Source organism: Streptomyces achromogenes subsp. achromogenes, from assembly GCF_000720835.1.
Taxonomy (GTDB): Bacteria; Actinomycetota; Actinomycetes; order Streptomycetales; family Streptomycetaceae; genus Streptomyces; species Streptomyces achromogenes.
The window spans coordinates 1-106,313 of record NZ_JODT01000027.1 but is presented as its reverse complement, the minus strand read 5'-3'; the positions used below and the strand labels follow the sequence as shown (position 1 = coordinate 106,313).

Genomic DNA, 106,313 nt, shown 5'->3' with positions numbered 1-106,313 from the left:
GCAACGGCGTGGTCGAGCAGACCCGCCGGCACGCGGCCATCGCCGCCCTGCTGCGCGTCCCGCACGTCGTGCTGGCCGTGAACAAGATGGACCTCGTCGCCTACGAGGAGCCGGTCTTCGACCGCATCGTGCGGGACTTCGCCACGCATGCCGCCGAGCTGGGACTCCCCACCTTCACCTCCATCCCGGTCTCCGCGGCGGCCGGCACCTTCCGGGTCGGCGAGGAGGTCACGGTGCTGCCGTCCGGGCGGACCACCCGCATCGCCGGCATCGACCTGCTGGGCGAGCCGGTCGACATGGCCTTCGCGCCGCAGTCGGTGACGATCCGGATCCAGGACGACATCGACATCTCGCGCGGCGACCTGATCGTGCCGGCCGGTGACGCGCCCGCGATCACCCAGGACATCGAGGCGACCGTGTGTCACGTCGCCGACCAGCCGCTGACCGCCGGCCACCGGGTCCTGCTCAAGCACGGCACCCGCACGGTCAAGGCGATCGTCAAGGACATTCCCTCGCACCCCGGGCGGCTGGTGGCCAACGACATCGGCCGGGTCGTCGTGCGCACCGCCGAACCCTTGGCCGTCGACGCATACGCGGACTCCCGCCGAACAGGGGCGTTTTTGCTGATCGACCCGGCCGACGGAACCACCCTCGCTGCGGGCATGGCGGACGGCTCCGGGAATGTCGGACAGGGGTGATTTCACGGAAGTCCGGCGATCAAACCTTTGACACTGTCTCGCTGTCGTGATCGAATCGATCCGGAAATGGTGTCACAATCGATATGAGCCGGGGGGGTAAAGATGTCCAGTAGACGTGGGTTATCGCCGCAGTACCTTCCACCCTGGATGAGTGCTTGATGGCTCCGATCACAGTGCTCATTTGCGATGAATTCTCCATTATCAGAAACGGCCTCCAGACGTTCCTGGAAGCATCTCAGGGCATCGAGGTCGTGGGTGTGTCCGACAGTGCGATGAGTGCCCTCATGCTCATCCGTCAGCACCGGCCTGACGTCGTCATCAGCGGGTTGAAGTACCGGGGTATGTCGGGCGTGGAGCTGATCCGCCGGGTCGTCGCCGAGAAGGACGCCTCCGGTGCGGGCGCGCGCTGCATCGCGTTCTCCATGGACTGGGACGACGACGCCATCAGCGAAGTGCTGCGCGCGGGCGTGGACGGTGTGCTGATCGGCGACTCCAAGCGTGAGGAGGTGGAGTACGCCGTGCGTACGGTCGCCGCCGGCGGCACAGCGCTCTGCTCGGAGGTGGCCGGACGTCTCATCGACTGGTTCCGCAGCCGTGACCTGCACCCGGGGACCGACGAAAGCCCGGCCATCAGCACCCTGACGGCCCGCGAGCGCGAGGTGCTCTCCCTGGTCGGCCAGGGCATGGCCATCGAGGAGGTGGCCGAGGAACTGTCCATCAGGGTCAGCACCATCCGCACCCATCTCCACCGGCTGCGCAACAAGCTCTGCCTGCGCGACCGGGCCCAACTGGTGTCGTACGCCTACCGCTCGGGGCTGGTGAAGCAGTCCGCCTGAGCCGGCGGTAGGCCGGGCGTGGCCGTCGGGTGTGGACACGGGTAAGCGTGGCGTCCACACCCGGCACCGCTGTCCACACACCGTTCGGCAAAGAATCCACGAGAGGGTGGATGTGCTGCCCACGGAACTCCCATAGTGTTTGCCGGGTAATCTGAATTCCGATGTGCTGGAACAGGGGCGGCCGAGTGTCCGAAACAACGACAGAAACCCTGCGGGATTCCTGGGTCATTGTCGTCAATGACGAGGAACAGTATTCGGTTTGGTCGTCGGGGAGTGAACCGCCGCTCGGCTGGCGGGAAATCGGATTCACCGGGAATCGGGCGGACTGCCTGGACGAGATAGCCCGGATCTGGACCGATCTGAGGCCGCTGAGCCTGCGGGACTGAAGAGAACGGCCGAGTGGTGTCACGCGAAGACAGAGGGATCGGGGAATGAGACCAACCGTCGAGTCGGTGCACGCGGCTTTCGAACGCCAGGCGTCCCGCACACCGGACACGGTGGCGATCAGCCTCGGTGACGAACGGCTCACCTACCGACAGCTCAACGAGCGGGCCAACCGGCTCGCCCGGCACCTGCGCGACCGCGGGGCCGGCATCGAGACGCCGGTGGGCGTCTGCCTGGAACGCTCCACCGAGACCGCCGTGGCCCTGCTGGCCGTGCTCAAGGCCGGCGGCCACTACGTCGCCCTCGATCCGCGCCAGCCCCGGGCCCGCCATGAACTCCTCGTGGCAGAGGCGGGGCTGGAGCTGCTGATCGCCCACGGTCTCACTCTCGAAGGCGTCACCGGACTCGCCGACGTACAGGACCTCGGCGCCCTCGACGAGGTGCTCGCCGGGCAGCCGGCCGAGGATCTCGGGCTGCCCGTGGGCCCGGAGCACGCCGCCTACATCGCGTACACCTCCGGATCCACCGGGGCCCCGAAGGGCGCCGTCGTGCCGCACCGGGCCGTGCTGCGGCTGGTGCTGGACAGCGACTACCTCACTGTCGCGCCCGACGACGTCTTCCTGATGGCGGCCCCGCTGGCGTTCGACGCCTCGACGCTGGAGATCTGGGCCCCGCTGCTGAACGGTGCCCGGCTCGCGGTACTGCCGCCCGGCGACCTCTCCCTGGAAACGCTGGCCGACACCGTGGACGCGGAGGGCGTCAGCGTGTTGTGGCTGACCGCCGGGCTCTTCCACCAGATGGCAGAGGGACCCGTCGACCGGCTGACCGGCCTGCGGGTGCTGCTCGCGGGCGGCGACGTGCTCTCGCCCCGGCACGTCGACCGCGTCCTGGCCACGCTGCCCGGCATCACCGTGGTCAACGGCTATGGCCCCACCGAGAACACCACGTTCACCTGCTGCCACCCGATGACCGCCCCCGTCGGCGACGGGCCCGTCCCGATCGGCCGCGCCGTCAACGGCACCGAGGTCCACGTCCTCGACGAGGCGCTGCGCCCGGTGCCCGACGGGGAGATTGGCGAGCTGTACGCGGGCGGCGCCGGCGTCGCCCGCGGTTACGCCGGACGCCCCGCGCTCACCGCCGACCGGTTCGTGCCCGACCCGTTCTCCGGCCGCCCCGGGGCCCGGCTGTACCGCACCGGGGACCTGGTGCGCCGCCGCCCCGACGGGGCCCTCGACTTCCTCGGCCGCGCCGACCGTCAGGTCAAGGTCCGCGGCTTCCGCATCGAACCCGGCGAGGTGGAGAACGCGCTGCTCGACCAGCCGGGCGTCCGGGACGCCGGCGTGGTGGTGCACAGCCACCCCGAGACCGGCAAGCGCTTGGTCGCCTTCGTCGCCGGCGACGAGGACGTCCGTCCCGGCGCGCTGCGCGAGGCACTCGCCCGCACCCTGCCGTCCCACCTGGTGCCCTCCGCCATCGCCCGGCTCCAGGCGCTGCCGCTGACCGCCAACGGCAAGGTCGACCGGGCGGCCCTGGAGTCCCGCGAGATCCGCGAACGCCCCGACGTGGACGCCGACTACCGGCCCCCGGCCACCGGTCTGGAACGCGAACTGGCCGCCCTGTGGGCCGAGCTGATGGGCCTGGACGAGATCGGTGCCGACGACGACTTCTTCGAGCTCGGCGGCCACTCACTCCAGGCGACCGTGCTGGTCCGGCGGATCGAGGAGCGCTACGGCACCCCGGTCCGGCCGCGTGATCTCTACCTGAACCCGACCGTGGCCGAGCTGGCGGAGTTCGTCGCGGAGTCGGGCGGCACCGCCGCCGCGACCGCCCCCGTCCCGGAGGTACAACGATGATGTCCGCTCTCCCCGCTGAGAGCCTTGGGGGCGCCCCCGCACCCGGGGCCCGCCCCGCCCGCCCCGCGAAATGGCTGCTGCGCCGCCCCAAGTCCCAGGACGGAGCGCCGCGGATCTTCCTCTTCCCGTACGCCGGTGTCGGCGCGTCGATGTACGCGCTCTGGCCCGAGCGGATCGGCGGCGCCGAGGTGTGTCTCGTCCAGTTGCCGGGGCGGGAGACCCGGCTGCGCGAGCCGCACTTCACCACCTACGAGGAGCTGGCGGGCCCGCTCGTCGAAGGGCTCGCCCCGTACCTGGACCGCCCGTTCGCCTTCTTCGGCCACTGCAGCGGCGTACTGCCCGCCGTGGAGGCCGTGCGCGAGCTGGCCCGCCGCGGTCTGCCGGTGCCCGACCGGCTGTTCGTGTCGTCACAGGTGGCCCCGCACGACGGCCCGTACGGCAGGCTGCTCGACCTGGGCGAGGACGAACTGGCCGGTGAACTGGCCGCGTTGACCCGGGCGGCGGGTGGCGAACCGCACCCGGACCTGATCGAGCTGGGCGTCTCGGTACTGGCCGCGGACATCGAGGCCAACCGCCGCTACCGGGTCGCCGAGCCGTTCACGCTGCCCACCGCGCTCACCACCATCGGCTGGCGCGGCGACGAGGTGATACCGCCCGCCCTGATGGCCGGCTGGTCGGCGTACGCCCCGCAGGACCGCGTCCGCGAGGTGCTGCTCGAAGGGGCGCACTACGACTTCCTGAAGGCGCCCGCTGCTCTCCTCAAGGAGCTGGCCCACGACCTGGCGGAGCCGGCATCCGGGACGGAGGAGACCGCATGAGCACCACCGAGGCCGTCGCGGCGGCCATGCCCGGTGTCGTCGAACTGACCCGGCGGCTGATCCGCTACGACACCACCAACCCGCCCGGTGACGAGGCCGCCTGTGTGCGCTACGTGGCCGAACTGCTCGCCGCGGCGGGCGTGGAGACCCGGCTGCTCGGCCGGGAACCGAACCGGCCCAACCTCGTCGCACGGGTGCCCGGCCGCGGCGAGGCGCCCCCGCTGCTGCTGCACGCGCACGTCGACGTCGTCCCCACCGAGGGACAGCCCTGGACCCGCGACCCGTTCGCCGGGGAACTGGTCGACGGCGAGGTGTGGGGCCGTGGCGCGGTCGACATGAAGGGCCAGTTGGCCATGATGCTCGACGCCCTGCTCACCCTGCGGGCCGGCGGACGCGCCCCGGCGGGCGACGTGCTGCTGGCCGTGGTGTGCGACGAGGAGGCGGGCAGCGCCGCCGGGGCGAAGTTCCTCGTGAACGAGCACCCCGGACTGTTCGACGGGGTGCGCTACGCGATCGGTGAGGACGGCGGCGCCACCCTCTCGCTGGGCGGCCAGACCCGCTTCCACCCCGTCGTGGTCGCCGAGAAGCGGGCCTGCTGGGTCCGCGCGGTCCTGCACGGCACCGCCGGGCACGCCTCCCGGGTGACCGACCACACGGGCGCGGCCTACAAGCTGACCCGGCTGCTCGACGCCATCGCGGACGGCGGTCTCGACGTGCTGCTGACGCCGGCCGTGGAGCTGATGCTCAAGGAACTGGAGAAGACGCTCCCGGCGGTGGAGGCCGCGCGCGTCGCCGCGTTCCGTGCCGACCCCTCCGATGCCTCCCGCCTGGCCGGCTTCGACGACCGCGACATCCGCTACCTGCGCTCCGTCGTCCGGCACACCGTCAACGCCACCGTGATCCACGGCGGCACCAAGACCAACGTGCTGCCCAGCGAGATCTCGGTGGAGCTGGACGGACGGCTGCTGCCCGGCCCGTTCGACACGCCCGGCTTCCTCGCCGAACTGCGCGCCAGGGCCGGAGTGGAGATGGACCTCGAGGTCCTCGTCGAGGGCGAGCAGATGCCCCAGCCCCGGCTGGGCGGCTTCTACCACCGCCTCACCGAGGTGCTGCGGCAGCACGACCCGGACGGTGTCCCGGTCCCGATGGTCACCACGGCCTCCACCGACGCCCGTCTCTTCCCGCGACTGGGCATCGAGACGTACGGCTGGCTGCCGCTGCGCCACCGCAGCGGGACCTCCTACCGGGACATGCTGCACGTGGCCGACGAGCGCATCGCGGTCGACGCCCTGGAGTTCGGCGCCCGCTGCTACCACGACCTGCTGCTCGGCTATGAGTGAGCCGCGCATCCGCCGCCTGTCCCCGGCCGAGGCGGCTTCCCGCGCGGGCCGGATCGCCGAACTGACCCGCCTCGCCTACACCGGATCCGACCCGCTCCCCGGGCTCCCCGTCCCGGACGGGGCCCGGGAGAGCGAGGACGCCGTGCGGCGCCAGCTCGCCCGGGGCACCCGGATCTGGGTGGCCGAGACGACCGGTGGGCGGCCGGCCGCGGCGCTGCGCGTGTCCGCCGACGGCGCCGGCGGCTGGGAGGTGCACCGGGTGTGTGTGGATCCCGGACACCACGGCCGGGGCCTGGCCCGGCGGCTGGTCGAGGCCGTCGAGGCGGCGGCACTGGCCGAGGGCGTGCCGAGGCTGTGGCTGAACGCCGTGGTCGAGCGGTGCCTGCCCGGCGTGTACGCCCGTATGGGCTTCCGTGCCGTACGCCACTGGTCCGCCGACGACAAGCCGCTGTCCGAGACCACCCTCGAACGCGTCCCCGGCACCCCCTACGACCCGTCCGCGCTGCCGCTGGCGGACCGCGCCCCGGCCCCCTCCGATCTGCTCGTCGGCTGGCTCGCCGGGCCGGCCGGTGTGCTGGCCGTACTGGGCACGGGCATCCGGCCCGAGGAGGCCCTGCACAGGGCCCGGCACGGCGCGCCCGCGTCCTTCGGGCCGGGCGTCGCGGTCGGCGTCGACCTGTGGCAGGACGCCCCGGCCGACGGCCACCGGCTGCTCGCCGACCGGCTGGCCGGCCTCGCCCGGCCCGTCGCCCCGGCCGCCTACCACTTCGCCGCCCCCCGCGAGCGGGTCGGCGTCCACGTGCAGCCGCGCACCCTGCACCCGCACCTGCGCGCCGTGCTGCGCCTGGCCCCAGGCCGGGAACCGGCCGGCGCACCGACCATCCCCGCCCGCAACACGGCTGGAGTACGACCGAGGTGACCACGTCGACCACCACCACCCCCGTCCCGCTGGACCTGACGGCACTCGCCGACAACGTCGGCGTCACCCGCCCGGACCGGCTGTCCGAAGGCGCGTTCAACATCTGGGGCAACACCTTCCCCGCCGAAGAACTCCCCCCGGCCGGAACGGTCGAGGTGCACGGCATCCCGTTCCGCTGGCCCGCCACGGGCGACGGATCGCCGGACAACGTCCGCTGCCGCGGTCAGCTCGTCACGGTCCCCGAGGGGCGTTACGACTGGATCCACGTCCTGGCCGCGGCCGAACGCCGCACCGAGGACCCGCTGCTGCTGCACTTCGCGGACGGCAGCGTGGACCCGGAGTGGCTGCGGGTGTCCGACTTCTGGCCCGAGACGGCCTCCCGGTTCGGGGAGCGCCCCGCCTTCTCGTGCACGCGCCTGCACTACCCGCGCCACATCCAGCACGCCATGGGCCCCACCGTCTGGCGTCAGCGGGTGCCCGTCACCCGGGAGGAACGGCTGCGCGCCTTCCGCCTTCCCGACAACCCCGCGATGCACCTCTTCGCGATCACCCTCGCGCCCGCGGTGCGACCGGAGGCCACCCAGTGAAAGCAGCACTCGTATCCGATGCCCTCGGCTGGCGGCACGACCTGGCGGGCTGCCTGCACGGCTGTATGGCCACCCTCCTGCACCACCGGGGCGTGGCACCGCTGGAGACCCTCGGCGCCGCCTGGGGGTTCTGGCACCTGCCCGGCGACATACGGCGCGAGGAGTACTACTACCCGTGCGACAGCGGTGTGTCGCTGCTCGGCGCGCTCGCCCCGTACCATCCGGTGCGCTCCACCTGGCACCACCCGGCGGACGCGGCCGAGGGCTGGGCGCAGGTCCGCGCCGAGGTGGCCGCCGGGCGACTGGTCGCCGTGGCCGTCGACAACTTCGAGCTGCCCTTCCGGCCCGCCTACCAGGACGTGCACTCCAACCACATGGTGATCGTCCAGGGCTTCGACGAGGAGCGCGGCACGGTGCGGGTGCTGGACGCGGTGCCGCCGCGCTTCCACGGTGACATCACCCTGGAGCAGCTCACCGCGGCCCGGGACTCGGGCAACCCGGCCGTCCACGACCGGGACATGTTCTTCACCGACGTCCGCATCGGCAACCGCTGGCTCTCCGTCGAACTCGACGCCGCCCCCGAGGACTTCCCCGCCTTCGACCGCGCGCACATCCGCTCGGTCATCGAGCGCAACGTGGAGGGTTTCCGCAAGGGCACGCCCGGTCCGCGCCTCACCGGCGCCGAGGGCCTCACCGCGTTCCTCGCCTGGGCGGGCGAGCGGCTGGCGGCCGGCGAAGCGGTGCGCGACGAGCTCTTCGTCGTCACCGGCGCCGCCCTGGCCTGCACCGCCGTCCACGCCGACTGGCTGGCGCTGGCCGCCCGCACCCTGGCCGAACCCGGCCTCGCGGACGCGGCCCGGGGAGTCGAGCGCATCGCCCACCACTTCTCCGCCATCCGCATCATGTCCGCGCTCACCAGCTCCGGCGAACTCGGCCCGGACCGGCTGGCGCGCCGCAGCCACGCGCTGCGCTCCGACCTGGAGCAGGTACTCGACGTCCTCGCGTACGAAGGAGCCGCACTCTGATGCCCGATTCCGCGCCCCGGTCGACGCGGCAGGCGTCCCCGGACCGACTGGCCATGCTCGGCGGCGCCCGCGCGGTGCCCCGCACCCGGCGCATCCCCGCCTGGCCGCGGGTGACCGACTCCGACCGCGAGGCCGTGCTGCGGTCGCTGTCCAGCGGCCGGTTCACGACGGCCGCCGTCGGCGAGCAGGAGATCGAGTCCCTGGAGCGGGAGTGGGCCGAGCGGGTCGGCACCCGCCACTGCGTGATGGTGAGCAACGGCACGGCCGCGCTGTCCGTGGCCCTGGGCGCGCTTGGCATCGAGCCCGGCGACGAGGTGATCGTGCCCGCGCTGAGCTTCATCGCCTCCGCGGTGGCGCCCCTGCACATCCTGGCCGTCCCGGTGTTCGTGGACATCGACCCGCGCACCTACAACCTGGTGCCGCACCTGGTGGAGGCCGCCATCACGCCGCGCACCCGCGCGATCGTCGTGGTCCACCTGCACGGCCTGCCGGTCGATATGGACGAGATCCGCGCCATCGCCGACAAGCACGGCCTGGCCGTCGTCGAGGACGCCGCCCAGGCGCACGGCGCCGTCTACCGGGGCCGGACCGTCGGTTCCCTCGGCGCGGTGAACACCTTCAGCCTCAACGTCAGCAAGAACCTCGCCACCTGCGGCGAGGGCGGCCTGATCACCACCGACGACGACGGCATCGCCCGCCGGGCCGCCATGCTGCGCCAGTTCGGCGAGGTCGCCACGAAGAAGGCCGAGCGCTCCTACGTCGGCCATCTGCTCGGCTTCAACCACAAGCCGAACGCCATCCAGGCCGCCTTCACGCGCAGCCAGCTCGAACGCTTCGACGAGGAGGCCAAGCTGCGCGACGAGAACGTGCGCCGCTTCCTGGACCGCCTCGCCGCCCTGCCCGGACTGGTCACCCCCGTGGTGCCCGACGACCGCAGCCACGCCTGGCACATCCTGCGCTTCCGCACCGACCCCGAGGCGTGGGGCCTGGAGCCCGGGCACGCCGGACCGCTGCGGGCGGCGCTGATGCGGGCCCTGCGCTCCGAGGGCGTGCCGGCCAGCCACTACCAGATGATGTCCCTGCCGCAGCAGCGGGTCTTCCGGGACCGGCTCGGCTACGGCGGCCTGCCCTGGCGGCTTCCCGGGGTGGCGCCGCGCGAGTACCGGGCGGAGGACCAGCCGACCACCCTCGCGGTCATCAACGACTCGTTCACCCTGCAGAAGGCCCATCTGTCGCCCGAGGCCGGTCCGCTGCTGTCCGTCTACGCCGACGCCTTCGAGAAGGTCTGGCGCCACCGCGACGTGCTGGCACGGCACGCCGTGTCCATGGAGTACAAGGCGCCGTGGGAGACGGCCGACGAGATCGCGGCCGCCGAGTGGGAGGAGATCACCGAGTGAGCACCGACGTGGGCGCTGAACTGACCGCGATCTGGCGGCAGGTCTTCGACATCGCCGAAGCGGAGGTGGACCCCGCCGAGAGCTTCTTCGAGATCGGCGGCACCTCCTTCCAGGCCGTACAACTGATGACCCGTATCGAGCAGGCGTTCGGGGTGAAGGTGCCGCTTCCGGTGATCTTCACCGAGGGCAGCGTCGAGGGCCTCACCGCGGCCGTCGAGGAGGCCCTCGGCGGCGGCGCCGACGACGACCTGCTCGCCTCGGTCGAGGGCCTTTCCGAGGAGGAGGCCCTGCGCCTGCTCCAGGAGCACGAGGCGCGGGCGACGGCGGACCGGACGGACACCTGAGAAGTTGACGAGGGACATGGCGGACACAGCACGGGCGGCCACGGACGACGGCGGCCTCTCCGACGTCAAGCGCAGGCTGCTGGAGATCAAGCGCCGGCAGCAGCGCGCACTCCAAGAGCAGCGGGACCGGATCACACCGGTGCCCAGGGACGGCGCGCTGGCCGTCTCCGAACAGCAGCGTTACCTGTGGTTCCTGCACCAGCTCCAGCCCGGACAGCCGGTGTACAACGTGCCGTTCGCGCTGCGGCTGCGCGGCGCCCTGGACCCGGCGGCGCTGGGCCGGGCCCTGACCGCGCTGGCCGCCCGGCACGAGAGCCTGCGCACCCGGTTCGGCAGCGAGCGCGGGGTGCCCTTCCAGACGGTGGACCCCGCCCCGGACACCTGGCCCCTGCCTCTGGTGGAGGTGCCGGGCCCGGACCCCCAGCGGGAACTGACCCGTCTCGTGGACGACGCGGCCCGGGCCCCCTTCGACCTACAGGCCGGCCCGGTCTTCCGCGCCACCCTCTTCCGGGTCGCCGCCGACGACCACGTCCTGCTGCTCGTGATGCACCACATCGTCACCGACGGCTGGTCGACCGGCCGGATCACCCAGGAGCTCGCCGCGCTGTACCGGGCGCACCTGACCGGCACCACCGCCGAGCTGCCCGAGCTGCCGTTGCAGCCCGCCGACGTCGCCGCCTGGCAGCAGCGGTGGCTGACCAGCCCGGCGCTGGAGCGGGAGATCGCCCACTGGCGCGAGGCGCTGGCCGGACTCCCCACCACGGACTTCCCCGCCGACCGGCCCCGCCCGGCCCAGCCCTCCGGCACCGGAGCCACACTGGAGTGCGAGCTGCCCGCCGAACTCGGCGCCGCGCTGCGGGAGACGGCCGCCCGGGAGCGGGCCTCGCTGCTGTCGGTGCTGCTCGCCGCGTTCTCCGTGGTGGTCGCCCGCTACACCGGGCAGTCCGAACTCGCCTTCGGCTCCGTCTTCAGCGGCCGCACCCGTGACGAACTGCAGCCGCTCGTCGGCTTCTTCGCCAACACCCTGGTGCTGCGCACGGACGTCTCCGGCGACCCCTCCTTCACCGACCTGGTCGCCCGGGTCAACACCACGGTCCTGAGCGCCCTGGAACACCAGGAAGTGCCCTTCGGCACCCTCGTGCAGGAGCTGCGCCCGGAGCGCGACCCCAGCCGCAACCCGCTGTTCCAGATCAGCTTCACCCTGCTCACCGAGGGCATCGTCGGCGCCTTCGAGTTCACCGGCCTCACCGTCGAGGAACTGCCCGTGCGCATGGGCAGCTCCCGCTTCGACCTCGCCTTCCAGGTCACCGACCGGGGCGAGGCCGGACTCGCCGTCTGGATCGAGTACGCCACCGATCTGTTCGACCGGGACCGGATGGAGCGCCTCGTGGCGCACTTCCGCTCCGTGCTGACCGAGGCCGTGGCCGAACCCGCCACCCCCGTCAGCGCGTTCGAGGTGCTCACGGCCGAGGAGCGGGACCTCGTCCTGCACGGCTGGAACCCGCGGCCGGCCCCGGCGGACCCGGCCGGCCCCGCCCTGCTGCACGAGCTGGTCGCCGCGCACGCCGCAGAGCGGCCCGCCGCACCCGCCATGCGGTTCGCCGGCCGGGAACTCGGCTACGGCCGCCTCGACAGCACCGCGAACCGACTCGCCCACGTGCTGCGCGACCGCTGGCAGGCCGGACCCGACCAGATCGTCGGCGTCCTGCTGGACCGCGGCCTCGACCTGCCGGTGGCCCAGCTCGCCGTGCTCAAGGCGGGCGCCGCCTGGCTGCCGATCGATCCCCAGTACCCCGCCGACCGCATCGCCCACCAGTTGTCGGACGCCGGCGTGCGCACCGTACTGACCACCCGCGACCTCGGCCACCTGCTCCCCGCGGACCAGGAACGCTGGTACGTCGACGACGAGACGGCGCACGCCGAACTGGCGCGGCAGCCCGACTCGCCGCCCGAGACGGGAGTGCGCCCCGACCACCTCGCGTACGTCATCTACACCTCGGGCTCCACCGGCAAGCCGAAGGGCGTGCTGATCTCCCACCGGGCGGCGGTGGACTTCGTCGTCAGCGTCCGCGACCTGTTCAAGATCACCCCGGACGACCGGCTGCTGCAGTTCGCCAACCCGGCCTTCGACGTCAGCGTCTTCGACTTCTACGCCGCCCTCGGCTCCGGCGCCTGCGTGATCGGGGCACCCCGCGCCGAACTGCTCGACCCGGACGCCCTGCAGCGGCTGATGGCCGAGCAGCGGGTCACCGTCGCCGACGTACCGCCCGCTGTGCTGCGCCTGCTGGACGCCGGGCCGCTGACGGACCTCAGGGTGCTCTTCGTCGGCCTGGAGGCGTTCCCCGCCGAGCTGGTCAACCGCTGGAGCGCCCCCGGCCGGGAGTTCCACAACGGCTACGGCCCCACCGAGGCCACCGTCGCCTGCGTGGACTACCTCTGCCCGCCCGAAGGGCTCACCAGCGCCCCGCCCATCGGCCGGGCCATGGCCAACCACCGCGCCTACGTCCTCGACGGGACGCTGCGCCCGGTGCCCGTCGGCGTCCCCGGCGAGCTGTACATCGCCGGCACCGGACTCGCCCGCGGCTACCTCGGCCGTCCCGACCTGACCGCCGACCGGTTCCTGCCCGACCCGTTCGCCGCCCTGCCGGGGGAGCGCATGTACCGCACCGGCGACGTGGTGCGCTGGCGGCCCGACGGCAATCTGGAGTTCCTCGGCCGCGCGGACCGCCAGGTCAAGATCCGTGGTCTGCGCATCGAACTCGGCGAGGTCGAGCATGCCCTCACCAGCCATCCGGCCGTCCGCCAAGGCGTGGTGACGGTCCAGCACGCCGGCAGCCCGCGGGCCCGGCTGGTCGGCTACGCGGTCGCCGAGCCCGAGGCCCTGGCCGACGGTCCGCTGGACGGCGAGCGCGTCCGGCAGGACCTCGCCGACGGACTGCCACTGCACATGGTGCCGTCCGTGGTGACCGTGCTGGAGGCCCTGCCGCTGACGCCCAACGGCAAGGTCGACCTCAAGCGGCTGCCGCAGCCGGGTGACGCCGAGGAGCGGGCGGAGCGCACCCCGCCCGCCACCCCGACCGAGGAGGGCCTCGCCCGGATCTGGACCGAGCTGCTGGACGTCCCTGGCGGCGTCGGCGTCCACGACAGCTTCTTCGCGCTCGGCGGCAACTCGCTGAACCTCGTCCGGCTCACCACCGCCATCCGCCAGGAGTACGGTGTCACGCTGGAGGTCCGCCGGCTCTACCTCGCGCCCACGGTCCGCGGCATCGCGTCGCTCATCGACGAACAGCGCGCCCGGCGGGACCCCTCGCCGGCCGGCGGACCACACGCCGGACAGGCCGCTGCCGTCACCGGGGCACGTTCCGCGACCCTCGTCGAGATCACCCCGCCCGGTGCCGGGGAGGGCACGCGTCCCGCCTTCTTCTGCGTCCACCCGGCGGGCGGCGCGGTCGTCCCGTACATCCCGCTCGCCCGGCTGCTCGGACCCCACCAGCCGTTCTACGGCCTGGAGTCGCCGGGCCTGGACGGCAGCGCCCCGCCCGAGCGGCTGGCCGACTACGCCCGCCTGTACGTGGCGGCGGTCCGCGAGGTGCAGCCCACCGGCCCGTACCACCTGGGCGGCTGGTCGGTGGGCGGTGCCATCGCCGCGGAGATGGCGGCCCAGCTCCGCGACGCCGGACAGGAGGTCGGCGCGCTCCTGCTGTTCGACACCTCGCTGCCCGGCGAAGGCGTGACCGATCCCGCCGCACTGCCCGACGAGGCCGAACTGCTGCGGTCCTTCGTGCACGACCTCGCGGGCCTGCGCGAACAGCCCGTCCCGGCACTGGACGTGGCAGAATTGCGCACCCTGCCGCCGGACGCCCGGCTCGACCGGGTGACGGACCTGCTGGAACGCGCGGGCCTGGTCCCCGAGGGCGTCCGCAGTGAACTACGCGCCCGCATGCGGGTGTTCCTCGCCACCACCCGAGCGGTCCTGCTGCACCCCGCCCGCCCGCTGGACTCGCCGCTCACCCTGCTGACGGCCGCCGACGAGGACAACGTTCCCGTGGCGCGCTGGCGTGACCTGGCCACCCGGGACGTCGAACACCTGCCCGTACCCGGAAACCACTACACGATGCTCCAGCACCCCCGCGTCGAGGTCCTCGCGGACGCCGTGCGCCGGGTGCTGGACGCGAGGAGCTGAGCGTGGAACTCCGAGACACTCCCGAGGACCGCGCATTCCGCGACGAGATCTGCGCGCTGCTGTGCCAGGAGGAGGTGCGGGCCGAGGTCGCGGCGGTCCGCGCCCGGCGGGGCGGGGAACCGGGGCTGCTGGACGTCTACCGCCGGCTCGGTGAGCGCGGCTACCTCGCCGTCAACTGGCCGAAGGAGTACGGCGGTCTGGGCGGCACCCTGCAGCAGAAGACCATCGTGACGGAGGAACTGATCGGGCACGGTGTCCCCGACATCGTGCACACCCTGAGCATCGACATCGTCGGCCTCGCCCTGCTGATGTACGGGACCGACGACCAGAAGGAGCGCCTGCTGCCCAGGATCGCCCGGGGCGAGGGCGCGGCGTCCATCCTGTTCAGCGAGCCGGGCGTCGGCTCGGACCTGGCGGCGCTGGAGACCAGGGCCGAGCGGGACGGCGACGGGTGGCGGCTGCGCGGCCGCAAGGTCTACAGCATGAAGTCCCACCTCGCCGACTTCGCGCTGTGCGCCGCCCGGACCGGCGAGTCCGACGTGAAGTACCACGGCATCACCCTGTTCGTGGTGCCGCTGAAGACGCCCGGCGTTCTGGTGGACCCGCTGTGGAACCTGGGTGACGAGCGGTTCGGCGACATCACCCTGGCCGGTGTCCGGGTCACCGCTGACGACATCGTCGGCGAGGTGGACGGCGGCTGGGAGGTGATCAACCACGTCCTGGGCCTGGAGCGCACCGGCGTGGAGTTCGAGGCGAAGGCGACCCGCTGGTTCGACGTGCTGCTGCGGCACGCCGCGGACACCGGCCTGCTGGAGCACCCCGTGCACGGCCCCCGGCTGGTGGAGCTGGAGGGCTGGGTGCGGGCCGCGCGGCTGCTGTCGTGGCGGTCCGTCGGCGAACTCGCCGAGGGCCGCAGCGACGAGGTGCACAACGCCATGGCCAAGCTGCTCACCTCCGAGGTGAGCAAGGAGGTCGCCCACACGGCACTGGACCTCACCGGCCTGCCCGGGGTGCTCGACCGGCACGACGGCCGGGCAGCCCTGCACGGCATCGGCGAGGCGGCCTACCGGGAGGCGGCGGGTCTCACCCTGGCCTCCGGCACCTCCGAGGTCATGCTCGCGCTGATCGCCTCCACCGGCCTGGGCCTGCTGGCCTGACGCGCCGGGCCCGCCCCTCTCGCAGAAAGCACTCAGCCGCCATGAAGATCGCGCCGAGCACCGAACAACTCGCCCTCGACCAAGCCCTCTCGGAGTTCCTGGAGGAGGAGGTCGCCTCACTGGTGCGCCGCATGGCCTACCGCTCCCCGTACTCCGGCACCGAGGACAACCGAGAGGTCCGGGCCATGGTCCACCAGGCACTGGTCGACCTCGGCGTGCCCCGGCTGCCGCTGCCCGCGGCGGCCGGCGGCACCGGACGCGGCCAGGAGGACCTGGTCGTCGTGGCCGAACAACTCGGCGCGGTCCTCTACCAGGGCCTGCTCCCGGACACCCTGACCGCCGCCGAGCTGCTCGCCCGGTGCGGCGAAGCCCCCCTCGACCTGCTCCGGCGGATCGGCGAGGGCACCACCGTCGCCTTGGCCGTCCGCTCCGACGCCCCCGGCGGCACCACCACCGCGGTCCCCGCCCCGCTGACCGTGGACCGCGCCCGTGGCACCCTCACCGGGACGCGTGCCTTCGTGCCGTTCGCCGAGGAGGCCGACCACCTGCTCGTGCTGGGCACCGACACCGACGGCAAGCTGCACGCGGCCCTGGCCGACCCGCGGGCGCGGGGCCTCTCCCGCCGCCTCCACGAGGAGCTGGGCCGGGGCGAGCTGTACGCGCTGGACTTCACGGACACGCCCGTGACCGCCTGGCTCGACCTCGGCGAGGACCCCGCGGCCCTGTGGCGTGCCACGCTCGACGGCGCCCGCGTCCGGCACGCCGCCCAGCTCACCGGAGTGAGCCGGGGCGCCCTGCGGCTCTCGGTCGAACGCGCCCGGGAACGGCGGCAGTTCGGCCGCCCCATCGGCCACCAGCAGGCACTCGCCCTCCGGCTGGCCGAGCTGGCCGCCCGCGTGGACGCCGTGGGGCTGGTGGTGCGGGCGGCCGCCTGGGAGGCCGACCGCCCGGACACCGTCGGCGCCGAGACCGTACGGCTTTCGGCCGCGCAGGCGCTGGCGATGGCCGCGCAGACGGCCCGGCGCACGGCCACCGAGGCGATGCAGATCCACGGGGCGTACGGCATGACCGAGAACAGTGACGCGCAGCTCTTCTACCGGCGGGCCGCCGTCGAGTCGCTGTGGCTGGGTTCCCCGGCCGAACTGCGCGGTGAGGTAGCGTCGTTGCTGCGTGCCCGGATCGCCGCGCGACCGCGTCCGGTCGTCCTGTAGAACTGCACAGTGACGATCACACGCGAAGGAGACGGGACTGTGAACGAGGTACGACGTTGAGCGACGCCGTGAACAAGGAGACACCCGCCCTCACCGACACCGGTGCGGGTGCCGCGGCCGACGCGCGCACCGAGTTCTGGGCCGGAGCCCGCGCCATGACCCCCTTCATGATCGCCGCGTTCCCGATGGGCATCGTCGCCGGGGCCGCCGGTGTCGCGGGCGGTGTGGGCTGGCTCGGCACGCTGGGCATGGGCGCGGCCGTCAACTCCGGCACCGCCATGCTCGCCGGTCTCCAGCTCCTGCGCGACGGCTCGCCGGCGCCGGTCATCCTGCTCACCACACTGGTGCTCAGCCTGCGCATGACGATCTACGCCATCATGCTCCGGCCGCACCTGCGGGACTTACCGCAGCGCTGGCGCGCCCTGCTGGCGTTCGGCCTGGTCGACGCCACGTTCTTCATCGTCATCGAACGCTTCGGGAAGCCGGTCGGCATCCGGGAGCGCCAGTGGTACTTCCTCGGCAGTGCCACCGCGATGTTCGCCAACTGGATCAGCTCCCTCGTCGTCGGCATGGCCCTGGGCAGCGCGGTGCCCGACATCGCCGGCGAGGGCCTCGAATTCCCGATGACGGCACTGTTCATCGCGATGATGGCCGGGGCCCTGACCAACTGGAAGATCTGGGTCTCGGTCCTGGGCGCCGGCGCCCTGGCCCTGGTCTCCCATCCGCTGCCGTACAACCTGTACGTCGTCGTGGCGACCCTCGGCGGAGCGGTCATCGGCGTGCTCTGCGAGGTGGCGGAGAAGCGTCACAAGAAGAAGACGGAGACCTCCGACACCCCCGAGGCGGTGTGAGATGACGCTGACCCTCCTGATCATCGGCATGGCGCTGTGCGCGTTCGCCACCCGCTGGGTCCCCCTGGTCCTGTTCGGGGACCGGGAACTGCCCGAGGTGGTCAAGAGCGCCCTGAACTACGTGCCCGGCGCGGTGCTCGCCGCCCTGGTCTTTCCCGCCGTGCTGAGCCCGATGTGGGCCGGCGGCGACAGCGAGTGGGCCGTGCCCACCCTCGCCGGCGGCGTGGCCACCCTGGTGGCGGGCCGGTTCGTCAAGCACTTCCTGGTCGTCACCGTGATCGGCGTCGTCGTCTTCTTCCTGGTCAAGCACTTCTTCGGCTAGGCGGAGCGGGCCCCACGGCCTGCAGGACCACACCTCGGCCGAGCCCACGCCCCGGCTGAGCCCACGGCTCGGCGGGCCACCGCCCCACGGCCGGGGAGTACATCTGCCCGGCCGCCCCTTCGAAAGGATCCCCCGCATGGAGCGCCGTTTGGCGGTCGTCTACGAGAACGGATCGGTCAACCCGCTGGAACTCGCGGCGGCCTCCTACGGCCACTGCTCGCTGGTCCTGGTCTGCGACCCCGCGTCCGCGAGCGTGCGGTCGGCGCTGCCGCTGCTGCGTGAGACGGGCACCGTGGTGACCTACGACGCCGGGACCCCGCCGCAGCAGACCGCGGCCCGGCTCCGGGAACTGGGCGTCGACGGCATCACCACCTTCAGCGATCTGACGATCGAGCCGACAGCCGAGCTGGCCCGACTGCTCGGCCTGGACTTCCACAGCCCGCGCACCGCCGCCCTGCTCGTGGACAAGCACCGGCAGCGTGCCCGGCTGGCCGAGGCGGGCCTGCCGACACCGCGCCACGAGGCGCTGCGGGCCGGTGCGGGGGAGGAGACGGTCCGCGCGACGGTGTCCGCCGTCGGGGTTCCGGCCGTCGTCAAGCCCCGCCGGGGCGCGGGCAGCCGCAACACCGTCCTGGTCGACACGGTGGAGGAGGGCGTACGGATCGTCACCGGCCTGCTGAGCGCGGGGGAACCGGAACTCGTGCTGGAGGAGTACCTGGTCGGCGACCCCACCGTGGCGGGCCGGCACTGGGGTGACTACGTCTCCGTCGAGTCGGCGGTCCACGCCGGGCAGATCACCCACGTCGGCGTCACCGGCAAGCCCCCGCTGCTGGAACCCTTCCGGGAGACCGGCGCGTTCTTCCCCGCCGACCTGCCCGAGCCGGTCCGCGCCGAGCTGCTGGAGGCGACGGCCGACGCCCTGCGGGCCCTCGGGGTGACCGGCGGCATCACCCACACCGAGTTCAAGCTCACGGCCGACGGCCCCCGCCTCATCGAGGTCAACGGCAGGCTCGGCGGTTTCGTCAACGACGTGGTGGGCCGCGCCACGGGCTTCAGCCTCCTGCGCACCGCGCTCGACTGCGCGCTCGGCACCCTGCCCGCCCCGCTCACCGTCCCGGCCCCCGAACGCGTCGCCTACCAGCGCTTCCTGGCCCCGCCCATGGACGCCCGAGCCGTCTCCTCGGTGACCGGCGTCAAGGAGGCCCGTGCCCTGCCCGGCGTCCGGCGGGTCGAACTCGCCAAGTCCCCCGGCCAGCCGGTCGACTGGCGGCAGGGCACCCAGGCCTTCGTGGGCATCGTCTACGGCGACACCCCCGATCACCTGGCCCTCGCCGAACGCCTGACCCACCTCGACACGGTGCTCCGGGTCGCCTACGAGACGGAGACGACCACGAAGGACGCCACACCAGCCTCCTGACGAGTCTTCCCGACGACGCCTGGTCAGGTGGACGCGGCGGGACCGGCTGGTGCTTCGAGGCGCACCGTGTCGCGGTACCAGCGGCCCCACGCGTCCAGCTGCTCGGTGATGGAGTCCAGGGTGTGGCCGACATCGGTGAGGGCGTACTCGACCCGTGGCGGCACCTCCCGGTACACGGTCCGCTCCACCAGCCCGTCCGCCTCCAGCTCCCTCAGCTGGCGGGTCAGCATGCGTTGGGTGACACCCGGCAGCGCACGCCGCAACTCGCCGAACCGATGCGTGCCGGAGACCAGTTGTTTGAGAATGGCCAGTTTCCAACGGCCGCCGAGCAACTCCATGGCGAACTCGACCGCACAGTGATCCGAGGCTTCCTCCATCGTGGACCGCATCCCTGACCTCCTTTGGTATACGGCGTGGTACTAGGTGACATCAATGACCGTACTTGCAGGCGGTGTTGATACTCACTGAAGCTGAGACTGTGACGGAGAGCAAGGCACCGGCCGCGGCCGGATCAGCCGACGGGAAGAAGAGTGCGGACGGTTCCACGAGCGCCGAGGGGCGGGCGCGGCCGGGCCTTTCCGCGCGGCAGCGGTGGTCGGTCCTGGCCGTGGTGTCGGGCAGCCTCTTCCTGTGCGGCATCGACCTGACCGTCCTGCATGTAGCGGTGCCGAGTCTGAGCCGAGACCTGGACCCGAGCCCCGCCCAACTGCTGTGGATCGTCGACGTCTACTCCCTGACGCTCGCCGCGCTCCTGGTGACCTGCGGCACCCTCGGCGATCGCATCGGCCGGCGCCGCATGATGCTCAGCGGCCTCCTCACCTTCGGCGTCGCCTCCGCCGCGGCCGCCTTCTCGACCTCGACCGCACAGCTCATCGCGGCCCGTGCCGCGCTCGGTGCCGGCGCGGCGATGATCATGGCGTCCACGGTGGCCGTCATCCGGGTGGTCTTCCCTGACGACCGCGAGCGCGCCATGGCTCTCGGTATCTGGACCTCCGCGCACAGCGTCGGGGCCACCATCGGCCCGCTGGCAGGCGGCCTGGTCATCAAGGCATGGGGCTGGGGAGCGGTGTTCCTCATCAACGTCCCCGTCATCGTCGTCATCCTGGCCGTCGGCGCCCGCGTCATCCCCGAGTCGCGCAACCCCGAACCGGGCCGCTGGGACGTGGCCGGCGTCGCGCTGTCGGTCACCGGTCTGGCGGGCGTCGTCTACGCGCTCAAGCAGGCCGGTGAACACGCCGGGCTGAACACCGTGATCGTCGTCACCGGACTCGTCGCAAGCGCCTTGATCTACGCCTTCGTCCGCCGGCAGCGACGCATCGCCGAGCCGCTGCTGGACTTCACCCTCTTTCGCGAACGCCGTTTCACCACCGCCACGCTGTGTGTCATCGGTTGCTTCGGCAGCTACGTCGCCCTGTTGTTCTTCCTCACCCAGTGGCTCCAGCAGGTGGGCGAGTACGCGCCGCTGCGTGCCGGGCTTGCGCTGATGCCGCTGGCGGGCGCCAACGCCCTCGGCGCGGTCACGGCCCCCTGGGCGGCGAACCGGTGGGGCAACCGCTGGGCGCTGACCGGCGCGCTCTGCCTGTTCGCCGTCGCGTACGCGGCCATCGCGGTCGTCGGCGACCCTGCGCACTATGGCGTTCTGCTCGCCCCGCTGCTCGCCGCGGGGTACGGCGCCGGCATCGTGATGACCCTGGGCGCCGATTCCATCATGGGCGCCGCGCAGCCCGAGCGGGCCGGGGAAGCGGCGGCCATCCAGGAGACGTCCTTCGAACTCGGCGCGGGACTCGGCGTCGCCGTCCTCGGCACCGTCCTGACCACCGTGTACCGCACGGGCCTGCCCCAGGTGCCCGGCCTCTCCGAAGACCAACAGGCCCGGACCCGCGTGTCGTTCACCGCGGCGCAGGACGTCATGACACACATGCCGCCCCGGACCGCCCGCGAGGTGCTGCACTCGGCACAGCATGCCTACGACCGGGGCATCACCGCGGTGTCGCTGATCGCGGCGGTGGGCCTGGCCGGCACCGCGCTCATGGCGGCAACCTTGCTGCGCCCCCGCCGGGTCACCGAGCAGACCGAGGAACACTGAGTGACAGAGCGGACACCCCGGGCGCCGGGATGACGGCCACGGCCCGGACACCGACCGCGTGACCCCGATGGCCCCTGATGGTCGACTGGGGTGTCGGTGAGAGGGAGGGGAGCGGGGAGGTGGTGGGGGAGGCCTGCCAGGCCCCGTTCATCCGCTGTCTCCACCGCCATGCTGAACACGCTGACGGCCGCGCTTCCGCAAGAGCGGGCCGGCTGCCTCTTCCCCGTGAGCCCGGCGGGCATGGACTGCGTGCTGCACCGCTTCGTGCCGTACCTTCCGCTACCTGCGGGCCCGCTGCGAGGGGGCCTGGCCGCGGCCGGCAACCGGTGGGAGCATCTGCGCGTGATCGAACGTCGACGAGATCGGTGCCCGCGCCGGTCCTGGGGCTGTGCGGGCGGCAGGTGCCGGCCGGTTGGCAGGTACTGCGGGAGTCGGTGGCGGAGCGCACGGGTGCGGGACGCGATGACGAAGGGTGCGGCAGGGTGGGAAGGGAGCGCTCGATGACCGGTGGCTTCGGCAGGTTCCTTACTGCCACGGCGGTCTCCGATACGGCCAACGGGGTTTTCGCGGTGGCCGCCACGATGATGGTGGCCCAGCATACGCATTCGTCCGTGGCGGTGGCCGCGGTCACGGTCGCGGCGACGTTGCCGTGGCTGGTGGCGGCCGTGCCCGCGGGCGTGGTCGTGGACCGGATGGACCCGGTGCGTGCCCTGACTCTGGCGAATGCCGGCCGGTGCGTGGGGATGCTCGCTCTGGCGGTGCTGATCTGGACCGGCACCGCGGTCCTCGTCATGGCGCCCGTCCTGGTCTTCGTCGTCGCGGCCCTGCAGACCGTGGTGGACACGGCCGCGGAGGTGGTGACGGCCGACGCGGTCGAGGAGGAGCGCCGTACCAGGGCGAACGGTTTCCTCGCCGTCTCCACGCGGCTCTTCTACCAGTTCCTCGGCCCCGCGCTCGCCGGTGTGCTCGTCGATGTCCACCAGGCTCTTCCCGGGCTGGTCGCGGGTCTGGCATGCCTGGCCGCCGCCTTGGTCGCGGCGCAGGTGCGCACAGGCGCGCGGCCTCTCGCGGCACGGGACGGTTCGGCGGCGCCCACCGGATGGTGGACGGGCACGCGGCTGGTGTTCGCACGGCCCGTCCTGGCCACCCTCGTGGGCGTCGGCGGCCTGACCACCATCGCGAACAGCATCTTCTACACCATCTTCATCGTGTACGCCGTCAAGCCGGGCGAACTCGGCCTGTCCTCCTCGCAGTACGGCTTCCTCGTCGGCGCCACCGGTGTCGGCGCCGCCCTGGGCGCTCTGGCGACCCACCGCGTGGAGCGGCTGCTCGGCCGCAGCTGGACGCTGACACTCACCCGCGTGGGGTGGGCGCTGGTGTTCGCCGGACCGCTCATCGCCGACGGCGCCCTCCTCGTACTCCTCATGGCCGCCGGCAGCGCGCTGGGCGGCATGTGGTCGGTGGAGGCCATGTCCGTACGCCAGCTCACCGTCGACCGCACCGACCTGGGCCGGGTCAGCGGGGCTTCACGGATGCTGACGTACGGCATGACGCCCGTCGGCTCGGCACTGGGCGGCGTGCTCTCTCTCACGGTCGACGCCGAAGCTCTCTTCACGGTGTGTGCCGCACTCGCTCTGCTCGCCATCGTCCCCCTCCGCCTTTTCCTGTCGGACCGGGCCATCGACGAAGCGGCGCGCGTGGTGGCCCGCACGGGCGCCGGGGCTCCGGACCGTGCCCGCCGCGCAAAGCGAGGGACAGCCGTGACGACCGCGACCGGGGGCACGGGCGGTGACCCGCTGGCCGCGCTCGGATCGCCCCGTGCCCGACGGGCTACTCGACCACCCGGTGGCCGCCCCCGCTTCCTGGTGACGCCCCACCGGGAAAAGCCCGGGCAGCCACGGAACCGGTGACCGCCCTACCCGCACCCGACCCGTACCACGCCCGTCGGGGTCGGCCCGTGGCTGCCCGGCCGGCACCGGATGCTGCCGCGCACCTGCCCCGGCAGGGACACGGTGTACTGGGCGTGTACGGGGGCGCTGTCCGGCATCGAGGCACCCGTCCTCGCCCCTGGAGCAGGCGGCGGCGCTGTATGGCCCGGCGGCCGGCCCAGGGGTCGCTGCGGACCGTCTGTTTCGCGCCGTCCGTGCGCCGGACGCACAGCAGGACACGCCTCACCCGGCCGCGCCGGACGAGCAGTTCGTGCGCCGTGCCCCGTTACGGCGAGGACGAGCTGCCCGTGAGCGATGAGGACCTCGCCGCGGCCCTGACTGCTCGGGACGAGGCGGCAGGGCGGGCGCTGGGGCTGCGGGCGATGGATACCGGATCCTGAGCGGCGCCGCCGCTCTGACGCGGGCGGGGGAGGTGGCGGAGACGTGCGTGCGGAACGCGGCGGACGCGCTCCCCGGCCTCCGCGCACCAGGCTGACAACGGCGCAGGCGAGGGCCGGAAGAAGAAACACAAGGGACAGAAGGCCGCGGCACGCCGCCCGGCAGCATGTCCTTCATGCGCCTTCCCGGTTCTCCTCAGCTGCCTGCACCCCAGCTACCGACACCCCACCGACGCACAGGAACCGGCCGAATCATCACCCGCCACGGCACTTTTCCGGTCTTCCTCCCCCGCGCGCGGCCGGCACGCGCTTGGATGTCCTCATGACCTCCGCCGAGCACGCGCGGCTGATGCGCGCCAACCAGGCGAACTGGGACGCCCGCACTCCGGTCCACGTCACCAGCCGCTTCTACGGCCTGGACGAGGACCTGGATCCGGAGCGCTGGTTCGCCGCGTTCGAGTGGGAGGACCTCGGCGAGTTGTCCGGCCGGGACGTGCTGCACCTCCAGTGCCACCTCGGCACGGAGACGCTCGCCTTCGCCCGGCGCGGCGCCCGGGCGGTCGGCCTGGACTTCTCGGCGGCGTCCGTGACGGCCGCGCGGGACCTCGCCGCTAAGTCGGGCCTCGACGTCACCTACGTCCAGGCCAACGTGTACGACGCCGTGAAGGCGCTCGAGGGCCGGCGGTTCGACGTCGTCTACACCGGCAAGGGCGCCCTGTGCTATCTGCCCGACCTCGACCGGTGGGCGGATGTCGTGGCCGGGCTTCTGCGGCCGGGCGGGCGGCTGTACGTCGTGGAGTTCCACCCGCTGCTCCACGCGCTCGGCCCGAAACCGGGGCTGGGTGAGGGGCCGGAGCTGCTGCTGCGCCACGACTACCTGGGGGGCGCCGGTCCGGTGCACCGGGATGCCACCCACACCTACACCGACGGCCCGGCCGTCGAGGGCGCCACGGACAGTTACGAGTGGATGCACGGAATGGGCGAGGTCGTGACCGCGGTGACGGAAGCGGGAATGAGCGTCCGGCGACTGCGGGAGAGCGACGAGCTCCCCTGGCCGCGCTGGCCGCGGATGGTCCGTACGGACTCCGGCTGGTGGCGGCTGCCCGAGCCCCGTATCCCCCTCCTGTACGGCCTGCTGGCCCTTCGTTGAGCCTCCCCCCGGCAGCGGTTGCAGCGCGAGCGGCACGCGTGCCTGCCCCCGTTCGGGGCGCACGCGCCGGCTCCGTCGGCTGACCGGCCCGTCACTTTCCGACCCGCTCAGCGCCACCCACCTCTTCGGCCTCATCGCCGGCAACTGGACCGGGGCCATGACCGGGAAGCGCCCTCGGCCTCGGCCTGGGCCGGGGAAGAACACACCCGGACCATCGCCCGCCCCTGCGGCCGTACCGCCTCTCCGGCTGAAGACACCGCGCTCTTTCATGACGATCTCCGTCTGCGTGCCGGCCACCTCGCCACTGCCACCGGTACCGAACCCGCTCGAGTCACCGACCTCCCGGCCGCCGCACACCGTATCCGCCAAGCCCGTCCACCACAGCGGCCCCCAGAACCACCCGGTGCGCCCCCGGCAGCCGTTGAGGCCCTGCGGGCCGAGGGATCGGACCAGCAGGACGACACCGTCCCTCCCCATTGCCCGAACACCGCGTCATCGACTGGCCGCCCGGAGCCGGCCCGCCCAGGTCCGAGCGGCACCCCCGGCCGGCGGGCCCGGCGGCCGACCGGACGGGTGCCGCGTGTGAGACTCGGGGCATGATCCGTACCGCGACCCCCGCCGACATTCCCGTCATCCATACCCTGATCCGCGAACTCGCCGAGTACGAAAAGGCACTCGACGAGGTCAGAGCGACGAAGGAACAGCTCACCGAGGCGTTGTTCGGCGAGCGCCCGGCCGCCTACGCACATGTGGCCGAGGACACCGACGGCGAGGTCGTGGGCTTCGCGCTGTGGTTCCTCAACTTCTCCACCTGGCGGGGCGTGCACGGCATCTACCTGGAGGACCTGTACGTCCGCCCCGAGGCCCGCGGCGGCGGCCACGGCAAGGCCCTGCTGACGGAGCTCGCCCGTATCTGCGTCGCACGCGGCTACGAGCGCCTGGAATGGTCGGTGCTGAACTGGAACCGTCCCGCGATCGACTTCTACGAGGCACTGGGCGCCCGCCCCCAGCAGGAATGGGCGGTGTACCGGCTCACGGACGAAGCCCTGACCTCCCTGGCAGGCCGACCGTAACCAGAGCCCGGCGCCGGGTGATCCGTGCGGCCTGCCCCGGCCGCCTGCCACCCGGCAGGCCGGCCCTGGCAGACGAAGGCAGCGACGAGGCCCGGGCCGCCGCAACAGCACCCCACCATCGGCGCCGGGCAGGCGTCGCTGACACGGACGACGGCCTGGGACGCGCCACGATCGGATGGCGTCCCGGCATGTCCGAAGACGCCGCACGCACGCCCCCTCGGTGATTCCCGCCGGGGCATCCTCGCGCACGGCCGGCCGGGATGTCCGGCGGTCAGGGCGCGTTGCCCCGCTTCCGGCGGCAGTCCCGCACCGGTGCGGAACTGCCGCCGTCTCTTGTTCCGTAGACGGTGACGCTCAGTCGCCGGTCTCCGGCGGATAGCCGTCGTCGAGGACGATCCGGATGGTCTGGCCCTGCCCGGCGGGGTCGGTGAGTTCGGCCGCGATGCGGTTGTACGTCATCGTGGCCAGGGCCCATTCGCTCTGCAGCGGAGCCGCGGTGGAGCGGGTGTTCCACAGCTCGATCAGCAGGGCGATGAGGGAGCGTCCGGAAAGGACGGTCTGGACGCGGCCCTCGCGGCCGTCCTTGATGTCCTCGACGGAGGGCGGGGTGCGGAAATGGCTGTGGCCGGCGGCCAGGGCGGCGAGCCACTCCCAGGTGTCGCGGTGCGCGATCAGTTCGACGGAGGCCACGCCGGCGGCCTTCAGCAGCAGGACTCCGTGGGCGATGCGCGGATCGTCCGCTCCGGCGGAGGCCTGCGGCGCGGCTGCGGGGGAGTGGCCGGCGGGTGTGGCGGTGCCCTGGTAGGCGGCCTCGATGGCCTTCTTCAGCGCGGGGTCCTGTTCCTGGGCGCCGTCCTCGGGCTGCGGCTGGTGCTCGGTGTTCTCCATGGTTTCCCCCTGGTGTGCGGTGTCGGCGGCGGGCGGCCGGGCTTCGACGGAGTCGGTCAGGCCATAGCCGGTTTCGGGGCCGGTCGGCTGCTCCGTCTCCCCGGAAGGCGTCGGCGTGCTCTCGCCGGGCGTCCGGGGCGGAGCGGCGGACTGTAGGACCTCGGCGAGGTCGAGCAGCTGTCGCAGTTCACCCCGTGTGTCGTTCAGGTCGCTGATCATCCGGTCCTGGCGCCGGCGAATCTCCCGGTTCTCCTCGCGCAGCCCGGTGACGCCCCCCTCGATCTTCTCGACGATCTTCAGGCGGCTCTGAACCAGCTCGCCGTGCAGGGCGGTCAGCCCGACCGTCGGATCGTCGAGACGCTCGACCTTCTGCTGCGTGGCCTTCAACTGGCCCTCTATAGCGGCGAGCTTCCGCATCGCCTGATCGAACGAACTTTTCCACCCCACGTGACCCCCTGATTACTCCAAGCGATGAGACCGCTCCTACCTCCCCACGAAGGTCTCGCGTCACACGATCGTTTCCGGCCTTTCCCTGGCCGGATCACCCCATCCGGCCCCGAGCGGCCGTATCGGCGGCCCCACCGGCCTGACGGGTTCCCCCGGACAAGGGAGGGCGGACTCGGACTCGGCCCGGCCCGGGTTGCACCACTGGGCAGGCCAGGGAGCGCACGGCTATCCCCAGTTCCACAGGCCCCGTTTCAGCTCCTTGAACCGTGCGGCCCGCCGAGGGCATCGGCTCGCGTCGGGTGCGCTGCCGAGCGCGAGGACGGGATCGGTGACCTGGTAGGCCACCCGGTAGGTCAGGACGTCCAGGGCGGTCTCCAGCCATTCCTCCGCTCGGCGTGGCGGAGCCACGGACCCGAGTGCCGTCAAGAACTGCTACGCCAGGATCGACGTATGCGACAGGAACGACTGCACGGAAAAGATCGATCAAGCGGTCGCCGATTCCGGAATCGTGATCGACCAGATCGCCGGTGCGGCATCGAACGTGCAGATCGTTCTTACGGGCTATCTTCACATCGTCGGTGAAAGCCAGTGCCGGGCGGGCGACTTCGATACTCTCAACCACCTGGCCGACTACATGCGTGACCAGCAGAAGGCCAAGGTCGATGAGCTGAAGAGGAGCGGCATCAAGGTGGCGGGCAGTTAGTGTGCAGTCTCTTCGCGGACCTGGTCAGGTGGTCATGGCACGGCTGGATCGTGCCATGACCACCGGCTGTCTGATCCTCCTGGTCGTGCTGATCGTCGTGTTCGGCACCGTACTCGGCGTGTTGTGGTACTGGTCATGGCACACCGACAAGATCAATACTGAGCACCGGCAGCAGGCTCTGTTGGCATTCGACGACCAACTCCGCCGAACGAAGAACGAGACCATACGTGCCCTCGGCGACGCAGGCCCGGCCGATCCGGATGCTCTCACAGCCGTTACCCACCAGCACACCGGTGCTCCCGTGATCTCCTACGACGCGTCCCGTCATGTGTTCAGGGCCCGCGTGGCCAAACGGGCCGAGTACAAAACCAGGACCCTCTTCGGCATCGGCCAGGACATGATCGTCAGATGCCTCGAATACACCTATACCCTGGCAAAAGGCCACGATTGGGCATCAGCGATGTCCGTTTTGAAAAACGACACCTGCGGCCCGTCCGTCTCGATCGGCAACGGCGCCCACATAGCCGGCCAACGTGTCGCTGCCTTGGAAGCGGCGGAGCTGAACCGTGCCGGAGTGCGGCGGGCTCTCGCCCCCTACCGACGGTTCCTCACGGTGGGCACCATCTCGAGGACTGGTAGCACGGTGAAGATTTCGGTCGCGGTATCGGAAGGGACCAGCCGGCAGTGTTACCGGATCACGCGTGACGGTTCGCGGGTTCTCTCCGTGCCCGCACAGACCTGCCCAGGGCTTACAGCGGCTAACACAGCGAGGTGATGCCGGCGTCCGGGTCGCGGTCCGTGGCAGGCGTCAGGTCGATGATGACGACGGAGTCCAGCAGCCCTTCGGCCACTGACTCCAGCCCGCGGTCCACGGCCTCGCGGTAGCCGTCCTCGATGAGCCGTTCGAGGAAGCCGACGACTCCGCCGGTGCGCTTGTAGAGGTACTCGGGCACCGTGCCCGAGCTCAGCTGCGTGGGCCGGCGTCGAGAAGACGCGGCGCGTCTCCTCGACGCCGGTCAGGTGGCGCACCCATGCGGCGATGTTGGCCGGGCTGTCGTAGCGGAACGGCTCCGGGGTGAGTTATCGGAGTTCACAGATCATCAGGCACAAGATCATCCGGCACCTGCAGAACTCTGCCGCCCGCCAGCCCAACTGCCAAGCCCCTGAGTCAAACTCATTCTGAAATGATCAGTTAGGAAAGGTTGCTCTCGGTGTGCTTCTAATCCTGGCTCAGAACGAACGAGTCGTGGGCCTGGGGTACGCCTGGGGTGATCACCGTCACCAGGTAGGTGCCGGCTCCGGCCGGCTCATTCGGTGTCGGTGTGCCGCACTGGGGGGCGCTCGGGGTGCGATTCCACTCGACTGTGTGAGACACGCTGTCCCGGGCCGGTACGAGTTGCTTCAGAAGGCTGTTGCCCGCCGGGCAGTCGGCCGAAGACCAGAACGTCCCGCTCAGCGCGGCTTTGGAGATCGTGAGGGTGGTCGACGCGAAACCGAAGTCGAATGTGCACGCGGCCGATGAGACATTGCGGGCAGTGATCTCGAATGTGGGCGTCTCGGTCGGCCGGTAGGAGTTGCGGACGCTTCGCACAGTGAGGCGCGTGGCACTGGACGGGCAGTTGGGTGGGCTGGTCGACACCTTCCCTGCCCCTTGGGGAGTGCCGGTCACTTGTGTGCCCGGCCGACTTCCGTCGGCGTCCGTGGGACTTCCGCTCGACTTCTCCGGCTCCGGGGACGATGAGTGACTCCGAGCCGGCGGATCCTGCGAACCCGCCCCGGCCGACTGGCTGCTGCGGGAATCGTTGTCCTTGAGCGCGCTCGCCGTCAGTACCCAGGCGGTCGTGACCGAGGTGGCGATGACAGCCAAGCTGGTCAGCAGCACCGTGAACCGCATGGAGCGGTGCCTTTGAACCGGCCCGGGGGAGGGTGGCGTCCGGGCAGGCCGCGTCGGCCGGTGACCCTGCGCATCGGGCAGGAAGAAGAACGTCTCGGCCGGCAGGTCGGTGATGATCCGCAACGTCTGGGGTTCCCCCCGCTTGCGGTAGGCGCGGTGCAGCTCCTCGATGCGCGGCTGCACCGCATCCTTGAAGTCCACCAGACTCATCCGACTGTCACTGGGCCACAGGCGCAGGACGTCGGACACCGCCCGGGAGAAGAGACTGAAGGACTCTCCGGGAGGGACATCGAGGCCCGCTCCTTCGGCAGCGGAGTCGTCAGCGCGGACGAAAAGGGCGAGCTGTGCCGGTGAACATCCGTAGACGTAAGCCACTTTGCGTCGCAACGCGGCACTGACCTTTTGCCGACCCCACTGCCTGACGCCGTCCACGCCCATGTGGTCCTGCTCTATCCCCTCTCGGCAGGCGTCGATGAGGAACAGCACGTGTCCGGCCCGGGTCTCGTCGAGATGGTGATGCCAGTCGATGGGAACACAGCCGGACGCGAAGGGGTGTGTGTCCTCGTCGATGTCCTCCGGGACCAGGTAGTCGCGGCCGGAGGCGTGGATGCCATGCCCGCTCAGCACGATCAGCAGCGTTTCACCGGCACGAGCGCGCCTCAGGAACCCGGTCACCCTGGCGTTCACATAGTTGGCGGTGACCTGTTTGCCGCCTTCCCGGCCCGAGAGAATCTGGACGTCCTGGAAGCCGCGTTCCCGCAACACGGCACCCAGGCGGGCCAGATCGCCCGGAATGAAGGGGAGGGGAGCCACTCCGCGTGCCTCGTAGTTGCTGGCTCCGATCAGCAGAGCTCTGTAGACGCCCATGGCGATGACGTCACTGCCTGAAGACGAGGGTGATGCCCCGACTGCCCTGCAGTTGGGTCGTACCGATGAACTGCACACCACCGCCGGCGGTGACCTGGAACGACAGGTGAGCTTCCCGCAGCGGCAACGGTCCGTCATGGGCAGCGGCGTCAGCGAACAGCTGTTGCAGAGCCTGTACCGCTTCGGAGAGGTTTCTGCGCAGCGGGCCGAGCGGTATGTGCCGGAGTCTGGCATCACCCTCAGCACTGCCGAACAGGCCCATCGAGTCATCCTGCGTATCGTCCTGTTCGTCGTACGTCACCCAGAACGGCAGCGACGCTTCGTCGGACGGCCCACCCACAGAGGTCACATCTCCCCCTCGCAGTGATCTGAGCCCAACTCTACGGAAAAGAGCGCCTGTTCGTCGCGGCTTGGAGGCAAGACCATCCGCAGGTCCCGCACCGCGGCATCAACCACCCGTTACGGGAGGCGAAGACCTTCCCGTGGTCGCCGACGATCGTCTTCGGTCCGATCACCGGCCGGGCCGCGGCGTGCTCCAGGCGCTCGTCGAGCTGAAGGAGCCGGCGGTCCCGGCAGCACCGAGCGGGACATCGCCGGCGCGTCTGCCCAGCCCGGCCGCCGCTCTTTCCTCCAACTGGATGCCCGAGTCTTTACTTCCACCGCCATCGGGAACTGCCCGCACTGCGATCAGCCCGTCACCATCGTCGCCCTGCTGGCCACCCCGGAGGCGGCCCGTCCCACCCACCCCTTGCCCAATCTGAGGCGGGATGAGGTCGTGCCTGGGGCCGCCCGTTCGCGTTCCCGGGAGTTGATCGCCGGATGGGGCGCCGTCGGTCTCCGAGTCGCTGTGTGGGGCCCGCCACTGGCAATGGCGAGCCCCCTGCACGGCATCGGGCCGTACGGCGGTTTAACGCGGGTTCTGCAGCAGCTTGAGTTCCCATGCGCTGTCGGGCTTGCCGCTGCCTTCCCGGTCATCGTTGGTGATGATTTCTTCGCCAACGGTAATCTCCAGGCGCCAAGGGGTAAGTCCCGCTATACCACGCCGAAGCATGGCATCACCGGTAAGGGCCTTCACCAGCAGCTCTTCCACCTGATCGAGACGTACGGGGCTGAAGATCCAGTCGTTGATGCGCACTTCAGCTGTAGGTGCTGCGTGGTGACCGTACAGGGTGAACCACACAGGGATTCGCCGGCACTGCCCCTCCCAGTCGACGGACCAGCCATCGGTCTCTGTCTTTTCAGCGGTCACGGTGTCCGGAGCGGCGTCAGCCGCGGTGAGGGCCGATCCCACTGCTGCTGTCCATTGGGCGGGACCGTCCGTTTGCATGACGGGAAACCTCCGTGGAACCAGTCGTAGTGCTTGCGGTAGATCTTGACGCGGAAGACGGTGCGGGTCATTTTCACGCCCCATTGGCGCTTGAACCCGTGAGCGCTCCAGCCCATGACGAAGCGGCTGCCGCGGTGCCCCAGCCTGCCCGGCCCCTTCGGGAGCCGTCTGGGCGAGCTGCAGGGAAGTCCTCGCGACCCGACCGCGCGGCGAGGTCTACAAGGGGGCCGAACGAGTGCGAACGAGTGCGCAGCGAGAGGAGCGTCACGGGATGGGGACGTGGCAGGGATAGCCCGGCGCCTGGGAATGGCGTGCGGCCGCCGACGCTGCAGACCGACTGCGTGGCCCGGGAGCCCCCCGTCCGCGAGCTCCGGTTACACCCATGGCTGTGCCGTGCTGGAGGAGGCGCTGCAGCTGCTGGCCGACCCGGAAGTACCCGGGAACCTCACTGCGGGCTGCTCGGCGCTGCGCCGCGCGGTCTGTTCTCGCAGTCGGTCCCCGACCAGCTGTGCCGCGAACACCGCTGGCGGTCGCGGTGCTGGGGCGGACCGGCGTCGGAGGTGTGCGACCGGCGGACCTGTGGCCGGTGCCGGCCGCTGAACCTGGTTCGGCAGGAAAGCCGCGTCGGCGGCGAGGGCGTCCACGACTGTGTCACCGGCCGCATCGATCCCCCACTTCGTTGGGCGCTCATCAGGGCAGGCGGGCGTGTTCGGCTCGGCTGGCAGCGATCCGCTCACGCGCGAGGGTGCGGGCCCGCTTGGTGTCGCCGCCGGTGAGTCGGGCGAGGATCGCCGCGAGCGGCCTGATCCGGCCCCAGCCGCCCCAGTGGCCCTCGGGGATCTCGGTGGGGAATACCCAGATCCGGCTGGCGTCACGCGGCCAGGCTCCGTTCTCCGCGTCGAGGATCGCCTCGGTGACCTCGGCGATGACGCGCGCACGCTTCTGCTCGTCGAGCTGGCCCTCGGGGACGGACGGGACGACCTTGTAGCGAGGTGCGTCCGCGGGTTCACCGCCGACGTAGATGCCGGCCGGCCGGTGCAGCCAGAGCCAGGAGACGGAGCGGGTCACCGGGTCGGAGGGGTCGAATCCCTCGTTGCGGACGAGGATCTGGGTGATGCGGTTCAGCAGGGCCGCCTCGGCGTCCGGCTGGAGCGCGCCGTCGGGAATGTACACGTCGAGCATGGGCATGGTCGATCTCCTTTGTGAGTTTAGTTCTTCAACTCAGGTCGGAGACTACGAGGGCTAAGTACAACTTGTAAACCCAGACGGGTACACTCGCCCCATGGAAACGCGGCGAATCGACCCGGTGAACTGCTCGGTGGCGCGCGCCCTCTCGGTGGTGGGGGAGCGCTGGTCGCTGCTGATCGTCCGTGAGGCGCTGGACGGCGCACGCCGGTTCGGAGAGTTCCACTCCCGCCTCGGGATCGCCAGAAATCTCCTGGCGACTCGGCTCGAAACCTTGGTGACCGCAGGAGCGATGCGCCGCGTGCCCTATCAGGAGCCCGGGGATCGGCAGCGCTTCGCCTACGAGCTCACCGAGCAGGGCAAGGCGTTGCGGCCCACGCTCGTGGCGCTCCTGGAATGGGGCGACACCTATCTCGCCGACCCGCAGGGCCCGTCGGTCATCGTCCGGCACCGGCCCGTCGAGGATGCAAGCCCCTGCGACGAGCCGGTCAAGGTCGTCCTCGAGTGCGCTGCGGGGCACAGCCACCTCGCCCCGGAAGACATCTGCCGCACGCCCGGGCCGGGCGCGCGCTTCCTGGAAAGCGACTGAGAACCCAGGACCGTACTCAGCAGCTCATATCGCGTAAAACACGATCCAAGCAGCGGGGCCGATGCCTGGGCCATCGACAGCGATACACCCACACCGGCAAGCCGGTTCACCCGCCGGTGGGACGCGGTCGGCAGTTTCATCCAACCTCGTCGGCTTCCTGACGGTTCAGGAGGGGGGAGATTCATAGGCGGCGATCAGCAGCCACGTCCACCGGTCGGCCGCCTCGGAGCTGCGGAGCCGGGACTTGGTTTACCCGAGGGTCTGCTTGAACAGGCGAAACGTGTGCTCGATGTCGAACCGGCGGAGAAAGGACTGCCAGCAGCGGTCAATGCCCGCTCCGGTGGCGCCGGTGCGAGACCACCACGTCCATTCCACACTGGGCAGCCTCTCCACGACCAGGCGAACGACGGTGCCCTCGATGATGGGCAGCGGCCTGTCGTGGTCGAGCCATGTGGCCCGGCGGGTCAGCCGCGGGTGCAGCCGGTCCCGCGCCTGCGCGGTCGCCTTCCCATGGAGCCGGGTGCTCGTGACCGTCACGGCCTGCTCGATGCCCCAGGTTGCGGGGTCGCCGAAGAGGAACTCGCCGCCGTGCTTGGGCGGTCGGCCGCCCTTGGGGTCGGCCAGGTGGAACTCCTCGCGGGATGGGCCGGACGCCGCATCACACGGTTCGAGAGGGTGGGCCCGGCCATCGCGGGAGCGGTGGGGCGGCTGACGGCGGCGATGCGGGAGCTGAGCCGCCGCGCGTTCCCCGAGCCGGACATCGTCCCGCACGATGCGCCGGCCTCGATCGAGGCGACTCGGGCACAGCGCCGCCGCCAGACCGCGGCAGGAACGTCGCCACCGAGGTGCTCGCCACTCCGGCGGAAGCCACAGACGGCGCGATCATCCCTCTGAGAGCACCGCCCACGACGCCCCGAGATGGCCGGGGGCGCCGTGCGCGGCCCCCGGCCCACCCCGGCCGTCCCGCTGGCCGTGCACGTCATCCCACGGGGCCGAGGGGGTCTTTGACGAGGATGCTGTGGGTCCCGGGTACCTGCGTCGCCAGCCCCGGGGGGAGGATCTGGACGACGCTGCCCTGGCATCCCGGGACCTTGTGGACGCGGACGGGAACGTCCGTGAAGTTGAGCACGGTGGACAGCTGTGCGACCTCGTAGCAGCCCAGCGGGTGGTCGTGGACGACTCCGCCGATGCGGAGGAATCCGGTCGTGGCGGACGCCGGGCCGGGAACGGTGAGCGCGAGCAGTCCGGCGGCCGCGAGTACGGTGAGTGTCGAGCTGATGCGACGCATGGCGCGCCTCCTCATGGCCGGGCCGGAGGGTGTTCCGGCCCTGCACATGACCGTACGGAACTGGGCGGCTACTGCACCCCGGTGTCGTCCGGACGGGCGACACCGGAGAGGGGTAGGCCCAGTGCGGCCTTGTTCAGGTGTCAGGGACGGTCCGGCGCCGCCGTCTCGTACGAGCCGGGGCGCGGCCGTGCCGCGGGTTCAGTCCGTCTCGGCGACGAGGCGGAGTCCGGAGGTTCAGCGGTGGCCCTGGTCGTCGGTGAGCCAGGTCTGTCGGGGTGGGGGCATCTCGGTGACGGTGAGGCGGGCGTCGGAATCCTTGCGGGTGAGCCAGGCGGGCGGCCTTGGCGACGATGTTGACGTAGACGGGCTGTCGAAGTCGACGACGAAGGGCCGGGGGTTCGGTGGGGGAAACACCCGGGGTTCGGTGGGAAAGACGACGAAGAGGAAGCCCGGAGAACCGCCAGGTCTCCCGGGTGACGACGGTGGAGTCGATGGTGATCCGGGACAAGTGGTCGTCGTCCTGGCGCAGAGTGAAACGTCCATCACGCGGTTGGTGAGCGCGTGGGAGAACACGTCGAGCGGGTCCAGGGACTGCCGGTAGTGGGCGGACCACTTCAGCGGCGGTTCCTTGGGCAGCACGGGCAGCAGCCGCGGCCCGGGGAAGTCGCGGCTGGTGTCCTCGATCCGAAGGTGACGCGGCCGCGTGCGGTGACCGGTTCGGTCTGCCGGCCCCTCCCACCCCGGTGATGGGTGTCGGCTACCGGGGCGCTGCCAGGAACGGCAGGATGACGTCGGCCATCTCGTCGGGTACTTCCTCCGCGAGGTCGTGGCCCGCGTCGAAGACGTGTCCGGTGACGTGGTGGGCCACGAGCCGTGCCTGGGACTCGTTGCGCTCGCCGATGAAGGCGGAGCCGCCGAGCGCCAAGACCGGGATGTCCAGCTTCTGCCGCGCGGCCTGCCGGTTCTGTTCGGCATCGGTGAGCATCGCCCGGTAGATGGCGAGCATCGCGCGGATGCCGCCGGGCATGGAGTAGCAGCGCACGTACTCCTCGATCGCGTCGGGGGTGGCGGTGTCAGGGTGGCTGCGCTCGTTCTTGATCATGTAGGTGATCAGTTCACGTTCGTGTCCGGCGATCAGCATCTCGGGGACGTCGGGCTGGAAGTAGAAGCCCAGGTGCCACAGGTGCAGGCCGCCGGAGACGTTCTCGGCGGTGAGGGCGGTGTGGTCCTCGAAGCCGAAGCCGGGGAGCAGGGCCTCGGCGTAGACCAGGGCCGTGGCGTGGTCGCGGTGGCGGGCGGCGAGCTGGTAGCCGATCACGGCACCCCAGTCCTCGCCGATCACGGCATAGGTCTCGTGTCCGAGGTGGGCCATCAGCTCGGCGATGTCGTCGCTCATCGTCGCGGAGTCGTAGCCGTCGGCGGGGTGGGCGGAGTCGCCGAGACCGCGCAGGTCGGGCACGACGACGGTGTGATGGGGCGTCAGCTTCGGGACGAGGTGGCGCCAGTGGTAGCCGGTCTTGGGCACGCCGTGCAGCAGTACCACGGCGGGGCCGGTTCCGGCCGTGCGGTAGTGCAGGCTCGTTCCGTTGACGGCGGCACGGCCGGTGCGCAGGGGCGTCGTGGTGTGGTCGTACATCATGATGTGGTGCTTCCTGCCTTGGGTGTGGTGGGTTGATGGGGTCGGCAAGTGGTGCGGACCCTCGGCGCGTTCAGGGGGTGCCGTCGTCACGGCGAGACGATATCCACTTTCTTGATCGCCCGTTACAGATTCTGGGTATGGGAAACCTGGGCCGAGACGGCCGGCTCCTCAGTCGAGAGTGGTCAGCGCGAGCTCCACGAGGGGTTCGAGGGCGGACGCGTCCGGTGTGATCTTCGAGGAGACCAGCAGTCCGTTGAGGAAGGTGACCAGGAACGCGGCGACCGTGTGCGGGTCGTGCCGTGCCGTGATCTCGCCTCGCTCCATCGCGGCCCGCAGTACCTCGGTGAGCGCTTCCCGGCTCGCGTCCTGCATGTCGCGCACGGTGCGCCGGGTCGCCGGGTCCTGGGGCAGTCGCTCGCAGACGGCGTTGACGGCCAGGCAGCCCTGGCCACCGTGTTCGACGGCGATGCGGATCCGCTCCGTCAGCAGCGTACGGATCGCCGCGCGGGCGTCCGCCTCCTGCTCCAGGCTGCGCAGGGCGGCCGCCGCGAGGGTGGTGCGGTAGTGCTCCAGCGCGGCCCGGTACAGGCCGTCCTTGTCACCGAACGCGGCGTACAGGGATCCCTGCCCGATCCCCAGGTGCTGGGTCAGATCGCGCACCGAGGTCGCCTCGTAGCCGCGCGTCCAGAACAGTTCCATAGCGCGGCTCACCGCCGCTTCGGTGTCGAACTCCCGGGTCCTCGCCATGACCCCACCCTAACTTATCTGGAACGTGCGCTCAAGAAAACTCCCAAGTCGGTGCGACGGCCGGGCGATCATCGCCGTGCTCGCCCGCTGAACCGCCACCGGCACCGTCTGGCCGCGCACCCCGCAGCCCGGCCAACCCGCAAGCACAGCCGTAACGACGGCCCCACCGCCAAGGACGTCGGCTGGCCGGCGACCCGTGCCGCGGCGGTCACGTTCCCCGGCTCGCGCCGCACTCAGCTCGTCCAGCCGCTGATCATGCCGGTGCCGGGAGCGGCGATACGCCGCCGACGACGCACGAAGTTCCTCGGGGTCGGAGAGGGCGGACTCGACGACCGCATCCAGTCCGTGATCGCGGACGTACTCTTCGACGGTGGTCTGCCAGCGGGTGGTGTCCGGCCGGATCTTCGCGCCGGCGGTGCGGACATCGGCGGCCGGCGCCATGGCGTAGTGACGGTGGGCGGCCTTGCAGAGGTCGCGGCCGATGTGTACGGCGCCACCGCGCTGCCCGAGCACTTTCCAGCTCCCGACTGGGCGCCGACGATCACCACGATCGGACGCATCTCGGGGTGCGGCGCTCCTCGCTTCCACAATTGCTGGATCATTCCACCAAGACCTTTACCGCAATGAGCAATTCATGAGAAATCCAAAGTGAAATCCAATGCGTGATTGAGGTAGGGTGTGGCACGGAGGTGAGCTCGGTGCCCACAGAAGACGAGCTGTTCAGCGCCGTCGACGCACTGCTGGAAGAGGTCGCCCAGGACGACCTTCCGTCGCCTGAGGAGCGCAAGCGTCTGCGCGAAGCCGCCGGCCTGAGCCAGGAGCAGGTCGCGAGGGCTCTGAAGAGCCGACGAGAGACCATCGGGAACTGGGAATCGGGTGTGACTGAGCCGAGGCCGCCCAAGCGCGCCGCGTACGCCCGGCTCCTGGAGGGCCTCGCCGCCCGCTTCCCCGCCCCGGCCACCGACGCACCCGCCGCGCCCGCCGCGCCCCCGGCACCGGCGGTCCCGGAGGCGTTCACCAGCCCCGCACCCGCACCCGCCCCCGTCCCGGCGGCCGAAGCGCCGGCGGCACCAGCCCCGGTGGCCGCCCTACGCCCGGCGCCCGCCGCGAAGCCCGCCGCGTCATCCCGGCGCCCGGATGCGAAGAAGGCGGCGAAGCGGCCGGCCGCCACGGCGGCCGTGGACGGGCGGTTCGAGAACGGTCCGCTGGCCGTGATCGACGTCGATGACGAGGGCCAGGTAGTGGCGTACTGCGTCGGCGGCCTGGTCCTGGACGTGCCGGCCAAGACGGTTCCCGCGCTGGTCGACTGGACGGTGGAGGAAGCCCGCCTCGGGCAGGCCCGTCTGCACCGCTACGGCAAGGACGCCGACCCGGTCCTCGTCCTCACCCCGGCCGCGCTGGAGCGGTACGGCCTGCCTGCCGAGCTGTCCCAGGAGGAGCGGCGTGCCGGGCGTCTCTCGGCCGGCCACAAGGTGGTCAAGCAGATCGCCCAAGCGGGGCAGCAGCTCACCCAGCGCGGCTTCGGCGCATGGGCGCGCGTCTACCGCGCCCCGGAGGGATCCAGGCGCCGGTGCGTGCAGCTGTGCATCCCGGCCTGGGGCGCCCTGCCCGTCGACGAGTGGGACGACAAAAACGACCCGAAGCTGCCCACCATGCACGCCGCCGACCTCGCCCGCTTCCTCGGTACGTATGCGGAGCGGGTGATGACTCCGCGCGGCACCACGGCGGTCACCGGCCTGGAGCTGATGACGGCGCTGCGCCCGCCGACCCGGGCCCAGAAGGACGAGGCCACCGGCGAGTTCAAGCAGGCGTTCAACGACGACGCCCTCACCCGGCCGTACGACGTGGTGGAGTGCGAGGTCCCGGACGAACACCCCGTCCTCAAGGGCAAGTACGCCCGGCACCATCAGCGCACCCCGGCCGAGATGCTGATGGAGGAGCCCTACAACTGGTGCCGGCCGCTGACCGACGACGAGTGCGTGAACCCGTACCTGGTCGCCATCGACGTCAACATGGCGTTCGCAGCCGCCACGAACGGACTCACCGTCGGCCTGAACGGCCCCACCCACCTGACCGGCAACCCGAAGTTCGACCCGGCGCTGCCCGGTTCCTGGCTGGTCGACCTCTCCCACGTCGACCTCTCCCGCGTGCGGGTGGACGGCCGCGCCGTCGACGCCGAACGGCTCCCCAGCCCGTTCACGCCGACCGGCGAGCGTCCGACCGGCCCCGCCTGGTACGCCACGCCGACCGTCGCCTACGCCGTCGAGCTCGGCTTCGACGTCGCCCCGATCGAGGCGTACGTGCGCACCCAGACCGGCCGCTACCTGGACCCCTGGTACAAGCGGCTGCGCGACGCGTACGTGACCACGATGGCCGACCTCGGCGTCACCACCGCGATGGGCGGGAGTGAGTTCCTGGACGCCATGGCCCGCTCCAGGGACGCCGATCCGGCCCTGAATCTGGTGCTCAAGGCGATCAAGGCCACGGCGAAGGGCGGGATCGGCAAGCTGCGTCAGCGCAACCGGGGCCAGGTGCCGTACTACGAGCCGTGGCCGGCCCTGGAACGCGCCACGTGGCGCCCCGACATCCGGGCCGCCGTGCTGGCCGGCGTCCGGGTCAGCATGCACCGCAAGATGCTGAAGACCGCCGCCGCGGCCGGCGTCTACCCGGTCGCGATCGGCACCGACGCGCTCGTCTACCCCTCACCCGGCCCCTCCCCGCTGGACTTCCTGCCGCACACGCCCGAGGGCAAGCCCGCCCCCGGCACGTTCCGGCTCGGCGTCTCGCCCGGCATGGTCAAGCACCAGGGCACCCAGACCGTCCTGTGGGCGGAGCAGCAGTTCGAGGAACACGGCGGCGTCTTCAACATCGCCAACCTCATCAGGACCGACCAGAGCGCCGGCGAAGGGGAGTAGCAGACCATGGTCGACTCGATCGGGGACAGCCTGGACCGCGCGTTGGAGTCGGCGTTCACCCGTCGCCCCCCGCAGAGCGCCCAGGCCCAGATGAAGTACCTGGTCAAGCAGTTGAAGGGCACCAAGGCCACCGCACAGGCGCTCGGGATCTCCCAGCGCACCGTGGAGCGGTACGTGGCGGGCAGGCTCAAGCGGCCGCGCCAGGACCTGCGCGGCCGCATAGAGCGCGAGGTCAAGAAACGGTGGCAGCCGCAGGTGCGGGCCAAGGCGAAGAAAAAGGCGGCCTCCACCGACGGCCTGGTCGTCTCCACCCGCGCCCGGTTCGGATTCACCGCCGCACCGGGCACCACCGACGACGCCCGGATCCGCGACATCACCCAGGCCTTGCCACCCGAGTTCGCCGACCGCCTCTTCACCGCCCGGGACCAGGGCGCCACCGAACAGCAGCTCCAGCAGATCGCCGCCGACGGCCTCGCCCGGATGTACTTCCGCGCCGACAACACCCGCGCGCACGGCCTGGGCGTGGAGTTCACCGACGTCGAGCACATCGAGATCGAGCTGTAGGCCGGCTCCTGCACGAGCGCTGCGTCCCCGGCATGGTGAGCCGAAGCACCATAGCTGTCACAAAGGCAGGCTTGTCGTCACCAAGATCGCAGGAGGAGCCGGTGCGGGGCGGCTGACGGGACCGAAACCGCTTCGCCTGGCACTGAGCACTCAGTCCACGCTTCGAGCACCACAGGTCTCACGAACACCTCCCGCACTTTTCTACAGAGCCCGGGTCCTGCGGTAATCCGCTTGAACTGCAGCCGGTGGACGGGCAGGCTTGCGCGGTGATTGTCGAGCTGTCCCCCCGCTTCCTGACCTGGGACGATGTAAATCCGGCCCAGCATTGCTTCGATAGCGCGTCAGCACCGCAGGGGGTGCGGTCGCTTGAGCCCGCCCGGAGGGTGCCCAGCCGCCCCGACATCCCCTTCGGTGACCCGGCGATGAGTGCCTGGAGCTGGAACGAGGGACGGCCTTGGGCCGACGCCATGTCGCACGCCCTCGCCGAGCACTACGGCCGCTGGACCGTGGGCTGGCGCTGGGCGCACGACGAAGGCGACTTCGACGGAGGACCCGTCGGGAACTGGTGCTGCCCCCGGGACTCGATCACCACCCCTGAGGAGACGCTCACCCGTGTCGTTGCGGCGCTGCTCGAATGGCGCGAGTGGGTGGAGAGTCTCGCCGGGTGGTTCGACGCGTATCCGCTGGACCTGGCCGACATCGAGGACCAGCGGATCCTGTGGGAGCGCGCCGCCCGCAACCTGATCCTGCAGGTGACCGACCGTACCGGTTGCGGCAGCGGCTGGTACGGACACTGCCGTCAAGTGCTCACCTGGTTCCTCAGCCGCTGGGGCGTCGCGCCCGACCGCGCGCAGGAGCTGGTCGACGAGGCGATCGGCGGGCGGTTCGCGAGCTGGACCGGCCCCGACATCGTGCTGGTAGAGGACGTCGCGGAGCGGCTCGCACTGTCGGTGCGGCCGGACGACGGAGCACGCTCCGCCGGGCCGGCGCCGGACCACCTGGAGCGCTGGCTCGCGGTGCGCGAAACCGTGCCATGGCAGAAGGTTCCGGAAGGCGGCCGGGACGAGCCGGTGGCCCCGTCGCGCGATGGCGCAGCGGAGGACATACGCGCCTTCGACGGCGCCTTGGACCCCGCCCGCGCCCGAGGCATGCTGACCGCCTTGGAGCTGTTGCGGGCCGACGCGGCGTGCGGCTCCTCCCTTGACTTCGAGCTACTGCAGCGCTGGCAGCAGCATGTCCTTGGCACACCCCAGCCGCCGTCGTTCCGCGACCTACCGGCCTTCGCCAAGGGGGGCCGGGAACGCTACGGAATCGGCCCGGAGACCCGAGCCCGCCTCGACGCCTGCCTGGCCGAGAGCGCGCGAAACATCGAGCGGCCCCTTTCCCTGACCGCCCGAGCCGCACGTGCCTATCTCGACGTGTGCTTCTTCCATCCCTTCGACGACGGCAACGCTCGGTCCGCCTTCCTCGCCCTCGTATTCGTCCTCGCCCGCGAGGGCGTCGCGCTCGACGGGGTCAGCCTGCTGCGTCGCGTCACCTTCCAGGCCGACGAGCCGGAGGATGCGCTGATCCTCACGCGGTACATCGACGTCCACCTCGCAGAGACCCGACGCAACAGCGCCTCCCTCGACTCCTAGCGGTTGGGAATGAAGGCTCTGATGAGCCATCCGAGTTGCTTTGGTCACACAGAACCGTCGTGCAGGCCCTGGTCCACCGGGGCGCAGGCCATCGCCGACCGCTCGGGCCACTACGCCGACCCGGCCACGCGCACGGACGCCGCCGCCTCGCTGCCCGACCGGGTGGCACTCGGGCCGCCCTGCTCATCGTGCTCGCCCGCACCGGTGACCCGGCCGCCGGCGGCGGGAGTCGCCTTGATGAGCTGGGCGCTGTCCGCGCTGCTGTCTCCACGTGCTGGGTGAAGGGCTGAGGCGATGACAGCACGAGCCCACCTTCCGGCCGCTGGTGTCCATAACCGGACCGGGATGACCGCCGTCGCGGCGACGCTGACTGCGGCTGGCTCGACGCTCCGGTCGACCGCAAGCCCTACACGCATGCGCCCGTCGCGCATTATCACTGTCGTGTCGCTTCAAAAAAAATCGGGAAGGTTGGGGAGACAGGGACTGAGGACAGCGGAGGCCATGGTGCGTGAGACGGTGTTCCGAAGCGAGGATGTGCCTGCCCCGGAGCGGTTCGACTATTGGCGGGAACTCATGTTCGCCCCGGTGCACATGAGCAGTGACCATGCGGACGATTTCCAGGCTTCCATGCGGCTGCTGGAGCTCGGTTCCGTATACGTATCACCGCAGGCCTTCCAATCGATGCGGTTTCACCGGACTCCCCGGCTGATCCGGCAGTCGGATCCCGAACTGTTCCACATATCGTTGGTCAGGCGCGGGAGAAGGGGAATCGTCCAGCGTGGGCAGGAGGCCGTATACGGCCCTGGCGACCTGTGTGTGCTCGACTCTTCGAGACCGTTCGACTGCCTCGCCATCGGTCGTGCGCGTCCGGTGGAGTCAGTGGGCATCGTGGTACCCAAGGAAATGCTGGCACCGGCCGGGAGCGCGGTTGACAAGCTGATCGGGCACCCAATATCGGGACGGGAAGGCTTCGGTTCCCTGCTGGCGCAGTTCCTCGCCGGCGTCACGACGGGCACCGGCTCCTTCAATTCCTCCGACGGCCCCCGGTTAGGGGGCATCGTGCTCGATCTGCTGTCCGGGTTCCTGGCCCAGGTCCTTGAGGCCGAGGAGCTGCTCACACCGGAAACTCACCGTCAGACCCTTGTCCTGCGCGTCCGTTCCTTCGTCAGGAGCCACCTGCATGATCCGCAACTGACCCCACGCACCATCGCCGCCGCGCACCACATCTCCACCAGCTACCTGCACCGCCTCTTCCAGCACGAAGAAGAGACGATTGCAGCCTGGATACGCCACCAGCGCCTTGAACGCGCCCGCCGCGACCTCGCCGACCCGGCGCTGCGCACCACGCCCATCCACGTCATCGCCGCCCGCTGGTGCTTCCCCCGCCCCGCCGACTTCACCCGTGCCTTCCGCGCTGTTTACGGAGTCCCACCCAAGGAATACCGCAACCAAGCACAGCGCATCGCGGAGTAGACGGATCGCCAAACAGGTGTGCACTCAGCGCTAACGACATCCACGCTGCTGCTGCCTACTATGAAATCCGCTGTCATTCTCGCTGGGCGCAATGTGATCAGACGCAGATCGGAGAGAGTATGCGAAAATGGACTGGCCGCCTTATCGCTGCTCAGAGTGGGCTCGCGCTGACAATAGCCGGACTCGTCGGCGGGATGACTGCGGCCAATGCGGCACCGAAGAGTCTCCGCACTTGTTACAGTGATTCGCACTCGTATTCAGCGCCGGATGGCAGCGGCAGGTATCCGGTAGGCCGGTACCTCAAAACCACGAGCAGCTGCGCAAACATCAGCATCAAGCCGAAAACAAACAGATACGTCCGGGTATGCTGGGCGAGCACCGGAGATTGCACCGACCGGTTCACATATGCTCGGGGCGGCAGCTGGACCATCCTGGAATTCGACCTCCCGGACGGCGTACGCTTCTGGTTCGACTTTCGATCCGCCGCCGCCTCAAAAGGACGCTGGGCCGCCTGATCCGCCCGGAGCCGCACGACAAGTGGGCCGCGTCTTCCGGGCCTCCCGCCCGGTGGTCTGCTCCCGGCGCCGCTCGGTGGAGTTCGCCCCGCGTTCCCAGTCGCGGACCCTACGGAAGGACCGACCCGCATGACTGAACAGCGCGGGGAACGCACCCGGCACGACAGTGCATCAGAGGGGCGCCGCCGGTTCCTCCAGGACGCGCCGCGGACGAGGAGACTGGTGCGCGACCTGGTCGGCGGCATCGCCATCCTGTCCGCTCTCGGCGCGGCCACGACTGTCGGCCTCCCGATCGCGCTGGCTGTCTGGCGGCAGGAGCCGTGGCTCATGAAGCAGTACGAGGACCACTTCGCGGCCGTCGTCGGACTGCCGGCCTGCGCGCTCCTCTCCTTCCTCCTCGTCGTCCTGCTCGAATCCCGTTACGACCGGGTCGAGATGGAGTTCTTCGGCATCGTGCGCTTCCGGGGCGCCGCGGGACCGATCATTCTCTGGGCATTCTGCTTCTTCATCATGGCGTGCGGGACGCGGATGCTCTGGTGACAGCCGACCGTCCTCGCTCGGGCCGCGCGTGAGACGTTAGTCGAGTAGCCGGATCACGTTCGCTCGACCACCCAGCGGACCTTGCCCAGTCCGGAGCCGTGGGCGAGACACCACGTCGGGCGATTACGGGCTTGATGCCGCGTTTCCCCAGCAGGCGGCGGTACTTGTCGAAGTCGTAGCCCCGGTCGGCGTACGGCCGCCGGGGCCTGCGACGAGGGCGCCCCCGTACGCGCCGTTGTCGATCGCGGCTTCGAGCCAGGCGGCCGCGGCCCGGGCCGTGGAGGTGCCGCGGCGGACGGTCCAGCGCTCGTCGTAGGTGAATTCCTGGCCCCGTATGCGGGGGACGAGGCGGCCGAGGGTGGCGACGAACTGGTGGCAGGAGCCGACCAGATCGAGGTACTCGATGGTGTGCTCTATCTTGCGGACTGCCGGGGTGCGTTCGCGGATCGTCTCGCGGACCTGGGGGGAGTTCTTGAACTGGGCCCGGTTGACCAGGTAACGGGCGGTGTCGTCCCGCATCGTCTCCCTGGCGGCGGCGGGCCGCTTGAGCAGGTCGGAGCGGGGCATGGGCTGATTGGTCAGGACGGGTTGAGCCGGATCGAGTTGTACGGGGTCAGCTCGTAGTCGAAGTAGGTGTACGGCTGGGTCTTGCCGGTGCAGTTGGTGCCGTCACTGTTGATGCACAGCTGTGACGTAGCGCTCCCGGTCTGGTTGTTGAATATGCGGTGCTGCCCGTACTCGTTGTACAGCTTGTGGACTCCGTAGGTGTAGTAGGTGTGCTCCGGAACGCCGTTGTTCCAGCTGGCATTCGGGTAGATGCACACGTAGCCAGTAGGACAGCCTTGGTAGTCCTGGGCGCCGGTCTGTGCTGCCTGCGCGGTAGATGAAGTGGCGATGCCGAGGCCGACCAGGGATGTGGCCGCGGCGAGGATGACGCCGAGTCGACGGATGTGCTGCATAGGTCCTCCTGAGGTGCAGTCTGGGACAGCGGTGGATCCGAGCGTCGGGTCCTGCGAATTCAGGGCTGCGCACAGCGTGCTGATGCGCCGTCAGGCGGACAAGTCACGAACCAGTCACGTGTGACGACTGTGCAGCGCCGCAGACTCCGCCGAACCTGCTTGCCGCTTGGCCCGGTACGGGCTGGCATGGCTCCGGACGCGGCGGTGGTGTGGGAGGTCGTACGGTCGGCATGGCTGGGGCACGCTTGGTGCGGGCGCCGGTCCGGATCGCCTCCCGGTCTCGATGGCGGTCGCCCCGGGCCCGCGCCGGGTGTCGTCAGGCGTTCGCGGCGGCCTCCAGGGGGCTCAGGGCGGCGGCCCGGCGGGCGGGGACGGCGGCCGCGAGGACGCCGATCGCCAGGGAGAGCAGGCACACCAGGAGCAGTGTTCCCCAGGGCAGGACCAGGGTGTACTGGTCGATGGCGCCGTTGGCGAGGGAGCCGACCGCCCAGGCGGCGAACAGGCCGCCTGCCAGGCCGAGGAGGGTTCCGAAGCCGGTGACGGTCAGGGCCTCCAGGCGGATCATGCGGCGGATGCCGGCGCGGTCCATGCCGAGGGCGCGCAGTGCGCCGATCTCGCGGGTGCGTTCGGCGACCGACATGGCCAGCGTGTTCACGATGCCGAGCGCGCTGATGACGACGCCGATGCCGAGCATGCCGTACATCACGTCCAGCAGGTCGCCCATGGTGCCCGCCGCCTCGCGGACGAGCTGGTCCCGGTTCTGCACCGTGAGGAGGGGGTTGTTGCCCACGGCGGTGCGCAGCCGGTTCTCCAGCGCCGCCGTCGGCGGGCCGTCGGTGCGCAGCAGCACGCGCTGGACGGAGCCGGGCAGAAAGCTGTTCGCCGCGACCTCGCCGCGGCTGCCGAGCGCGTCGTGGGCGACGGGGTTGTTCTTGTAGACGCCCACGACCTTGTACGCGGTGAGTTTCCCGGCGTGGCCCAGCCGGACGTTCAGCAGGCCGCCGGTGGTGACCCCGTGTTCCCGGGCGAGGGTGGTGGAGATGGCGATCCGGCCCGCGGCCAGGTCCTCGGCGGATCCGGAGACGAAGTCGAGCTTCATGGTGTCGCGCACGGTGGCCGGGTCGGCGCCGGAGATTTGGCGGACGCCGCTGCCGGTGAACAGGGTCGAGTCGGTGATCGGGTGAGCGGTGCGCACGCCGGGGGTGTCGGCCAGCCGTCGTACGGCACCGGGGTCGATGCCCGTCATGGTGGAGCGGGTGCTGACGACGTAGTCGGCGCCGAGCCCGGTCGCGGCCTGGCGGTCGAGGGCCTGTCCGGTGGAGTGTCCGATGACGGCGAGGCCGGTGACGAGGCCGGTGCTGATCAGCAGGGTGGCGGCGGTGGCCGCGGTGCGGCGCGGGTCGCGCAGAGCGTTCTCGCGGGCGAGGCGGCCGGTGACGCCGAGGCGCCCGGTCAGCCGCCCCGTCAGCCGGATCACCGGAGCGGCGAGCAGCGGCGCCAGCATGATCAGGGCGGCGGCGAACAGGCCGCAGCCGATCATCGCGTCGCGCAGGTTCTCCTCCGAGGCGTCCTTGGCCCCGCTGAGGGACACCAGCCGGCCGGCGCCGAGGACGAGGAGGCCGACGCCCACCGCGCCGCGCAGCCGGAACCGCTGTGCCGGAGGCGGCTGTTCCGCGGTGCGCATCGCCTCCATGGGCGAGGTCCTGGCGGCCAGGCGGGAGGGCAGCCACGCGGCGAGCACGGTGACGCCGACGCCTACACCGAGCGCCGCCGCGACCGAGCGCGGGCCGATCACCAGGGGGCCGGTGGGCAGGGCGCTGTCGCCGCCGCCGAGGACGTGGGGCAGCATCGCCGCGATGCCGAGCCCGAGCAGGAAGCCGGCCACCGAGGCGGACAGTCCGACGACGAGGGCCTCCAGGAGGACGGAGCGCGACACCTGGCGGCGCGAGGCGCCGATCGCCCGGAGCAGCGCGGTCTCGCGGGTGCGCCGTTTCACGAGCATGGTGAAGGTGTTGACGATGAGGAACGAGCCGATGAAGAGGGAGACCCCGGCGAACACCATCGGCACCTTCTCGTAGCCGCGGGTCAGGGTGTCGACGAGGATGGCCTGCTGGGCCGCCTGGGCCTGGCCCGTGGTGGCCTCGGCGTGGTCGGCGGGCAGCACGGCCGTGACCCGGTCGGCGAGTTCGGACGCGGTGGTGCCGGGCGCGGCGGTCAGGTCGATGCCGGTGTAGTGGCCGGGGGCCGAGAACAGCTTCTGCGCGGTGGTCTTGTCGAAGAGGGCGAGGGTGCCGCCGGCGGTGACGCGGGCGTCGTCGGTGCTGACGATGCCGACCAGCCGCTTGGTCGTGACGGGGCCGTCCGTGGCCAGGGTGACCGTGTCGCCGATGCGGAAGCCGCCCGCGCTGGCGGTGCCGCGGTCCACGGCGATCTCGCCGCCGTTCGCGGGGGCGCGACCCTCGGTCAACGGGTAACGGCTGTCCTTGCCGTCCTTGCCGGGTACGTACGCGCCGGCCAGGTGGGACCAGGCCCGGTCGGCCCGCAGCGGGCTGCCGTCCGCCGCGTTCAGGGTGGCCGAGCCGTCGACCGACGGGCGTACGGCGGCGACGCCGGGCACCCGGGTCAGTTCCGTGACGAGCGCGTCGTCGAGCACGCCGGCCCGCGACCCGTCGTCCGGACCGGGTTCGGGGGCCTTGTCGGTCACGGTGACGTCGATCCCGGCGAAGGTCTTCGACGCGGCGGCACGGTGGGCGGCGGCGGTGGAGTCCGCGAAGACGAGGGTGCCGCTGACGAACGCGACGCCCAGGCAGACGGCGAGGACGGTCATGGCCAGCCGGGCCTTGTGGGCCAGGAGGTTGCGCAGGGCTGTTCTCAGCATGGGGTTCGAGGGCTTTCCGAGAGATTGAGAGGAAGTCGGGGACGTCCCCGGGCGGTACGGGGCGGGCGGCGGGGCTGCGGCTCAGCCGCTGTGGGAGCGGGAGCCCAGGCTCTTCATCAGGTCGAGGACGCGGTCCGGGGTGGGCCGGGCCATCTCCTCGACGAGGCGCCCGTCGGAGAGGAACACGACGCGGTCGGCGTAACCGGCGGCCACGGGGTCGTGGGTGACCATGACCACGGTCTGGCCCAGCTCGCGCACCGAGTCGCGCAGGAAGCCGAGGACCTCGGCGCCGGCGCGGGAATCGAGGTTGCCGGTGGGCTCGTCGCCGAAGACGATCGCCGGCCGGGAGGCCAGGGCGCGGGCGACTGCGACACGCTGCTGCTGGCCGCCGGACAGCTGGGCGGGCCGGTGCCCCAGACGGTCGGAGAGGCCGACCATGGAGACGACCCGGTCCAGCCACGCGCGGTCGGGTCGGCGCCCGGCGATGTCCATCGGCAGGGTGATGTTCTCCAGCGCGGTCAGCGTCGGCAGCAGGTTGAACGCCTGGAAGACGAACCCGATCCGGTCCCGGCGCAGCTGCGTGAGCTCCCGGTCCCCGAGACGGGCGAGTTCGGTGGTGCCCACGCGTACCGACCCGGACGTGGGGGAGTCGAGCCCGGCGGCGCAGTGCATCAGCGTGGACTTGCCGCAGCCCGACGGGCCCATGATCGCGGTGAACTCGCCCTCTCGGAAGGCGATGCTGACCCGGTCCAGGGCGACCACCCGGGTGTCGCCGCTGCCGTAGACCTTCGTCAGGTCGGTGGTGGCGGCCGCGATGCCGGTCGTCGGCTGCGATGTCAGAAGGTCGGCGGTCATGGGGCTCCTCTTCTCGTACGGAAAGCGCACGAGAAGGGTGTCCGGGGAACGTATCGGGGTCTGGGCCGCCGTGTATCGGTGGCCGCTCGGGCGTGCGGCAAAGGTGTAGCGGGCCGGGTACGGGAAAGGGCCTCCCCGCGGTGTCCGCGCGTCGAGAGCACGGGCAGCGGGGAGGCCCTGGAGGGGCGCCGCCCCTACCGGTGCTCGCCCAGCGCGACGACCCTGCGGGCGAGCGCGCCGACGGCCAGGAGCGTCCCGCCGAGGAACAGCCCGATCGCGCCGAGCACTCCGGCGGGTTGTCCCGTCTCGCCCGCCGCGGTGTTCGCGGTGAGTCCGCCGACGACGAGCAGCAGGGACAGGACGGCGGTGAGGGCACCGACGCCCAGGGCGCCGCGGGACAGGGCGGTGGTACGGGTGGACGGGTTCATGGTGGCCTCCTCGAAAGTGGGTCCCGCGCCGGGTACGGCATGGGACGCGGTGTCCTTCGAAGGGTGACGGAGCAACGTATCGGGCCCTGAGCCGCCGTGTATCAGTGCCCGCTCCACCACGTACCGACCCCACCTGCGTTCGTCACACGGGCAGCCGCAGGGTGGCGACGGCCCCTCCGTCCGGGGCGTTGGCCAGCAGCAGTTCGGCGCCGAGGACCCGGGCCTGGCCCAAGGCGATGGTGAGCCCCAGGCCGTGACCCGAGCCGCGTTCCCGGGCTCCTGTGTGGAAGCGGCGCGGGCCGTGGAGCAGCAGGTCGTCCGGGAAGCCGGGGCCGTGGTCACGGACCACGACCGTCGGTCCGTCGACCGTGACCTGGACCGGGCCTGCGCCGTGGCGGTGGGCGTTGACGACGAGGTTGGCGACGATCCGTTCCAGGCGGCGCGGATCGGTCTCCACCGTCCGCACGGTGCCGTCAGCGGCCTGAGCGGCCTCGGACCGGTCGATGACCTCGGTGGCGAGGCCGGTACGGGCTACCGCCTCGGCGACCACGGCGCCCAGCGGCACCCGGACGCGGACCGGTTCCTCCGCGCCGGCGTCCAGGCGGGAGATCTCCAGAAGGTCCTCCACGAGGTCGCGCAGGTCGCGCACCCTTGCCCGCAGCAGGTCCTCGGTCTCGCCGGGCGGCAGGAGGCCGACGGCGGCGAGCAGTCCTCCGACCGGGGTGCGCAGCTCGTGGGCCACGTCCGCGGTGAACCGGCGCTCGGTGCGCAGCCGCAGCGCGAGGCTGTCGGCCATCCGGTCGACGGTCGCGGCGATGTCCGCGACCTCGTCACGGCCCTTCGTGGGTCCCGTGCGGGCGTCCAGGTCCCCGGCGGAGATCCGCGCCGCGGTCGCGGCGACCCGGCCCAGTCTCCGGGACAGGAGCCCCGCGCCGTAGACGGCCAGGGGAACGGCGGCCGCGAGCGCGACGAGCGAGGCGACCGCCATGACCGCGTCGAGGCGGGACAGGTTGGCGCGGTCCGGACTCAGGTTGATCTGGACGGCGAGGACCGGGCTGCCGGGGCCGCCGGTGCGCTGGGCCGCCCAGACGCTCGGCCCGACGTTGCCCTCGACGTGCCCGTCGTAGACGTGGTGCCGCTCGCCGTCGGCCGGGGGTCGCAGCGCGGCGGGCAGACCGTCGGGGTCGAGCTCGGCGCCGTCGGTGAGGACGCCGGTGCGGCGGTAGACGTCCATGGCCCCGTACAAGGTGTTCAGCGCCCGCGCCTCGCCCCGGCTGCGGATGTCCTGGGCGGTCCACAGATGCACCAGGACGCCGACCGCCGTCACCACGAGCAGGGCCGTGGCCGCGGCGAGCGCGGCGATCTTCCGCCGCAGCGAGGTACGGCCCGCCCACGGCCCGCGCAGGGGACGCACGGTCACCGCCGGAACTTGTACCCGAAGCCCCGGACCGTCTCGATCCGGTCGCGGCCCACCTTCCGGCGCAGCCGCTGCACACACAGGTCCACGACGCGGCTGTCCCCGTCCCAGCCGTACTCCCACACGTCCCGCAGGAGCGTGTGCCGCTCCAGCACGATCCCGGGGTGGGCGGCGAACTCCAGCAGGAGCTTGAGCTCCGTCGGGGTCAGTGCCACCGGCCGGCCGGCGAGGAACACCTCCATCCCGGCGGTGTCGATCCGCAGGTCCCCGAACTCCAGCACGTCTCCCGCGGCCGGCCGGCTCTCGCCCGGCACCGGACCGCCCTGAGGAGCGGGCGCGTAGGTGGCGCGCCGCAGCAGTGAACGCATGCGGGCCACCAGGACGTACGTCTCCACCGGCTTGACGACGTAGTCGTCCGCCCCGGCCTCCAGCCCGGCGACCACGTCGAGCCCGTCGCCGCGGGCGGACATCATCAGAACCGGCACCAGGCTGGTCTCCCGGACCCTGCGGCACAGCCCGATCCCGTCGAGGCCGGGCAGCATCACGTCGAGGATCAGCAGATCGAAGTCCTCCTCGCGGAAGACCTCCAGTCCCGTGAGCCCGTCGGCCGCCGCCCGCACCCGGTAGCCGTAGCGCTCCAGGGCGACGGAGAACGACCGGCGCATCAGGTCGTCGTCCTCGACGAGGAGCACGCGGGCGGTCTGCGCGGAGGAGGCGGGCGAGGACAAGGGGGCTCCTGTTCGGGCGGTGGTGGACGGGCGGACGGCCCGGCGTCCCGTTCCGGCGCGTGGGCGATCATTCCGCCATCGGAACGATACGACACACCTCGCCCGGCTTGCCGTGCTCGCCACCCGGGCCCCGGTCCTGAGGCACACCCGAGTGCCACCCGATACACACCGGATACAAGCCCCGGCTCCCAGGGGGAGGCGGGAGCGCCTTGCTACGGCACGAGTCGGATCCGTGGGCCACCCCAGCGGCGCATGCCCCGCGACACCGGCGTCCCAAGGATGCCAAGCGTTGTCATCGGCAGACCCACCGCTGCGGCGACGAAAACCAACGGTCACAGCCGCATCGTCCATCTGGCACCCCCACAGCCCGCGGGCGCTTGCCTCTACAGCCAAGGTGTCAGCGCTTCATCCCGGGAAGGGCCGGACTGGAATCACCACACCGGAGAGAGGCGGCGTCACCGGACAGCGGTACAGGTCAGGCCGGGGCGGCCTGCTTCGCCAGCGCGGCGAGTGGGGAGTGCCGGCCCTTCTCCGTCGTGCGCAGATGCTCCCAATCGACTTCCGCACCGGCCGGAAGGGCGGCCATCTCCTGTCCCAGGAGGCCGCCGTCGACTTCCTGGGACAGGAGACCGGCGTCGACACGGTGGAGCAGACCCGCCCGAGACTCGAAGCCGTCGCCGCCAAGCTCCAGGACGGCATCCGGCGCCGTCACCTTCGGCCCCGGCTGCGGCCCGCCCCAGCACACCGAGCAGCCCGGCAGCCGGCACACACCGGGCCGGAACCCCCCTGGAGGAGTCGCGTGAGCACCCCGCAAGAACGCCCCAGCCCCGACGGCGCCCTCGCCCGCGCCCACGCGGCGCGCGCAGATGGCTGCCGTGCTCAGTGAGGCCCAGGAGCCCGGGGCCGGTGAGCCCCTGGGATGGCAGCCGGTCTGGAGGCGGCCCCGCAGCGGAAGTCGAAGGCGGCGCGGAAGGCAGAGCTGCATAAGCAGCGGGCGCGGCTTCAGACCGCCGGACGGCGCCGCCTTGCCGCCGGGCAGTCGCGCCGGCCCCGGCCCCGGTGGATCCGGATCGGCAACGCGGTCGCACGCCGCGACGCCCGCACTCTGTGCCTGAGGCACTCGACCGCCTGGTTGTGGTGACCATGCCGGGCAGATGCCCTCCGGGTCCGTCGTGGCCGAAGACCAGGGCACGGCCGGCCGGGATGTTCAGCTCAGAGCCTGATCAGGGCCGCACTCGACGGGGTGTTCGCACCCCGATCAAGGACTGATCGAGTCGGGACGGGTGCCGTCGCCCGTCTCCAGCGCGGTGACCAGCCGGTCCAAAGCCGGCAGCGCCTGGTGCAGCGCCGCCCGGTCGGCGTCGGACAGCTCCTCCACGACGCGGGTGAGCGCCGCGGTGCTGGACCGGTCATAGCGCTCCAGGAGGTGAAGGGCCTCCTTTGACGCGGTGAGCACCACGGTCCGTTGGTCGTGCTCGGGCCGGATCCGTTCCACCAGCCGAGCGGCGGACATCGCCCGCACCAGGTTGCTCACGGTGGACGGTGCCACCCGCACGCGTGCGGCCGCCGCACCGGGGCTGAGACCCTCGGGCGAGGAGGACAGGGCCCGCAGCAGTTCGATCTGCGCCTCCGGCAGGTCCGGCAACCCCTCGGCGTTGCGGGTGGCGCGCAGGACCGCGCGCCGCAGCGGCCCCAGAAGCCCGCCCAGTCCGGCCGCGACGCGTGCCGCCTCCGGCGCGCCGGGTACACCGGGGTCGCCCGTCCTGTCCGCCGCTCTGTCTGTGTTACGCATGCCACCATTGTGGACCGCGAAGATAAAGTTTTGTCACAAACATATTTTGTGGCACAGTGGTGTGTAGGGCGAGGGCACCGAACCGGCCGAATCCCACGCCGTCGGTGACCGCTCACAGCACAGCAAGGAGCACCACCATGACCACCGCGCACGACACCCCGACGACCGTCGAGAACCCCAACCCGCCGCAGGATCTGTCCGGCATTGTCGGGCACCGGTTCATCTACACGTACGCCAACGGCTGGCAGTACGAGATGTACGTCAAGAACGCCACGACCATCGACTACCGCATCCACTCCGGGATGGTCGGCGGCCGCTGGGTGAAGGACCAGGAGGTCGACCTGGTGCGGCTCGCCGACGACGTCTACAAGGTGTCCTGGAACGAACCGACCGGCACCTCGGTCGTCGTCAACGTGCTGCCCCGCCGGCGGGTCCTGCACGGCACCATCTTCTTCCCGCAGTGGATCGAGCAGGACGGCAGCAAGACGGTGCTCTACCAGAACGACCACCTGGAGGAGATGCGCGCCTACCGGGACGCCGGCCCCACCTACCCGATCTACGTCGTCCCGGAGTTCGCCCGCATCACCCTGTTCGAGTACGTCGGCGAGAACGACGAGAGCGTCGTCGCGGTGGGCCCCCAGGACCTGCCCCAGGGCTTCGCCGACCGCACCAACTGAAGGACGGCGGCGTCACCCCGCCGCCTCCCGCGGCGGTGCCCGCGGGGTCGCGGTGCCGGTCTCAGCCAGTGCGCACCAGACCTCCCCGAGGACCAGACCGGCGCAGACCTCCCAAGCGACGGGGCGCGGTCAACAGCACCCCTCGAAGCCCGAGCCCTGTCCTGGGTGCGGCACTCCACCGCATGGCTGTGATGACGGGCGGCCCTGACGGCCCAAGGCAGGCACCGCGGCGGCGGCCCGGGCAGACCCGGGCCGCCGCCGGCGCCGCTGTCCCAGGGGGACTGCTCATCTTCGTCCGCGACCTCGACGAGCTGCGCATCCTCGGTCGCACCGCACCCAACGGCACCCGCATCGTCGTCCTGCCCGAGCAAGAGCCCCGTACCCAGTGAGGAGGCCGCCGGCGGGCCGTGTGGGGGTGGCCCGGTGCCTTCTCAGCTCCGCGCCGCCGGCCGTCCGCCGGCCGGGCAGCCCTCCACCACACCGCACGCTCCCGCGCACCCGCGTCGAGGGCCGCCTGATACAGGTTCTGGCCGCCGACCCGTACTGGCGGCCGACAAGCCGCGGGACAACACGGTCGCCGTGACAGAGCGCGTTGAGATCGTCCTCGGCCTTTTTGTCGTGGCCCTGCCGGAAGTAGTTACCCGGTCACCGTCGGCGCCCGAGGCCGTTTCAGGCCCTGACTTACGCGACAGACCGCGGCCCAGCCGGGTCCCGGCGCGGGCCGGGCTCGCGGTCGATCGGGGTGTGTGGGGCGGTCAGGACGCGGTGGGAACCGGGACATCAAGGCCGCGGGCGGCGACGAGCTGGGCGCTGCCGTCGGCCAGTCGGTAGGAAAGGCCCACCACGCCGAGGCGGCCGTCAGCCACTCGCTCGGCCAGGACGCGGGAGCGTTCCAGCAGCAGGTCCACGGTGTGCTCGATGTGCTCGGCCAGGATTTCCTCAGCGCTCTCGCGGCCGGCGGCGCGGGCTGCCAGCACGCTCGGGGTCACCCGTTCGACGACGTCCCGGACGAAGCCGCCCGGCGTCTGTCCGTTCTCCAGAGCCGAGCAGGCCGCAGCGACGGCACCGCACGAGTCGTGACCGAGCACAACGACCAGCGGCGCGTTGAGAACTGCCGCGCCGAACTCGATCGAGCCGAGCACCTCCGTACCGGCGACGTGGCCGGCGGTGCGCACCACGAACAGGTCGCCCAGGCCGCGGTCGAAGATGATCTCGGCGGCCAGCCGGGAGTCGGAGCACCCGAACAGCACGGCGAACGGATTCTGGGACGGTGCGGTCTCGGTGCGGCGGACAGCGTCCTGGTTCGGGTGCTCAGGCGTGCCGGCGACGAAGCGCTGGTTGCCGGCCATGAGCAGTTCGAAGGCATCGCGGGGCGTCGGCGTCTGGATCTTCTTTGTCATAGTGGCAGACTACGAGGCCCTACCAGCGGTCGCACCGCCTGGTCCCGTTGGCCGGCTTCCCGCGGAGGCCGTGAGCCGCTCCTGCTGCTGGCGCCCGCGGGCCGCCCCGCCGGCCTCGATCAGCGGTCGTCGTTCATGGTGTCGGGCTCGGCCAGGCGCTCCACCTACGGCGTGGCCAAGAAAGCGGAGATCGTCGCCGTGCGGGTCCTGGACAACAACGGATCCGGGACCACCGCCGGAGTCATCGCCGGCATCGACTGGGTGACCCGGACTCGACGTGGTCGCCGGTGAGCACCTGGCGATCGCCGACACGGCCGAGGGCCTGGCACGGTACTGCGCCGATCTGCTCACCGACCGGGCCGCGAGGACCGCCACGGTCACCGCGGCGGCCCGCCTGCACACCGTCCGTTACCAGCCCGGACACGCGGCGGCCCGGGTACGGCAGGCAGCCCTGCGGGCGACCGGCGGTCCGGCCGGCGCCGCCACCCCAGCGGCCGGGCGCCGCGCGCCCTGAGGAACGGCTATGGCCGACCCATGAGGAGCCCCGCAGGCCCTTTGGTGCGTGACCGTCCCGCTCCGGGCGGGGTCGGGCGGGGTGGAGTCTGTCTGCCGAGTCGCAAAAGGTGAGGCCGCTGAGGTCGACGACGAGTTGCCGGCCCTGACCGATGTCGAGCCCGGGCAGGAGGCGGCGGATCCCGGGTGCGCTGTGGTGATCGAGGTCTCCGGTCACCTCGATGGCGGGGCGGAGGGGGTGCTCCGCGTGCGGGTGTTCATCTCGGTCGCTGTTGCTCTTCTCGGTCGGCGCGGGGCACGTGGACGGCCAGGACGGCGGTGTCGTCGTCCACCCCGGTGCCGAGCGTGCCGAGGAGGTCGCGGACGGCTGTGATGGTGCCCTGGGCGGTGGTGGGGGCCAAGGCACGGACGAAGTCGAGGAGGGCCTCATCGCCGTAGCGTTCGCCGCGGATGGCGGTGTGGGCCTCGGTGAGACCGTCGGTGTGCAGCAGGAGGGTGTCCCCGCGAGCGAGGCGGAAGGTGATGGTGGCGATGTCGGCGTCGGGCAGGACGCCGATGAGCTGGCCGCCGGGAGTGGGCAGGTAGTCGGCGGTGCCGTCCGCACGGAGCAGCAGCGCCGGGGGGTGGCCGCCGCTGGCGAGGATGATACGGAAGCCGCCTTGGTCGCCGTCGGGGGTGAGCAGGCCGAAGATGACGGTGCAGAACCGGGGGTCGGTTCCGTTGTACTCGTGGTTGAGGACGGTGTTGAGGTTGCTGAGGACCGCGGCCGGGTCGGGGTCGTAGACGGCGGCGGCGCGCAGGGTGTAGCGGGCCAGGGAGGTGACGGCCGCCGCCGCGGCGCCCTTGCCGCACACGTCTCCGAGGAAGAGCCCCCAGGTACCGGCTGCGAGGGGGAAGAGGTCGTAGAAGTCGCCGCCGACCTCGTCGGTCGAGGCGATGTGGTAGTACGCGGCCACGTCCAGGCCGGGCACGTTCTCCACCGCCGGTGGCAGCAGCGTCTTCTGCAGGGTGGTGGCCAGTTGCTGGAGGCGTTCGCGTTCGCGCTCGGCATCCTGGCGGGCGCGCAGCAGCTCCTGCTCGTAGGCGCGGCGGTCACGGGCGTCGAAGACGGTGGTACGGATCAGCAGCGGCTGCCCCTCACTGCCGGTCTTGACGGTGGAGGTCACGAGGACCGGCATCCGGCTGCCATCGGCCGCCCTCAGCTCCAGTGCGATGCCGCTGATCTCGCCCTGCATGCGCAGGAGCGGCGCGAAGTGCGTCTCGTGATAAAGCCGCCCACCGGTGGTGAGGAGATCACTGAACTTCCTCCGGCCGACCAGCTCCGTGCGCTTGTAGCCCAGCCAGTTCAGCAGAGTGGTGTTGACCTTGGCGATCTGCCCGTCCAGCAGGGTGGAGAGATATCCGCACGGGGCGTTCTCGTACAGGTCCTCGACGCTGTCTTCCAGCAGAGCGGAGAAAGTCCGGTCGTCGTCCGGGGGCTGTCCGGGATCCGGGCCGGAGCTCTGGTCGCCGTCGTTCCGGCACATCATCGCAGTGTCCTTGCGAACGCGGCGATGGCCTGGGCCGTCTCCTCGGGGGCGCTGAGCTGGGGGCAGTGCCCAGTGGCGTTCAGGGTGATGAGCCGGCTTCCCCTGATCTGGGCCTGGACGAAGGCGCCGACCTCTGGTGGGGCGATGGCGTCGCTGGAGCACTGGGCAACGAGGGTGGGCACCGCCACCTGCGCCAGGTCGGCGCGGTTGTCGGACAGGAACGTCACCCGGGCGAAGACCCGGGCGATCTCCGGGTCGGTGGCGCAGAAGCTGTTGGTCAGCTCCTGCCCCAGTTCCGGGCGCTCGGGGTTGCCCATGATGACCGGTGCCATCGCCCCTGACCAGCCCAGATAGTTCGCGTCCAAGGACTGCAGCAGTTCCTCGATGTCCTCGGCGCTGAACCCGCCGCGGTACCCGGCCGCGGGATCGTCGATGAAGCAGGGGGAGGGGGCGAGCAGCACCAGCCCGGCGAAGTATTCCGGGTGTCGCGCCGCGGCCAGCACGCCCATCATCGCGCTGACCGAGTGTCCCACGAACGTCACCGGACCGAGGTCCAGCTCCCGGCAGATCTCCAGCACGTCGTCCACGTAGCCGTCCATGCCGGAGTAGCGGTCCTCGCTCCACGCCGACAGGTCCGAGCGGCCTGCTCCCACATGATCGAAGAGCACCACCGTGAACTCACGCTCCAGCGTCGGCACCACCAGACGCCACAAGTTCTGGTCGCATCCGAACCCGTGCGCCAGCATCACGACAGGCCCGCCCGGCCGCCCGGACACCCGCACCTGGTTCCTGCTGCGCACGTCCATACGCCTCATCCTCGCAGATTAGGGGTGCCGGGAACCGGCGAGCGACGCATGATGACGCCCCCCCCTCCTGCGATAAGACCGTTTCCTACGTGGGCGTGGGAGACCCTGCGCCGTCGCCGAGGTCCCGGGATGACGTTGGCGTGCTTGCGGGCCCAGCCTCGAAGCACGCCCTTATATCCATGTATGCGGCTAATTTTCTGCAATATGACATATCTGTGGTGTGCGTGGAAGCATGGAATAAATGGCACTTGGTGCCGAAGACAGGCGAGAGGAGTGCATCATGATCGCCAAGCTGCTCAGGACGCTGTCCTTCACCCGCCGATACGGTGCGTACGGCGAACACGACTGGACGTGACCGCACTGCCGGCGGGTTCCCCTGGGGCGCCCGCTGGCTCCCGGCCACGCTGCCGACGATATCGACCTGGACAGGTACGAGGGTCAGGGACGGTCTCATGGGCCCGATGAATGAGCCGCCGCGGGTGCCCGAAGGCGGCTTCGCGGCCTGGAGCCGCGACCGGCTGGGACTGGCGCGCCGTGGCGCTGATGAGTGCGGAGACGTCTGGCAACTGGAGCCGGGTGTCTACGTAGCCGCTACGGCCGGGCCGTGTGAAGAAGTCCTGTGCCGCGCGCAGGACTTCACCAAGGTACCCTCGCCCCTCTTCCCGCCGTTGAAGCGGTCGAGCGGAGGACCGACGCCCGAGGAGCGCGTGCACTCTCACGTCGCCCGCATGCGAGGACTACGCCCGCAGGCGGTTGCAGCCCGGATCGGTGAGATCGCGACCGGGACCGCTCGATTTGCCGACCAGTGGCCCACGGGCCAGGACGTCGAGATCCTGCCGCTGGTCCGGCGTGCCCTGGAAGAGGTTGGCACGCGCTACCTCTTCTCCGAAGACGCTCCCGCCCTGCTGCCCTTCGCCTCACAGCTCTTCCTGGCCCGGGAGGTGCTCGCACGCCCCTCGCGCTGGGTATGGCCGCGCTGGATCCCCACACCGGCCCGGCGGTTCCGCACGCGACAGCAAGTCGCCTTCACCAACGCTTTGCGGCCCATCGTTCATCGGCGCCGTTCATCGGGCCGGCTCGGTGACGACGTGCTGGGACAGATGCTCCGGCCCTCCTCCCGCTACGGCCTGCTGCGGGAAGAGGCCATCCTCGACGCTCTCCCCGGAATCACCGTCGCCACCTTCGAGACACCCTCCCGGGCAGCCGGATGGATCATGCTCCACCTGGCCCGATACCCCCAGGCAGCGGGCCGCGTCGCGGCCGAAGCCGCCTTGCTGCCCGCAGACCCGGCCGCAACGACCAGCACCCACCTCGACAGCCTGCGATACACCCAGGCATTGGTACGCGAGGTGCTTCGACTGCACCCCCCGAGCTGGCTACTGACCCGGAGCGCCACGCGACAGACTCAGCTCGCCGACTACACCATCGAGGCCGGGTCCACCGTTCTCGTCTGCCCCTACACCGCCCAACGCGACGCACGGGAACACTCCGAGCCGGACCGATTCCAGCCTGAACGCTGGCTCGATGATTCGGGCTCGCCGGCGAAACCCGGGGTCTTCCTCTCCTTCGGTACCGGGCCGCATGGCTGCGAGGGAGCCGCTCTGGCCATGGCGATGCTGACGCTCCTGACCGCGCAGACCGCTCGCTGCTACCACTTGAGCGAGTCGCTCGAACCGGAACCCAGCTACCGGCTCACCACCTTCGGAGGTCTCGCAACTGCCGGCTTGCGCCTGCGTGCCACCTTGCGCGGCTGAGCGCAGTCCTGCCTCACGCGACGAGGACGTCGCTCGCCTCTTTCCCGTTCGTGCGGCATCACGGTGAACACGCTCGGCCGGTACTCCTTCCTGCTGCCCGAGATGCCCGGCGGGCTCAGGCCGCTGCGCGACCCGCGCCATTCCGAGGCGTGAGCCCAGGTGCCGTGGCGGCCACCTTGTCGAGGTCACCGCAGCCGGCGTATCAGCGCATCCTTGTCCGCAACGCCCAGGAGATGAGGGCGTTCGAGGAGACGCGGGCCGGCCGCATCACCCACTACGAGATCCCCGAGCACGAGCAGCTCTCCGTGTACTGAGACTGGATCTTCTGGTGGTACCTCGGAACGGTGGAGCTCACCGACCGGCTCATTGCGTCGCACACCGCCGACTGACCCACGCGCGCCATCTCACCCGAAGCCGTGGTCGAAGCCTCCAGGACGGGATCCAGCTCGGCGGCGGCGCCACACAGTGAGCACGGACGGACACCCGGCTGCTGTGCCGCGGCCAGCACCTGCTCCAGCGTCAGCACCGGTGCGCCGGCCGGGGCACCTGGCAGTCCACACCCATGCCAACCACGCCGGTTCCGTCACCTCGCTGGCGGCCGGGGTGCGCGACGTGCGCAACCAGGTGGTGCGATGCGGTCGGTAGTTCCACGCCGTAGCTCGCCCCGATCGCGGCGAGGTCATCGTTCCCGGAGCAGGAGACCGGCGTCGACACCGTGGAGCGGACCCGCCGGACGCTCGAAGCCGTCGCCGCCGAGCTCCAGGACGGCGTCCGCGAGCACGCCGTCACCTTCGGCCCCCGGCCGCGGCCCGCCCCGGCGGCGGCCCCACAGCCACACACCGAGCAGCCCGGCACCCGGCACACACCGGGCCTGAACCCCATTGGAGGAGTCGCGTGAGCACCCCGGAAGAACGCCCCAACCCCGACGACGGCCTCGCTCGCGCCCAAGTGGCCCGCGCGGAGATGGCCGCCGCGCTCGACAAGGTTCAGGAACCCGGGGCCGCCGAGTTCCTGGGATCGCAGCCGATCTGGAAGCGGCCCCGCAAGCCGAAGTCCAAGGCGGCGAAGAAGGCGGAGCTGGGTAAGCAGCGGGGCGGCTGAAGGCCGCCGGACGGCGCCGCCTTGCCGCCGGGCAGTCGCGCCGGCCACGGCCCCGGCGGAACTGGATCGGCAACGCGGCCGCACGCCGCGACGCCCGCGCCATGTCCCGGATACGGCACTCCACCGCTTGGCTGTGGTGAGGATGCCGGACAGATGCCCTCCGGGTCCGTCGCGGCCCAAGACCAGGGCGCGGTCGACCGGGAGGTTCAGGAATGGGCGAGGGCATCAGCGCGCAGCTGCGCGAGCAGGGCCCGCACCCCCTCCGCGTCGTCGCTGTCCGTGAAGGACAGCAGTGCCCGTCGGACGTGGAGGGAGAGGTCGCCGGTTGCCTGGACGTCCTCGCCCGCGCTCAGGGCCCACCCGGACATCAAATCTGATGCCCACACCGAGCAGATGCGAGGTGAGGCTCTGCCCGTACTCCGCCAGGGCCCGCTCCAGCTCGGCATCCTCCAGGCCGTCGATCCCGGTGACGGCCAGCACCATCTTCAGCAGCCGGCTCTCGCCGAACTCGGTGACAGAGCAGCCAGCGGCTGCTCGCTGCTCCCTCCGCGCACCGGCGCGGCCAGGGCATCGTCGTCACCGCCCCATGCCGCTTCCAGGGCAGCAACCACACGCAGGACCGATCCGGAGTCAGCTCTGATGGCAGAGGCAGCACCGTAGCCGCCCCGTACGACCCCGGGGCGTGATTCGGGGCGTAAGCCTCCCGGACGATCGAAGTTTGAGTGACCAGGTTGCCCGACCAGGCTCGGCCCGGAGCGGTTTCAGTGGTGGGCGGCAGACTGCGCGCATGCATGCTTCTCACGACACTGATCGGTGTGACCGTGCTGGGCTGACGTGGGCCCGGTCGATGGGTGGCCCCTTGATCGTCGTTCCGGAGTCCTCGGTGAATGCCTGGGGTGAATGCACAGAGGACGGTTCCGTCCTTGGTGATGCCGATGGCCGTGATGACTACGACCGCGCCTGCGAGGTGGAGGCTGGGCCAGTGCGATCGCCGTGGGCGCGGGCGCCGTCACTGCGCTTGTCCTGGCCGATGAACCTTCAAGAACGTGCTTCCTGCCGGAAAATCTGCTGTTAGTGCGGTGGCTGGCTGCGGACTCCGAGGCTGAGTTGTTCGCGGCAGTCGAGGCGGTCCTGGCCGATCCGGACACCGCTTGGGAGCACGGCGGACTGTGGGGCAACGATGGCCCGGCGGTGGTGATGGATTCGGCCGTAGCGGGCCCCGATCTGGGAGTGGAGTATCCCGACGAGGCCGGCCGGACCAGGCTCCAGTGCAGATCCCGGCAGGCCAGTGGAGGGTGCGGGCGGTCCATAAGAACGGCGAGTTCCCATGGGTCGGCTTGGTGCGGCTCGTCGCCGAGGACGGTCACTCCTGACGCTCGGTGCCCTTGCCACTCGGACTGCGGTTCCTGCCGTTGTCCTCAGCGGCAGCCCGCGCAGCGGCCAGCGGCACGGGCGGAAGGCCGGGGCCGGGACGGCGCACGGCGGGGCTGGCGAGTCGGGGCGGCGGACCGGACCAGCCGTGCACGGCCGGCGCGGGCGGCGAGCGGCCATGCCTCCCAGGACGCGCGGTCCCGGCTCGCCGGGCGGGGCAGCGCGGGGCGATGGTGTCGCACTCGGGGTCGGCGAGCCGCGCGGGACCGGGCGGGTACGGGGGCCGGCCCGGAACACCACCGCATGGCGGGTTTGTGGCAGGGGAGGGGCGGGCGACCCGTCCGGGCAACGTGTGAGGGGCACGGACGGTCTCTGGTCCGATTTGATCCTGACCGGTCGCGCCGGCGGGCGCCGACAGGCCGGAGAGCCTCCCGGTTGTCACCGTGGCGGTGCCCGCAGCCCGCCATCCCGGCGTTGGACCGCGCTGTCGCGCCCGGCTCGCTACTGGGCCCGCCATTCCCGGCGTGCTGTCCCGTCGGCGCCGTGTCGCCGCTTCCGCCGTCAGCATGTCCGGTTGTCATTTTGAGATCGTCAAGGCTCGCTACCCCCGTGCCGTCGCGCGCCCGCGTCGCGCCGCCGCCCGGATCCGGGCCCGCGTGTCCGCCGCTGGGCCGGTGCGCGACACCGCCGGTCGGTCACCAGGCCGCCGCTGTCAAGCTTGTGCCGCTGCCCGGCAGGAGCCGCGGTCGTGCCCGTGCCGCGTGTGCCGTGCTGGTCGCCTGTCGCCTTGCCGCCCTCCGTTGCGCATCGGCCTGATCGGTCCTGGCCGGGACCGCGCCGGTCTGCCGTCGTCCGCTGTCGTCCCCCGGACCCGTCCGCTCCCGCGCGTCCCGGACCGCCGCGTTCGGCGCGCCGTCGCGCGGTCGGTCGCCGGTCTTCGGTCCAGACCCCCGTTCGCGGAGCCTGGTCGGGGGAGGTGTCGCTGCCCGTCGTCTTCCGCGGCGCCCCCGCCGCCCGCGCTTCACCGTCACCGTTCATTCGCCGCCGGGTCGTTGCGCAGGGGGACCGCGCCGACGCGGCCAGCAGCCGGGCCAGGGGGGCCTTGCCTGTGGCGGGCAGTCCGCCGATCACGACGAGCCTGTGCTCATCCCGCCGGAACGGCACGCACGCGTGACGAGGGGCTCTGCGGGAGAGTGGGTCCGGACCGGGCGGCGTTCCGGGCCGTCGCCGCCGGCTGGACACCGCCGGGCGTGTCCAGGTCTTGACGCTGCGCGGACGCCGCCGGTCCGTCACCGCGGGTTCGGGTGGTTGCCGGGCTCGCCGCCCGGTCCGGCCAGTGGTGTCGGCGACAGGGCCGTGGGTTCCTCACCCGGTTCGAGCAGGGTCTCCGCCGCGCCGACGATCAACGGGTCGGGCGTGCCGACCGCTTCGTGGTCCTTGGCCGGGTAGTCGAAGCGGTTGAGGAGACTGCGCATCGCCTCCAGCCGGCCCCGCCGTTTGTCGTTGTTCTTCACGACCGTCCAGGGCGCGTGCGGCGTGTCGGTGGCCCGGAACATGTCGACCTTGGCCGTGGTGTAGTCGTCCCAGCGGTCGAGGGAGGCCAGGTCCGTCGGGGAGAGCTTCCACCGGCGCACCGGATCGACCTGGCGGATCGCGAACCGGGTGCGCTGCTCGGCCTGGGACACCGAGAACCAGAACTTGACCAGCAGGATGCCGTCGTCGGTGAGCAGTCGCTCGAACATCGGGGCCTGCTGGAGGAACTGCCGGTACTCGTCCTGCGTACAGAACCCCATGACCCGCTCGACGCCCGCGCGGTTGTACCAGGAACGGTCGAAGAAGACGATCTCGCCGCGGGCCGGCAGGTGGGCCACGTAGCGCTGGAAGTACCACTGACCCGCCTCGCGCTCGGTCGGCTTCTCCAGCGCCACCACCCGGGCCCCGCGAGGGTTGAGCCGCTCCGTGAAGCGCTTGATCGTGCCGCCCTTGCCCGCCGCGTCCCGTCCCTCGCAGACCACCACGACCCGCTGGCCGGTGTCCTTCACCCAGCGCTGGAACTTCAGCAGCTCGATCTGCAGGATGCGCTTGGTCTGCTCGTACTCGCGCCGGCCGATCCTGTGGTCGTAGGGGTGGTTCTCCCGCCAGGTCTCGATCGGCCGGCCGCCGGAGTCCAGGAGCACCGGCCGTTCCGGCTGCCGGTCGTCCACCTCGAGCCCCCGCAGCAGGTCGTCCTCACGGGCCGTGCCGTGGATCTCCTGGGTCTGGGTCGCCTGCTCGTGCTCGGCCACGACACCACCTCTCCGCCTCGCCCCTCAGGGCCGTCCCGCCCCGGTCTCCTCCCACGTGCCCACCCGAACGGGTCCCATGTACCGTCGCTACGGTCGTTCCTTTCCGTACGGTGCGAGACAGAAAGGCGATCACATGGCCGAACTGCGCCTGGGACCACTGCTGAGGTACACCGACGGCTCGTGCGCGACCGTATGGGTCGAGACGGACGTGCCCTGCACGGCGCATGTGCGCTGCTCGGACGGCGCGACCGGCACGGCCCCCACCTTCCGGGTGGCCGGACACCACTACGCCCTCGTCACGGTGACCGGGCTCCGACCGGGCACCTCGCCGTCGTACGAGGTTTTCCTGGACGACGCGCCGGTGTGGCCTCTGCCCGACTCCCGCTTCCCGCCCTCGGTCATCCGGTCGCCCGGCGCCGGCGACGCCGTCCGGGTCACCTTCGGGTCGTGCCGCTGGGCCGCGCCCCCGGCCGACGGCAAGGACACGGTGGGCCCCGACGCGCTCGACACCCTCGCCAAGCGGCTGGCGGCCGACCCCGACGCGCGGCGTCCGGACGTCCTGCTGCTCCTGGGGGACCAGGTCTACGCCGACGAGGTCTCCGAGGAGACCCGGCGCCTGCTGGCCACTCGCCGCGACCTCGACAAGGCGCCCGGCAGCCAGGTCGCCGACTACGAGGAGTACTGCCACCTCTACTACGAATCCTGGCTCGATCCGGAGATCCGCTGGCTGCTGTCCACCGTGCCCAGCTTCATGATCTTCGACGACCACGACATCGTGGACGACTGGAACACCTCCGCCGCCTGGCTCGCCGACATGCGCTCCACCGACTGGTGGCAGCAACGGCTGCTGAGCGGCCTGATGTCCTACTGGGTTCACCAGCACCTGGGCAACCTCTCCCCCGCCGAACTGGCCGACGACCCAGCCTGGGCCGCCGTGCGCAACGCACCCGAGGGCACGCACGCGCTGCGCGCCCTCGCCGAACGGGCCGACGCCGATCCCTCCTCGGTCCGCTTCAGTTACCGGCGCGACTTCGGCCGGGTCCGGGTGGTGATGGTCGACTCCCGGGCCGCACGCGTGCTGGACGAGGACCGGCGCGCCATGCTCCACCCGGGCGAGGCCGACTGGCTGCGCGAGCAGGTCCTGGCCGACGAGGGGGCTTACGACCACCTTCTGATCGGCACTTCCCTGCCCTGGCTGCTGCCACACCTGGTGCACGACGCCGAGGGCTGGGACGCGGCCCTGTGCGCCGGGGAACGCGGGGACCGCTGGGCCCGCTTCGGCGAGTGGCTGCGCCGTGGCGCCGATCTGGAGCACTGGGCGGCCTTCCCGCGCTCCTTCGCCGATCTCGCCGGCCTCATCGGCGAGGCCGGATCCGCGCCGGGCGCCCCGGCGAGCGTGTGCGTGCTGTCCGGGGACGTGCACCACGGCTACGTCGCGCGCGCCTCCTGGCCGTCCGGCGGCCCCGGCATACCGGTCGTCCAGCTCACCTGCTCACCCGTGCACAACTCGGTGCCCCTGACGATGCGGATCGGGTTCCGCTTCGGTTGGAGCGCCCCGGCCCGCCTCCTGGGGCGGTTGCTGGCCCGGCACGGCCGCTGCCCCCGGCCGCCGGTGAGGTGGCGCAAGCAGGGTGGGCCCTGGTTCGGCAACCAGCTCATGACCCTCACGCTGCGCGGCCGTTCGGCCCACCTGTGCCTGGAGCGCACCGGTACCGACGAGACACTGCGGACCGTGCACGAGACCGTCCTGACCGCCGGGTAGTACAGCGCCGGGCGGTGTGCCGCACGAGGTCCGTGCCAGGGGCGGACCTCCTGGGCCGGCGGGTCCGTCTTCAAACGGATCTTGCCCAGAGCAGGAACGACGCGAGACTGACCGCTGCCTCGTATGAGGTGGCGGTCTTTTCGTATCTGGTAGCGATGCCGCGGAAGCCCTTGAGCCGATTGAAGCAGCGCTCGATCGTGTTGCGCCGTCGGTAGGTCTCCCGGTCAAACCCTGGCGGTCGGCCGCCGTGGCCACCGCGCTTGAGCCGGTGCCGCCGCTGGTCAGTCTTCTCGGGGGTGGTGTGTGCAATGCCGCGTTGTCGCAGGTAGGCACGGAAGCCTCGGGAGCTGTAAGCCTTGTCTGCGATGACCCGGTCGGGCCTGCAGCGCGGTCGGCCAGTGCCGGTGCGCGGAACCCGGATCCGTTCCAGCAGAGGACGTGCACAGACACTGTCGTGGCGTTGGCCGGGTGTCACGCGGGGCCGGCCTGTCGCGGCCCGGGGTATCAGCGGAGCGAGTAACTCCCACTCCTGGTCGGTGAGTTCATGGCGACGTATCACCCCACCATGATCGCCTACCTGGATGATCTTTGAAGACGGACCCTAGCAGGCCGTAGCGGCGTCCGCACGGTCATTGCTCGTCAGGAGCGCTCGGAGCGCCCCGAGGTCACAACGCGTCGGGCAGGCCAGGCAGTTGGAAGGAAGACAAGCCGAGCATGCTGGTGTGGTGCCGCAGAAACGGTGGGAGGCGGGCCCGGAGCCGGGCGGAGTGGGGCGGCCGTCGTGTCGTCCGGCGGCGCGGCCCGCGCCGCCCGCGCGAGGCTCCGGTCAGTTCGGCCGTGCCGGCCGGCCGCAAGAGCCCGGCCAGTCGGCGTGCGTCGTACCCACCTCGGTGTCCAGACCAAAGAGCGCGGATTCAGCCGGTGGAGGACACCAGCCCGACCCGGTAGGCGAGGACGACGGCCTGGACCCGGTCGCGCAGGCCGAGTTTGGCCAGGATCCTCGACACGTAGGTCTTGACCGTCTCCGGGGTGATGAAGAGCTTCGCGGCGATCTCCGCGTTCGACAGTCCCTCGGCGATCTGCCGGAGCACCTCCAGCTCGCGCGGGGTCAGTGCACGTACCACGTCCTCCCTGGCCGGCCGGGACGTATCGGCCGGGCGCAGGTGTTCGGCGAAGCGGCCGATGAGGTGGCGGGTGACGGCGGGGGCCAGCAGGGCCTCGCCCCTGGCGACCGTCCGAATGCCGTTGACCAGCTCCGCCGGGGGCGCGTCCTTGAGGAGGAAGCCGCTGGCCCCGGCACGCAGCGCGTCGTAGACATACGCGTCGACGTTGAAGGTGGTGACGACCAGCACCTTCGGCGGTGCCTCGGCGTCGGGACCGGCCAGTTGCCGGGTCGCCTCGATGCCGCCGAGCAGGGGCATCCGGATGTCCATCACCACCACGTCGGGACGCAGGCGCCCGGCGGCCCGGACCGCCTCGTGCCCGTTCTCGGCCTCTCCGACGACCTCCATGTCGGGCTGGGCCGAGAAGATGGTGACGTAGCCGGTGCGCACCAGTGCCTGGTCGTCGCAGACGAGCACACGGATCGGTGGCGGGGCATCGCTCACGGGGTCACTCCGATAGAGGCTTGGACGGAATGGTGGCGTGGACCTCGAACCCGCCTTCGGGCCGGGGTCCGGCCTCCAGTTCACCACCGACCAACCGCGCCCGTGCGCGCAGCCCCGCCAGTCCCCGCCCGCCCGCGGCGTCCGGCCTGCGCACGGCAGGCGCGGCCGCCGGGGAGGCGGTGGGTCCTTCGGTGGTCACCTTGATTTCGACGCGCTCCTCGCCGTGCCGGACCAGGACCCGTGTCGTCTGCCCGGCGGCGTACTTCATCGCATTGGTGAGCGCCTCTTGCACCACCCGGTACGCGGCCAGCTCCACGTCCACGGACTGCGCTCGCCGCTCGCCCTGTTCGCTGAACTCGACCGGCTGCCCCGACCTGCGGGCCTGTTCGACCAGGTCCCCGAGCCGTCCCAGGGTGGGTGCCCGGTCCCCGCGCGCCGGGTCCGCGGACGCCGACTCGCCGGTCGCCTCCAGCACGCCGAGCAGGTACCGCAGCTCTGTCAGCGCCCGACGGCCGGTGTCGCTGACGGCCGACAGCCCCTCGCCGGCCTTGTCCGGTGCGGAGGCGAGCAGGAACTGCGCCGCGTCCGCCTGGACCACCATGGCCGTCACATGATGGGTGACCACGTCGTGCAGCTCCCTGGCGATGCGTGCCCGCTCCGCGGCCGTGGCCACTTCGGCGGCCAGCCGCCGCCGCTGCGTCTGTTCCGCCCGCCGTGTGCGCACGATGCTCCCTACTGTCCAGAACGCGGCCAGGGCCAGATAGAACGCGAGATAGTCCGCGATGCCCTGCGGTGAGCCGAGGCGGTCCAGGACGAGGGCCAGCACGGCATAGCCCGCACTGACCACGCCCGCCAGACCACGGCGGAAGCGGACCTGGTGGGCCCCGGCCGAGTACAGGGCCAGATACAGCCCCAGGCTCCCGAACGTCGTCGCGAAGCCCAGCGCCTCGTACGCGGCGAACGCGCCCGCGGCGACAGCCAGACAGCCCGCGGGCCACCGCCGGCGGGCCGCCAGCGGCAGGGTCTGGGCCAGGACCAGCCCGACGCTCAGCGCGCTCGCCGGCCGCTCGGGCAGATCCCCGATCTGCGCTCCGATGTTGGACAGGGTCGGCACGAAGGCCAACGAGGCCAGCACCAGGGCGAGGACGCCGTCCTTGAGGAAGGCGTCCTGCTCCTCCCACCAGTCGAGCGGCGCCCGGAGCCGCGCACGGCTCCACTGCGCCTGAGGGGACATCACTACCGTTTCCTCCGGTCAGCCGGCCTGAAGTGTCATGCGGATCGACGGGACAGCACCCGCCCGCCGCGGCGGGCGAGGACGAACATGCGGACGGCGAGCAGGACACCGAGGACGACGGGCACCAGCGCCGCCTCCAGGCCGAAGCCACCGCCGGTCAGCACAGCGGAGCCATGCACGTCGGCGGTGAACAGGCCCTCGGAGGTGTGCCCGGAGACCGGGATGCCGAGCAGTTGCTCGGTGGTGTTCCAGGCGAAGTGCAGACCCGCGACGAACCAGATGTTACGCCGCCACAGGAACGCGGCGCCGAGCATCACGCCCGCCTCCGAAGCGATCGCCAGCGCACTCCACGCACTGGCTCCCGGAGTGCCCAGATGGGCGATGCCGAAGAACAGCCCGGTGATCACGATGGCGGCCCGGCTGCCCCACAACTGCTCCAGAGCCTGCAGCGCGAGACCGCGGAACAACAGCTCCTCGGTGACCGCGGTGCCGATCTGCACCATGACCGCGGACCAGACGACCGCCATGAAGCCATGGCCCGCCCAGGAGAACGAGTAGCCTCCGAACGCCGTGATCAGCGAGACGGACACCAGAACGAAGCCGAGGCCGATCGCGCCGCCCAGCAGCGCCTCCCGGCCGGCTCCCCGCCGGGCCGTCTCCGGCGTCGAGCGTCGCGCGACATGGCGCATGACCAGCCAGTACACGGCCACCGCCGCCACCGCGCCGAGCACCGGAACCGGACCGGGACCCGTGGCGGTCAGGCCCGAGACCACGCCGACGCCGATCAGACCCGTCAGCATCCAGCCGAGCGGAGAACGGACGATCCGGCCGAGACGGCCGCCGCGAGCGTCGGGACCGTCGGGGCCCGTGTCCGGGCCGGGGCCTCCGGCGTCGTGCCGTGCGGTGGACGTTGTACTCATCGTGGCCTCCCCTGCCGCGGTCGCACCAGCTGCGACCTGACAACCACGCTAGGAATCAGGCGCCGTCCGCGAGTCACCCGCACATGGACAACTCCGGTAGCTCTCGCGGGGGATGCGCCCGGGAAGAGGATCGGGCAACCGTACGAGAAGGAGTCGACGTGGGTCCGGAACAGCGGGGCCGGGGCCCGCCGGCCGGCGCTGCTCGTCACCTCGCCGCAGCTCCGGGAGGACAGGGCCGGCCCGAGGGGCGCGGACGTACGGCTTCCGCCCGTCCTTACGCGTCAATAAGGTTTCGGGAATGAGCGGACAGACGACTCCGGGGACCGGCGCGGAGCGGTACCGGCCCGGCCCGGTCGCGGCGCTGGGGGAGCGGCTGCGCGAGGGCGGCGCGTGCGTCCTGACCGGTGAGCCCGGCGGCGGCCGCTCGACCATCCTCGCCCGGGTGGCCCGCGCGTTCGACGCCGGTCCCGCCGTTGTCGTGCCCGCCCTTCCCGAGCGCTGCCGACAGCCACTGGCCGGGCTCCGGGCGCTGTGCCGGGCGGCCGGAGTGCCCGCCGCCGACGCCGCCGGCCCGGTCGGAGACCTGATCGGCGCGCTGTGGAGGACCGCCGCGCCCGGGACCGTCCTGCTCTGTGCCGACGCCGACCTGTGGGACGCCGCCTCCCGGACCGCCCTCGGCCGGCTGGCCGCGCGTCTCTCCCCGGGCGGCGGAGTCTCCCTGGTGCTCACCGTGGCCGTACGCCGGCCGGTGGACCCGGAGTTCGCCGGACTGCCGCTGCTCCGCCTCGCCCCGCTGTCGACGGCGGACGCCGCCGCCCTGCTGGACGACGCCGCGCCGGGCGCCCTCGACCCCCGGGTGCGCGACGAGATCACGGCCGCCGCCGAAGGCAACCCCGGCCTGCTGCTCGGCGTGGTGCACCGCCTGACTGCGGCCCAGCTCGGCGGCCTCGCGCCCCTGACGTGCCCTCTGGTCGACGCCGAGGCCCTCACCGAGCTGACGGCCCCCGGCCGAACGGGACTTGCTGCTCATGACCGCCGCTGCCCTGCACGCATCGGAGGAGCCGGCCGTAGAGGCCCAGGTCGTGGCGCGCGCGGTGAGGTCGCTCGCCGACGCCGGCACCGATGCCGCGGAGGAGTGGTCGGGCCTGGCGGCCGAGACCACCCTACGGCTGCTGGCCGCCCGCCCGACGCCGGAAGGTGCCCGGCTGACCGCCCTGGTGCTGGGCACCTGCCCGCCCTCACGCGCCGCCGGCCTTCACCAGCGGGTACGGGCAGCGCTCGGGCAGGCGCCGACCGCCGCGGCAGTCGACCTGCTGCTGCCGGCGCCCCCCGCCCAGGGCCAGGCCGGCCGGGCTGGCAAAGCCGTGGAGCCGCCCGCGTCCTGGCTGCGGGTGTGGGCCTGGTCCCCGGTCCTGCCCGCGCCCCTGCTGGCCGGCTTCGGCCCGCTGCTGGCCGCGCTGCGCCGGATCGAGCCGGGCGGGTCGCCCGACCCGCGGACCACCGCCCGTCCCCGGTCGCGCCATCACACCGCCCTCGCGCTGGAGGACCTGCGGGAGCGGACCGCCGCGGCCGGCCCGCTCGCGGCCGCCGCTGCCCTGGCCGGCGCCCCGGACGCGGGCGCGTCCGGCTACGCGATGGTGCTGCACCGCCTGGTGGGGGCCGACCCGGCCGCCTGGACCGCCGACGTCCCCGCTGTCCTCGCCGCCCTCGTCCTGCCGGAGCTCGGCGCGTTCTACGTCGCCGCCGCCGCGGTCGCCGCGCGCTGTCCCAAAAACCTTCCCCGCCGGCCACGCCGAGGCCGTGCTCGCCGCGCTCACGCTCAGCCGCGCGCTGCCCGCTCCCGCCGACCCGCACGTCCCCGAAGCAGCCGAGTGCGCCGGCCGGGCGTGGTCCGGCCTGCTGACCTTCATGTGGCGCACCGGCGCCGACCTCGACGGTGACCTGCCGGCCGTCCTCGACCACCTGCGCACCCTCGCCGAGCCCCTCACCCGCCCCGCCGCGCCGCCGGCCGAAGCGGCACCGCCCGCCACCAGCACCGCCGGCCGGTCGGCACAGGACGAGGGCGAGCTGCCCGCGGACCTGCCTTAAGACCCACCCTGCGGTGCGCGCGCTGGACTGCCTCCTGGACTACGCCGACAGCCGGGCCGCCGGGGACGGCGGGATGCCCCGCCGCAGGTGCGCGGTGGCGCAGCCAGCGTTCAGGCCCCTGCTTGCAGACGGCGAAGATCACCAAGGGTGAGGTGGATGACGCCAGGGTCACCTGTTCGAGCTTCGTAATGAGGTGCCGTATGTCTGTCAGAGCCCTCGTTCCTGAATAGGACCAGACACCAGCGTCCCTGAAGGCGCACAGCGTGACCTGTGGCCCCTGCTCGACGTTCTTTCGAGAGATGCCTCAAGTCGGTGAATCCATGCCCGGAACCGCACAATCGGCCTGCGCAGGGGAAGCCGTGAGGCGACCTTACACAGCTTCGGGAGGTTCTCTTGGAATTCACGTCATCTGCCAGGCTGCGGTGCGCTGTTGTGGCGTCAACTGTCACAGCAGCGTCGTTGCTGGCGCTGAACCCGGTCCACGCCGCGCCTTCCCCTCAGGTCCAGACGTTCGACTCCGGTGGCACGCATAGGTTCACTGTGCCGGAGGGTGTCAGCGAGATCCAGGTCGTAGCGGTGGGAGCAGGGGGCGGCGGAGGCGGCGGTGGGGGCAACAACGGGGGGCCCCTGAGTGGCGGTGGAGGCAGTGGCGGCGGAGGGGCTGCCCTGGTGTCGTGCCGCATCTCCGTCCGAGGCGGATCAATTCTGTTCCTCGAAGTCGGCGAGGGCGGCGTCGGCGGCAGGGGCGGAAGTGGCAAGTACAGCAACGGTGGCTCGGGGGAGGAGGGGGAGTCGACCAGCGTCTCCTCGTTTGCCGGAACCACCCTGATGTCCGCCAAGGCCGGCGGGCAGGGCTGGGGTGGAGAGGGATCCGGGAACATCCAGAGTGGCTACGGCGGCGCTGATTCAGGGCAGGGCACCGCGGAGAAGAGCTGGTGCGAGGGCGACGACGTCAAGCGCCTGTCGGGTCACCGTGGCGAGCGTGGCGGCGACGGGTCCCGCAACGCTCCCGGCGCGGGCGGTTCGGGCGGCAAGCCCGTTCGTTACCCCGACACCTGCCGAGGCGCCGGCCGGGGTGGTTACGGAGGGCACGGCGCCGGCAAGTCCGGCGGCGTCAATCCTCAGCAGGAGCCTGCCGGCAACGGCACCCGTGGAAACGACGGATGTCTGGTGCTGACCTATACCGCCAACTCCGCTCCCTCCTGACTGGTTCCTCACGGCCGCGTTCCGGGCCCGGCAACCTCGTCGCGGCACTGCTGACCGTCAGTGCCGCGACGATCACTCGCGCAGAGCCTCGCGAGAGGGCCGGCTGCCCGCTCCTGCCAGAGCTCCTGCGGGTGCTGCGCCGTCGTCGGGGGCACGGACCCGGTCGGTCCACCCCGGCCCCTTCGGTGGCGGCAGGCCGGGCCGGCTCGGGGGCTCGTCAGCGAGGAAGGCGAGCAGGTCCTTGGTGCGTATGAAGATGGCCGGTGGTGCAGGGGCAGGGCCACTCCAATTTCTCGCCGCACTCCGCCCCGGCGGGCGTTGCCGAGCGTCACAGCGCCGGATACGCCCTAGCCGGACACGGGTGTCAGCTGCTCATCCGCCCACTCGGTGAAGGTGGTGACCGGAATGCCCAACTCCCGGGCAAACTCGGGCCGGGCGGGCTGGAGGACCGCGTTGTTCCACTCGTGTCCGGCTCCCCACTGCGGCATGCCCGCGTCGAGGGCTTCTTCCAGGCTCATGGAGGGTGCGGTCACGGGCACGCCCCAGGCGGCGGACAAGGTCTGCGCGATCTGCTCCATCGTGCGCAGGTCACCGGCCAGTTCCAGTTCCACCTGGTGGAACCGGTCAGGGTCTCGAAGGGCGTGCGCCGCAGCCGTACCGATGTCCCGCACGGCCACCAGGGCCAGTTCGGTCTCCGGTTTCAGTACCGTCAGGAGTCCGCCGCGCGGCCCCTTGGGTGCCAGCAGGGGCAGGTTCTCCATGAAGAAGGCGGGCTTGATCACCGTCCAGCGGGCAAAGCCTGCACCACGCACCGCCTCCATGATCGCCTGCTTGGTGTGGAAGTAGTCCGCCATCGCCGCCCAGCGGCCCTCGGCCCACCCCGGGGCCCGGACGTGCTCACCGACTCCACTGGTCGAGGACTGCACGAACTGCCGTACTCCCTCAGCCTTCGCCGCGTCCACCAGGTTGGTGGCCTGGGCGAGCTCGCCCGCGAAGTTCACCCCGGCCCCGGTCATGGGCGGCATCTGCACCGAGAACACCGCGCGGACCCCCTCGACCGCCGGGCCGAGAGAGGTCCGGTCGGAGAGATCCGCTCGCACCAGTTCGGCGCCCAGCGCCTCGATCTCCTGGGCGGACTTCGACTGCGGATCACGTACGAGTGCGCGTACGGGCACCTCGGCGGCCAGGAGTGCGCGGGCCGTGGCCCCGCCTTGCCGGCCCGTGGCTCCGGTGACCAGGACGGTATAGCTGTTGATGGGCATGGTTGCCACTCCCCACGGACCGGAGAAAGAAAACGGCGGGGCCCGCCGCTTTGCCTGCCGCTAAGATATGGCGGGGCCCGCCGTTTAGCAATGAGGAGATCATGACCGGTCAGCGCTCGGACGCCCGACGCAACTACCAGCGCATCCTCGCCGTCGCCGAAGCCGAGGTCGCCGCGCATGGCGCCGAGGCATCCCAGGAGCAGATCGCCCGCGCCGCAGGCGTCGGTTCGGCGACCGTGCGCCGTCACTTCCCCACCCGCCGTGCCCTGCTCGAAGCCGTCTTCCAGAAGCGCATCGAGGGCCTGTGCGAGCGCGCCCACCGGCTGAGTGCGACCGAGGACGGCCGCACCGCCCTCCTGGAGTGGCTCCACGCTCTCATCCGCTACGCCGTCTCAGCCCGCGGATTCGCCCACATCCTCAGCTACGAACCCCCCACCGAAGACCCTTCTCCCCACTCCTGTGGCAACCGGATCGCAGCGGCCGGAACTCCCCTGCTCCAGCGGGCCATTCGCGACAAGGCGGTTGCACCGCACGTCACCTTTCACGACCTGCTGACCCTCGCCGTCGGCATCGCCCTGGCCACCGAGCACCACAAGGACCCCGAGACCCAGGCCGACCGCCTCTTCCGCCTCGCTGTGGAAGGGCTCAGCCCTGAGCACGGCATCTCTGAGGTATCCGGAAACCCAGCGAGACGGTCCGCTCCGCGATGGACACCGCACTCGGCACCATCCTGACCGGCTTCCGCTACGCCACCCGCCGGCCGGAGGCGGCGTACGGCCACATCGTCCTGCCCAGCACCCGGTAGGGAGATCCGTCCACACCCGCATCCACGGCCATCCGGCGCGCGTACCGTAGCGGTACGACCCGCCGGGAGGACCAGATGGACGGCAGGTCGGCGTACACCTTGCGCTCCGACCGGGCAGGCCTGTGCCAGCGCGTAGACCCGACGGCGGAAGCGCTCGCCCGGGCCGCCGTGACGAGCGCGGACCAAGACCCGGCACGCGGGTCCGCCGGCACTCATCCAAGGCGGGCCTGGGCGGCCGCGTACGCGCTGCATCCGGATCCCGGGAGGGCGTACAGCGAGGCGATCAAGGCCGTCGAAGCCGCGGCCCACGCGACGGTTGAGCTGAACAACCGCAAAGCCACTCTGGGCTCCATAATCAAGGTCATGGAGAACACCCGAGCCCGGTGGGTGGTGGGCATCGGCTACGAGCCCAGCAGCGCCGGGGCGGAGACGATCGAGCGGATGATGCGTCTGCTGTGGACCGGCCAGACCAGCCGACATGGTGGTTCGCACCCACACGTGACGAGACCGTCGCCGAAGCGCGGGCCGCAGTCAATCTCGCCGTCGCCCTGCTGAACTTCTTTACCGACGGCATCCTCGCCAAAAGGCAGCCAGCGTCTTGAGCTTCCACCTGGATGGTTGCCGGTCTCGCTGCTCACAGCGTAGATCGTAGGGCCGCGCCGACGGCTTTCCAGCCCTCTGCCAGGTGTGAGGATCCCACCATGCTTCCCCGGGTAAGAGCGTTGAACGGAATGGCTGTCCGCGACATCGCCGCCTCCTTGACCACTTGGATGCCCTGAACGTCGTCGTCCTGCGGAAGCGGTCCGGCTCCCGGCCGCTTCCGCGGGAGCACCGCCGCATCCACAGGTAGTCACTCGAGCGGTGTCGCGTCTCCGCGGGGTGTCACCAGCGGCCGCGGGGCCGTTCGGCACCGAGCTGGACCTCGCGCCGGCACTCCGGGCAGTCCGGCAGGCGCCCGGCGCGGCCTGTCGCCCTTCACCCAGTAGAACCCGCACAGCGCCGTGTTCGAGTAGAGGTCCACCTGCTCGTCCTCGGAGGCGTGCGAGCCGTAGCCCGGCACCATCCAGGTGAACGTCGCCTCCCCGTCGTACGGCGCGCCCTCCGGCCAGTAGTACACCGGCTCGGTCGTGGTGCAGCGCATCCGCAGATCAGGACCCGTCCAGCGCTTGCCGTATCGGATCTGCGAGCCGGCATCGACCGCGTCCGCGAGGCGCTCGAAGGACAGGTCGTAGTCCCGCACGTGCTCCCACGAGCCCGGTTTCTGCTCGCGCATCAGCGAGCGGAACACCAACAGCAGTCGCGCCAGGTCGTGCTGATCGACACGGACTGTGTGCGTCTGCGGGTCTTAGCCGTACGTCGGGTCGTGGGCGGGCTTCTTCGGCATCGGTCCTCGTGCACGTTGCACGGCGGCCGGCCCACCGCAGGGGCTGCGGTGCGGCCGGATGCTCAACGACCTGGGCCCGCCGGGAGCCACGCCGATCTCCGCCGTCCGTGCGTCGGCCGATCCGCCGTGGGCCTCGCGTTCAGGCTTGCGGCGGTGTCGCGCCGGGCAGCTCCCCGGAGAAGGCCCACCACTGCTCGATGGTCCACGCGGCGACGCTGGAGCGGTCGGTGGACATCCGCAGCCACACCTCCTCGCCGCCGGGCATAAGTGCCACCTCTAGGTGCGCCTCGTCCCACGTGCCCACCGGGTACATCCATTCGATGCCGTCGGGCCACGTCCGCATCGCCACCGTGCGCACGCTCAGCGCCGCGGCGAAGGCGTCCAGCGCCGCCTTGGGTATCCACACCTTCGCCGGCTCCCGCTCGGTCCCCGCCACCCGGCCCCCTCCGCCTCGTGCGACGGGGCCCGCGCCCGCCGTTCGGATCAGCGTGACAGACCCGCGCCTCGCACCGTGTCACGCTGTGAGGCTGGCAGGCTCACAGGCCATTTTCCCAGGTAGACGAGATGAACTGTGAGCCTGTGAGGCTGCGAGATGGAGCTCGCGCCGGTGCTGCCTGTCCTCTGACAGCTGATCTCGACCGATTGCCGAGCGATTCGGACGCCCAACCGGGACTCAGCCCTCCGGCTGAACCTCGTCCGCCTGCATACCCTTCTGGCCCTGCACAGCAACGAAGGTCACTCTCTGGCCCTCCTTGAGACTCTTGAAACCGTGCCCCTGGATCGCCCTGAAGTGCACGAACAGGTCCGGACCGGATTCCGGGGTGATGAAGCCGAACCCCTTTTCCTCGTTGAACCACTTCACGACGCCGTTCTGCCGCTCTGCCATGTTCTGCGCTCCCTGGATCGCCTGTTGTAGCCGGACGTGCAAGACGCCTCGATGAGCTGATCATTACCGATTGAGGAGCGGGTACCCGGGATAAGCACCGCCATCGGAAGAGACCGGAACCAACCGGTCAGACTTACCTGGCGAACGGTCAAGATCGACTGTCAAAGGTCACGCACGCCCTGGTGCCGCCCGCCCGCGCGGAGAACGATGGAGTCGTGGGCGAGCAGCACGAGGACCAGGAGCACAGCGCCGAACCGACGCGGCCGCCGCTGACCGCCGCCCGCGCCCGGGAGATGACGGCCGGGCTGCGTGAGGCGATGGACGACGTCCGGCGCTCCGTGGCGGTGCTCGCCGCCCGGGTCCGCGACGCGCACACCGCCCGCGTCTGGCTCCCCCTCGGGCACAGCAGCTGGGAGCCGTTGCCGTGATGTGGGTCACGGGGCGGAGACCACCCGGGAGCAGCGCCGGCCACCGGGCAGGGAACTTCGCGTACTCCCTCATACCGGCGGGCCGAGGGTGCGAGGATGAGCCGCCATGAGTGCCGGGTGGGGTCTGCGCACGACACGGGCCGTGGTGTTCGCGGCCGTCTGCGTGCTGCTCGCCGACCTCGGGCACGTGCTGATGTCCGATGCCACGGTGCCCTGGTGGGCATTGGCGTCCGCGGCGGCGACGAGCACTGCGGGTGCGTCGTGTCTGGCCGGCCGGGAACGCGGGCTGCCGTTCGTCTCCTCGGTGGCGGTGGCGGTCCAGACGGCGTTGCACGAGTGGTTCTCGTACGCCCAGCGACTGTCCGCACCCGCGCCGCCGCCCGTGCCTTCGATGTCCATGGGCGGCGGGCCGGACGACGGCGCGCAGTCGGCGGAGCACATGACCTCCATGGACCACGCCATGCACGGCATGGCCCATGGAGGCTCCGCCATGGACTCGATGGCCGAAGCCGGTCACACCATGGGCCAGATGTCCTCCACGGGCATGTTCGCCGCCCACCTGCTGGCCGCGCTGCTGAGCGGCCTCTGGCTCGCGCACGGCGAACGCGCGGCGTTCCGCATCCTGTCGGCTCTCGCCGGCTGGCTGGCCGCCCCGATCAGGCTGCCGCTCGGCCTCCCGGCACCCCTCGGCCACCCGCGCGTCACGCCGCGCCGTGACCGCACGGCCGGTGGACCGCGCGGGCTGCTCCTGGTGTACGCGATCACCTCTCGGGGCCCGCCCCCGGGAACCGCTGTTCTCTGAGACAGCCGGTTCCCGACGCCGTTCCGGGCGCACCACGCCCCGGCGGCCTCGGCCAGTACGGATGTACGCCGCACCCCGGGCGTGCATCCGTCCCTACGCCCTCGCCGGCCCGGTCACGCGGCCCGTGCGGCCCAGCCCGGTCCGGTCGCCGGATCCGCGTGCCGGATCTCCGGCCTGCCGAGAAGGACACCAGGTGATCAGTCCTGCCCTGCCCGCAGCATGCGGCGAAACGTCACGGCCCACGAGTACACGCGCGCAAAGGAGGTCCGACGACGCGTCGATAACGACCTGGGCGCTCGCCGCCCGCGGCGGTGACCCGGAAGCAGTCGAGAACTTCGTCCGCTCCCTCCAACGGGACGTCCGGCGTTTCGTCGCGCACCTGAGCGCCGACCCGCAGTGCGCCGACGACCTGGCCCAGGACACGTTCCTGCGGGCCCTGGGCAGTCTGCACCGTTTCGAGGGGCGTTCGTCGGCCCGCGTCTGGCTGCTGTCCATCGCCCGCCGCGCGGTGATCGACAGCTATCGGTACGCATCCGCCCGGCCCCGGCTCGCCGACGTCGACGACTGGCGAACGCCGCCGAGAGCGTCCAGGAGCGCGGGGTGCCGGGATTCGACGACGGCATCGCGCTCACCGAACTGCTGGAGGCCCTGCCCGCCGAACGACGTGAGGCGTTCGTCCTGACCCAGCTCGTCGGTGTGCCCTACGCGGAGGCGGCCCGGCTCAGCGGCTGTCCGGTCGGAACGGTCCGGTCCAGAGTCGCCCGGGCACGCGCCACACTCACGCGACTGCTGTGCGAGGCCGAGCGGGCCGATCCGGGCGGTCCGGTGGACGCGGCGGCCTGACCCCTATTCCGGCGGCCGAGCGGTAACGGGGTCCCCCGTGCCGGTGCTCGCCCGCCGGGTGCCAGGATGGCCGTCATGTCCGTCGGCGGGTTCCTGCGTGTGGTGCGGGCCGCGGTGTTCGCGGCCGTCTGCGTGCTGCTCGCCGCTGTCGGCCACGTCCTGATGTCCGGGGAGGGGCTGCCCTGGTGGGCGCTCCTCTCCGGCGCCGCCGGGGTCGGCGCCGTCGGCTGGATCTTCGGCGCCCACGAGCGCCGGCGCCGGACGGTGGCTGGTCTGACCGTTGCCGTCCAGACCTGCCTGCACATCGCCTTCACGCTCGCGCAGTCCGGCAGCCGACCGGCCGTGGTGGCGCCCGACGCGGCGCAGCAGTGGGCCGGGCAGTTGCTGTGCGGCCCCGCCCCCACCCCCGAGCAGGCCGCCCGGGCCTATGACGTCGCCGCGCAGGCCGGCCTGACCCGCCACGTGGACCACCTGGCCATCCACGGCACCGACGCCATGGCGCCGATGGGCCATGCCATGGCGATGGACCACGCCATGCCCATGGGCCACGACATGGCGTCCATGGGCATGACCGGTGTGATCGGCATGCACGACATGGGGCACATGGCCGGTATGCCTTCGTGGGGCATGCCGGCCGCCCACCTGCTGGCCGCCGTCCTGTGCGGGCTGTGGCTGGCCCAGGGTGAGAGCGCGGTCTTCAAGCTGGTCCGCGCCTGCGCCGACCGAGCCTTCGTGCCCCTGCGGCTGGTGCTGGCCCTGCTCCTGGCACCCCCCGCCCCGCCGTCCTTCCGGCCGTCCCCGCGGTCCCGGCGGCGACCGCGGCAGTTCCTGCTCGTCCACACCCTCACCACCCGAGGTCCTCCCGCGGTGACCGCTGTCGTCTGACAGCCGGCTCACCGCCCCCGCGTCCGTGTGGCGGCGGTCCCGTCCGCGCCCCGCGCCGACGGATTCCACCTCACCCGTGCGACCGCCGAGTGCCCTCCTCCCTCCGGGCACGTCCGGCCTGCCCGCACGGAACCCCAGGAAGGACCACGGGACCATGACCCCTGCCCTGCCCGCCGTGACCGACGAGACGGTCACCGCCTGGGCGCTCGCCGCCGCCGGTGGTGACGGCGAAGCGGTCGACCGCTTCGTCCGGGCCCTCCAGCGCGACGTGCGGCGCTACGTGGCGTACCTCGCCGACGACGCCCAGGCGGCGGCGGACGACCTCACCCAGGAAACGTTCCTGCGTGCGCTGACGGCCCTGCCCCGCTTCGAGGGGCGTTCCTCGGCGCGCGTCTGGCTGCTGTCGATCGCCCGTCGCGCGGTCGCCGACAGCCTCCGCCGCGCCGCCTGCCGCCCCCGGCAGGCCCACACCGAGGACTGGCAGAGCGCGGCGGAACGAGCACAGCCGGCCGGCCTGCCGGGCTTCGAGGAGGGCGTCGCCCTCATGGAACTGCTCGACGCCCTGCCCGGCGACCGGCGGGAGGCGTTCGTGCTGACCCAGCTCCTGGGCCTGCCGTACGCGGAAGCGGCCGAGGTCAGCCGCTGCCCGGTCGGCACCGTCCGCTCCCGGGTGTCCCGCGCCCGCTCCTCGCTGGCCGAGTGGATGGCGGACGAACCCGACGCCGTCCCCCGGCCGACGGAGCCCGCCATGGCCTGACGGCCCGGGCGGACGCCCATCCGCCCGGGCGTCCCGGCCGATGACCGCCTCCTGCTCCGGCTTTCGCGCGGGAGCCGGTCATCGGCCACCGGGTGACCTGCCTCACCCGCAGCGCCGGGAACCCCGGGCGGCATGCCCCCGACTCCTCGTGCGGCCACCCACTTCGGCCGACACCAGCACCAGGGGAAGAGAAGAGCCCGAGATGCCCGAAAGCCGGATACCGCCGGCCCCCACGCCGGTGACGCGCCCCGCGCACCCGGAGTCCGAGGCCGACGCACCGCCGAGCCGGCCGGTCACCGCCGGACAGAACCCTCCGCCGGCCGCATCCACCGCCGGCCTCTGGAGCGAAGCGAGGCCGCTGCTGCTCCGTCTGCACTTCTACGCCGGCGTGCTCATCGGCCCGTTCCTCCTCGTCGCCGCGGTGACGGGACTCGCGTACACCGCGACTCCGCAGATCGAGTCGGTCCTTTACGAACACGAGCTGAAGGTGACCCCGCGAGGCATGGCGGACCCGCTCTCTACGCAGGTGGCCGCGGCGCGGTGGGCGGTCCCCGACGGCACGTTGCTGTCGGTCACCAAGGGCGCCGGGCCCACCGACTCCACCCGTGTCACCTTCAGCGAGGACGGCCTGCCCGAGGGCTACTCGATGACCGCCTTCGTCGACCCGTACGACCACGAGGTCCTCGGCACCCTGAAGACGTACGGCCAGTGGCTGCCCGCCCGGGCCTGGCTCGACGACCTGCACCGGAACCTGCACCTGGGCGAGTTCGGCCGCAATTACAGCGAGATCGCCGCGAGCTGGCTGTGGGTGGAGGTACTCGGCGGCCTCGCCCTGTGGGCCGGTACCCCGCGCAACCGGCAGCGGCTGCGGCGTCTGGTCGTGCCGCGCGGCGGGGTCAAGGGCCGAAAGCGCACCCTGCCCTGGCACGGAGCGGTGGGCCTGTGGGCCTCGATCGGCCTGCTCGGTCTGTCGGCGACCGGTCTGACCTGGTCCGCCCACGCGGGGACGGGCATCGGGCGGATCCAGGACGCCCTGGGCGGTTCCACCCCGTCCGTCTCCACGGCCCTCCCCGCCGCCGGCGGCGGCAGCGCGGGCGGTGCGGGAACGAAGGACGTCGGCATCGACGCGGCGGTCGCCTCCGCGCACCGGGCCGGCCTGAGCGGTGTCCTGGTCGTCACCCCGCCCACCGAGCCGGGAAGCGCGTACGTGGTGAAGGAGAACACCCGCTCCTGGCCGTCGCGGCAGGACTCGGTGGCCGTCGACCCGGCCACCGGCAAGGTGACCGAGACCCTGCGCTTCGACGATTTCCCGGTCCTGGCCAAGCTGACCCGCTGGGGCATCGACGCCCACATGGGCCTGCTCTTCGGCCTCGCCAACCAGATCGCCCTGGCCCTGCTCGCCCTCGGCCTGATCGCGATGGTCCTCTGGGGCTACCGCATGTGGTGGCTGCGCCGGCCGACCCGGACCGAGGGCTTCACGCTCGGCCGTGCGCCCGCGCGCGGTGCCTGGCGACGGATACCGGGACGCGTCCTGGCCCCGGTCGTGCCCGCGGCTGCGGTCGTCGGCTACTACGTCCCCCTCTTCGGCCTGCCGTTGCTGGCCTTCCTCCTCGTGGACGTGACGGCGGGCGTGGTACGGCGGCGCGGGGGACGGGTGATCGTGTGATCGCCGCGGACGGACTGCGCTGGATCCTGACGCTGGTGTTCGCCGTTCCCGTCGGGTACGGGCTGTGGCGGCTGGCCCTGCCCGCGACGAACCTCGCCGCGCGGGTGGACCACGCGCTGCACGCCGCGATGGGCGCGCTCATGGCCGCGATGGCCTGGCCCTGGGGAATGGACCTGCCGGCCGTGCCGCAGGTCGTGGTGTTCACGGCGGGAGCGCTGTGGTTCGTGGCCGCCGCCCCGTTCCGGGCCGGTGACCGCTCCCGGGCCGGGGCGGTGATGGCCGCCTGGCCGCATGCCCTGATGACGGGCGCCATGGCCTGGATGGTCGCGGCCATGGGCTCCTCCGGCGCGATGGCGGGCCACGGCGGAGCGGGCGGACATCACGACATGCCGGGGATGGACATGTCCGACGGCTCGGGGCTGGCCTCCATGAGCCTGGCCGGTACGGGGCCGAGAACGGTGGCGGGCCTGCTCGCCCTGGTGCTGGCGGTGCTCGGGGTGGTCTGGCTGGCCCGCGCCCTCGACCACGCCCGCCTCCGGCAGCCGGTGGTCGCCGCAGGCGCCCCGGTGCCGGTGGCCGACGCCGCGTTCGCGGCCCTGGAACCCGCGTGCCACGCCGCGATGGCGCTGGGCATGACGGTCATGTTCGTCCTCCTCGTGTGAGGGGACGCGCGGGCTTTCTCCCAGGGCTCAGGACTTGACCACGCTGTCGAGCTTGCCGTCCTTGGCGTCGGCGATGAGCGATCCGAACTGATCGGCGCTCATCTCCACGCGTTGCCCGAAGTCGTCGGTCAGTACGATCCGGCGGTCCGCGGGCGCGGACGGGTCGACGAAGAGCTGGGGACATCCGCAGTTGCACTCTCCGCAGAACGTCGCCACCGGCTCGATGCCGTGAAGACCGGTCATGACAGTTGCCTCCGTAGGACCAGTGGGCGGGATGGGGGAGGGATGATGGCAGTGGCTTACCCGTGGCCGCCCGGGTGACACGCCGCGGGACGGGAGAGCCGTTGCACGTCGTTTCCGGGTGTGCCACCGCATGCCCGGTGGTGCTTCAGCCGTCGGCCGTTGGTCCGGAACCGGACGCCCGCTCCATCCGACGTCATGAGGGAGGGGCCGCGCGGCGCTCCGGGCGCCGGTCCGTCGGGGCCGCCCCGCCAGACTCTCCTCGTGACGTACGTCACGCGATGGTCGGGGAACTGGCCCGCCGAGCGGTCCGACTCCTCAACCGGTACGGCACCGGTCGACGGAACGCCGGACAAGCCGTGTGACGCGATCGGGAGATGCCACAGATGCCGCAGACCCGGCAATCCGCTGCCGGCCCGCAGGCCGGGCCGCTGCGCCGGCTCCTCCCCCCTCCCGCCCTGTGCGGATTCCTCGTCCTGCTGGTGCTGGTGTTCGTCGCGTCCTACGCCGTGGGCAAGGGCGTCGGCCCCGTCGCACCGGGGATGCACGGTCCCGTAAGCACTCAGGACGGTCACGGAGGCGGTGGCGCCGACATCGGCGGCATGGACGGCATGGACGGCATGGACATGGACCACGGGAACGGGCACCGATGACTAACGAGACCACGTCCCTGGAGGTGGTGACCGACCTCGCCGTCGGCGGCATGACCTGCGCCGCCTGCGTGAAGCGGGTGGAGAAGAAGCTCGGCAGACTGGACGGGGTCACCGCCAGCGTGAACCTGGCCACCGGCCGCGCCCGTGTGCACCATCCGGCCGAGGTGCTTCCGGAACAGCTGGTCGCGGCCGTCGAACAGGCCGGGTACACCGCCGCGCTGCCCGAACCGCTCCAGGACCGGCGCAGCCGCCCGGACGGAGACGGCACGGACGGAGAAGCGGGACAGGAACCCGGGCGGGAACGCGGCCGACTGGCGGTCACCGCCCTCCTCTCCGTGCCCGTGCTGGTCCTGTCGATGGTGCCCGCCTGGCAGTTCCGTAACTGGCAGTGGTTGTGCTTCGTCCTGGCCGCACCCGTCGTGGTGTGGGGCGCCTGGCCGTTCCACCAGCGGGCGGCACGTGCGCTGCGGCACTCGGCGGCGACCATGGACACCCTGGTGTCGCTGGGCGTCTTGGCTTCCTTCCTCTGGTCCTCCTACGCCCTCTTCCTCGGCGGGGCCGGTGACCCCGGCATGCGCATGCCCTTCACCCTGGTGCCGGCCGCCTCCGGCGGGACGGCCCACATCTATCTGGAAGCCGCCGTCGGTGTTCCCCTGTTCGTCCTGGCGGGCCGGTACCTGGAGGCACGGGCCCGGCGCGGCACCGGAGTCGCCCTGCGCTCCCTGGCGCGGCTGGCCGCCAAGGAGGTCGCCGTGCGCGATGGCGCGGGTGAACACCTCATCCCCATCGAGGAGCTGCGGGTGGGCCAGGTCTTCGTCGTACGGCCCGGAGAACGCGTGGCCGCCGACGGGACCGTCACGGAGGGCAGTTCCGCAGTGGATCTCTCCCTGGTCACCGGGGAGAGCGAACCGGCAGAGGCGGGCCCCGGCACGGCGGTCGTCGGCGGCTGCGTGAACGTCGGCGGACTGCTCCTGGTCCGCGCCACCGCCGTCGGCGCCGACACCCAACTGGCCCGCATCACCTGCCTGGTGACCGAGGCACAGGCCGGCAAGGCACGGGCGCAGCGCCTCGCCGACAAGGTCGCGGGTGTCTTCGTACCCGTCGTCCTCACCCTGGCCGCCACCGTCCTCGGCTTCTGGCTGGGCGCCGGTGCGGACGTCCAGGCCGCTGTCACCGCCTCCGTGGCCGTCCTCGTCGTCGCCTGCCCGTGTGCGCTCGGCCTCGCCACCCCCACCGCCCTGATGGCCGCCACCGGCCGTGGCGCCCAACTGGGCGTCCTGGTCAGCGGACCAAGGCCACTGGAAGGGCTGCGGCACCTCGACGCGGTGGTGCTCGACAAGACCGGAACACTGACCTCCGGCCACATGAGCGTCACCCGGGTCACGGCCGTCCCGGGCGGCATCGGCGAAGAGGAAACGATCCGGCTGGCGGGTGCCGTCGAGCAGGGCTCGGAACACCCCCTGGGACGGGCCGTCACCGCCTACGCCCGCCGTACCGCGCAGGCAGCGCCGCGGCAGCCGCTGCCGGACGTGTCCGGCTTCACCGCCCTGCCGGGACACGGCGTGCGCGGCCACGTCGAGGAACGCCTCGTCGAAGTACTGATCCCGGACGGCGCCCTGCCCGCCCCCCTGGCCGAGGCGCTGGCCGCCGCCGAGGCGTCCGCCCGCACACCCGTCATGGTCCGCGTCGACGGCGAGACCCAGGCGATCATCGAGGTCGGGGACGTCCTGCGCTCCGGCAGCTACCGGGCCGTGGACCGGCTCAAGCGCCTGGGGATACGTCCGGTGCTGGCCACCGGCGACCACGAGGCACTCGCCCGCACCGTCGCCGCGGACCTCCGCATCGAGGACGTCCACGCCCGCTGCACCCCCGAGGACAAGGCCGCACTCGTCCGCGCACTGCGCGCGGAGGGCCACCGGGTGGCCGTCGTGGGCGACGGCGTCAACGACGCCGCCGCCCTGGCCGGCGCCGACCTGGGCATCGCCATGGGCACCGGCACCGACGTGGCGATCGGCGCCGCCGATGTCACCCTGGTCCGCGGCGACATCGACGCGCTCGCCGACGCGGTCCGCCTCTCCCGCAGCACGCTGGCCACCATCCGGGCCAACCTGCTGTGGGCGTTCGGCTACAACGTCCTCACCGTCCCCCTGGCCATGGTGGGCCTGCTGAACCCGATGCCGGCCGCCGCCGCGATGTCCGTCAGCTCCGTGCTCGTGGTCGCGAACAGCCTGCGCCTGCGCACCTGGCGGCCGTCCCCGTCCCACGACCGTCGGCGCCCGTCACCCGTCCGGGTCACACGGTGACAGCCGAGCCGCCCCGCCCCGGACACGCGTCCAGCGACCGCTTCCCGCCAACTCGCAGGTGAAGGCCCCCCGATGACCCACCACGCCTGGACACCCACCCGCCGCCGCCTCGCGGACACCGCCCTGGCCGCCCTCGCCCCGGTCTGCGCCTGCGCCCTCGCACTGGGCGGCCTCGCGGTCTGGACCACCACCGGGAACGCCGGTACTCCCGCGCGCATCGGCGTCAGCGACGCGCGGCTCTTCCTCCCCTCCGAGGGAGTCCCGGAGACCGCCGCCTTCTTCACCCTCACCAACTCCGGTGGAGCCCAGGACCGACTCGTCGAGGTGACCTCACCGGCGGTCATCGGGGACATCTCCCTCAGCGGCCACCGGATGACCGCCGGCGGAGCCGCCTACCGCCGGCCCACGGACTCCCTGACCGTCCCCGCGTCCGCCACCCTCACCATGTCCCCGCTCACCAGCGACGTGACCGTACCGGCGGCCACCCGCTGGCAGATCGGCGACCGCATACCCTTCACCCTCCGTTTCGAGCACAGCGGACGCGTGAAGGCCCTGGCCCTGGTCGTCCGCCCCGGAATCGGGTGACGGCGGCGGACACGGCACCGGCGGGCCCGGGCGGCGCGCAGGATGAGGACCTCGCCCGTGAAGGCCGGCTGCTGAATCCGGTTATGCGGGCGGCAGGCCCCGGGGCGTTGCCTGGGCACGAGCCCGTACGCGCCGACCGCGGCCCTGCCGGCCGCTGCCGCACACAGGCCGCAGTGGCCGAGGACGGTGCCGGCGCACCCGGACGGAGCCCGGCCCCGATCACGCCGACGACCGAACCGCTCGTCGGCGGCCACGACCGCCCGGGCTTTTCGGGCACTGGATCACCGCGCCCTGACCGGCGTCGCCGCCGGCCCGCTGACGGGCACCGGACTGCATCCGATCCACCGGGCGGTCTCGGGCGCGCCCACTTCCACCACGCACGCCGTACACGGCGAGCCGCTCCTCCTCGGGGGGCCACGGCCGTCCGTGGGCGTCCACCTTGTCGGCCCGTCCTCGCGTACCCGCGAAAAGACCCTGGGCTGCCGGAACTCACGGCCACCTCGCGCCGACTACTGCAGCAGAACCAGTCGGGCCACGCGCCCGGGCCTTTCGCAAGGAGCCCACATGCCGATGAACCGGCCGACCGCCGTCGCCCTGGCCGCGGCCCTCTGTCTGCTCACCGCGGCGTGCGACGATCCCTCGCCGGACGTCGGATCGCGTGCCGAGTCCACCGAAAGCGCGGCCGCCGGGACCGGCTACCCGGTCACCCTGGACAACTGCGGCCAGAAGCAGACCTTCGAGAAGGCCCCCAGCCGTGTCGTCGTCATGAACGGCGCATCCGTGGCCGAGGTCTCCACGCTGCTCGCCCTCGGCCTGGGCGACAGGATCGTCGCCAACCAGCAGAAATACGGCATGTCCGAGGTCGCGGGCCGTGCCGAGGCCATCAAGAAGCTGCCCACCGGTGACGTCCGGCTCAACGACGCCTACGACATCCCGCGCGAATCGATGATCGGCCTGCGCCCCGATCTCGTCCTGTCCGTCACCACCTACGGCTTCGACCAGAAGAACGGCTTCGCCACCCGGGAGCAGCTCAGGAAAGCCGGCGCCAACACCTACGTCTCGCCGCAGGGCTGCCACGACGACCCCTCGAAGATGACCATCACCGACAGTTACCGACTGCTGCGTGACATGGGCAAGATCTTTGGCGTCGGCGACAGGGCCGAGAAGTTGATCGCCGCCTCCGAGAAGAACATCGCCGCGGTGGCGAACAAGGTCCGGGACGAGAAGAAGCCCAAGGTGATGGTGCTCTTCTCCAACATGTCCATGGGCAGCAACGATTTCAGCTCGGTCGTCGCCAACGGCATCGTCAACGACATCCTCGCGAAGGCCGGCGGCACCAACGCCTTCGAGGACACCGCCAGGACGACCTTCGCCGACCTGAGCAAGGAGAAGGTGGCCGCCACCGACGTGGACGCCCTCGTCGTCATCGGCTACAACGACCCGGACCCGGCGGCCTACGCCAAGAAACTGCTCAAGGAGTTCCCCCAGTGGCCGGCAGCCGAGAACAACACGTACGTGACGCTGTCCGACTCGATGTACCTCGGCCCCAGCAACGACCTGGCCGTGGAGCGGGTCGCGAAGATGCTGCACCCCGACGCCTTCTGAGCCGGATCAAGGTCCCGCTGGCGTTCACGCTCCTGCCCCTCGCGCTGGCCGCCACCATGATCGTGGCGATCAGCATCGGTGCCGTCAACGTCCCGGTCGGTGACGTGTGGGGAGTGGTTCTCCACCACGTCACCGGGGCGGGCACGGCGCCCTCCGACCCCACGCTCGACCAGATCGTCTGGAACTTCCGCACCCCGCGAGTGGTGCTGGCGGCCGTGGTCGGCGCGGGCCTGGCCGTGACCGGCGCCGTCCTGCAGACCGTGGTGTCCAACCCGCTGGCCGATCCCGTCGTGCTCGGGTTCTCCTACGGCGCCACGCTCGGCGCGGTCCTCGTCATCACCCTGGGCGGCGGCGCGGCGCTCGCCGGCCTCGGGGTCTCCGCGGCGGCCTTCCTCGGCGCGGTCGTCGCGGGTGCGCTGGTCTTCGTGCTCGGCCAGCGGCGAGGGCGGCTGGCGCCGGTCCGGCTGGTGCTGGCGGGCGTCGCCATCGGCTACGTCTTCCTCTCGGCGACGAGCTACGTCCAGCTCCACGCGACGCCGGCCGAGTTGCGGACGGTCATGTTCTGGATGCTGGGCAGCGTGGCCGGAGCCGAGTGGGACCAAGTCCCCGCGGTCACCGTGGTCGTGCTCGTCACCACGACGCTCCTCACCCTGTTCGGCCGGCGCCTCAACGTCCTGCTGGCCGGCGACGAATCCGCCACCGCGCTCGGTGTCGACGTCAACCGGCTGCGTGCCGTCCTGCTGGTCCTCAGCGCGCTGCTGACCGGCACGGTCATCGCCGTCGCCGGCGGCATCGGCTTCGTCGGCCTCATGATCCCCCACCTCGTGCGCCTCACCACGGGCGCCGACCACCGCCGCCTGCTGCCCCTGACCGCCCTGCTCGGCGCCGTCTACCTGGTGCTCGTGGACCTGCTGTCCCGCACCCTCGACCGCCCCAACGAACTGCCGCTGGGCATCCTCACCGCCCTGCTCGGCGCCCCCTTCTTCCTCTGGCTGCTGCGCCGCAACAAGGGCCTGGACTGACCCATGAGACTCACCGTCGACCGTCTCCACATCACCCTGGACCACAACCCGGTCCTGCGCGACGTGAGCCTGGAGGTCCGCGCGGGCGACATCGTCGGCCTCGTCGGCCCCAACGGCAGCGGCAAATCCACCCTGCTGCGCGCTGTCTACCGCTCCCTGCGCCCGGCGGACGGGGCGGTCAGGGTGGGCGAGGACGACGTGTGGGAGTTGTCCCCCCGCGTCGCGGCCCGACGTACCGCCGCCGTCCTCCAGGATGCCGGCGGCAACACCACGGGCCTGACGGTCGCCGAGGTCGTGGCCCTCGGCCGCGCCCCGCACCACGGGCTGCTCGGCCGCGACGGGCCCGATGACCGCGACGCCGTCTCCGGTGCCATCGACCGCTGCGGCGTACGGCCCTTCGCCGACCGCGACTACGCCTCCCTGTCCGGCGGGGAACGCCAACGTGTCCTGCTGGCCCGCGCGCTCGCCCAGGACCCCCAGCTCCTGGTGCTGGACGAGCTCACCAACCACCTGGACATCCGGGCCCGGTTCGAACTCCTCGACCTCATCCGGGCCACGGGCGTCACCACCCTCGCCGTCCTGCACGACCTCGACCTCGCCGCCCGCCTCTGTGACCACCTGGTCGTCCTGAGCGAAGGAGCCGTGGCAGCGGCGGGACCGGTCCTGGAAGTGCTCACCCCCGATCTCCTCGCCGAGGTCTTCGGCGTCCGCGCCACCACCGAAGAGCACGCCGACGGTGTCGTCCGCATCACCTACGCGGCCCGACCGCTCGCCGATGGCGGGGAGACACCGGCGACCGGTACGCATTCGGCGGACGACGTCGTCCGCCGGCCGGGACCGGGGCGTTGACGCGGGACGCCGAGGACCTGGTACGGGGCCAACCCCTGGACAGCCGTACCGAAGCGAACCGGCCCGGAGGTCACAGGTTCCGAAACGGGCTGTGATCGACTACGCGAAGTGCGTCCGACGGGGCTGGAGCGACGCCTCGCGGGCTCAGCAGTTCGCGCTGGAGCGGACGTATCCGGGTGGCGGGGCGTGGCGGTGGGTCCACGCCCAGATGTGTGCGATGCGACCAGGTGCGTCGGCGGCCCGGGGCCGGCCGGGTATCGGTCGTGGATGCGGGGTGTCGTGAGCGGTGTCGGTACGCAAGGGTGCCTGTACTCAACCGCCGCGCGGGTCGAACCCCGCCTTCCCCAAGTGAGTGCGGGCACGGTCGGGGATCTGCTGCGGGAAGAGGGCTTCAGCCTGCAGGCCGGTGCCAAGACCCTCGAGGGCAGGCAGCACCCGGACCGCGACGCTCAGTTCCAGGTCACCAGTGGCGGCCTGCCGGTGAGCCGGTACTGGTCAATACGCACGACTTCCTGGGCCGGCAGGGACCGGGCAAGGCGATCCCCTACGGGATCTATGACATCGCCGCGAACACTGGCTGGGCGCACCGTGGGCACTGATCACGACACCGCCGCGTTTGCTGTCGCCTCCAGCCGCCGCTGGTGGCAGGCCCGGGGCCGGCACGACTATCCGGCCGCCACCCGCCTGCTGATCACCGCGGACGGGGCGGGTCCAACGGCTACCGCACCCGCGCCTGGAAGACCGAACTCGCCGCCCTGGCCGCCAAGACGGGCTTGGACATCACGGTCTGCCACATGCCGCCGGGTGTGTTGCGAAATTCGGTCGACAGGCGGAGCCGCGAACCACTGTGATGGCTCCGACTGCCCGTCGCAGGGACCGGGCCGGCCACAGGAGCTGCTCTTGGTAACCGTGAGAGTTGCGGACACTCTCCCCAAGATCGATAGGGCACTGGTCAGGCGTCTGGTCGATACTCAGTTCCCGCAGTGGGCGGGACTGCCCTTGAAGCCGTTCAGCCCGGCTGGCTCCGACCATGTGATCTACCGGCTGGGCGAGGAGCTGTCCGTCCGGCTGCCCCGCCATGCCGGAGCCATCGGGCAAGCCAGGAAGGAATTCCAGTGGCTGCCTCGACTCGCCCCGCACCTGCCCCTCGCCATCCCGGTGCCGGTAGGGGTGGGTGACCCGGACTTCGGTTATCCGTGGCCCTGGGCGGTGTCCCGCTGGCTGGACGGAGAGGTGGCGACCGCCGAGGCGCTGGCCGACTCCTCCAGGGCCGCCATTGAACTGGCCCAGTTCTTGACCGCCCTGCAGCGGTTCGCGCCTGAGGACACCCCAGCCGAGAACATCCGGGAAGACCTCACCGGCCGGCCGTTGTCCGACCGGGACCGCGCGACGCGGCTCGCCATCGCCAAGGTCGATGGCATGTTCGACGCCGCAGCGATGACCGGACTGTGGGACGCGGCGCTGAGCGCCCCCGGATGGGACCGCCCTCCGGTGTGGTTTCACGGCGACTTCCACACCGGCAACCTGCTGACCGTCGATGGCCGCCTCAGCGCCGTCATCGACTTCGGCGGGCTCGGCACCGGTGACCCGGCCTGCGACCTGATGATCGCCTTCACCCTGATGACGGCCGACAGCCGAGCCGCCTTCCGCGATGCCCTCGGCGTGGACGATGCCACTTGGATGCGGGGGCGTGGCTGGGCTCTGGCCACCGGTCTGAACGCCTACACCGCCTACGCCGCCGCCAACCCCCGGGTCGCCGCGCAGACCACCCGGCAGATCACCCAGGCCCTCATCGGCTGACAACGCAACACAATGAGTGGAGCTGCCGTTGAGTGATCAGGCAGCAGGCGAGCCTGAGGAAGGCTTCGTGGATGTCGGCTCGCCGTTCCCAGCGGATCCGCAGCCGCCGGAAGCCGTGCAGCCACGCAAAACTGCGCACCCAGTGGTAGGTGCCCAGCCCGGTGCCGTGTCGTGTTCCGCGCCGGGCGATCGCGGGCACGATGCCGCGTTCGCGGACCTGGTCGCGGTGGATGTCGTGGTCGTAGCCGCGGTCGGCGAACAGGGAGTCTGGCCTGCGGCGGGGCCGGCCGACGCGACCGCGGACCGGCGGGATGGCGTCGAGCAGCGGCAGGAGCTGGGTGACGTCGTTGCGGTTGCCACTGGTCAGCAGGACTGCGAGCGGAGTGCCGTGCCCGTCGGTGACGAGGTGGTGCTTCGAACCAGCTCGGCCCCGAGGGGCTACTGGTGGGCCGGCCAGTCGTCAATGTCGACCTGATTCCACTTCAACAGAGGGGACAACGGCGGAATCCGCCATGCCTGGCTGTCTGGGGTGGGATCCGGACAAGGCTCTGACCAGCCCGGACAGCCCGAGTCTGTCCGGGACAGCCGGTGGCCGTTGCCCCGCCCCTCAGCGGTCAACAGTCTCAGTGATGCCCGGTTGCTCAGTCGAGGTCGTCCCGGCTGACGGCAGACCGTTTCTCACCAGCTCCTCCTGCCCGAATAGCGGGGAGGAGCTCCAACCCCACACCCGGCCCGATCCATTCGGTGCACGGGACCCACGACTGGAGGAGTTGTCATGCGCGCTACGCATCGGATCGCTGGTTCGTTAGGGGCAGCGCTGCTCGGATCGCTCGCCCTCACCGCCCCCGCCCAGGCGGAGCCCGTTTCAGCCCGCAGCATCCCGTCCTACTGCACGCCTGGCTCCGACTCGAACTACTTCGGCGCCCACTGCCAGACGCAAAGGGTCTACTACGTGAAGGCGTACTGCGACCACTCCGACGGCAGGAGCCGGGTGCTCAGGGGGAACGACGCCAGCAACAATGGATGGTCCACCATCCACTGCAACACCCTCGGCTCTGGATGGCGCTACCGCGCGGCCAGCGGAATCGTCAACGTGAGCTAGGGTCCGTCTTCAAAGATCATCGGGTGGTGGATCATGGCGGGGTGATACGTCGCCATGAACCCACTGATCCGGAGTGGGAGTTGCTCGCTCCGCTGATACCGCGGGTGGCGACAGGCCGACCCCGGGTGGCAGGCCGGCAGGTCATCAACGGGATGGTCTACAAGATCCGCACCGGGATCTCCTGGCGTGACCTGCCCGAACGCTACGGGCCGTGGCAGACGGTCTACACCCGCTTCCATCGCTACGCTCTGGACGGCGTGTTCACCCGGGCCCTGCAGCAGATGCAGGCCCGGGCCGACGCCACCGGTGACATCGACTGGCTGGTCCAGATCGACTCCACCATTGTCCGCGCTCACCAGCATGCTGCCGCCACCGGTCGAAAAGGGGGAGGTGCTGGCCGGACAAACCGGACGATCGCGCCTTCGGTCGATCCCGAGGAGGACTGACAACCAAGGTCCACCGAGGACGTCGCCCGGCTCTCCCCGCTCAAGCACGCCAACCTGAACGTCCTGGGCCGCTACAGCTTCCGCGGTTCCGGCCCGGTCGGCGGCGCGCTGAGGCCCCTGCGCGACCCGGCGGAGGCCGACGAGGGGGAGGACAAGACCGCTGAGAACTGATCCCGTCGCACTTCGTGCGGGCCGACCCCTACGACGCCCGCCTGGACATCAAGTTCAGCATGCTCGACGTCTTGGGGTTTGGTCTCTGGGCGGGGATCCTTCGATTTTCCCTTCGGGCCGGAGTGGTCTGGGCTACCGTCGCGTTGTCCGCCGCTCCATACCGTGAGGCCGGCGAGGTGGATGCTCAGGCGTTCGAGCCCAGGGGGTGGCCGCGCTGGCAGCGGTGGACCTGACCGATGCTGTGCAGGGGGTACACGTGGAGCCGGTCGGCCTGTACTACCCGTACTTCCATGTGCGGGACGACGGGTGGCTCAAGCGAGCAGCCCTGTACCTGCCGGGTCTTGCCCGCGTGCACCCGCCCGGTCACTCCTTCCACGATTCCGCCACGGCACAGGTACTCCGTGACGAGTTGGGGTTCTTCACGGACATCGACCCGACCCGATACGCCGACGAGGTGTCCCAGGAGCTGAAGGGGGTTATGCAGCGGGAGGAAGCCCGGCTCCTTCCTCGCTACGGCTTCCCGTCCGAGATGTTGAGCGATCGGTCGCGCGCAGGTGTCGTCCACCTGGACCCGTTCGGCTGGCTCCACCGCTCACAGCTGGGCACCATCACTCCAACGACTTGGTGGGTCACCTTCAGGAACTTCGTGGTGCGGTCCCGGGAGTGGGTCCCGATCGGGACCCACACGGAAGAGAACTCCGTTGGCGACTGGATCGGGCTCCACCCGCATCTGGTGTCGGTCTACACTCGAGCGCTTGTTGACCGGATCGCCCATGCCAACGCCCTGGTGCCCGTGACCGACGACCCCACGCTCTTCGCGCTGCCTGGCTGGACTGCCTCGGACTTCGAGGAGGCACTCCTGGGCCCTTCCGCCCCAGGGCCGAACCCTGGCCGCTGGTGGTTGCCGAACAGTCAGAACGGACGCGCCCGCCCGGCCCTACCCGTCATGGCCCCGGCAGCCGGCGTGTACGCCGCCGCAGCGGTGCAGGCTGTGCTTCCCCAGGCTATCGAAGAGATCCCGGCCAAGGACATCGTCAGAGCACGGTTGCGGCTCTCCGACGAGTTCGACACGTTCCGTGCCCACCTGGATGAGCTCGGATCCCAGTTCGCCGCTCTCGACCAAGTCGCCGACCCGGCAGTGGTCCAGGCCCGGATCGCCGCCATGGCAGATCGCAACCTCAGCCGACCCCTGAAGGACCTCACACGAGGGCTTCGCTCCTTGCGCCTGCAACCCATCCGCGAAGTCATCGGCCTCAGATCGCTGGAACTGCCGGCGCTTGCAGCCTTCGGCGCCCACACCGTGAACCTCCCCCCGCTTCTTGGAGCGGGCGGAGCCGTGGCCGTCCAGCTGGTGGCCTCCACCCGATCCGCCCGTGCGGCAGCCGCCGATCAGCGCCGCAGCGCTACCGGCTACCTACTGGGGCTCAGACGGGAGCTCAAGCGGTAGGCACTCTGCTCCAGAGCGATCCAGGCGGGAGCCCCGCACGGGCCCCATCTGTCAACAAACGTTCGGGCCGTCTTCGTCGGCGGAGGTGTGTTCGGGCAGGAGGTCGGCGACGGCGGTGCGGATGGCGCCGCGGCTGACGTGGTGGTCGCGGGCGAGGGCGGCGATGGAACGGCCCTCCAGATAGGCTCTGTTCTCCCGCAGCTGCCGTGAAGTGACAAGTAACTCAGCGTGTCGTCAGGGCCTTGGTTTTTGTGCGCGGTTCAGGTACCTCGCTGTCGGTGAGGGCGGCGAAGTCGGCGTGGGCCTGTTCGATGGCTTCGGGGTACGCCACCCGTTTCTCGTGTTCGGCGAGTGCGCGGTAGATGCTGGCGACGGACGGGCTCTGCCCCTTGCGCTTGCCGGTAGGGATGATCAGGTCGGGCTGGATCTGTTCGACGGACTCGCCGTTCGCGCGTCTGCGGAGCACGGTGTGCGGCATGTCCTCGGTGATGACTGGCGGCCGGCCGCGGTGCTTGCCCTTGTGTGCCGCGGTGTCGAGCCCTTCCAGGGTCGACTCCCGGATGTTCTCCCGCTCGGTCTCCGCCATCGCTGCGAAGAACGCGAAGGGCAGCTTCCCCGGACCGGTGGGGTCGTAGATGCCGGGCAGGGGTCCGGCCGGCATCTCCAGTACCAGGCCGTGCGCGGTGAGGTGGTCGGCGAGCGCCGTCAGCTCGGCGGCGTCCCGGCCGAGCCGCTTCATTTCGTAGACGGTGAAGATGACCGGCAGTGCGGGGCGTGTGCCTGACCTCTCGCGCCGTCCTCAGCGCCTCCTCGAACTTGGGGCGGACCCGCACCTGGGTGCTGATCTTCTCGCTGAAGATCTTGTCCCTCGGGATGCCGTGCTTGCTGAGCGCGTCGAGCTGGGAGTCGAGTTCCTGCCCGAGCGTCGAGCACCGGGCGTACCCGATGCGGATGTCGGCGCTCGGCAGGTCCGGGTCGACTGGCGCTGGCGGCGGGTGCCCGGCCGCCACGGCCGGCCCGGACCCCGGTCGGCCGGGGTCGGCACTCGCAGCGCCTTCTTCAGCCGGGGCACCACGGTGAAGCGGCGAGTGTGGTAGGCCGAGGCGACCGCGCCGCCGCGCGAGCGGCACGGCGAGCCGGGCTGGGCATCACACTTCGGACAGGCGTGCTGTTCAACGTCGTCCGCGTCCGACCGATCATTCGGGGAAGGCTGCTGAGGGTCCGTCATGGGCGCGGATTGTCGCACAATGCAAGTCTCAGAAGGGGGTCCGTCCCGCTGCTGCGTGAGAACGGGTTCTGGGAACGAATCCGGGTCCGATGAGGGTTCGGCGGCCTGCTGTTGATCTTGCTCGCACAAAGGACCGTTTATGCGAGATCAGATTATCCGCGAACGGTCTGAAACATCCCTGCTGCGGTGAACGCGTTGGTGATCGGCGCGATGAGCGAGGCGAAGCGGCGGGCGCCTGCGTTGCCGATCGGTGCCCATAGCGCGGCGCAGTGCTCGTCTGTCTCCACTTCGATGCGCTCGCGTGCCGCGCTGCCAGCGTCGGTGACCACGCCGTGGGAGTCGAGCCAGCCGCGCGCGACGAGGCGTGCCGTCGCCGCGCTCCACTCCTCGTCGTCCCACCGGCGGGTTGCTCGCGCCAGAGCTGTGGGGAGGCCGCCGGTTGCGGTGTGCAGAACGAGGCAGTCGCAGGGCCCGAGGCCGTTGTCGGCGAGTACGACGAGATGGGCGTCGCCGCGCCACTCGCGCGCCACCGTGATCTGCTGCCAGAGTGCGACGAGAGGATCGGGGGGAAGCGCGACCGAGGCGTTCGCGGCGGCCAGCACTTTGCCAGCGTAGTCGGCACCGGCGACGACCGGGTCGATCAGTGAGCGCGCCTCGGCAAGGTGGTCATCCGTGAAATGTACGTTGACGCGCCGCATCGCGCGGCCGGCGGCCAGGAAGCGGGCGGCCTGCCACCGCTCCGGCGGCGCGGCGTCCCACACGCCCGCCATGGCCCGCACGGCCCGCGGGCTGAAGTTGTAAAAGGCCGCGAGCGTGACCTGCCACGGAACCGCGCCCATCGCGGCCGACCGGAAGGCCAGATACGCCGGCCCGCGGTCGGTCACGCCGAGCTCGGCTGCTTCCTCGGCTGTCTCGGGGACGAGATAGATGAACAGATGGGCGGCGCTGACGGCGCGGCTGACGTCGCGGACGGCGTTCAGGTCTATCGGGCCGTCGCCGGTGGGGGCGTCGTCGGGAAGAGTGTCGAGGTGCATGGCGGTGGTGTCTCCGGGAGTCGGGCGGCGCTGTCAGGCGGGTGTTTCGGCGGTGGCGATCAGCACGGCGCGTCCGAGGGTGTGACCGGCCATGGTGAAGCCGAGTACGGCCGGTGTGGCGTCGGCCGGGACGCCCGTCGCGGGGATGTCGAGGGCGTGCACGACGACGAAGTAACGGTGCGGGCCGTGTCCGGCCGGCGGGGCGGCGCCGATGTAGCGGGCCACGCGGGCGTCGTTGGGTAACTGGTAGGCGCCCTCGGGCAGTTGTGAGCCGGTGTCGTCGCCGGCGCCCTCGGGCAGCTCGGTGACGGTGGCGGGGATGTCGGCGACCGCCCAGTGCCAGAACCCGGACCCGGTGGGGGCGTCGGGGTCGTAGACGGTGACGGCATAGCACTTGGTGCCGTCCGGGGCGCCGCTCCAGGACAGTTGCGGGGATGTGTCCTTTCCGCCGGGCAGGCCGGAGGAGTGCTGCTCGGGCGGCCACGCGGCGCCGTCGGTGACGGTGGTGCTGGTGACGGTGAACGAGGCCGCCTGGGGGAGGCGGGCGAAGGGGTCGTTGGCAGGCACAGCTGTCGTTCCTTTCCGGACGAGGACGTCCCTCATCGATCACTTAATCGACCGTAACATGAATAATCGATTATCCGTAGATCGTCTAGGATGGGCTCATGACTCAGACGGCGCACTCCTCGACCCCGCCGGGGAAGCAGATGCTTTCCGAACGGGTCTACGCACACCTGCGGGATGCGATCATGCGCGGGGACCACCCCCCTGGCGCCCCTCTCAAGCCGCAGGATCTTGCCAAGGAGCAGGGTGTGAGCCTGGCCGTGGTGCGCGAGGCGCTCGTGCGGGTGGTCGGTGAGGGGCTCGCCGACCGGCTGCCCAACCGCGGTTTCGCAGTCCCGTCCTTCTCCGACCGCCGCTGGCAGGAGATCGCGGAAGCCCGTAGGACCGTCGAACCGGTCGTACTGCGCATGTCCGTTGAGCGTGGCGACGTCGAATGGGAGGCCCGGGTGCGGGCCGCCCACCATCGTCTGGTGCGTACTCCGGCATACGCGCCGGAGGAGGGTGAGTACTACACCGCTGCGTGGGCCGAAGCTCACAGAGCCTTCCACCGCACGCTGCTGGAGGGGTGTGGCAACCGCGCACTGCTGGAGACCTTCGACCGATTGTGGACCGCGAGTGAGCTGGCCCGCCGTTGGTCGGCACACCGCAACCCCGACCGGGACGGAGCCAAGGAACACCGCAGGCTGGAGGAGGCGGTGCTGGCCCGCGACGCCGACACCGCAGCCGCGGTCCTGGTCCAGCACCTCAGCTTGACCGCGGCTGCTCTGACCGACGATTCAGGCCAGGCCACCTAAGGGCTGTCCCGCAAAGATCTTGAAGTCGCCTCGGGCAAGCGGGCCGCCGTGAGGCACGCTTACCTATCCGGCGACGGCGAGGTTGTGCATCCGGGCGATGCCGAGCATGGCGTGGTGGACGCCGTCGCCTTTGAAGCGGCAGTCGCGGAGGATCTTCCGGGTCTTCATGCGGGCGAAGACGTGCTCGACGCGGGCCCGGACCTGCTTGTGGGGATTGTTGTGTTCCTCTTTCCAGTTCGGGAGTTCGCTCTGGCCGTGCTTGCGGCGGTGGGGGGTGACGAGTAGTCCGGTGCCCGGGTAGCCGCCGTCGGCGATGGTGAGGGTGTTGCCGACGGCGGCCTTGGCGCCGGACTCCTCCCATGCCTTGCAGTCGTTGCGGTTCCCGGCGAGCGGCCGTCCGACCACGACGACAAGACGGGTATCGGCGCCGATGACGACCTGGTGGTTGGTGGAATACCGGTAGTTCTTCGACCGCTCGGCGATAGTGTGGTCGCGGGTGGGCACCAGGGTGCCGTCCACGATGAGAACGGTGTCCTTGGCGAACCGCTTGCGGGGCCGGAGCGCGAGAGCCGGCCCGAGGTGGTCGACGATCCGGTCGGCCGCCGACTTGGACACGCCGAACAGCGGGGCGAGTTGGCGCGAGGCGAGGTTGGTGCGCCAGTACGCGGCCACCAGCAGCACCCGGTCCTCCAACGGCAACGACCACGGCCAGCCCTTGCGGACTGGATCGGCTCCCTCGCGCCGCAGCGCGGTGATCAGCTTGTTGCACTGCCGTGGGCTCAGTCCGGTGAACGGGCCTATCCACGAGGGCTCCGACGCCGTGATCACACCAGCTACGGAAAGATCATCTCACCTCTGACCAGCAGTTACGGGACAGCCTCTAGCAGTTGATTACCGAACCCACAGGTGTCCAATCCCCATAGGTGTCGTAGCTGCGTGCGCCCGGTGTTGTGTAGACCAGGGTGCCAGCGTTGTTGTACCCGCTAAACATCCTCGCCCTCGTGCCAGTGGACTGATTGTTATCCCACGATCCCCCGCCGTAGAACGGAATGTTGTAGGTGTGGCACGCATACATGGGAATTGAGCTTCCGCCGAAGTACGGGGACTCGTAGGCGCAGAAGTACCCGGAATCAGCTGAACCCCCACCACAGGGGTCATAGGTGATCTCGTTGTCGCCAGGCGTCAGGTCGCGGAAGTGAGCCTCACCGGGTACTGCCACGTAGATGGTTCCACCGTCGGCCAGGTTGATCAAGTTGGGGGCCACTTGCGTCGCTTTGACCCCTGCCATGAAGCTGTCTACTTTCGCCTGAAGGGCACTGGCCTCAACGCTGCTCAGGTGTGCCGCTCTGGCTTCTGCAATGAAGCCAGCCTTGACGCTGTCGACCTGTGAGTTCTCCTGCGCCTCCGCAGTCCCTAACATCGCGACCGTAAGTATAATCCCTGCGAATACGGCGCCCACACGCCCCAGCTTGCCGCCTCCCAAGGACGCTTGCGCTGCCCTGTGGGAAAGTTGATTCATTTTTCCTCCTTCACGCCATTAGATCGTTCTCCTAGTTGAGCAACGATCACGCTATGATTGACCGCGATCGTCGAGCCTGCTAAATCCTGGCGGAACTTCAGACGCGGCAGACAGGAGCGAATAGGCCATTCCGGATGCCACTTCATGTGGCTCGATTCAAGGCGCCCTGGACCGATGGGCCGATACTCTCAGCGGCGGCTTCGGTGGTTCCCTTTATGGTGGTCACCGCGCAGGACTCCGCGGCCCGGCTGATGAACGTGGTGGCTCGGTCCGTCGTCCAGGCGGCCGGGATGAGCGGCGAGAAGAGAACGTCGGAGCCGCGGCCGACCCCGCAGATCAGCAGCGGATAACGCGCTCATGGCAACCGAGAAACGCAGGGGGATCGTCATCGACCGCTTCGGCGATGGTCACACCGGCAACGAACGCCAGCCCCAACAACACCAGCCCGAAGACCACGCGGCGTTGCGACGGGAAGGACCCTTGCGGCTGGCCGGGGCGCGGCGCGGTTGCCCGCCGGGGCCCCGTCCACCGTGTTGTCCGGGCGTGGATGCTGTTCGGGTGCGTGAGGCCGGCGTTCGCATGCCCCGCTTTTTGGGCGTGCGCGACCGCCGCCCGTATCTCGCGGCCGAACTCGGCCGACACCGGTTCACCGCACAGCTTGCAGACGTAGTCAGGCACCGCGCCCCCCTGCGTCTCCCGGGACACCGTAGCCATCGGTGTGCGACTGGGCTAGGGTCCGTCTTCAAAGATCATCTGGGTCATAGATCATGGTGTCGTGGTACGCCGTCATGAACTCACTGACCTGGAGTGGGAGTTGCTCGCTCCACTGATACCCCGGACCGCCACGGGGCGGCCCCGCGTGGAGGACCGGCAGGTCGTCAATGGGATGGTCTACAAGATCCGTACCGGGATCTTTTGGCGTGACCTGCCGGAACGCTACGGGTCGTGGAAGACCGTGTACACCCGCTTCCGCCGTTACGCCCTCGACGGGGTGTTCACCCGGGCCCTGCAACAGATTCAGGCCCAGGCGGATGCGGCCGGCGACATCGACTGGCTGGTCCAGATCGACTCCACCATCGTCCGCGCCCACCAGCATGCCGCTGCCACCGGTCGAAAAGGGGGAGGCACCGGCGGGACGAACCGGACGATCACGCCCTCGGCCGGTCCCGAGGCGGACTGACGACGAAGGTCCATCTCGCCTGCGACGGCCAGGGCCGCCCACTCGCGATCCTGCTCACGCCCGGCCAGCGCCACGACAGTGTCTGCGCACGCCCTCTGCTGAAGCGGATCCGCGTTCCCCGCATCGGCCCGGGCCGGCCACGCCGCAGGCCCGACCAGGTCATCGCGGACAAGGCATACAGCTCCCGCGGCTTCCGTGCCTACCTGCGAAGGCGCGGCATTGCCCACACCATCCCTGAGAAGGCCGACTGGCTTTAATCACGAGTCGTGACGTCAGTTGTTCACGAGTTTGGGAGTCACCCGGAACCACGGACGGGTGATGTTCACGAGTTTCGACGTCACCGGGGTACTTGCCAGGCCAGCATCGGGGTGCTCCTGGTGAAAGGCCCTGGTCATGCCGCAGATGTCGAAGGTCGAGCTGTACGCTGCGATCCGGCGCGACCACCGAGACGGCATGACGATGCGGGAGATCTCGCGCAAGTACAACGTGTCGTGGCGGACGATCAGGAAGGCCGTGGACTCGGTCTGGCCCTGCGGGGCCGACCTGGACGCGCCGCGCAAGCAGCGGCACACGGTCACTCGTATCTTTCACCGCCTGGTCGAAGAGCACGGCGCCGAGGTCTCCTACCAGCAGGTCCGCCGCTACGTTGCCGACCGCAAGCCGCAGATCCTCGTGGAGTCGGGCAAGGGTTCGATCGAGGCGTTCGTCCCGCAGACGCACCAGCCCGGTATGGAGGCCGAGGTCGACTTCGGCGACGTGACGGTGAAGCTCGCCGGCGAGGTGGTGACGTGCTATCTGTTTTCCTTCTGCCTGTCCTACTCGGGGAAGGCCGTCCACCGCGTCTTCGCCTCCTGCGGGCAGGAGGCGTTCTTCGAGGGCCACGTCCACGCGCTGCGGACGCTGGGCGGGGTTCCGCGGAGCAAGGTCCGCTACGACAACCTGAAGGCGGCCGTCGCCCGGGTGCTGGGGCTGAGACGGGCCCGGGTGGAGGCTGACCGATGGATCGCCTTCAAGTCGCACTTCGGGATCGAGAGCTTTTACTGCCGGCCCGGCATCGAGGGCGCCCACGAGAAGGGCGGCGTCGAGGGGCAAATCGGCTACTTCCGCCGCAACCACTTCGTGCCGGTTCCGGATCGAGTCGCTGGCGGAGCTGAACGAGCTGGTCGAGCAGTGGGACCGGCACGACGGGCGGCGCCGGATCGGAGCCAGGGCCCCGACGATCGACGAGTACTTCGAGGACGAGCGCCTGCGGCTGCTGCCGCTGCCGGAGGATCCGTTCGAGACGGGGCGGGTGTTCACTCCGCGGGTCGACCGCTACGGCCAAATCGCAGTCCGCACCAACCGCTACTCGGTGCCGGTCCGCCTGATCGGCAAGCGGGTCCGGGTGCTGCTGCACGCCTCTCACCTGGTGGTCTACGACAGGAACGTGGAGGTGGCCCGGCATGAGCAGCTGATCCCCAAGGGCAGCTGCCGGCTGGAGCTGGACCACTACCTGGAGGCTCTGATCCGCAAGCCGGGCGCCTTTCCCGGCGCGACCGCGCTCGACCAGGCGGAAGTTCACCCCGGTCCACGACGCCTGGTGGGCCGCGGCGGTCCGGGCCCACGGCGACACCGAGGGCACCCGGGCTCTGATCGAGGTGCTGCTGCTGGGCCGTCACCTCGCGCACGAGCACATCGTCGCCGGCCTGGCCACCGCTCTTCGGGCAGGGGCCCTGACCGCGGACGCGGTCGCGCTGGAGGCTCGCAAAGCCGCTCAGGCCGAGGAGGAACCCGCTGCCGCCGAGGTCCAGACGCAGCGGCCGACTGCCGGGCCGGGGGCGAGCGTGACCTTCCTGCACGAGTGGAAGCTGAACCATCTTCCGCCGGACACCGGGCCGCTGCCCTCAGTGACCCACTACGACCAGTTGCTCCGACACCGCCGCGCCGACGGCGGTGACGTGCGAGAAGGAGAAGCTCCATGACCACCTTGCCCCGCCAGCGGAACCTGACCGAGCAGGCTGCGACCACGGCCATCGACACCGCCTGCCGGCTGCTGCGGCTGCCGTCGATCCGCAACGAGTTCGCCGAGATCGCCGACCGGGCCGCGAAGGATCAGATGACCTACCGGGGCTTCCTCGCTGAGCTGCTGATGACTGAATGCGACGACCGGGCCCGACGCCGCTCGGAGCGCCGGATCAAGGCCGCCGGGTTCCCCCGAGACGAGTCGCTGCGGACCTTCGACTTCGACGCCAATCCCAACATCGACCCGGCTGTGATTAACACCCTTGCCAGCTGCGAGTGGATCAAGAAGAGCCAGCCGCTCTGCCTGATCGGCGACTCCGGCACCGGCAAGTCCCACATGCTCATCGCCCTGGGCGCCGAGGCCGCCATGCAGGGCTACCGCGTTCGCTACACGTTCGCCACCAAGCTGGTGAACGAGCTGGTGGAAGCCGCCGACGAGAAGCAGCTGAACAAGACCATCGCCCGCTACGGCCGCGTCGACCTGCTCTGTATCGACGAGCTCGGCTACATGGAGCTCGACCGCCACGGCGCCGAACTCCTCCTCCAGGTCCTCACCGAACGCGAGGAGAAGAACAGCGTCGCCATCGCCTCCAACGAGTCCTTCGGCGGCTGGACCAAGACCTTCACCGACCCTCGCCTCTGCGCGGCCATCGTCGACCGCCTGACTTTCAACGGCACCATCATCGAGACCGGCACCGACTCCTACCGGCTCGCCTCGACCCGGGCGCGGACCGAAGCGCCCGCCAAAGCCGACTGACCGTTGCATGGTTCAGCTTGATGGTCCTCTGTCCAGGTACTCGTGTGAGTGCACCACCGAGTACGAAGTTATGTGCACCACTCGTTAGGCCACGTCGGTGTCCCGTTCGATGGCCTGAAGGCGGTTCT

At 71.1% G+C, this 106,313-nt stretch carries 104 protein-coding genes and 12 pseudogenes; 67 read left to right on the top strand and 49 right to left on the bottom strand.

Annotated features, from left to right (window positions below; translation table 11 throughout):
- The 17 genes from IH25_RS0126325 to IH25_RS37845 all read left to right on the top strand — a co-directional run.
- A partial coding sequence (locus IH25_RS0126325) for an elongation factor 1-alpha C-terminal domain-related protein (protein ID WP_342447379.1) occupies positions 1-698 on the top strand: 698 nt, incomplete at its 5' end.
- Between the two features lie 158 nt (positions 699-856).
- Positions 857-1,534, top strand: coding sequence for a response regulator (locus IH25_RS0126320; protein WP_037655620.1), 678 nt, complete (start codon positions 857-859; stop codon positions 1,532-1,534).
- Positions 1,535-1,695: 161 nt separating this feature from the next.
- Positions 1,696-1,920, top strand: a complete 225-nt coding sequence (locus IH25_RS39875) for an MbtH family protein (protein ID WP_078844415.1) — start codon at positions 1,696-1,698, stop codon at positions 1,918-1,920.
- A gap of 45 nt (positions 1,921-1,965) precedes the next feature.
- A complete protein-coding gene (locus IH25_RS0126315) occupies positions 1,966-3,771 on the top strand; it encodes a non-ribosomal peptide synthetase (RefSeq protein WP_051754118.1) in 1,806 nt (601 codons plus the stop codon).
- Positions 3,768-4,589: a thioesterase II family protein gene (locus IH25_RS0126310; RefSeq protein WP_245172887.1), complete on the top strand. Its 822-nt coding sequence runs from the start codon at positions 3,768-3,770 to the stop codon at positions 4,587-4,589. The genes IH25_RS0126315 and IH25_RS0126310 overlap by 4 nt, the downstream gene beginning before the upstream one ends.
- Positions 4,586-5,929 (top strand): M20/M25/M40 family metallo-hydrolase, encoded by a 1,344-nt coding sequence (locus tag IH25_RS0126305; RefSeq protein ID WP_037655618.1) that lies wholly within the window; start codon positions 4,586-4,588, stop codon positions 5,927-5,929. Before IH25_RS0126310 ends, IH25_RS0126305 begins: the two co-directional genes overlap by 4 nt.
- The gene (locus IH25_RS0126300; protein ID WP_030615479.1) at positions 5,922-6,848 is read left to right on the top strand and encodes a GNAT family N-acetyltransferase; all 927 of its coding nucleotides are present in this window, start codon (positions 5,922-5,924) and stop codon (positions 6,846-6,848) included. The genes IH25_RS0126305 and IH25_RS0126300 overlap by 8 nt, the downstream gene beginning before the upstream one ends.
- The gene (locus IH25_RS0126295; RefSeq protein ID WP_030615477.1) at positions 6,845-7,435 is read left to right on the top strand and encodes a hypothetical protein; all 591 of its coding nucleotides are present in this window, start codon (positions 6,845-6,847) and stop codon (positions 7,433-7,435) included. The genes IH25_RS0126300 and IH25_RS0126295 overlap by 4 nt, the downstream gene beginning before the upstream one ends.
- Entirely contained in the window at positions 7,432-8,460 is a 1,029-nt protein-coding gene (locus tag IH25_RS0126290) for a BtrH N-terminal domain-containing protein (protein WP_157847021.1), read from the top strand. The genes IH25_RS0126295 and IH25_RS0126290 overlap by 4 nt, the downstream gene beginning before the upstream one ends.
- Positions 8,460-9,857 (top strand): DegT/DnrJ/EryC1/StrS family aminotransferase, encoded by a 1,398-nt coding sequence (locus tag IH25_RS0126285; protein ID WP_030615471.1) that lies wholly within the window; start codon positions 8,460-8,462, stop codon positions 9,855-9,857. The genes IH25_RS0126290 and IH25_RS0126285 overlap by 1 nt, the downstream gene beginning before the upstream one ends.
- A complete protein-coding gene (locus tag IH25_RS0126280; protein WP_030615469.1) occupies positions 9,854-10,201 on the top strand; it encodes an acyl carrier protein in 348 nt (115 codons plus the stop codon). The genes IH25_RS0126285 and IH25_RS0126280 overlap by 4 nt, the downstream gene beginning before the upstream one ends.
- A 16-nt stretch (positions 10,202-10,217) precedes the next feature.
- Entirely contained in the window at positions 10,218-14,384 is a 4,167-nt protein-coding gene (locus tag IH25_RS0126275) for a non-ribosomal peptide synthetase (protein ID WP_051754116.1), read from the top strand.
- Between the two features lie 2 nt (positions 14,385-14,386).
- The gene (locus IH25_RS0126270) at positions 14,387-15,541 is read left to right on the top strand and encodes an acyl-CoA dehydrogenase family protein (RefSeq protein ID WP_030615463.1); all 1,155 of its coding nucleotides are present in this window, start codon (positions 14,387-14,389) and stop codon (positions 15,539-15,541) included.
- 41 nt (positions 15,542-15,582) lie between these two features.
- Positions 15,583-16,752, top strand: coding sequence for an acyl-CoA dehydrogenase family protein (locus IH25_RS0126265; protein ID WP_030615458.1), 1,170 nt, complete (start codon positions 15,583-15,585; stop codon positions 16,750-16,752).
- Positions 16,753-16,808: 56 nt separating this feature from the next.
- Positions 16,809-17,603 (top strand): AzlC family ABC transporter permease, encoded by a 795-nt coding sequence (locus IH25_RS0126260; RefSeq protein ID WP_051754115.1) that lies wholly within the window; start codon positions 16,809-16,811, stop codon positions 17,601-17,603.
- 1 nt (position 17,604) lies between these two features.
- Complete coding sequence (locus IH25_RS0126255) at positions 17,605-17,925, top strand: AzlD domain-containing protein (RefSeq protein ID WP_030615452.1); 321 nt, start codon at positions 17,605-17,607, stop codon at positions 17,923-17,925.
- 136 nt (positions 17,926-18,061) lie between these two features.
- Positions 18,062-19,342 carry an ATP-grasp domain-containing protein gene (locus tag IH25_RS37845; protein ID WP_051754114.1) on the top strand — a complete coding sequence of 427 codons (1,281 nt, stop codon included), beginning with the start codon at positions 18,062-18,064 and terminating at the stop codon, positions 19,340-19,342.
- Positions 19,343-19,365: 23 nt separating this feature from the next.
- Here the strand turns inward: IH25_RS37845 and IH25_RS0126245 are convergent, their stop codons facing one another.
- Positions 19,366-19,731 (bottom strand): winged helix-turn-helix transcriptional regulator, encoded by a 366-nt coding sequence (locus IH25_RS0126245; protein WP_030615448.1) that lies wholly within the window; start codon positions 19,729-19,731, stop codon positions 19,366-19,368.
- Positions 19,732-19,820: 89 nt separating this feature from the next.
- Here IH25_RS0126245 and IH25_RS0126240 point away from each other — a divergent pair, with 89 nt between their 5' ends.
- The 4 genes from IH25_RS0126240 (at position 19,821) to IH25_RS0126220 (ending at position 25,977) form a co-directional block, all read left to right on the top strand.
- Positions 19,821-21,428, top strand: a complete 1,608-nt coding sequence (locus IH25_RS0126240; protein ID WP_078844414.1) for an MFS transporter — start codon at positions 19,821-19,823, stop codon at positions 21,426-21,428.
- Between the two features lie 500 nt (positions 21,429-21,928).
- Positions 21,929-23,338: an MFS transporter gene (locus IH25_RS0126235; protein ID WP_030615445.1), complete on the top strand. Its 1,410-nt coding sequence runs from the start codon at positions 21,929-21,931 to the stop codon at positions 23,336-23,338.
- A gap of 738 nt (positions 23,339-24,076) precedes the next feature.
- The gene (locus IH25_RS0126225; RefSeq protein WP_030615440.1) at positions 24,077-24,904 is read left to right on the top strand and encodes a class I SAM-dependent methyltransferase; all 828 of its coding nucleotides are present in this window, start codon (positions 24,077-24,079) and stop codon (positions 24,902-24,904) included.
- A 596-nt stretch (positions 24,905-25,500) separates the two neighbouring features.
- A complete protein-coding gene (locus tag IH25_RS0126220) occupies positions 25,501-25,977 on the top strand; it encodes a GNAT family N-acetyltransferase (protein WP_030615437.1) in 477 nt (158 codons plus the stop codon).
- Positions 25,978-26,331: 354 nt separating this feature from the next.
- Here IH25_RS0126220 and IH25_RS0126215 read toward each other — a convergent pair whose 3' ends face one another.
- Entirely contained in the window at positions 26,332-27,282 is a 951-nt protein-coding gene (locus tag IH25_RS0126215) for a hypothetical protein (protein WP_030615434.1), read from the bottom strand.
- 255 nt (positions 27,283-27,537) lie between these two features.
- Positions 27,538-27,720, bottom strand: a complete 183-nt coding sequence (locus IH25_RS41330) for a hypothetical protein (protein ID WP_157847020.1) — start codon at positions 27,718-27,720, stop codon at positions 27,538-27,540.
- Between the two features lie 100 nt (positions 27,721-27,820).
- On the opposite strand from IH25_RS41330, the gene IH25_RS0126210 reads away from it, so the two are divergent.
- Positions 27,821-28,015 (top strand): hypothetical protein, encoded by a 195-nt coding sequence (locus IH25_RS0126210; protein WP_030615431.1) that lies wholly within the window; start codon positions 27,821-27,823, stop codon positions 28,013-28,015.
- A 34-nt stretch (positions 28,016-28,049) separates the two neighbouring features.
- Positions 28,050-28,790 (top strand): hypothetical protein, encoded by a 741-nt coding sequence (locus IH25_RS0126205; protein WP_157847019.1) that lies wholly within the window; start codon positions 28,050-28,052, stop codon positions 28,788-28,790.
- On the opposite strand, the gene IH25_RS0126200 is transcribed toward IH25_RS0126205, so the two are convergent.
- The 5 genes from IH25_RS0126200 to IH25_RS0126175 all read right to left on the bottom strand — a co-directional run bounded on the left by IH25_RS0126200 (position 28,774) and on the right by IH25_RS0126175 (position 33,291).
- The gene (locus IH25_RS0126200) at positions 28,774-28,968 is read right to left on the bottom strand and encodes a hypothetical protein (protein WP_030615426.1); all 195 of its coding nucleotides are present in this window, start codon (positions 28,966-28,968) and stop codon (positions 28,774-28,776) included. The two genes, IH25_RS0126205 and IH25_RS0126200, sit on opposite strands and share 17 nt — an antisense overlap.
- 266 nt (positions 28,969-29,234) lie before the next feature.
- Positions 29,235-30,776, bottom strand: coding sequence for a caspase family protein (locus IH25_RS38640; protein WP_051754113.1), 1,542 nt, complete (start codon positions 30,774-30,776; stop codon positions 29,235-29,237).
- A gap of 10 nt (positions 30,777-30,786) precedes the next feature.
- Positions 30,787-31,125 (bottom strand): Pepco domain-containing protein, encoded by a 339-nt coding sequence (locus tag IH25_RS41325; protein WP_030615422.1) that lies wholly within the window; start codon positions 31,123-31,125, stop codon positions 30,787-30,789.
- A 558-nt stretch (positions 31,126-31,683) separates the two neighbouring features.
- A complete protein-coding gene (locus IH25_RS0126180; RefSeq protein ID WP_157847018.1) occupies positions 31,684-32,103 on the bottom strand; it encodes a hypothetical protein in 420 nt (139 codons plus the stop codon).
- A 690-nt stretch (positions 32,104-32,793) separates the two neighbouring features.
- Entirely contained in the window at positions 32,794-33,291 is a 498-nt protein-coding gene (locus tag IH25_RS0126175; protein ID WP_037655616.1) for a tautomerase family protein, read from the bottom strand.
- A 94-nt stretch (positions 33,292-33,385) separates the two neighbouring features.
- Between IH25_RS0126175 and IH25_RS0126170 the strand changes: the two genes are divergently transcribed.
- Positions 33,386-33,877, top strand: coding sequence for a winged helix-turn-helix transcriptional regulator (locus IH25_RS0126170; protein ID WP_030615412.1), 492 nt, complete (start codon positions 33,386-33,388; stop codon positions 33,875-33,877).
- Between the two features lie 183 nt (positions 33,878-34,060).
- Here IH25_RS0126170 and IH25_RS37835 read toward each other — a convergent pair.
- Positions 34,061-34,526, bottom strand: a pseudogene (locus IH25_RS37835) (NF041680 family putative transposase); the annotation flags it as partial.
- 23 nt (positions 34,527-34,549) lie between these two features.
- On the opposite strand from IH25_RS37835, the pseudogene IH25_RS43270 reads away from it, so the two are divergent.
- Positions 34,550-34,771 (top strand): annotated as a pseudogene (locus IH25_RS43270) (DUF721 domain-containing protein); the annotation flags it as partial.
- Positions 34,772-34,856: 85 nt separating this feature from the next.
- On the opposite strand, the gene IH25_RS0126160 reads toward IH25_RS43270, so the two are convergent.
- From IH25_RS0126160 to IH25_RS37830, 4 genes are all read right to left on the bottom strand, one after another.
- Positions 34,857-35,165: a hypothetical protein gene (locus IH25_RS0126160; RefSeq protein ID WP_030615406.1), complete on the bottom strand. Its 309-nt coding sequence runs from the start codon at positions 35,163-35,165 to the stop codon at positions 34,857-34,859.
- Positions 35,166-35,922: 757 nt separating this feature from the next.
- Positions 35,923-36,804, bottom strand: coding sequence for an alpha/beta fold hydrolase (locus tag IH25_RS0126155; protein ID WP_030615402.1), 882 nt, complete (start codon positions 36,802-36,804; stop codon positions 35,923-35,925).
- 168 nt (positions 36,805-36,972) lie between these two features.
- Entirely contained in the window at positions 36,973-37,551 is a 579-nt protein-coding gene (locus IH25_RS0126150; protein ID WP_030615399.1) for a TetR/AcrR family transcriptional regulator, read from the bottom strand.
- A 9-nt stretch (positions 37,552-37,560) separates the two neighbouring features.
- Positions 37,561-38,064 (bottom strand): zeta toxin family protein, encoded by a 504-nt coding sequence (locus IH25_RS37830; protein WP_037655613.1) that lies wholly within the window; start codon positions 38,062-38,064, stop codon positions 37,561-37,563.
- 185 nt (positions 38,065-38,249) lie between these two features.
- Between IH25_RS37830 and tap the strand changes: the two genes are divergently transcribed.
- The 5 genes from tap (at position 38,250) to IH25_RS0126115 (ending at position 45,195) form a co-directional block, all read left to right on the top strand.
- Positions 38,250-40,466 carry a telomere-associated protein Tap gene (gene tap, locus IH25_RS0126140; RefSeq protein ID WP_030615396.1) on the top strand — a complete coding sequence of 739 codons (2,217 nt, stop codon included), beginning with the start codon at positions 38,250-38,252 and terminating at the stop codon, positions 40,464-40,466.
- Between the two features lie 6 nt (positions 40,467-40,472).
- Positions 40,473-41,030 (top strand): telomere-protecting terminal protein Tpg, encoded by a 558-nt coding sequence (tpg, locus tag IH25_RS0126135; protein ID WP_030615393.1) that lies wholly within the window; start codon positions 40,473-40,475, stop codon positions 41,028-41,030.
- 266 nt (positions 41,031-41,296) lie between these two features.
- Positions 41,297-42,667: a Fic family protein gene (locus IH25_RS0126130; protein ID WP_030615390.1), complete on the top strand. Its 1,371-nt coding sequence runs from the start codon at positions 41,297-41,299 to the stop codon at positions 42,665-42,667.
- 501 nt (positions 42,668-43,168) lie between these two features.
- The gene (locus tag IH25_RS42510) at positions 43,169-44,140 is read left to right on the top strand and encodes a helix-turn-helix domain-containing protein (protein ID WP_030615387.1); all 972 of its coding nucleotides are present in this window, start codon (positions 43,169-43,171) and stop codon (positions 44,138-44,140) included.
- 644 nt (positions 44,141-44,784) lie between these two features.
- The gene (locus IH25_RS0126115) at positions 44,785-45,195 is read left to right on the top strand and encodes a hypothetical protein (protein WP_157847017.1); all 411 of its coding nucleotides are present in this window, start codon (positions 44,785-44,787) and stop codon (positions 45,193-45,195) included.
- Positions 45,196-45,251: 56 nt separating this feature from the next.
- Here the strand turns inward: IH25_RS0126115 and IH25_RS39860 are convergent.
- The 10 genes and pseudogenes from IH25_RS39860 to IH25_RS0126070 all read right to left on the bottom strand — a co-directional run.
- Positions 45,252-45,430: pseudogene (locus IH25_RS39860) on the bottom strand (IS5/IS1182 family transposase); the annotation flags it as partial.
- Positions 45,431-45,483: 53 nt separating this feature from the next.
- Positions 45,484-45,714, bottom strand: a pseudogene (locus IH25_RS42505) (DUF6192 family protein); the annotation flags it as partial.
- 59 nt (positions 45,715-45,773) lie between these two features.
- A complete protein-coding gene (locus tag IH25_RS0126105; RefSeq protein ID WP_030615378.1) occupies positions 45,774-46,154 on the bottom strand; it encodes a hypothetical protein in 381 nt (126 codons plus the stop codon).
- Between the two features lie 316 nt (positions 46,155-46,470).
- Positions 46,471-49,032 carry an ABC transporter permease gene (locus IH25_RS0126100; RefSeq protein ID WP_030615374.1) on the bottom strand — a complete coding sequence of 854 codons (2,562 nt, stop codon included), beginning with the start codon at positions 49,030-49,032 and terminating at the stop codon, positions 46,471-46,473.
- A gap of 81 nt (positions 49,033-49,113) precedes the next feature.
- Positions 49,114-49,887 (bottom strand): ABC transporter ATP-binding protein, encoded by a 774-nt coding sequence (locus tag IH25_RS0126095; RefSeq protein ID WP_107058465.1) that lies wholly within the window; start codon positions 49,885-49,887, stop codon positions 49,114-49,116.
- A gap of 194 nt (positions 49,888-50,081) precedes the next feature.
- Complete coding sequence (locus tag IH25_RS0126090) at positions 50,082-50,315, bottom strand: hypothetical protein (RefSeq protein ID WP_030615368.1); 234 nt, start codon at positions 50,313-50,315, stop codon at positions 50,082-50,084.
- Positions 50,316-50,457: 142 nt separating this feature from the next.
- Positions 50,458-51,735 (bottom strand): sensor histidine kinase, encoded by a 1,278-nt coding sequence (locus IH25_RS0126085; RefSeq protein WP_245172886.1) that lies wholly within the window; start codon positions 51,733-51,735, stop codon positions 50,458-50,460.
- A complete protein-coding gene (gene cseB, locus IH25_RS0126080; protein WP_245172889.1) occupies positions 51,732-52,397 on the bottom strand; it encodes a two-component system response regulator CseB in 666 nt (221 codons plus the stop codon). The genes IH25_RS0126085 and cseB overlap by 4 nt, the downstream gene beginning before the upstream one ends.
- A 538-nt stretch (positions 52,398-52,935) precedes the next feature.
- Positions 52,936-53,172, bottom strand: a complete 237-nt coding sequence (locus IH25_RS41320; protein WP_157847016.1) for a hypothetical protein — start codon at positions 53,170-53,172, stop codon at positions 52,936-52,938.
- Between the two features lie 546 nt (positions 53,173-53,718).
- Positions 53,719-54,252: a MarR family winged helix-turn-helix transcriptional regulator gene (locus IH25_RS0126070; protein ID WP_078844410.1), complete on the bottom strand. Its 534-nt coding sequence runs from the start codon at positions 54,250-54,252 to the stop codon at positions 53,719-53,721.
- Positions 54,253-54,389: 137 nt separating this feature from the next.
- On the opposite strand from IH25_RS0126070, the gene IH25_RS0126065 reads away from it, so the two are divergent.
- Both IH25_RS0126065 and IH25_RS0126060 read left to right on the top strand, forming a co-directional pair.
- The gene (locus IH25_RS0126065; RefSeq protein ID WP_030615354.1) at positions 54,390-54,929 is read left to right on the top strand and encodes a phenolic acid decarboxylase; all 540 of its coding nucleotides are present in this window, start codon (positions 54,390-54,392) and stop codon (positions 54,927-54,929) included.
- 182 nt (positions 54,930-55,111) lie between these two features.
- Positions 55,112-55,318: a hypothetical protein gene (locus IH25_RS0126060; RefSeq protein ID WP_030615352.1), complete on the top strand. Its 207-nt coding sequence runs from the start codon at positions 55,112-55,114 to the stop codon at positions 55,316-55,318.
- Between the two features lie 366 nt (positions 55,319-55,684).
- On the opposite strand, the gene IH25_RS0126055 is transcribed toward IH25_RS0126060, so the two are convergent.
- Positions 55,685-56,329: a carbonic anhydrase gene (locus IH25_RS0126055; protein ID WP_030615350.1), complete on the bottom strand. Its 645-nt coding sequence runs from the start codon at positions 56,327-56,329 to the stop codon at positions 55,685-55,687.
- A 135-nt stretch (positions 56,330-56,464) separates the two neighbouring features.
- Between IH25_RS0126055 and IH25_RS41315 the strand changes: the two genes are divergently transcribed.
- Positions 56,465-56,620: a hypothetical protein gene (locus tag IH25_RS41315; RefSeq protein WP_157847015.1), complete on the top strand. Its 156-nt coding sequence runs from the start codon at positions 56,465-56,467 to the stop codon at positions 56,618-56,620.
- A complete protein-coding gene (locus IH25_RS0126045) occupies positions 56,607-56,843 on the top strand; it encodes a hypothetical protein (RefSeq protein ID WP_030615348.1) in 237 nt (78 codons plus the stop codon). The genes IH25_RS41315 and IH25_RS0126045 overlap by 14 nt, the downstream gene beginning before the upstream one ends.
- Before the next feature lie 256 nt (positions 56,844-57,099).
- Here the strand turns inward: IH25_RS0126045 and IH25_RS0126040 are convergent, their stop codons facing one another.
- Complete coding sequence (locus IH25_RS0126040; RefSeq protein ID WP_030615346.1) at positions 57,100-58,368, bottom strand: PP2C family protein-serine/threonine phosphatase; 1,269 nt, start codon at positions 58,366-58,368, stop codon at positions 57,100-57,102.
- Positions 58,368-59,177 (bottom strand): alpha/beta fold hydrolase, encoded by an 810-nt coding sequence (locus IH25_RS0126035; RefSeq protein ID WP_030615342.1) that lies wholly within the window; start codon positions 59,175-59,177, stop codon positions 58,368-58,370. Before IH25_RS0126035 ends, IH25_RS0126040 begins: the two co-directional genes overlap by 1 nt.
- Before the next feature lie 461 nt (positions 59,178-59,638).
- On the opposite strand from IH25_RS0126035, the gene IH25_RS0126025 reads away from it, so the two are divergent.
- Positions 59,639-60,931 carry a cytochrome P450 gene (locus IH25_RS0126025; protein ID WP_078844420.1) on the top strand — a complete coding sequence of 431 codons (1,293 nt, stop codon included), beginning with the start codon at positions 59,639-59,641 and terminating at the stop codon, positions 60,929-60,931.
- A 149-nt stretch (positions 60,932-61,080) separates the two neighbouring features.
- On the top strand, positions 61,081-61,245 hold the full coding sequence (locus tag IH25_RS41310) for a hypothetical protein (RefSeq protein WP_157847014.1): 165 nt from the start codon (positions 61,081-61,083) through the stop codon (positions 61,243-61,245).
- Here the strand turns inward: IH25_RS41310 and IH25_RS43015 are convergent.
- Complete coding sequence (locus IH25_RS43015) at positions 61,206-61,439, bottom strand: hypothetical protein (protein ID WP_342447380.1); 234 nt, start codon at positions 61,437-61,439, stop codon at positions 61,206-61,208. The genes IH25_RS41310 and IH25_RS43015 overlap by 40 nt on opposite strands.
- Positions 61,440-61,825: 386 nt before the next feature.
- On the opposite strand from IH25_RS43015, the pseudogene IH25_RS37820 reads away from it, so the two are divergent.
- A pseudogene (locus tag IH25_RS37820) lies at positions 61,826-62,172 on the top strand (hypothetical protein).
- 66 nt (positions 62,173-62,238) lie between these two features.
- On the opposite strand, the gene IH25_RS0126000 reads toward IH25_RS37820, so the two are convergent.
- The gene (locus IH25_RS0126000) at positions 62,239-62,400 is read right to left on the bottom strand and encodes a hypothetical protein (protein ID WP_157847013.1); all 162 of its coding nucleotides are present in this window, start codon (positions 62,398-62,400) and stop codon (positions 62,239-62,241) included.
- 419 nt (positions 62,401-62,819) lie between these two features.
- On the opposite strand from IH25_RS0126000, the gene IH25_RS43010 reads away from it, so the two are divergent.
- Both IH25_RS43010 and IH25_RS43005 read left to right on the top strand, forming a co-directional pair.
- On the top strand, positions 62,820-63,107 hold the full coding sequence (locus tag IH25_RS43010; RefSeq protein WP_342447378.1) for an Imm21 family immunity protein: 288 nt from the start codon (positions 62,820-62,822) through the stop codon (positions 63,105-63,107).
- Positions 63,026-64,219: an Imm21 family immunity protein gene (locus IH25_RS43005; protein ID WP_342447377.1), complete on the top strand. Its 1,194-nt coding sequence runs from the start codon at positions 63,026-63,028 to the stop codon at positions 64,217-64,219. The genes IH25_RS43010 and IH25_RS43005 overlap by 82 nt, the downstream gene beginning before the upstream one ends.
- 473 nt (positions 64,220-64,692) lie before the next feature.
- Here IH25_RS43005 and ppk2 read toward each other — a convergent pair whose 3' ends face one another.
- A complete protein-coding gene (ppk2, locus tag IH25_RS0125995) occupies positions 64,693-65,688 on the bottom strand; it encodes a polyphosphate kinase 2 (protein ID WP_030615331.1) in 996 nt (331 codons plus the stop codon).
- A gap of 133 nt (positions 65,689-65,821) precedes the next feature.
- Between ppk2 and IH25_RS0125990 the strand changes: the two genes are divergently transcribed.
- On the top strand, positions 65,822-67,450 hold the full coding sequence (locus tag IH25_RS0125990) for an alkaline phosphatase D family protein (RefSeq protein WP_030615328.1): 1,629 nt from the start codon (positions 65,822-65,824) through the stop codon (positions 67,448-67,450).
- Between the two features lie 70 nt (positions 67,451-67,520).
- Here IH25_RS0125990 and IH25_RS39835 read toward each other — a convergent pair whose 3' ends face one another.
- The 5 genes from IH25_RS39835 to IH25_RS0125970 all read right to left on the bottom strand — a co-directional run bounded on the left by IH25_RS39835 (position 67,521) and on the right by IH25_RS0125970 (position 72,241).
- On the bottom strand, positions 67,521-67,925 hold the full coding sequence (locus IH25_RS39835) for an IS5 family transposase (protein ID WP_394298451.1): 405 nt from the start codon (positions 67,923-67,925) through the stop codon (positions 67,521-67,523).
- A gap of 439 nt (positions 67,926-68,364) precedes the next feature.
- On the bottom strand, positions 68,365-69,057 hold the full coding sequence (locus IH25_RS0125985; RefSeq protein ID WP_030615325.1) for a response regulator: 693 nt from the start codon (positions 69,055-69,057) through the stop codon (positions 68,365-68,367).
- Between the two features lie 4 nt (positions 69,058-69,061).
- On the bottom strand, positions 69,062-70,291 hold the full coding sequence (locus IH25_RS0125980) for a sensor histidine kinase (RefSeq protein ID WP_030615322.1): 1,230 nt from the start codon (positions 70,289-70,291) through the stop codon (positions 69,062-69,064).
- A 35-nt stretch (positions 70,292-70,326) separates the two neighbouring features.
- Positions 70,327-71,211, bottom strand: a complete 885-nt coding sequence (locus tag IH25_RS0125975; RefSeq protein WP_030615319.1) for a CPBP family intramembrane glutamic endopeptidase — start codon at positions 71,209-71,211, stop codon at positions 70,327-70,329.
- Positions 71,212-71,485: 274 nt separating this feature from the next.
- The gene (locus IH25_RS0125970; RefSeq protein ID WP_030615316.1) at positions 71,486-72,241 is read right to left on the bottom strand and encodes a hypothetical protein; all 756 of its coding nucleotides are present in this window, start codon (positions 72,239-72,241) and stop codon (positions 71,486-71,488) included.
- On the opposite strand from IH25_RS0125970, the gene IH25_RS42485 reads away from it, so the two are divergent.
- The 3 genes from IH25_RS42485 (at position 72,240) to IH25_RS41305 (ending at position 74,505) form a co-directional block, all read left to right on the top strand.
- Positions 72,240-73,151: a hypothetical protein gene (locus tag IH25_RS42485; RefSeq protein ID WP_245172885.1), complete on the top strand. Its 912-nt coding sequence runs from the start codon at positions 72,240-72,242 to the stop codon at positions 73,149-73,151. The two genes, IH25_RS0125970 and IH25_RS42485, sit on opposite strands and share 2 nt — an antisense overlap.
- Positions 73,120-73,299, top strand: a complete 180-nt coding sequence (locus IH25_RS42480) for a hypothetical protein (protein ID WP_245172884.1) — start codon at positions 73,120-73,122, stop codon at positions 73,297-73,299. Before IH25_RS42485 ends, IH25_RS42480 begins: the two co-directional genes overlap by 32 nt.
- Before the next feature lie 432 nt (positions 73,300-73,731).
- Positions 73,732-74,505: a glycine-rich domain-containing protein gene (locus IH25_RS41305; RefSeq protein ID WP_457852782.1), complete on the top strand. Its 774-nt coding sequence runs from the start codon at positions 73,732-73,734 to the stop codon at positions 74,503-74,505.
- Between the two features lie 347 nt (positions 74,506-74,852).
- On the opposite strand, the gene IH25_RS0125960 is transcribed toward IH25_RS41305, so the two are convergent.
- Positions 74,853-75,767 carry an NmrA/HSCARG family protein gene (locus IH25_RS0125960; protein WP_030615313.1) on the bottom strand — a complete coding sequence of 305 codons (915 nt, stop codon included), beginning with the start codon at positions 75,765-75,767 and terminating at the stop codon, positions 74,853-74,855.
- Positions 75,768-75,868: 101 nt separating this feature from the next.
- Between IH25_RS0125960 and IH25_RS0125955 the strand changes: the two genes are divergently transcribed.
- Positions 75,869-76,501, top strand: a complete 633-nt coding sequence (locus IH25_RS0125955) for a TetR/AcrR family transcriptional regulator (RefSeq protein WP_051754112.1) — start codon at positions 75,869-75,871, stop codon at positions 76,499-76,501.
- Between the two features lie 472 nt (positions 76,502-76,973).
- Here IH25_RS0125955 and IH25_RS41300 read toward each other — a convergent pair whose 3' ends face one another.
- The 4 genes from IH25_RS41300 to IH25_RS0125930 all read right to left on the bottom strand — a co-directional run bounded on the left by IH25_RS41300 (position 76,974) and on the right by IH25_RS0125930 (position 78,842).
- Complete coding sequence (locus IH25_RS41300; protein ID WP_157847010.1) at positions 76,974-77,210, bottom strand: hypothetical protein; 237 nt, start codon at positions 77,208-77,210, stop codon at positions 76,974-76,976.
- A gap of 212 nt (positions 77,211-77,422) precedes the next feature.
- Positions 77,423-77,860, bottom strand: coding sequence for a hypothetical protein (locus IH25_RS0125940; protein WP_245172883.1), 438 nt, complete (start codon positions 77,858-77,860; stop codon positions 77,423-77,425).
- 235 nt (positions 77,861-78,095) lie between these two features.
- Complete coding sequence (locus IH25_RS0125935) at positions 78,096-78,392, bottom strand: hypothetical protein (RefSeq protein WP_030615298.1); 297 nt, start codon at positions 78,390-78,392, stop codon at positions 78,096-78,098.
- A gap of 237 nt (positions 78,393-78,629) precedes the next feature.
- Complete coding sequence (locus tag IH25_RS0125930) at positions 78,630-78,842, bottom strand: cold-shock protein (protein WP_030615296.1); 213 nt, start codon at positions 78,840-78,842, stop codon at positions 78,630-78,632.
- Positions 78,843-79,057: 215 nt separating this feature from the next.
- Between IH25_RS0125930 and IH25_RS41295 the strand changes: the two genes are divergently transcribed.
- From IH25_RS41295 to IH25_RS0125895, 7 genes and pseudogenes are all read left to right on the top strand, one after another.
- A complete protein-coding gene (locus IH25_RS41295; protein ID WP_030615293.1) occupies positions 79,058-79,270 on the top strand; it encodes a hypothetical protein in 213 nt (70 codons plus the stop codon).
- 106 nt (positions 79,271-79,376) lie between these two features.
- A complete protein-coding gene (locus IH25_RS0125920; protein ID WP_030615290.1) occupies positions 79,377-80,072 on the top strand; it encodes a hypothetical protein in 696 nt (231 codons plus the stop codon).
- Between the two features lie 193 nt (positions 80,073-80,265).
- Positions 80,266-80,915 (top strand): annotated as a pseudogene (locus tag IH25_RS37810) (sigma-70 family RNA polymerase sigma factor).
- 75 nt (positions 80,916-80,990) lie between these two features.
- On the top strand, positions 80,991-81,800 hold the full coding sequence (locus IH25_RS0125910) for a hypothetical protein (protein WP_030615287.1): 810 nt from the start codon (positions 80,991-80,993) through the stop codon (positions 81,798-81,800).
- A 154-nt stretch (positions 81,801-81,954) separates the two neighbouring features.
- Entirely contained in the window at positions 81,955-82,557 is a 603-nt protein-coding gene (locus IH25_RS0125905) for a sigma-70 family RNA polymerase sigma factor (RefSeq protein WP_030615285.1), read from the top strand.
- 202 nt (positions 82,558-82,759) lie between these two features.
- A complete protein-coding gene (locus IH25_RS0125900) occupies positions 82,760-84,223 on the top strand; it encodes a PepSY-associated TM helix domain-containing protein (RefSeq protein WP_030615282.1) in 1,464 nt (487 codons plus the stop codon).
- Complete coding sequence (locus IH25_RS0125895; protein ID WP_030615280.1) at positions 84,220-84,885, top strand: DUF5134 domain-containing protein; 666 nt, start codon at positions 84,220-84,222, stop codon at positions 84,883-84,885. The genes IH25_RS0125900 and IH25_RS0125895 overlap by 4 nt, the downstream gene beginning before the upstream one ends.
- Before the next feature lie 27 nt (positions 84,886-84,912).
- Here the strand turns inward: IH25_RS0125895 and IH25_RS0125890 are convergent, their stop codons facing one another.
- Entirely contained in the window at positions 84,913-85,128 is a 216-nt protein-coding gene (locus tag IH25_RS0125890) for a hypothetical protein (protein WP_030615277.1), read from the bottom strand.
- Between the two features lie 383 nt (positions 85,129-85,511).
- On the opposite strand from IH25_RS0125890, the gene IH25_RS0125885 reads away from it, so the two are divergent.
- From IH25_RS0125885 to IH25_RS0125850, 8 genes and pseudogenes are all read left to right on the top strand, one after another.
- Complete coding sequence (locus IH25_RS0125885; RefSeq protein WP_030615275.1) at positions 85,512-85,778, top strand: hypothetical protein; 267 nt, start codon at positions 85,512-85,514, stop codon at positions 85,776-85,778.
- The gene (locus tag IH25_RS0125880) at positions 85,775-88,081 is read left to right on the top strand and encodes a heavy metal translocating P-type ATPase (RefSeq protein ID WP_030615272.1); all 2,307 of its coding nucleotides are present in this window, start codon (positions 85,775-85,777) and stop codon (positions 88,079-88,081) included. The genes IH25_RS0125885 and IH25_RS0125880 overlap by 4 nt, the downstream gene beginning before the upstream one ends.
- Before the next feature lie 72 nt (positions 88,082-88,153).
- Positions 88,154-88,666, top strand: coding sequence for a copper chaperone PCu(A)C (locus IH25_RS0125875; RefSeq protein WP_030615269.1), 513 nt, complete (start codon positions 88,154-88,156; stop codon positions 88,664-88,666).
- Positions 88,667-89,230: 564 nt separating this feature from the next.
- A complete protein-coding gene (locus tag IH25_RS0125870) occupies positions 89,231-90,271 on the top strand; it encodes an ABC transporter substrate-binding protein (protein ID WP_030615266.1) in 1,041 nt (346 codons plus the stop codon).
- Between the two features lie 56 nt (positions 90,272-90,327).
- Entirely contained in the window at positions 90,328-91,293 is a 966-nt protein-coding gene (locus IH25_RS0125865) for a FecCD family ABC transporter permease (RefSeq protein WP_030615263.1), read from the top strand.
- A gap of 3 nt (positions 91,294-91,296) precedes the next feature.
- On the top strand, positions 91,297-92,142 hold the full coding sequence (locus IH25_RS0125860) for an ABC transporter ATP-binding protein (protein WP_051754109.1): 846 nt from the start codon (positions 91,297-91,299) through the stop codon (positions 92,140-92,142).
- Between the two features lie 345 nt (positions 92,143-92,487).
- Positions 92,488-92,975: pseudogene (locus tag IH25_RS39820) on the top strand (ISAzo13-like element transposase-related protein); the annotation flags it as partial.
- Positions 92,976-93,042: 67 nt separating this feature from the next.
- Positions 93,043-93,942 (top strand): aminoglycoside phosphotransferase family protein, encoded by a 900-nt coding sequence (locus IH25_RS0125850; RefSeq protein WP_030615256.1) that lies wholly within the window; start codon positions 93,043-93,045, stop codon positions 93,940-93,942.
- On the opposite strand, the pseudogene IH25_RS39815 reads toward IH25_RS0125850, so the two are convergent.
- Positions 93,932-94,393 (bottom strand): annotated as a pseudogene (locus IH25_RS39815) (IS5 family transposase); the annotation flags it as partial. The gene IH25_RS0125850 and the pseudogene IH25_RS39815 overlap by 11 nt on opposite strands.
- A gap of 324 nt (positions 94,394-94,717) precedes the next feature.
- On the opposite strand from IH25_RS39815, the gene IH25_RS41290 reads away from it, so the two are divergent.
- From IH25_RS41290 to IH25_RS0125825, 3 genes and pseudogenes are all read left to right on the top strand, one after another.
- Entirely contained in the window at positions 94,718-95,044 is a 327-nt protein-coding gene (locus tag IH25_RS41290; protein WP_030615250.1) for a hypothetical protein, read from the top strand.
- Positions 94,966-95,504 (top strand): annotated as a pseudogene (locus tag IH25_RS0125835) (IS5 family transposase); the annotation flags it as partial. The gene IH25_RS41290 and the pseudogene IH25_RS0125835, both read left to right, overlap by 79 nt.
- A gap of 380 nt (positions 95,505-95,884) precedes the next feature.
- Positions 95,885-97,108: a DUF6236 family protein gene (locus IH25_RS0125825; protein ID WP_157847008.1), complete on the top strand. Its 1,224-nt coding sequence runs from the start codon at positions 95,885-95,887 to the stop codon at positions 97,106-97,108.
- Positions 97,109-97,331: 223 nt separating this feature from the next.
- Here the strand turns inward: IH25_RS0125825 and IH25_RS37805 are convergent, their stop codons facing one another.
- The 5 genes and pseudogenes from IH25_RS37805 to IH25_RS0125805 form a co-directional block, all read right to left on the bottom strand.
- Entirely contained in the window at positions 97,332-97,847 is a 516-nt protein-coding gene (locus IH25_RS37805; protein WP_280842528.1) for a recombinase family protein, read from the bottom strand.
- A 106-nt stretch (positions 97,848-97,953) separates the two neighbouring features.
- A pseudogene (locus IH25_RS42870) lies at positions 97,954-98,118 on the bottom strand (recombinase family protein); the annotation flags it as partial.
- Between the two features lie 35 nt (positions 98,119-98,153).
- Positions 98,154-98,336, bottom strand: a pseudogene (locus IH25_RS43300) (zinc finger domain-containing protein); the annotation flags it as partial.
- 152 nt (positions 98,337-98,488) lie between these two features.
- Positions 98,489-99,370, bottom strand: a complete 882-nt coding sequence (locus IH25_RS0125810; RefSeq protein ID WP_030615243.1) for an SCO6745 family protein — start codon at positions 99,368-99,370, stop codon at positions 98,489-98,491.
- Positions 99,371-99,403: 33 nt separating this feature from the next.
- Positions 99,404-99,937 (bottom strand): YbhB/YbcL family Raf kinase inhibitor-like protein, encoded by a 534-nt coding sequence (locus tag IH25_RS0125805; RefSeq protein ID WP_030615241.1) that lies wholly within the window; start codon positions 99,935-99,937, stop codon positions 99,404-99,406.
- Between the two features lie 98 nt (positions 99,938-100,035).
- Here IH25_RS0125805 and IH25_RS0125800 point away from each other — a divergent pair, with 98 nt between their 5' ends.
- On the top strand, positions 100,036-100,728 hold the full coding sequence (locus IH25_RS0125800) for a GntR family transcriptional regulator (RefSeq protein WP_030615239.1): 693 nt from the start codon (positions 100,036-100,038) through the stop codon (positions 100,726-100,728).
- Positions 100,729-100,791: 63 nt separating this feature from the next.
- On the opposite strand, the gene IH25_RS0125795 is transcribed toward IH25_RS0125800, so the two are convergent.
- The 3 genes from IH25_RS0125795 to IH25_RS0125785 all read right to left on the bottom strand — a co-directional run bounded on the left by IH25_RS0125795 (position 100,792) and on the right by IH25_RS0125785 (position 102,925).
- Positions 100,792-101,556: an IS5/IS1182 family transposase gene (locus IH25_RS0125795; protein ID WP_030615236.1), complete on the bottom strand. Its 765-nt coding sequence runs from the start codon at positions 101,554-101,556 to the stop codon at positions 100,792-100,794.
- Positions 101,557-101,608: 52 nt separating this feature from the next.
- The gene (locus tag IH25_RS39810) at positions 101,609-102,247 is read right to left on the bottom strand and encodes a hypothetical protein (protein ID WP_245172881.1); all 639 of its coding nucleotides are present in this window, start codon (positions 102,245-102,247) and stop codon (positions 101,609-101,611) included.
- Positions 102,248-102,583: 336 nt separating this feature from the next.
- Positions 102,584-102,925, bottom strand: coding sequence for a hypothetical protein (locus IH25_RS0125785; protein WP_157847007.1), 342 nt, complete (start codon positions 102,923-102,925; stop codon positions 102,584-102,586).
- Between the two features lie 97 nt (positions 102,926-103,022).
- Between IH25_RS0125785 and IH25_RS42475 the strand changes: the two genes are divergently transcribed.
- From IH25_RS42475 to istB, 4 genes and pseudogenes are all read left to right on the top strand, one after another.
- Complete coding sequence (locus IH25_RS42475) at positions 103,023-103,427, top strand: IS5 family transposase (RefSeq protein ID WP_030615229.1); 405 nt, start codon at positions 103,023-103,025, stop codon at positions 103,425-103,427.
- Positions 103,424-103,684, top strand: a complete 261-nt coding sequence (locus IH25_RS43115; protein WP_078844417.1) for a transposase — start codon at positions 103,424-103,426, stop codon at positions 103,682-103,684. The genes IH25_RS42475 and IH25_RS43115 overlap by 4 nt, the downstream gene beginning before the upstream one ends.
- A gap of 145 nt (positions 103,685-103,829) precedes the next feature.
- Positions 103,830-105,388, top strand: a pseudogene (gene istA, locus IH25_RS37800) (IS21 family transposase).
- Positions 105,385-106,185, top strand: coding sequence for an IS21-like element helper ATPase IstB (gene istB / locus IH25_RS0125770; protein WP_030615227.1), 801 nt, complete (start codon positions 105,385-105,387; stop codon positions 106,183-106,185). Before istA ends, istB begins: the two are co-directional and overlap by 4 nt.
- Positions 106,186-106,313 lie beyond the last annotated feature (128 nt).

What these genes read in the sequence shown, in the direction of transcription:
- IH25_RS0126320 (WP_037655620.1), top strand. Translation starts at nt 857, where the DNA reads ATGGCTCCGATCACAGTGCTCATTTGCGATGAATTCTCCATTATCAGA.
- IH25_RS39875 (WP_078844415.1), top strand. Translation starts at nt 1,696, where the DNA reads ATGTGCTGGAACAGGGGCGGCCGAGTGTCCGAAACAACGACAGAAACC.
- IH25_RS0126315 (WP_051754118.1), top strand. Translation starts at nt 1,966, where the DNA reads ATGAGACCAACCGTCGAGTCGGTGCACGCGGCTTTCGAACGCCAGGCG.
- IH25_RS0126310 (WP_245172887.1), top strand. Translation starts at nt 3,768, where the DNA reads ATGATGTCCGCTCTCCCCGCTGAGAGCCTTGGGGGCGCCCCCGCACCC.
- IH25_RS0126305 (WP_037655618.1), top strand. Translation starts at nt 4,586, where the DNA reads ATGAGCACCACCGAGGCCGTCGCGGCGGCCATGCCCGGTGTCGTCGAA.
- IH25_RS0126300 (WP_030615479.1), top strand. Translation starts at nt 5,922, where the DNA reads ATGAGTGAGCCGCGCATCCGCCGCCTGTCCCCGGCCGAGGCGGCTTCC.
- IH25_RS0126285 (WP_030615471.1), top strand. Translation starts at nt 8,460, where the DNA reads ATGCCCGATTCCGCGCCCCGGTCGACGCGGCAGGCGTCCCCGGACCGA.
- IH25_RS0126275 (WP_051754116.1), top strand. Translation starts at nt 10,218, where the DNA reads ATGGCGGACACAGCACGGGCGGCCACGGACGACGGCGGCCTCTCCGAC.
- IH25_RS0126265 (WP_030615458.1), top strand. Translation starts at nt 15,583, where the DNA reads ATGAAGATCGCGCCGAGCACCGAACAACTCGCCCTCGACCAAGCCCTC.
- IH25_RS0126255 (WP_030615452.1), top strand. Translation starts at nt 17,605, where the DNA reads ATGACGCTGACCCTCCTGATCATCGGCATGGCGCTGTGCGCGTTCGCC.
- IH25_RS37845 (WP_051754114.1), top strand. Translation starts at nt 18,062, where the DNA reads ATGGAGCGCCGTTTGGCGGTCGTCTACGAGAACGGATCGGTCAACCCG.
- IH25_RS0126245 (WP_030615448.1), bottom strand. Translation starts at nt 19,731, where the DNA reads ATGCGGTCCACGATGGAGGAAGCCTCGGATCACTGTGCGGTCGAGTTC.
- IH25_RS0126235 (WP_030615445.1), top strand. Translation starts at nt 21,929, where the DNA reads ATGACCGGTGGCTTCGGCAGGTTCCTTACTGCCACGGCGGTCTCCGAT.
- IH25_RS0126225 (WP_030615440.1), top strand. Translation starts at nt 24,077, where the DNA reads ATGACCTCCGCCGAGCACGCGCGGCTGATGCGCGCCAACCAGGCGAAC.
- IH25_RS0126220 (WP_030615437.1), top strand. Translation starts at nt 25,501, where the DNA reads ATGATCCGTACCGCGACCCCCGCCGACATTCCCGTCATCCATACCCTG.
- IH25_RS0126215 (WP_030615434.1), bottom strand. Translation starts at nt 27,282, where the DNA reads ATGCGGAAGCTCGCCGCTATAGAGGGCCAGTTGAAGGCCACGCAGCAG.
- IH25_RS0126205 (WP_157847019.1), top strand. Translation starts at nt 28,050, where the DNA reads ATGGCACGGCTGGATCGTGCCATGACCACCGGCTGTCTGATCCTCCTG.
- IH25_RS38640 (WP_051754113.1), bottom strand. Translation starts at nt 30,776, where the DNA reads ATGGGCGTCTACAGAGCTCTGCTGATCGGAGCCAGCAACTACGAGGCA.
- IH25_RS0126180 (WP_157847018.1), bottom strand. Translation starts at nt 32,103, where the DNA reads ATGCAAACGGACGGTCCCGCCCAATGGACAGCAGCAGTGGGATCGGCC.
- IH25_RS0126175 (WP_037655616.1), bottom strand. Translation starts at nt 33,291, where the DNA reads ATGCCCATGCTCGACGTGTACATTCCCGACGGCGCGCTCCAGCCGGAC.
- IH25_RS0126170 (WP_030615412.1), top strand. Translation starts at nt 33,386, where the DNA reads ATGGAAACGCGGCGAATCGACCCGGTGAACTGCTCGGTGGCGCGCGCC.
- IH25_RS0126160 (WP_030615406.1), bottom strand. Translation starts at nt 35,165, where the DNA reads ATGCGTCGCATCAGCTCGACACTCACCGTACTCGCGGCCGCCGGACTG.
- IH25_RS0126155 (WP_030615402.1), bottom strand. Translation starts at nt 36,804, where the DNA reads ATGATGTACGACCACACCACGACGCCCCTGCGCACCGGCCGTGCCGCC.
- IH25_RS0126150 (WP_030615399.1), bottom strand. Translation starts at nt 37,551, where the DNA reads ATGGCGAGGACCCGGGAGTTCGACACCGAAGCGGCGGTGAGCCGCGCT.
- tpg (WP_030615393.1), top strand. Translation starts at nt 40,473, where the DNA reads ATGGTCGACTCGATCGGGGACAGCCTGGACCGCGCGTTGGAGTCGGCG.
- IH25_RS42510 (WP_030615387.1), top strand. Translation starts at nt 43,169, where the DNA reads ATGGTGCGTGAGACGGTGTTCCGAAGCGAGGATGTGCCTGCCCCGGAG.
- IH25_RS0126115 (WP_157847017.1), top strand. Translation starts at nt 44,785, where the DNA reads ATGACTGAACAGCGCGGGGAACGCACCCGGCACGACAGTGCATCAGAG.
- IH25_RS0126105 (WP_030615378.1), bottom strand. Translation starts at nt 46,154, where the DNA reads ATGCAGCACATCCGTCGACTCGGCGTCATCCTCGCCGCGGCCACATCC.
- IH25_RS0126100 (WP_030615374.1), bottom strand. Translation starts at nt 49,032, where the DNA reads ATGCTGAGAACAGCCCTGCGCAACCTCCTGGCCCACAAGGCCCGGCTG.
- IH25_RS0126095 (WP_107058465.1), bottom strand. Translation starts at nt 49,887, where the DNA reads ATGACCGCCGACCTTCTGACATCGCAGCCGACGACCGGCATCGCGGCC.
- IH25_RS0126090 (WP_030615368.1), bottom strand. Translation starts at nt 50,315, where the DNA reads ATGAACCCGTCCACCCGTACCACCGCCCTGTCCCGCGGCGCCCTGGGC.
- cseB (WP_245172889.1), bottom strand. Translation starts at nt 52,397, where the DNA reads ATGCGCCGGTCGTTCTCCGTCGCCCTGGAGCGCTACGGCTACCGGGTG.
- IH25_RS0126070 (WP_078844410.1), bottom strand. Translation starts at nt 54,252, where the DNA reads ATGCGTAACACAGACAGAGCGGCGGACAGGACGGGCGACCCCGGTGTA.
- IH25_RS0126065 (WP_030615354.1), top strand. Translation starts at nt 54,390, where the DNA reads ATGACCACCGCGCACGACACCCCGACGACCGTCGAGAACCCCAACCCG.
- IH25_RS0126060 (WP_030615352.1), top strand. Translation starts at nt 55,112, where the DNA reads ATGGCTGTGATGACGGGCGGCCCTGACGGCCCAAGGCAGGCACCGCGG.
- IH25_RS0126055 (WP_030615350.1), bottom strand. Translation starts at nt 56,329, where the DNA reads ATGACAAAGAAGATCCAGACGCCGACGCCCCGCGATGCCTTCGAACTG.
- IH25_RS41315 (WP_157847015.1), top strand. Translation starts at nt 56,465, where the DNA reads ATGGTGTCGGGCTCGGCCAGGCGCTCCACCTACGGCGTGGCCAAGAAA.
- IH25_RS0126040 (WP_030615346.1), bottom strand. Translation starts at nt 58,368, where the DNA reads ATGTGCCGGAACGACGGCGACCAGAGCTCCGGCCCGGATCCCGGACAG.
- IH25_RS0126035 (WP_030615342.1), bottom strand. Translation starts at nt 59,177, where the DNA reads ATGGACGTGCGCAGCAGGAACCAGGTGCGGGTGTCCGGGCGGCCGGGC.
- IH25_RS0126025 (WP_078844420.1), top strand. Translation starts at nt 59,639, where the DNA reads ATGAATGAGCCGCCGCGGGTGCCCGAAGGCGGCTTCGCGGCCTGGAGC.
- IH25_RS0126000 (WP_157847013.1), bottom strand. Translation starts at nt 62,400, where the DNA reads ATGTCCGGGTGGGCCCTGAGCGCGGGCGAGGACGTCCAGGCAACCGGC.
- IH25_RS43010 (WP_342447378.1), top strand. Translation starts at nt 62,820, where the DNA reads ATGCATGCTTCTCACGACACTGATCGGTGTGACCGTGCTGGGCTGACG.
- IH25_RS0125990 (WP_030615328.1), top strand. Translation starts at nt 65,822, where the DNA reads ATGGCCGAACTGCGCCTGGGACCACTGCTGAGGTACACCGACGGCTCG.
- IH25_RS0125980 (WP_030615322.1), bottom strand. Translation starts at nt 70,291, where the DNA reads ATGTCCCCTCAGGCGCAGTGGAGCCGTGCGCGGCTCCGGGCGCCGCTC.
- IH25_RS0125975 (WP_030615319.1), bottom strand. Translation starts at nt 71,211, where the DNA reads ATGAGTACAACGTCCACCGCACGGCACGACGCCGGAGGCCCCGGCCCG.
- IH25_RS42485 (WP_245172885.1), top strand. Translation starts at nt 72,240, where the DNA reads ATGACCGCCGCTGCCCTGCACGCATCGGAGGAGCCGGCCGTAGAGGCC.
- IH25_RS0125970 (WP_030615316.1), bottom strand. Translation starts at nt 72,241, where the DNA reads ATGAGCAGCAAGTCCCGTTCGGCCGGGGGCCGTCAGCTCGGTGAGGGC.
- IH25_RS42480 (WP_245172884.1), top strand. Translation starts at nt 73,120, where the DNA reads ATGTGGCGCACCGGCGCCGACCTCGACGGTGACCTGCCGGCCGTCCTC.
- IH25_RS0125960 (WP_030615313.1), bottom strand. Translation starts at nt 75,767, where the DNA reads ATGCCCATCAACAGCTATACCGTCCTGGTCACCGGAGCCACGGGCCGG.
- IH25_RS0125955 (WP_051754112.1), top strand. Translation starts at nt 75,869, where the DNA reads ATGACCGGTCAGCGCTCGGACGCCCGACGCAACTACCAGCGCATCCTC.
- IH25_RS0125930 (WP_030615296.1), bottom strand. Translation starts at nt 78,842, where the DNA reads ATGGCAGAGCGGCAGAACGGCGTCGTGAAGTGGTTCAACGAGGAAAAG.
- IH25_RS0125920 (WP_030615290.1), top strand. Translation starts at nt 79,377, where the DNA reads ATGAGTGCCGGGTGGGGTCTGCGCACGACACGGGCCGTGGTGTTCGCG.
- IH25_RS0125910 (WP_030615287.1), top strand. Translation starts at nt 80,991, where the DNA reads ATGTCCGTCGGCGGGTTCCTGCGTGTGGTGCGGGCCGCGGTGTTCGCG.
- IH25_RS0125905 (WP_030615285.1), top strand. Translation starts at nt 81,955, where the DNA reads ATGACCCCTGCCCTGCCCGCCGTGACCGACGAGACGGTCACCGCCTGG.
- IH25_RS0125900 (WP_030615282.1), top strand. Translation starts at nt 82,760, where the DNA reads ATGCCCGAAAGCCGGATACCGCCGGCCCCCACGCCGGTGACGCGCCCC.
- IH25_RS0125890 (WP_030615277.1), bottom strand. Translation starts at nt 85,128, where the DNA reads ATGACCGGTCTTCACGGCATCGAGCCGGTGGCGACGTTCTGCGGAGAG.
- IH25_RS0125885 (WP_030615275.1), top strand. Translation starts at nt 85,512, where the DNA reads ATGCCGCAGACCCGGCAATCCGCTGCCGGCCCGCAGGCCGGGCCGCTG.
- IH25_RS0125880 (WP_030615272.1), top strand. Translation starts at nt 85,775, where the DNA reads ATGACTAACGAGACCACGTCCCTGGAGGTGGTGACCGACCTCGCCGTC.
- IH25_RS0125875 (WP_030615269.1), top strand. Translation starts at nt 88,154, where the DNA reads ATGACCCACCACGCCTGGACACCCACCCGCCGCCGCCTCGCGGACACC.
- IH25_RS0125870 (WP_030615266.1), top strand. Translation starts at nt 89,231, where the DNA reads ATGCCGATGAACCGGCCGACCGCCGTCGCCCTGGCCGCGGCCCTCTGT.
- IH25_RS0125865 (WP_030615263.1), top strand. Translation starts at nt 90,328, where the DNA reads ATGATCGTGGCGATCAGCATCGGTGCCGTCAACGTCCCGGTCGGTGAC.
- IH25_RS0125860 (WP_051754109.1), top strand. Translation starts at nt 91,297, where the DNA reads ATGAGACTCACCGTCGACCGTCTCCACATCACCCTGGACCACAACCCG.
- IH25_RS41290 (WP_030615250.1), top strand. Translation starts at nt 94,718, where the DNA reads ATGCGCGCTACGCATCGGATCGCTGGTTCGTTAGGGGCAGCGCTGCTC.
- IH25_RS37805 (WP_280842528.1), bottom strand. Translation starts at nt 97,847, where the DNA reads ATGAAGCGGCTCGGCCGGGACGCCGCCGAGCTGACGGCGCTCGCCGAC.
- IH25_RS0125810 (WP_030615243.1), bottom strand. Translation starts at nt 99,370, where the DNA reads ATGCACCTCGACACTCTTCCCGACGACGCCCCCACCGGCGACGGCCCG.
- IH25_RS0125800 (WP_030615239.1), top strand. Translation starts at nt 100,036, where the DNA reads ATGACTCAGACGGCGCACTCCTCGACCCCGCCGGGGAAGCAGATGCTT.
- IH25_RS39810 (WP_245172881.1), bottom strand. Translation starts at nt 102,247, where the DNA reads ATGAATCAACTTTCCCACAGGGCAGCGCAAGCGTCCTTGGGAGGCGGC.
- istB (WP_030615227.1), top strand. Translation starts at nt 105,385, where the DNA reads ATGACCACCTTGCCCCGCCAGCGGAACCTGACCGAGCAGGCTGCGACC.